The following is an 83,875-nucleotide window of genomic DNA, read 5'->3' as shown; positions in this document are numbered from 1 at the left end:
ACCTGTGGAACGAGGACATCGGTGAGTGACCTGCCCAGCACCCCTCAGACCCCCCCCCCCCCCCCCGCCCCCCCCCCCCCCCCCCCCCCCCCCCCCCCCCCCCCCCCCCCCCCCCCCACCCCCCCCCCCCCCCCCCCCCCCCCCCCCCCCCCGCGCCCCCCCCCCCCCCCCACCAGCCCCACCCAACCCGCACCCACCCTCGAACCCGCACCCCGACCCCCACAGGGGCGCGGGGAACTGCGCGACCAGCCCCACTCGACCCGCACTCGCCACCGATCCCCCGCCCCCGAGCTCTCAGGCGACGTACAACCGAACCCCGCCCCCATCCCCCGCCTCAACCCGAACCTGCCGCAAATCAGCCACGACAACATCCGGCTCATAGAACCGGGCCCGCGGCCCAACCCCCACCACCCGCATCCCCGCGGAGCGCCCCGCCTGGATCCCCGCCCCCGAGTCCTCGAACACCACACAATCCTCCGGCGCGACCCCCAACTCGGCCGCCCCCTTCAGAAACCCCTCCGGATCCGGCTTGCTCGCACCCACCGACTCCGCCGTCACCCGCACATCCGGCAACTCCAGCCCGGCGGCAGCCATCCGCGCCGCGGACAGCGCGACATCCGCCGAGGTCACCAACGCATGCGCCAGCCCCAACCCCCGCAGCGAGGCCAGAAACTCCGGCGCCCCAGGAATCGGCACCACGCCCACCACATCCGCCGTCTCCTCGGCGAGCATGCGGGCGTTGTCCGCGTGGTTCTGCTCCATCGGCCGGTCGGGCAGCAGCAGGGCCATCGAGGCGTACCCCTGCCGCCCGTGGACGACCTTCATCACCTCGTCGGCGTCCAGCCCGTGCCGTTCGGACCAGCGACGCCAGATCCGCTCCACGGCGGCGTCCGAGTTGACGAGGGTGCCGTCCATGTCGAGCAGCAGGGCACGGGCGGTGAGGACGGTGGCCGACATCGGCAGCTCCAGGGCGAGGGGCGCGGGGCACCGGGGTGCAGGGTGGCCCCCGGAGGGACAAGGTGGTCCCGCCCGCCGGTCAGGGAAAACGGGCGGGAGCCACTTTGTTCCCCCACGGTACAAAACCGATCCCAATCGCGCCAGCGCCTCCAGAAACCGTTCACCGACCGTTCAGCTCGCGCCCCGCCCTCACCCCGCCGTCACCCGGCGACCGCCTCCCACAGACTCCACACACCGAGCCCGAGCATCAGCAGCGCCGCCACCTTGGTGATCAGCCGCAACGGCACCCGCCGCATCAGCGCCTTACCGCCGACGATCCCGATCCCCGCCACGGCCCACAGCGCCAGCACCGCACCGACGCCGACCGACAGCGGGTCGTCGTACCGGGCCGCGAGGTTCGCCGTCATGATCTGCGTCAGATCCCCGAACTCGGCGACGAGGATGAGCATGAACCCGGCCCCGGACACCTTCCAGAAGGACTGGTTCTCGGGCTTGCGGATCTCCTCCTCGTCCTCGTCCTTCTTCCTCAGCAGCACCGCGGCGCCCCCCAGGAAGAGCACGCCGGTCACCGCGTGCACGATCTGCTGCGGCAACAGCGTCAGCACACTGCCGGCCGCCACGGCGAGGGCGACGTGCAGCGCGAACGCGGCGGCGACGCCGGCGAAGACGTAGGAGGCGCGATAGCGCGTGCCGAGAACGAGCCCGGCGAGCGCGGTCTTGTCGGGCAGTTCGGCGAGGAAGACGACGCCGAAGACGACGGCCGTGACGGTGAAGCTGATCAAGGTTCCTCAATCGGTCGGGGCTGCCCCACCGAGAGCATGGTCACTGCGCTGCGACACCTCGGCACGGCAGCACACATGGGCACCCGCGCCATCGGGCACGGGCGTGCACTGCTTGCCGAAGGTCTCGCTGGCCGACCTCGTGGACGAGGCCCGCCTCCGGGCGCCGGCTCAGGCGAGCTGAGCAGTATGTCGACGGTCCGGCGAAGAGCTACTCCCCTTCTGCGCTCCCCATGATACGAGATCGTTTCGCCGTAAACCTTGTTATGTCATGTACTCGTCATTAACTTCTTACCCGACGCACACCTCCCGGCAACAGGGCGTCGCGAGCATTCCATCGCTCGCCCGCCAACACCCCCACCTCCCAAGGGAGTTCGCACATGTCGAAGTTCTACGCGCGTCGACGCGTCAGCATACTCGCGGCGCTGACCGGCGTCATAGCCTCCGTCGGACTCTTCAACGGACCGACCGCCTCCGCCGCGCTCCCCACTCCCGTCAGCGCCGCCACCGCCCGCACCTACCTCGCCTCGCTCACCGTGGCCGCCGAGGACCGCACCGGCTACGACCGCGACCTCTTCCCGCACTGGATCACCCAGTCCGGCACCTGCAACACCCGCGAGACGGTCCTCAAGCGCGACGGCTCGGGCGTCGTGACCGACTCCTCCTGCGCCGCCACCAGCGGCAGTTGGTACTCCCCGTACGACGGCGCCACCTGGACCGCCGCCTCCGACCTCGACATCGACCACCTGGTCCCGCTGGCCGAGGCCTGGGACTCCGGCGCCGACAGCTGGACCACCTCCCGGCGCCAGTCGTTCGCCAACGACCTGACCCGCCCGCAGCTGATCGCGGTCACCGACAACGTCAACCAGGCCAAGGGCGACCAGGACCCGGCCACCTGGATGCCGTCGCGCACCGCCTACCGCTGCACGTACGTCCGCGCCTGGGTCCAGGTGAAGTACTACTACGACCTCTCGGTCGACTCGGCGGAGAAGTCCGCCCTCACGAACTACCTCGCGAGCTGCTGAACGAGCACCGACGGCGAGCCGACGGAGTTCGGCAAACCGTGATCTGCGGAACCTCCCCGCTCCCCTCCGTCGTTCCGTACCGTACGGGGCGACGGAGGAGGGCATGACGTGGCCGAACTGCGCCTGGGTCCGCTGCTGAGGTACGTCGACGGCTCGGCCGCGACCGTGTGGGTCGAGGCGAGCCGTCCGTGCGCCGTGCGGGTGCGCGGGGCGGACGGGGCCGGCGGTGAGGCCCGCACCTTCCAGGTCGCCGGCCATCACTACGCCCTCGTGCCGGTCACCGGCCTCACACCGGGGACCACGACGCCGTACGAGGTCCTCCTCGACGGCACGGGCGTGTGGCCGCTTCCCGACTCGCCCTTCCCGCCCTCCGTCATCCGCACCCCGGCCGAGGGCGACACGGTCCGGCTCGCCTTCGGCTCCTGCCGCTGGGCCGCGCCGCCGGCCGACGAGGAGGATCCGGTCGGCCCGGACGCCCTCGACACGCTGGCCGCCCGGATCGCGGCCGACCCGGACGGCGAACGGCCCGACGTACTGGTCCTGCTGGGCGACCAGGTGTACGCCGACGAGACGTCCAAGGCGACCAGGCGCTGGCTGGCCGCCCGGCGCGACCTGCGCGACCCGCCGGGCGCCGAGGTCGCGGACTACGAGGAGTACACCCGCCTCTACTACGAGTCCTGGCTCGACCCGGAGGTGCGCTGGCTGCTGTCCACCGTCCCCAGCTGCATGATCTTCGACGACCACGACGTCGTCGACGACTGGAACACCTCCGCCGCCTGGCTCGCCGACATGCGGGCCACGCCGTGGTGGCGGGAGCGGCTGCTGAGCGGGCTGATGTCGTACTGGGTGCACCAGCACCTGGGCAACCTCCCACCGGCCGAGCTGGCCGCGGACCCGCTCTACGCCGCCGTACGCGAAACCCCCGACGGCACCGACCTGTTGCGCGCCTTCGCCTGCCGGGCGGACGCCGACCCGGCCTCCGTCCGCTGGAGCTACCGGCGTGACTTCGGGCGCGTACGGCTGCTGATGGTGGACACCAGGGCGGCGCGGGTCCTGGACGAGGACGCGCGCTCGATGCTCCACCCGGGCGAGGCCCGCTGGCTGCGCGAGCAGGCCCTGGACGCCCCCGGCTCCTACGACCACCTCCTCATCGGTACGTCCCTCCCCTGGCTGCTGCCGCACCTGGTGCACGACGCCGAGGCGTGGAACGCGGCCCTGTGCCGGGGCGAGCGCGGGGAGCGGTGGGCTCGGTTCGGGGAGAACCTGCGGAGGCGGGCGGACCTGGAGCACTGGGCGGCGTTCCCGTCGTCCTTCGACGCCCTGGCGGCGTTGATCGCCGAGGCCGGTTCGGGCGAGCGGGCCCCGGCGACGGTGTGCGTACTCTCGGGCGACGTCCACCACGCCTACGTGGCCGAACCGACCTGGCCCCACGGCAGCGGCCCCGGCGCCCGTGTCTTCCAACTGACCTGCTCCCCCGTCCACAACGCCATCCCGCCGGCCATCCGGCTCGGCTTCCGCTTCGGCTGGAGCGGGCTCGCCCGGGTGCTGGGACGCCGCTTCGCGGGCCACGGCGGCTGCCCGACCCCGCCGATCGACTGGCGCCGCACGGGCGGGCCCTGGTTCGGCAACCAGCTCATGACCCTGACCCTGCGCGGACGTTCGGCACGGCTGCGGCTGGAGCAGGCACGGGGCGCTGCGCGGCTTCAGACGGTGGCGGAGTCGGTACTCGCGCCGTGACGGTGGGGCCGTTCGCGTAAGAGCCCGGGGCTGTCGGTGCGATGGGCGGCCGCGGGTCGTGGTGGGTTGCTCGCGCAGTTCCCCGCGCCCCTGAAGGTCGGCCTCGCGGCCGCCAACCCAGGGGCGCGGGGAACTGCGCGACCAGCCACACACGACCCGCAGCCGCCGACGAACCCCACTTCCCCCGAACCCACCGCGAAGTCCGTGATGCTTGCGGCGGGGGCGCGGCCGGGTGTGGATTCGGTCACTCTTTCGGACGCCGATGTGGTGGCCAGAGCCGCGCTACGTGCGGTTGTCCCTGGGGCGGATGGGGATGCCGATGCCAAAATGTGGCCAAATGTTGAACTTGCAAGTGTTGATTAGGGCTCCCTAGCGTGGGGCTACCGATCAGTATCCGTCCCCACGCCGTTCCTCAAAGGGACCGGTAAACCTCAGACCGAGGGAGTCCCCCACATGACCGGACGCCTCAACAGCGCCCAGCCGTATGCCATCGGCCTGTTCCGCGTCGTCGTCGGCCTGCTCTTCGCCTGCCACGGCGCCAACTCGCTCTTCGGCACCTTCGGCGGCGAGACCGTCGAGGCCGGCACCTGGCCCGGCTGGTTCGCCGCCGTGATCGAACTCGTCGGCGGCAGCCTGGTGCTGCTCGGCCTGGGCACCCGCGCCGCGGCGTTCATCTCCTCCGGCGCCATGGCGTACGCGTACTTCAAGGTCCACCAGCCGCAGGCCCTGTGGCCCATCGAGAACAGCGGTGAAGGCGCCGCCATGTACTGCTGGGCCATGTTCCTGCTGATCTTCACGGGCTCCGGCGCGTTCGGGCTGGACCGGCTGTTCGCCAAGCGCTCCGAGGCGCAGAGCCGGACGGCGGCCGACAAGACGCCGGTGGCGGCCTGACGCCGGGCGGGTCCTTGCCTGGGCTCCGCCCTTGAACGCCGGCGCCCGTACCTGCGCGACTCACGCGGGTGCGGGCGCCGTTCGGCGTCGCGTGCACGTGGAGCATCCACTCCACGTCTCACCCGGCGGGCAGCCGGGTGAAGATGCTGTGCCGAACACACGAGCCCCCGATGAATCTCCTGTCACACCCCCGGCGTACGCTGTATGGCTGTCATAGGCCGCACCTGCCGCTCCCCCGCGACGAAGCGGCACGGCACGGAATGGCCACGGGGGTAAACGGGGAGTTGCGGTGCTCGAGGGTCTCGAGGACATGGGTTCGCTGACGGCGGCCCCATGGATCTATGTGGTGGTAGCACTGTCGGTCCTGCTGGACGTGTTCGTCCCCGTCCTGCCGAGCGGCGTCCTGGTGATCACGGCCGCGACGGCGGCGGCCGCGGGGACGGGTGCCGCGACCGGTCAGGTCCCCGGCGAGGTCCCCGACATCCTGGCCCTGACCCTCTGCGCCGCCACCGCCTCCGTCCTGGGCGACCTGGTCGCCTACCGCCTCGCCTGGCGCGGCGGCGCCCGCCTGGACCGCGCGATCGCCCGCTCCCGCCGCCTCACCTCGGCGCAGGAACGTCTCGGCACCGCCCTCGCCCGAGGCGGCGGCGCCCTGGTCGTCCTGGCCCGCTTCGCCCCCGCGGGCCGCTCAGTCGTCTCCCTCAGCGCCGGCGCCACCCACCGCAGCCCCCGCGACTTCCTCCCCTGGTCCGCCCTGGCCGGCCTCACCTGGGCCACCTACAGCGTGGCCCTCGGCTACTTCGGCGCCCAGTGGCTGGGCGCCACCTGGCTGGCCACAGCCGTCTCGGTCGCGGCACTGTTCGCGGCGGGGGCGGGGGCCACGTACCTGATGCGCCGGAAACCGGCGTAGGCGCTCCGCTGGGGGCGGGGGGATTCGGCGCGCGTTTCGACGGCTGGGCCGCCTACGTGTGCGGAAGGCGTCGGTGACACGGTGACTGTCGTGCGGGCACCGGCGCCCCGCTGACTGCCGCGTCCGCGCAGCCGAACCGGTGGCTGGCCTGCGGGTACAGCCCAGCTGATGACTGGCCGTACGGGCACGACCGGCCTGGTGACCGGCCGTACCGGCACAACGGGCCTGGTGACTGCCGCGCAGGCACAACGGGCTGGCGACTGCCCGGCACAACGGGTCGGCGACTGGCCGCGACAGCACGCCAACCCGACGACTACCGGACGGGCACAACCGACCGGCGCCTGGCCGCACGTACACACCCGACCGGCAACTGGCCGCACGTACACAGCCGACCGGCAACTGGCCGCACGTACACAGCCGACCGGCAACTGGCCGTGCGCGCCCCACCGCGCGGCCAGGCCCGGCGCAGCCCGGCGCGGCGCCCGCCGACGTACGGCTGATTCCTGCCCCTCCCCGGCCTACCCGGCCTTGCGCGTCACCGCGCCGGTTCCTCGGATCTCCAGGCCGTCGAGGAGTTCGGCCGTGGCGGCCGCGATGGTGTCGACGGCGTGGTCGAAGACCTCGCGGTTGTGGGCGGCCGGGGCGCGGAAGCCGGAGACCTTGCGGACGTACTGGAGGGCGGCGGCTCGGATCTCGTCCTCTGTCGCCTCTTCGGGCAGTACGGGCGGACGGAGTGTCTTGATACTGCGGCACATGTCGAACAGTCTCCCTCGCGGAGGGGCTCGTCTGCCATGATCACGTCGAGGCGGCCACCGCGAACGGGGCCGACCGACGAGAGGAATCGCATGACTGCGCAACGCACGACGGCGCGACAGACCACCTCGAACGACCGGCTCACCGTGGCCGTGCTGGGTCCGGGCGGCATCGGCGGCCTGCTCGCCGCGTTGCTGTCCAGGGCCGGCCACCGTGTCGTCTGCCTGGCCGGTGACGAGACGGCCGAGGCCCTGCGGACGAACGGCATCCAGGTCCGCAGCGCCCTCTTCGGCGACTTCACGGCCCAGGTGGAGGCGGACACCGAGCTCCGTGAGCCGGTCGACGCCTGCCTGATCGCGGTCAAGGCCACCGCCCTGGACGCGGCCCTGACCCGCGTCCCGCCCACCGCACTCGGCGACGACGCCCTGATCGTCCCGTTCCTGAACGGCGTGGAACACCCGGCGATCCTCCGCGACCGCTACCGCCCGGACCGGGTCGCCCCCGCCGTCATCCGCGCCGAGTCGACCCGCGTCACCCCGGGGCAGATCGAACACCCGAGCCCCTTCGCCGAGATCGACCTCACCGGCGACAGCGTCCCCCGCGTCCGCCTCGACACCCTTGCGCAAGCCCTCGACGCGGCCGGCCCCACCACCCGCGTCCTCCCCGACGAGACGGCGGCCCTCTGGGCGAAGATGTCGTTCCTCGCTCCCTTCGCCCTGCTGACCACCCGCCACGCCCTCCCCCTCGGCGACGTACGCACCCACCATCGCGAGCAGTTGACGACCCTGGTCGAGGAGACCGCGGCCGTCAGCCGCGCCTGCGGCGGCCCCGCCGACCCGACCCAGGCCCTCGCCCGCTACGACGCCTTCCCACCGGGCACGAAGTCGTCCATGCAGCGCGACGCCGAGGCAGGCCGCCCCCTCGAACTGGACGCCATCGGCGGCGCGTTGCTGCGCGCGGCGGAGCGCCATGACATTCCTACGCCGGTCACGACCGGCCTGGTGCGCGAGTTGAGGGAGGCGGGGCATTAGCCGACCGGGCTCGGGTGAGCCTCCAGCTCACCCGCCCCCACACTGGCCCACATGCCCGCCCACACACCCGTTCGCATGAACCACCCAAACAAGCTCGCCACCCAAAATCGAACAGGCGTAGCATTGGCTCGTGGCTACGCCCTATGACTTTCCGAGTGACCTGCTCGCCGGTCAGGAGGAGCTGCATCAGGTCCGGGCCGAGCTGTCGGCCCTGCTGAAGCGGCTCCCCTGGTCGGTCGTGCCCGTGGACGCCTTCAGCGACGACAACGGCTGGCGCAAGGTCGAGCGCCCCGCCTCCCCCGGCTGGACGGAGGACGAACAGGCCCAGGTGGAAAAGCTCCGCCGCCGCGAACACGAACTCACGATCTTCATCAGCGGCCACCGCTACTGGTCGGAACTCGCCGGCGGGGAAAAGGTCGACGCCCGCTCCCAGTTGAAGCACGCCCACGAGGCGTCGGCCCCCCAGGAGACCTGAGAGGGACATACCGCACGTCCGGCCACGTCACGGAAACATCACCCGGCCTTCACATCTCTCTCACTTGGCGCATGATGCTTCCGGAAACAACGGAACATCCCTGGGGGGACACCATGCGCACCCGCATCCGCGCCCGCAGCCTCGCGGTCGGCCTCGCCACCGCAGCCCTGCTGACACTCACCGCGTGCGAAGGCACCGACAGCACCGGCTCCGACAAGCCGGACACCACCGCCGAGGAGACCGCCGGCCAGACCAAGAGGGACGCCGAGGCCACCGAGCCCGAGACGGACGCGCCCGCCAGTGAGACCGCCGCGGACGAGGCCGAGGCCGAGTCGGAGACCGCGGCACTGCCCGACCTCGTCGGCAAGGACCTCCAGGCCGCCCAGGACGAGGCACAGGCCGCGGGGTTCTACGTCCTCGACGACCAGGACGCCAGCGGCCAGAACCGCTTGCAGGTCTTCGACCGCAACTGGACCGTATGCCGCCAGGAACCCGAGGCCGGCACCCACCCCACGGACACGCCCGTGACCCTGTACGCGGTCAAGGACGACGAGACCTGCTGAACCGCCCTCGCCCGACCCGGCCTCCCTTCCCGGGGGGCCGGACAGGAGAGGCCCCCCGGGGAATCCCCGGGGGGCCTCTGACCTGTGACTCGGAACGGTGGGCGCGGACGGTTTCGAACCGCCGACATCCTGCTTGTAAGGCAGGCGCTCTACCCCTGAGCTACGCACCCGAGAACGAGTCGACAGCCTACCTTGCCCGGGGCCGTGCATCGCAAACCCGTATCGGGGGTCGTCCTGGGGTTATCCCCACCCCGGATCCGGGAGCGGCCCGGATCCCGGCCGGTCGCCAGGATCCGTACGGTCGAACCACCATCCGCATCCTGGGCCCTGAAGGGCAGGTCTCAGGGAGTCTCAGGGGGAGATCGTCATGGCCCGTACCGTTCCGGTTCCCGTCCGCGCCGTCGCCGCCGCCGGGGTCGTCGTGGCGCTCGTCGGGGGGCTTGCCGCGTGCGGGGTCTCCGCCGGGGACGACAAGGAACCCGAGCACCGGTCCTTCGCGCTGGAGGGGCGGACGCTGACCGTGGACTCCGACGACTCGGCGTTGGAGATCGTCGCCGCCGACGGCAACAAGGCGGGGACGGTCGAGGTGACGCGGTGGTTCCAGGGGACGGTCGCGATCGGCTCGGACCCGAAGGTGACGTGGTCGATGGAGGACGACCGGCTGGTGCTGCGGGAGAAGTGCTCGGGCATGATCGCGAACTGCTCGACGAAGCACCGCATCGAGGTGCCGCGCGGCATCACGGTGAAGCTGAAGGACGGGGACGGGAGTGTGCGGGCGCGGGGGTTCCGGGATCCCTTGAGCGTTCAGACCGGGGACGGGTCCGTGCGGGTCACCGACTCCAGCGGGCCGCTGGACCTGCGCACGGGCGACGGTTCCGTACGGGTCTCCGGCGTGTCCTCGCGCACGGTGAAGGCGCGCAGCGGTGACGGCTCGATCCGGCTCGAACTCGGCACCGTGCCGGATCGGGTGGAGACCCGCAGCGGCGACGGCTCGGTGACGGTCGAGCTGCCCCGGGCGACGTACGACGTGGCGACCGAGACCGGCGACGGGGCGGTCGACGTGTCCGTGCCCCGGGACGACACCAGCCCGCACAAGGTCTCCGCGCGTACCGGCGACGGAAAAGTCACGGTGCGAACCGCGAACTAACCGGCCCGTGTGTTCGTCCTAAACCGGTGGGAGAATGAACCGGGCAGGGTGAATGACAGCACGGGAGAGGGATGTGACGGCGACACCTCCGCAGCCGAACTCGCCGTCAGCGCCGGGCGCGCAGACCGACCGGGAGTGCGCGCCGACCGACCCGGAATGCGTGCGGGCCGACACCCTCGGCCCTGTCCCGCACGGCACCCGCCACACCCGCCGCGCCCTCCATGACACCCTCACCCTCGCCGCCCTCCCCCTCCTCGTCGCCCTCGCCCTGCCGGCCGCGTTCGCCGGCGGCGGCACCCGGCGCTGGTTCGGTGGGCGGGCCGAGAGCCAGCGGGCCGAGGCGCAGGCCGCGAAGGACGCCGCGGCGGCCGCGTTCTACGAGCTGGACACCGCCCAGCGGGACCTGCGGATCTCGATCGAGACGATCTCGGCCGTCGACGCCTCCCCGGCCGCCCGCCGGGCCATCGGCGACTTCGAGGCGCTCGGTCGGCGGATCGACGAGGTCAGCCACCAGTACATCCAGGCCGTCGACGCCCACGACCTCGACCGCGACGACCTGGAGGCCTCGGTCGCAGCCCGGGCCCGTGGCGAGCTGACCAAGGCCAAGGACGACCTGGACAACGTCAAGCGGGAGCTGGATCGGTTCGCGGACGGGCTGGGGCCGCTGCTCGGCAAGGCCGAGACCCAGCTGGCCCGCCTCGCCCCGGCCGTCGAGCGCGCCCGGCAGGGCCTGCTGGCCGCCTCGAACGCGCTGGACGCCGTACGGGCGTCGGGGCTGCGGGCGGACGACCTCGCGGCGCGGCTCGCGGCGCTAGCTCCGGAGCTGACCAAGCTGAACCAGGGTGCCGGGCAGCACGGCGTCCCGCAGACGCTGGAGCGGGCCGAGCGGGTCGCCCGGGAGGCGGAAGCGGTCCGGGCGGAGGCCGGGCGGCTGCCGGAGCGGGCCGCCGAGATCGATCACCGGCTGGTGTCGCTGCGGACGCGCGCGCAGGCGCTGACGACCCGTGCCGGGCAGGTCGAGCCGATGCTGAGCGAGCTGCGGCGGCGGTTCACGGTGGCGTGCTGGCAGGACCTGCAGCATGTGCCGGACGGCGCCGGGGAGAACGTACGGCAGGCCGAGCTGAAGCTGAAGGAGGCGCAGACCGCGCGGGAGGAGCAGCGCTGGCCCGACGCCACCGCGCTGCTGTCGACGGTCCGGGCGCTGCTGAACAGCACCGACGAGTCGGTGTCGGCGGCCGGTGACCGGCTGCGGCGGCTGAACGCCGTGCAGAAGGACCCGCAGCAGGAGATCGACCGGACGCGGTTCGCGATCCGGGACGCCCAGCGGCTGGCCATGTCCGGGCGGAACACCCCGGATCCGCGGCACGCGCGCCCGCTGGACGACTCCGTCGCCCGGCTGGAGCGGGCGATCGGCACCCTGGAGGGGCGCCACCCGGACTACTGGCACTTCCTGACCGAGACGGAGGCGGTACGGCGGACGGTGGCCCGGGTCGTCGCCCAGATCCGCGAGGAGCGCGGGGCCGGGCACTGAGCCGGGCGGCCGTACCGCCCCCCGTCCGGGGCGATCAGGTGCGGTAGGCGTAGTACGCGGCGTTCGGGTCCGACGCGATGATGCTGGCCAGCGAACGCCGGTAGGTGTTCGTGGAGTGGTACGTCAGGTACGGCATGCCCTGCGGGCTGCGGTAGGTGACGATCATCGTGTGGTCCTTGGAGCCGTTCTTGTCGAAGTCCATCTGGAGCACGTCGCCGACGTCCATCTGGTAGACGTTGGCGAGGCTGGTGGTCCGCTTGGAGTTCTGGGCGAACCAGGACCACTCGTTGACGCCGACGAACGAGTGGGACTGGATCTCGGCGTTGCCGAACCACTTCGTGTAGTCGTAGACGTAGCCGGGCACGTGCTTCCAGCCGCCGGCCTTCAGGGACTGGCTGACGAAGTTGGTGCAGTCGCCGCCCGCGCCCTGACCGTTGAAGTCGGGGTAGTCCTTGTTGTAGTTCCGCCAGTACTTCTCCGCGTACGCCGCCATGCCCTTGTAGTCGAGGGCCGTGCCCGTGAGGGCCTTGGGCTTGGCCGGGGCGGGGTAGGTGGTCGCGGCGCGCGGGGCGGACGGCATGGTGTCGTCCACGGCGAGCGCCTTCACGGACGGATTGGCGAGGGTGTTCACCGCGATGCCCTGGTCGGTGTCGCGGATGCCGGTCAGCTGCCAGTCGCCGTGCCGGTCGGCGGTGAAGGTGAGCTCGTGGCGGGCCTGGAAGCCGGTGGTCGTCGGCTCGCCGTCGCGCACCCCGGCGTAGGTCAGGGTGGTGGTCTCGGTGACGGCGGCCTTGGCCGTACGGCCCGTCACGCGCGTGGCGTCCAGGGTGACGGCGGTGTCGGCCTTGCGGTACCGCTCGCCGAGGCGCGCGAGCAGGTCCTTGCGGCTGTCCAGCGCGGCCAGGGCGGTGTCCTCGGCGCGGGCCGTCCGGGAGGACAGGCGGACGTCGCCGGCGAAGCCGTCGGTCAGCGGCCGGCGGGTGCGCTCGCCGTCGACCAGGGCCTGGGTGCGGTCGGTGAAGACCGCGTCCGCCAGCCGCTGGAAGGTGGCCCTGGTCGCGGCGTCCACCGTCGGGTCGTCGGCGACCGCGGCGCCGGCGCTCCAGGTGGGCAGCAGTGCCGCCGAGGCGGCGATCGAGGCGACGGCGGTCGCGACTATGGTGGCGCGGCGGCGCGCACGGATCGGTGTGCTTGCTCTCACGGGGATTCTCCTCGCCCGGGGTGGTCGAACCCGGGTGAGGAATCTTTACACCATCTCCCCAACTCCCCCACAAGCGGGGGTAGTTGAACGCACACCGAGTCCTGGTCCGGCTACTTCACGACCGTCGACCAGTCCGGCGACTGCGCCGGGTCCAGACCGCGCAGCCGCCGCAGCGTCTCCGGCTTCTGTACGTCCATCCAGTCGGCGAGCTCCCTGAAGGACACGCACTTGACGTCCTTCTTGGTGCAGACGTTCTTGATGACCTGGTCGACGGCCTTCATGTAGATGCCGCCGTTCCACTCCTCGAAGTGGTTGCCGACGAACAGCGGCGCCCGGCTGCCGTAGTAGACCCGGTTGAAGCCGGCCATGTACGTGTCCAGCGTCTCCTGCTGCCACTCGGCATGCCGGGCCGGGTCGCCGTCGGTCTCGCCGTCGGACTGGTTGTAGAGGAAGTTGAAGTCCATGGACAGGCCCTGGAAGTCCCCGCCGTCGTACGGGAGCATCTGCAGCGGGAAGTCCCAGATGCCGTTCTTCTTCGTCGGCCATATCTGGAAGTCGCCCGCGGAGCTGGCGTCGTAGCGCCAGCCGTAGTCCTTCATGGCCTCCAACAGGTTCTCCTGACCCTCCAGGCAGGGTGCGCGGCCGCCGGTGACCTCCTTCCTGAAGTCGAACGGCAGCGGGGCGAGGTCGGTGTAGCCGGTGTTGGTCTTCCACTTCTCCACGAACGCGTAGAACTGGTCGATCTCGCTCTTCCACTGCTCGACACTCCAGAAGCCGCCACCGCGCACGCCGCAGAAATGGCCGTTGAAGTGGGTGCCGATCTCGTTCCCGTCCTTCCATGCCCTGCCGAGCTGTTCCAGCGTCGTGCGGATGTGCTCGTCGGTGGGGAAGCTGATCGCGGCCGAGCCCTTGGGGTGCTGGGGCGGGGAGTACAGGTTCTTCTTGTCCTTGGGCAGCAGGTAGATGCCGGTGAGGAAGAAAGTCATGTGGGCGTCGTACTTCTTGGCCAACTCGCGGTAGTGCGAGAAGAGTTCGTCGTCGCCCTGGAGTGCTCCGTCCCAGGAGAAGACCACGAACTGGGGTGGCTTCTGGCCCGGCTTGAGCGGCTCGGGCTTCAACTGGCCTTTCGGTGGCCCGGTGTAGGAGGTGGAGCCGTCACCGAGGACCTTCGTCTTCCCGTCCCACTCGGGCTCCTTGGACGGCCCGGAGGGCGCTCCCCCCGAGGCTGGGTCACCCCCGTCGCCGGCGGACGCAATGGGTGTGGTGCTGTCCGAGCCGGTCAGGTTCTCGTAGGCCACGGGCACCACCAAGGCGAAGAGGAGGGCCGCCATGGCCATGGCTCCCGCACGGACCACATGCTCAGGTGCGCGTGGCAGGCGACGGGGTTCGCGACGGCGACGACGGCCGGACGGTGACATCATGCGCGGCTCATTCTGCGAGGGGGTGGGGGGCGAGGGGGCTGAGGGGAAGGCCGGTCGCGGGGTCAGCCGAGACCCAGGGCGCCGGAGAAGATCTCGTACGGGACGCTGTCGGCTGGGGTGCCGGCGACGCCCTTCAGCGGCAGGGGTTCGAGGCTCTTGGCGAGATCGATGCGGTAGGCCACCACGGCCGTCGACACCGAGGCGGCGGTGCCGACGTACCAGGCCGCGGTGTCGTCCTGGGTGGTGCCGATCTTGCCGGTGACGTGCGGCGCGGAGGCGGCGGTGGCCGGGTGGGCCAGGGCGAAGGCGTCCCGCAGGGCGGACTGGACCTGCTCGGCCACCCTCGCCGGCACCGCGCGCCGGGAGGCGGGCCTGGCCAGCCGCACCTCGGAGCCGTTGCGGGTGATCCGGGCCACCGAGAACGGCTCGACATGCGTGCCGGCGCCGGCGAACGTGGCGTATCCGCTCGCCATCCGGATCGCGCTGGGCGTGGCACTGCCCAGGGACAGCGCGGGCACCTGCGGTCCGAAGCTGGAGCCGAGCAGACCGGCCGCCTCGGCGGTGCGGCGCACCTTGTCCAGGCCGGTGTCCATGCCGAGCTGCATGAACGGTGTGTTCACCGACAGGGCGAGCGCCTTGTGCAGACTGATCCGCCCGTGGTCCTGCCCGCCGTCGTTGCGGGCCTTGACCTGTTTGCCGCCGCGGTCCCAGTAGGGGCCCTCGGGCGTCATGACCGGGATGCCGTCGTCGCCGTCGTACAGCGTCTGCGGTGTCACCTCGGTCGCGGCGCCGTCGCGGGTCTTGCGGACACCGTTGTCGAGGGCCGAGGCGTAGACGAACGGCAGGAAGGCCGAACCGGCGGGCACAGTGGTCGCGTTGGACTCGTTGTAGCCCTGCGTACGGTGGTCCGGGCCGCCGTGGACCGCGAGGATCCGTCCGTCGGCGGCGACGGAGGCGGCGCCGTAGTGCGCGGTCCTCGCCGTCGCCGGGTGGTCCTCGCGCGCCTGCTCGCGAGCCTTGGTCACGGCGTCGGTGAGCGCGGTCTCCCTCTTGCGGTCGAAGGTCGTGTAGATCTGATAGCCGCCGAGGTCGAACTGCTGGTCCGTCAGGCGCGCGGCCTTCTTGGCGTACTGCGCGGCCAGCTCCACCAGGTAGTCGCTCTGCTTACCGGTGTCGTAGCCCTGCGTCTGCCGCAGCGGCTCGGGGAACGTCCGGTACTTCGCCCGCTCGGCCGACGAGAGCCTGCCGATGTCGACCATGCGGTCGAGGATCCAGGACCAGCGCTCCACGGCCCGCGCGTGGTTGGCCCGGCTCAGCGCGGGGTCGTAGAGGGCGGCGCCCTTGAGGAGGGAGGCGAGGAACGCGGCCTCGCTGACGTTCAGCTCGCCGACGTCCTTGCCGTAGTAGGCCTGGGCGGCGCGCTGCATGCCGTAGGTGCCGCGGCCGAACCAGCTGGTGTTGAGGTAGCCCTCCAGGATGTCGTCCTTGCTCATCCGGTTGTCGAGCTTGAGGGCGAGCATGGCCTCGGTGAACTTGCGGCCCACCGAGCGGTCCTGGTTGAGGTAGACGTTCTTGACGTACTGCTGGGTGATCGTGGAGCCGCCCTGGGTGTCGCCCTCGCCGAAGGTGCGCCACACGGCACGGGTGACGCCGCTGAGCGAGATGCCGGGGTCGGAGTAGAAGCTGGCGTTCTCCGCGGCCAGCACCGCCCAGCGGACGTCCTCCGGTATGTCCTCCAACGGCATGTCCTGCCGCCGCACCCAGCCGGTGCGGGCCATGGGCGTCCCGTCGGACCAGAAGTAGACGTTGTCCTGCTGGGTCGCGTACGAGTTGAGGTTCTCCGGGATGTCCGTGGCGGCGTACGCCACCGTCAGGGCGGCGGTGGTCAGGCCGAGGAAGGTCAGCACGGCACCGAGCCACTGCCGCCAGGAGGGCACCCAGCGCCGCCAGCCGGTGCGGCCGGGGCGCGGATACCGGGGCCGCAGGCGGCGCAGGCGCGGGGCCCACGGGGCGGCGGCCGCCCTGAGGCGGAACAGGGCCGACAGGCGCGTGGCCTTCCGGCGGTGCCCCGGAGTGCGGGACTCCCCTGTGTCGCGTTCGCCGGTGCGGGATAACTCCGCATCGGCCGTTCGCAATTGCACGGTCTCGTCCGGCGGGAGCGCGGGGACCTTTAACTGCATGGTCTCGTCCGGCTCCTGCCCAGCCCTGGTCACGGCTGCGCCCCTCCCCGCATTCGGTCGTGCCCGCGAGGAAGGGCATGGCCACCGCGGTCAACGGCAGCGCGCCCCCTGTTCCCCCGGCCTTACGGCTCCTCGCGGCGATCGAAAAATATCAGTGACCTTTTCAAATTCTCCACACCGGTACCGGACAGGGTTGATCGCAAACGGTCGCAGAGAGGGGTGTATCCGGTCAGGCCGATTACTCTTTGGCCATGCCTCGCTATGAGTACCGGTGCCGCAGCTGCGGTGACACGTTTGAACTGAGCCGTCCGATGGCGGAGTCCTCCGCGCCCGCCTCGTGCCCTGCGGGGCACGAGGACACGGTGAAGCTTTTGTCGACGGTGGCTGTGGGTGGGACGGCGTCCGCCCCCGCGGCTGCGCCCAGGGCGAGCGGCGGGGGCGGTGGGTGTTGTGGTGGAGGGTGTTGTGGCTAGGTAGGGCCGGTGCGCTTTCTTCTGCGGGTGCGTGGGGGCTGGTCGCGCCCACGCGGCGGAGCCGCATATCAATACAGCCCCGCGCCCCTCAGAGGGCGCTGCGCGCCCCTCAGGAGGTCTCCGTTCGGCATGCCTTCAAGAACTCCCGCAGGATGCGCTCGCCCGCCAGTGCTCCCCGTTCCGGGAGGGCGGTGATCATGGGGGCCGTCCAGTTGGCGTCCGCCAGTTCGCCGTGTCCTGGGCGCCAGCCGCGGTCGGCGGCCAGGAGGAGGTCGGCGTCCAGCAAGGAGTCGCCGGCCGCCAGGGTGAGGTCCGCGCCCGTGCGGCGTGCGACCTCGTGCATGGCGGCGCTCTTGGTGAGGGGCTTGGGGACGGCGTAGATCTTGCGGCCCTGCAGGGAGACCGTCCAGCCGCGGTTCTCGGCCCATGCCGCCAGCTCCTTCACCCACTCCTCGGGCAGCAGCTCGCGCTCGACGACGAGGTAGGCGAAGAGGTCCTCGGCGATGCGGTGCTTGCGCACCCAGGCCGGGGACGCCGTGGCCATCAGGTGGTCCTGGATCTCCGCGAGGGGCGCGCACTGTTCGGCGAGGCGGCCCTGGACCTGGGCGTGCCAGTCGGGGTCGGTGACGCCGTCCACGAGCAGATGGCCGCCGTTGGCGCAGATCGCGTACTTCGGGGCGGGGCCCGGCAGGTTGATGCGCTGGTACTGCTTACGGGTCCGGGTCGTCGTCGGCACGAAGACCGCCGCGTCACCGAGGTCGGTGAGCAGCTGGGCCGCCGTCTCCGTCATGTACGACAGGGGCCGGGCCTCGTGCACCTCCACGCACAGCAGCCTCGGCGCCCGCGCGTCCGGCATGGTCAGCGCGAGGGCCGCCGCGGAGTAGATGAGCGTACGGTCGAGGTCGCTCGCCACCAGTACCGGCATCAGAGGTTCACCGCCCTGCCGTCGGCACCCGTCGCGCCCCGCGTGTACCTGGGGTGGATCAACCCCACGCAGGTGTACGGCAGTTCCGCCACCTCTTCCACCGGAACCCCTCTCTGTTCGGCCAGCAGTCGGACATGGTCCAGGTCGGCGCCGGCACCGGCCCGCGCCAGGATCTTCCAGGGCACCCGGCGCAGCAGCACCCGCGTGGTCTCGCCGACGCCCGGCTTCACGAGGTTCACGTCGTGGATGCCGTACTCCTCGCTGATCCGCTCGACGGCGGCCCAGCCCTCCCAGGTCGGCGCGCGGTCGGCGGACAGCAGTTCCTTGGCGGTCGCCTCGACGGCGTCCACGACCTCCGGGAAGCGGGCGGAGACGGCGTCGAGGAAGGCCACGGAGACGTCCGCGTCGGCGAGTTCGCGGTAGAACTTCGCGCCGTGGTAGTCGTGCGGGCCGACCAGGTCGGCGCGCAGCACGGTGCGCGAGATCAGACCGGAGACGGTCGAGTTGAGGCACGCGGACGGGATGAGGTAGTCGTCGCGGGTGCCGTACGTCCGGACGCACGAGCCCGGGTCGGCCAGCACGGCGATCTCCGGGTCGAAGCCGGTGATGCCGTCGGAGGCCTCGAACTCCCGTATGGCATCGGCCAGTTCGCGGGTGATGGCGCCCTTGCCGGTCCAGCCGTCGACGAAGACGACGTCACGCGGGTCGTGGTGGGCGGCCAGCCAGCGCAGGGCGTTGGCGTCGATGCCGCGGCCGCGCACGATCGACACGGCGTAGTGGGGCAGTTCGAGGCCGTGCCGGAACTGGGCCCAGCGGCGCATGAGGATGCCGACGGGGGTGCCGGCGCGGGCGAGGGAGACGAGCACCGGGCGCGGTGACCGCTCGGCGAGGACGAGCTCGGTGACGGCACCGGCCGCCTGCGCCAGCCGCGCCGCCGTCTCCTCCAGCGCGGCGTGGAACAGCGCCTGGTACTGCTCGCTCGGCTGGTACTCCACCGGCAGCGACTCGGCGTAGTGCGCGCCGCCGCTCTGGATGGCCTCCTCGCGCTCCTCGGTCGGCGCCTCCAGGGTCACGTCCGAGAGGTCCTGGAGCAGCCAGCCGACCTCTTCGCGGTCGTACGAGGAGAAGGCGGGGCCGCGGAGGGGCTCGGGCAGCATCGGGGGCCTTTCGGGACGGGCAGGGGGCGGTCCGGGGACGTACGACGGTACGACCGCGAGCAGGACGTGCGGGGTGTGCGCGGCGAGCTGCGTCAACAGGCCCTCGGGGGCGTGCAGTTCGGGGGTGTCGGCGGCCGAGTCGACGACGGCCACGACGGCGTCGAAGCCGGCGCCGGCGACGTTGTAGGCGTAGCGCTCGCCGGGGCCGTCGGCCGGGTCGTCGTGGGCCGGGAACGCGAGGCGGGTGCGTATCGCGTACCCCGGGTCGTCGACCGCGAGGACGGGTGAGCGGGTGGTGGTCGAGTAGCGGACCTCCACGTCGGCGCTCCGCTCCAGCTCGCGGGCGAGGCGCAGGGGGGCGTACATCAGCTCCTCGAAGCCGAGGACGAGGACGCGGCGCGCGTCGGCGGGGAGCGCCTCTGCCAGGCGGGCGGCCATGGCGGGGAGGGCGGCTTCGAGCCGGGTGCGGTGGGCGGGCGTGAAGCCGTGCCGGCCGCCGTCGGGGAGGCCGGGGGGCCAGTGCAGGTCTATGCGGGTGGGGTGGGGGTGGGTGCGCTCGTCCGCCGGGTGCGGGCCGGTGGGGGCTGGTCGCGCTGTTCCCCGCGCCCCTGGGGTGGTGGTCCGGCCGTCGCTTTCAAGACGCGCGGCATCCGCGTCGCCCTCAAGGGGCGCGGGGGACTGCGCGACCGGCCCCGACGCACCCGCACCCGACGACGGACCGTCCGCGGCGCTCTCGGTCTCGTACCGCGCCACCAACGCCTGCCCTTTCTCCAACACCCCCTCCGGCAGCCGTACGGTCCCCGAAGCAGCGGCCACCAGATCCACCCGCGCCCCGATCTCCCGCGCGAACTCCTCCAGCCGCCCCGCATCCGCCGCCGACCGCATGTCCACCAGCGCGACGACCACATACCGCCGCCGCGGATACCGCGCATGAAGGTCCCGGACGGTGTTCAGCACCGTGTTCCCCGTGGAGAACTCGTCGTCCACCAGGACCAGCGCCCCGTCGCCGGGCAGCAGGCCGGGATCCTCGGGCAGCAGCAAGTGCGACGTGGCGTGCGAGTGGGACTCCTCGAAGCCCCCCGCAGGGGCGACCCCGGCGACGGGACGCCGCGTCGAGTGCAGATACGGCGCGTCCCCCACCCCGTCGGCCACGGCGTGCCCGAGCCCGGTCGCGGTCTCCGCGTAACCGAGGACGACCGCCTCGCCCGCCCCCTCCGCGCCCAGAAGCTCCCGCACCCGGCGCCCGAGGTCGAACCCGGCGTCGTACACCACGGTCGGCGACTGCGGCACATGCTTGCCGAGCACGTTGGAGACCAGCAGATGCGCCCGCTTGGGGTTGCGGCGCAGGGCGAGCCCCAGCATCCGCGTGAGCCCGTCGTCGCCCTCGAGCCGGACTCCGAGCCGCTCGGCGACCCAGCTCCCGGACCAGACTCCGTCGTTCACTGCGTTGTTCATGCGTCCCTTGGAAATATCGGAAAAAGAGGCCGGCCGGTCAGGCCGGGATCCCGGCGGCGAGCAGCTCCACGAAGCCGACGTCCTCGTTGGCCACACCGAAGACCTCGGCCCGCAGGAGGGTCCGCTCGGCCCAGGCGCGGTGCGGCTTCACCTCGTTCATCTTGTTCGTGTACTGCGACCTCAGTACACCCCCACCGCAGCGCTCCGGCCGCAGGATGTCCTGGGCGTCGCTGAACTCCTCGTGACTGACCACGGACAGTGCGTGCACCGGCAGCACATGGGAGGGGTGGATGCAGGTCTTGCCCAGGAGGCCGTTGGCGTGGTCCATGGTGATCTCGCGCAGCAGTCCGTCCATGGAGTGCTCGATGAGGGCCTCGCGCAGCTGCTCGGCCTGGCCCTCCAGGAACGGGCTGCGGCGCAGCTGGGGCTTGAACATACGTTCCTGCACCCGGAAGTACTCCCACACCGGCCCGGTCACCGTGAACCCGGTGCCGTCGGCTCTGCCCAGCATGTTCACCACGTCGGCGATCACGGAGGCGACGATCTGGACGTCGTACGCCGTCATGTCGGGGGCCCGCCGCAGCCCGTACGACGAGCAGAAGTCGGTGACCCCGAGGCGCAACGCCAGCACCCGCTCGCGGTACTTGTCGACCGCGCGGGAGACGCCCTCCAGGGTCTCCACACGCGACTCCCGGTACATCAGCTCGGGCGATTCCAGCACGGGCATGGCGAACAGCCGCCGCCCGCTCTGCGCCTCGGCGCCCGCGAGGGCCTCCAGGAAGGGCATGCCGCGCTCTTCGGTGAACTTGGGCAGCACGAACCCGGACAGCAGCCGTACGGTGGGGCCGAGCCGTCGGACCAGGTCGGGGATCTGCTCGGGGGTACGGACCCGGACGAAGAGCAGCGGCGGCTCCACCGCGCCCCGGCGTCCCGCGAGGTCGGCGAACTGCCGGACGAGGTTCTCCTCGCCCTCCGCGACGTCCTCGTCACCGATGGAGTCCTCCAGGCACAGCACCATCGAGACCACGCCGCGTCCGGTCTGCTTGACGATGTCGTCGGCGAGCCGCGGCCGGGTGGCCGGACTGTAGAGCGTGGCGCCCAGGGCCGCGGAGAGCAGCCGGGCCGGGGAGTCGGCGGAGAACTCGCACGGCTCCTGGTGGAAGAGGCGCTGCCGCACCTCCGGGGCGATGTGCCCGAAATGACGCATAGAGCTCCCCCGTGGTGACTCAGTGGCCCCTGTGACCGGTTCACAGGTGGCCGGTAATAGTACGTAGATACCCATGTCAGGGGTTCCCGCAGGGCATGAATTTCTGGTAACGCGGACGAACACAGGCGCGCACGGTCCGTCGCACCCCCGCGTTGTCGTGACCAGGACGGAGAGGGCAGGATGACCGTATGACGCACGCGATGTTGAAGGGGTCGAACGTCCCGCTCGAAGCCACGACGGTACGCGCCGTGCTGCGCTGGACGCCCGGGCAGGGGGTCCCGGATGTCGACGCCTCCGCACTTCTCCTCGGCCCCGACGGTCGTGTGCGCTCCGACGAGGACTTCGTCTTCTACAACCAGCCCCGGCACCCCTCCGGGAAGGTCTGGCGACTCGGCAAGAAGCGGGGAACCGAGGGCCTCACCGACACGATCCAGACAGATCTGGCCGGTGTCGAGTCCGGCGTCGGTCAGATTCTGCTGGTCGCTTCGGCGGACGGCATCGCCTTCGACCGCGTACGGGATCTGCGCATCGTGCTGTACGACGCCGCGGCCGCCGACGGCGATCCGCTGGCGTACTTCGACATCAAGCCGGAGACGGGCCAGGAGACGGCCCTCATCTGCGGCGAGCTGTACCGCCGCGGCGAGGGCTGGAAGTTCCGCGCCCTGGGCGAGGGCTACTCGAACGGCCTCAAGGGCCTGGCCACGGACTACGGCATCTCGGTGGACGAGTCCGAGGCCATGGACGAGCCCGGCCCGGCCCCCACGCCGGAGGTCTCCCAGCCCCTCCCCCCGGAGCAGCCCACGACCGTGGTCCCCCCTCAGCCGTCCTACGGCTACCCCCAACAGCCCCCACCGACCCAGCCGGCCTACGGCTACCCCCAGCCCACCTCCCAGTCGGGCTACGGCTACCCGCCCCCGGTGACGGCAGCAGCCCCGGGCCCGGAATTCCGCCTGCCCCCACAGGGCCCGCAGTTCATCGGCCGCTGACGGGGGCGCGGGGAACTGCGCGATCAACCACAACGGGACCCGCACACGCGCCCCAGCGCAGAGGCCCGAGCTGGTAGGCGCCCCCGCCAAGACCCGGCGTCAGCGCTCCGCCTTGGTCTTGTATCCGCGCCCCCACTGCAACCCCCACCCGAACAACCGATCCAGCTCGGCCTGGAACCCGTAGACGAACTTCACCTCACGCCGGACCCAGATCTCGCCCTTCACGTTCTCGATCATCACCACCGCACACGACCGAGCCTGCGGATGCCGCTCGTCGAGGCCTATCTCGATCCGGGGCCCGTTGCTCGGATACAGCGTGACGATCGCGTGCGTACGGTCGAACGCCGGCGTCTGGTCGTAGATGTACACGAAGACCAGCAGCCGCTTGATGTTCTCCTTGTGATCGAGGTTGACGTAGATCGTCTCCCCGGACGCCGACCCGAACCGGTCGTCCCCGCTGAGCTTCACGTACGGCGGCGCGTTCACGTCCCCGAGGAACCCGCCCAGCGGCTGGACGACCCCCTTCGTCCCGTCGGTCAGCTCGTACAGCGCCCCGAGGTCGAGGTCGACGTTGACCATGCTCTGGCTGTGCCCGAGCACCTCCGGCGGCTTGAGCGCCTTGAACGGGTGCCGCAGCAGACTCTCCCGCTGCGACCCCCCGATGTCGGACGTCCGCATCCGCCAGGTCAGGTTGATCCGCAGGTGCCCGGTGGCGGCGCCCTGCTTGGTGAGCGATACCCGGTCGTGCCGTTTCGTCAGCTCTATCGAGTTCGACGACGCGCTGCCCGAGTCGAACTCGGCCGCCCGGCCCCGCCAGAGTCCGTCCAAGAAGCCCATTCCGCCCCCACGTCCCACACGAAAGACCTGCGTTCACTGGAAAAACCGGCGGGGCGGCCGGAGGCCCGGCCGCCCCGCTGAGAGCGTTCCTCAACCGCAGGGGTGTCACACCCCGGACGAGACCTCAGTCTTCTCGTCCGAGGCCGCCGCTTTTCCCTCCGCGGCTGCCAGCGCGCGGTTGCGGCGCACCGAGGACCAGAAGGACCAGCCGATGAGGATCACACCGATCGAGCCGGTGATCAGCTCGTGGATCTCGTACTGGATGGTGACCAGCAGGATCATGGCGAGGGCGCCGATGGCGTAGTGGGCGCCGTGCTCGAGGTAGACGTACTCGTCGAGGGTGCCCTGGCGGACCAGGTACACGGTCAGGGACCGGACGTACATGGCGCCGATGCCGAGGCCCAGGGCCATCAGGACGATGTCGTTGGTGATGGCGAAGGCGCCGATGACGCCGTCGAAGGAGAAGGACGCGTCCAGGACCTCGAGGTAGAGGAACATGAAGAACGCGGCCTTGCCTGCCATCGCGACGGCGCTGCGGGGCTTGCCGGTGCGCTCGGCCTCCTCCTCGGCCTCGTGCTCGCGCTCCTCCTCTTCTTCGAGCTTGTCCTCGAAGTAGCCGGAGAGTCCGCCGACGATCATGTAGGTGATGAGGCCGGCGATGCCGGAGAGCAGGACCGTCTCGGCCTTGTCGACGTGGGCACCGCCGTGCTGGTGTGCGTTGGTCGCGAAGGTCATCGCGCTGATGAGCAGGACGATCAGGGCGATGCAGACGGACAGCATGTCGATCTTGCCGAGCTTGGCGAGCGGGCGCTCCAGCCAGGCCAGCCACTTGATGTCGCGGTCCTCGAAGATGAAGTCGAGGAAGATCATCAGCAGGAACATGCCACCGAAGGCCGCGATGGCCGGGTGGGCGTCGGTGACGAGCTGCTGGTACTGGTCCTTGTCGCTGAGGGCCAGGTCGACGGCCTCGATCGGCCCGAGCTGGGCGCTGATGGCGACGATGACGACCGGGAAGACCAGTCGCATACCGAAGACGGCGATCAGGATGCCGATGGTGAGGAAGATCTTCTGCCAGAAGGCATTCATCTTCTTCAGGATCCCGGCGTTGACCACCGCGTTGTCGAAGGAAAGCGAGATCTCGAGCACGGAGAGGATCGCCACGACGCCCAGGGCGGTCCACCCCCCGAAGAGGAGCGCCGCAACCAGACCGAGCGCGGTGACCGCGAACGACCAACCGAAGGTTTTCAGAACCACTGGCTACCCAATCCTATGTGTACGGGGCTCCCCCGCGCCGCACTCGGCTTTACGAACTTTTGAAGCCGAAGTCTAGTTCGGCACCTCTTCGCACCCCACCCGGGCCCGGCTTTTGCTCATATCGCGTTATGAGACGTTGACCCCGAAGTCGAGCGCGATGCCCCGCAGACCCGAGGCATAACCCTGCCCCACCGCACGGAACTTCCATTCGCCCTGGTAGCGGTAGACCTCACCGAAGATCATGGCGGTCTCGCTGGAGGCGTCCTCGCTCAGGTCGTAGCGGGCGAGTTCCTGGCCGTCGGCCTGGTTGACCACGCGGATGAAGGCGTTGCTCACCTGGCCGAAGGTCTGGCCGCGCTCGTCGGCCATGTGGATCGAGACCGGGAAGACGATCTTGTCGCAGTGGGCCGGCACCTTGGAGAGGTCGATCAGCAGCGACTCGTCGTCGCCGTCGCCCTCGCCGGTGAGGTTGTCCCCGGTGTGCTCCACCGAGCCGTCCGGGCTCTTGAGCTGGTTGTAGAAGACGAACCATTCGTCGCCCAGGACGCGTCCGCCGCTGCACACCAGTGCGCTGGCGTCGAGGTCGAAGGGGGCTCCGGTGGTGGAGCGCGCGTCCCAGCCGAGCCCGATCATCACCTGGGTGAGATTGGGTGCGGCCTTGGACAGGGAGACATTTCCTCCCTTGGCGAGCGTGACGCCCATGTGCTGGTCCTCCCCGCGTTTTGCTTCTTTGGTTGTCCTGCGCATCCGGCGCCGCACCCAAACGATGCGGCGCCGGACTCAGCCGGTGGTGTCCTGGACGGTCACCCCTCGGATCGAACTCAGACGTTCACACCGAAGTCCTGCGCGATGCCGCGCAGACCCGACGCGTAGCCCTGACCGATGGCGCGGAACTTCCACTCCGCGCCGTGCCGGTACAGCTCGCCGAAGACCATCGCGGTCTCGGTGGACGCGTCCTCCGAGAGGTCGTAGCGCGCGATCTCAGCACCGCCGGCCTGGTTGACGACGCGGATGAAGGCGTTGCGCACCTGGCCGAAGGACTGCTGGCGGTTCTCGGCGTCGTAGATCGAGACCGGGAAGACGATCTTCTCCACGTCGGCCGGGACGCCCGCGAGGTTGACCTTGATCTGCTCGTCGTCGCCCTCGCCCTCACCGGTGAGGTTGTCGCCGGTGTGCTCGACGGAGCCGTCGGCGCTCTTGAGGTTGTTGAAGAAGACGAAGTTCGCGTCGCTGCCGACCTTGCCTTCCGGGTTCAGCAGCAGCGCGCTGGCGTCCAGGTCGAAGTCGGTGCCGGTGGTGGTGCGGACGTCCCACCCCAGACCGACGATGACCGCAGTGAGGCCCGGGGCCTCCTTGCTCAGTGATACGTTGCCGCCCTTGCTGAGGCTGACTCCCACGAGTCCTCCATTGGTTTCCAGGGGCGGGGAGCCCCGCCGTGCGTTTGATATCGGATCAACGAGTCGATCCTAGTGACGGGTTCCCGTGGCTCGCATGCCTTGGTACCGAAGAATCAGAGGGTGTCGAGCGCCTTGACGTACTCGCTCAGGTCGCGCGCGTCCGGCAGGGCGTTGACGACCGTCCAGCGCACGACGCCCTCCTTGTCGATGACGAAGGTGCCGCGCACCGCGCAGCCCTTGTCCTCGGCGAAGACGCCGTAGGCACGGCTGACCTCGCCGTGCGGCCAGAAGTCGCTGAGCAGCGGGTACTCCAGGCCCTCCTGCTCGGCGAAGACCCGCAGGGTGTGGATGGAGTCGTTGGAGACGGCGAGCACCTGCGTGTCCCGGTCGGAGAACTGCGGCAGGTTGTCGCGCACCTCGCACAGCTCACCGGTGCACACGCCGGTGAAGGCGAAGGGGTAGAAGAGCAGGACGACGTTCTTGGAACCACGGAAGTCCGAGAGCTTCACACTCGCACCGTGGTTGTCCTTGAGCTCGAAGTCGGGGGCCTTGTCGCCGACCTGGATCGCCATCGTCGTAGATGTCCCTTCGTGGGGCTGTTCGGGTGGAACCCACCCTACGCAGCCGATCAACGGCGCCGTGCAGGAGGCGGGGGCGGGACGCGGATGCCCGGCCGGACGCGGAATGGCGGGTGGTACGCAAATGCCGGGCCGGGCTTCTCAGCCCGGCCCGGCACCATCAGCCCGTCCGGCGATTTGAGGACGAGGCCCGTTCAGGGCCGATGCGGGGGTCTGGGGGCGCGGCCCCCAGGGACGGCCACCCCAGCGGACGGCAGCGTTTCAGCCGACGGCCACTTTCGAACCGCTACTTCTTCGACTTCGCGGCCTTGGGCGTCACCAGCCGGCTGCCGCTCCAGTCCTTGCCGACGCTGACACTCTTGGACGCCGACAGACCCGCAGTGGTCGCGGCTTCAGAGATGTCGCTCGGCTCCACGTAGCCGTCACGGCCGGTCTTCGGCGTCAGCAACAGGATCGCGCCGCCCTCTTCGATGTACGTGGTGGCATCCACCAGCGCATCCGTCAGGTCGCCGTCCTCGTCGCGGAACCACAGCACCGCGGCATCGGCAACGTCGTCGTAGTCCTCGTCCACGAGTTCTGTGCCGGTGACTGACTCAATGGCCTCGCGGAGTTCCTGGTCTACGTCGTCGTCGTAGCCGATCTCCTGGACCACCTGCTCGGGCTGGAACCCCAGCCTCTCGGCAAGGGTCCGCTCCTCCGCGTGGTCCGCGGTCGCGCTCACGGGTTGCCTCCTGATCATGTCTTGGGAAATAACTCAGCCACGCGCGTGCGCGAAGCATTGGCCGTAGTCCACACGGGCGGGGCGGATCGCGCAAGTACCCGGCCGTTCAGACCGCCGAAACGGTGACGATCGTGAACGTGTCACCGCAACTCCAGGCACACCCTCATCGTCTCAGGGTGACGCGCACCACACCAATCTGCCCCCTTTGTACGTTTGGGAACCATACGTTGCGGCTCCGCCGTTGACCAGGAAACGGTTACCTCACAGTAGAGATGACGTTTGGCCCCCCGAGGTACACGATGGGGAGCGGTGCAGACGCCCAGAAACCCCCGAAACACAGCCCTCTGACAGGTAAGGACCAGCGTGGCTTCCGGATCCGATCGCAACCCGATCATCATTGGCGGCCTTCCGAGTCAGGTTCCTGACTTCGACCCCGAGGAAACCCAGGAGTGGCTCGACTCCCTCGACGCCGCCGTGGACGAGCGCGGCCGGGAGCGGGCCCGCTATCTGATGCTGCGCCTGATCGAGCGGGCCCGCGAGAAGCGTGTCGCCGTGCCCGAGATGCGCAGCACGGACTACGTCAACACGATCGCCACCAAGGACGAGCCGTTCTTCCCGGGCAACGAGGAGATCGAGCGCAAGATCCTCAACGCCACCCGGTGGAACGCCGCGGTGATGGTGTCCAGGGCCCAGCGCCCCGGCATCGGCGTCGGCGGCCACATCGCCACCTTCGCGTCCTCGGCCTCGCTCTACGACGTGGGCTTCAACCACTTCTTCCGGGGCAAGGACGAGGGCGACGGCGGCGACCAGGTCTTCTTCCAGGGCCACGCCTCGCCGGGCATCTACGCCCGCGCGTTCCTGCTGGACCGCCTCAGCGAGCAGAACCTGGACGCGTTCCGCCAGGAGAAGTCGAAGGCGCGGTACGGCCTGTCGAGCTACCCGCACCCCCGGTCGATGCCGGACTTCTGGGAGTTCCCGACGGTGTCGATGGGCCTCGGCCCGATCGGCGCGATCTACCAGGCGCGGATGAACCGCTACATGGAGGCGCGCGGTATCGCGGACACCTCCAAGTCGCATGTGTGGGCGTTCCTGGGCGACGGCGAGATGGACGAGCCGGAGTCCCTCGGCCAGCTGTCCATCGCCGCCCGCGAGGGCCTGGACAACCTCACCTTCGTCGTCAACTGCAACCTCCAGCGCCTCGACGGCCCGGTGCGGGGCAACGGCAAGGTCATCCAGGAGCTGGAGTCGATCTTCCGCGGCGCCGGCTGGAACGTGATCAAGCTGATCTGGGACCGCACCTGGGACCCGCTGCTCGCCCAGGACCGCGACGGCCTGTTGGTCAACCGGATGAACACCACGCCGGACGGCCAGTTCCAGACGTACGCCACCGAGACCGGCGGCTATATCCGCGACCACTTCTTCGGCGACGACCAGCGGCTGCGCGCGATGGTCGAGGGCCTGACCGACGACCAGATCCTGCACCTGGGCCGCGGCGGTCACGACCACAAGAAGATCTTCGCGGCGTTCTCGGCGGCCAAGGCGCACAAGGGCCAGCCGACCGTGATCCTCGCCAAGACGATCAAGGGCTGGACGCTCGGTCCCAACTTCGAGGGCCGCAACGCCACGCACCAGATGAAGAAGCTGACGGTCGACGACCTCAAGCGCTTCCGCGACCGGCTGCACCTGCCGATCGCCGACAAGGACCTGGAGAGCGGGGTCCCGCCGTACTACCACCCGGGGCGGGACTCCGAGGAGATCCAGTACATGCACGACCGCCGCAAGGGGCTCGGCGGTTACGTCCCGACGCGTGTCGTGCGCTCGAAGCCGCTGGCGCTGCCGGCGGACAAGACGTACGCGACCGTGAAGAAGGGCTCGGGCCACCAGTCGATCGCGACGACCATGGCCTTCGTCCGGCTCCTCAAGGACCTCATGCGGGACAAGGAGATCGGCAAGCGGTTCGTGCTGATCGCGCCGGACGAGTACCGCACGTTCGGCATGGACTCGTTCTTCCCGAGCGCGAAGATCTACAACCCGCTCGGCCAGCAGTACGAGTCGGTCGACCGTGAGCTGCTGCTGGCGTACAAGGAGTCGCCGCAGGGCCAGATGCTGCACGACGGCATCTCGGAGGCGGGCTGTACGGCCTCGCTGATCGCGGCGGGTTCGGCGTACGCCACGCACGGCGAGCCGCTGATCCCGGTCTACGTCTTCTACTCGATGTTCGGTTTCCAGCGCACCGGCGACCAGTTCTGGCAGATGGCGGACCAGCTGGCACGCGGTTTCGTACTGGGCGCGACCGCCGGCCGTACGACCCTGACCGGTGAGGGCCTCCAGCACGCGGACGGGCACTCGCAGCTGCTCGCCTCGACGAACCCGGGCTGTGTCGCGTACGACCCGGCGTACTCGTACGAGATCGCGCACATCGTGCAGGACGGTCTGCGGCGCATGTACGGGGGTTCCGAGGAGCACCCGCACGGCGAGGACGTCTTCTACTACCTCACCGTCTACAACGAGCCGATCCAGCACCCGGCCGAGCCTACGAGCGTCGACGTCGAGGGCATCCTCAAGGGCGTCCACCGGATCAGCGAGGGCACGACGGGCTCCATCCCCGCGCAGATCATGGCCTCCGGCGTGGCCGTCCCCTGGGCGGTCGAGGCGCAGAAGATCCTCGCCGAGGAGTGGAACGTGAAGGCCGACGTGTGGTCGGCGACCTCGTGGAACGAGCTGCGGCGTGAGGCCGTGGAGTGCGAGGAGCACAACCTGCTGCACCCGGAGGAGGAGCAGCGGGTGCCGTGGGTGACGCGGAAGCTGAGCGGGGCCGAGGGGCCGTTCGTGGCCGTTTCCGACTGGATGCGGTCGGTTCCGGACCAGATCGCGCGGTGGGTGCCCGGGACGTACCAGTCGCTGGGCGCGGACGGCTTCGGCTTCGCCGACACCCGGGGTGCGGCGCGGCGCTTCTTCCACATCGACGCGCAGTCGATCGTGGTGGCGGTGCTGACCGAGCTGGCGAAGGAGGGGAAGGTGGACCGGTCCGTGCTGAAGCAGGCGATCGACCGGTACCAGCTGCTCGACGCGTCGGCCGCGGACCCGGGGGCCGCGGGCGGCGACGCGTAGCGTCCGACGTCTGCCAACCGCTCGATGGGGTGGTGTGCCCGTGGGTGACCTGCGGGCTACACCGCCCCTTCACATTTCCTACGATGCGGCCATGAAGCGAGCGGTGGCACAAGCACGTTGGGAACGGCATACCCAGCGGCCCCTTTTCGGTCTGGCCCTGGCGTTCGCCGTGGCCTACGCGGTGCCGATCGTCCGGCCCGACGCGAGGCGTTCCGTGGTGGACGTGTGCCTCGCGGTGGAGTGGGTGGTGTGGGGCGCGTTCGCGCTGGACTACGCCGTCCGGCTCGTACTCGCGCAGCGGCGCCGGGAGTTCGTGCGGTCGCACTGGCTGGACCTGTGCGCGGTGCTGCTGCCGTTGATGCAGCCGCTGCGGCTGCTACGGCTCGTGTCGACGCTGCTGCTGGTGGGGCAGCGGGCGCGGATGGCCTCGCAGATCCGGCTGACCACGTATGTCGCCGGGGCGGTGGTGGGGCTGCTGATGTTCGGCTCGCTGGCGGTCCTGTCGGTCGAACGGGACTCGCCGAACGGGAACATCAAGACGCTGGGTGACGCGGTGTGGTGGTCGTTCACGACGATGACGACCGTGGGGTACGGGGATCACGCGCCGACCACCGGGGTGGGGCGGATGCTCGCGGTGGGGCTGATGCTGTCCGGGATCGCGCTGCTGGGTGTGGTGACGGCGAACATCGCCGCGTGGTTCATAGCGCGGTTCGAGATGGACGACGTTGAGGAGCGCCGGCAGACGGCCGCGATCGCGGAACTGGCCGAGGAGGTGCGGTTGCTGCGGGCGGAGGTGGCGTCGTTGAAGTCGGGGGCGGGGGTGCCGGAGCGACGCCGCTGAAGGTGGGGTGCGGGGTGCATCGGCGGGTGCGGGTGCGTCGTGGTTGCTCGCGCAGTTCCCCGCGCCCCTGGAGAAGCGGGACTGCGCCCCTGCTTTTCCATGACCCGCAAGGGGCCGTGTCTTTCAGGGGCGCGGGGAACTGCGCGAGAAGCCCCACCGGGCCGCACGCTCAGACGAGACCGGTTCCCGGCCCTGTCGCGCCCGCGAGCCAGATGACGGCCAGGATCGTGTCGATCGCACCCAGAACGACCGCGATGATCGCAGGGACGGGGCGGGCGCTGGACCACGATCGGCCCATGGCCAGCCAGCCGCAGACGATCGCCGCCGGGCCGAGGATGATGCCCAGTACGAAGAATCCGGCGACCGCACAGACGACTCCGATGATCCCCAAGGTCGCGCGATCCGGCCCGGTCCGTGACCACGTCCGGCCACGTGAGCGGGGGTGCCTGCGCGTACCGTGTCCGAAGCCCGCCATCGTCAACTCCTTGATTCGGCGTTCGACTTGGCGAGTACCCACGGTGCGCTTCTCATGCCTGCGCGTCCGGGACCGCGGCGCGCTGACCCCCTCCGGCAGCGCGCCGCAGGCCCTGGCTTGACCCACTGTGACCTGCGGCGCACCCCGGTTGGGAGGGATCTTCGGGGCTGTCACCCTGATAGGGGAACTCCCCTGTCCCCCTCCCCTCGTTCGCGTCAGATGTGCGCCGCCCCCGCGCCCGCCTCCGCGTTCTCCCCCCGCTTGGTGAGGAAGGCCACGAAGACCGCGACGACCGCGACGCCCGCGGCGACCAGGGACGCCAGGCTCATGCCGGAGATGAACGTGTCGCGCGCCACGTCCGTGATCTTCGCGGCGATGGCGTCCGGCGTGCCCGGGGCCAGCGGTGCCACGCCGACCTGGACCGCCTCGGAGGCCTGGGCCTCCTGCGCGGCGGTCAGCGGCGGCAGCCCGGCGGAGGTCCAGTTGCCGGCGAGGTCGCTGTCGACCTTGGAGGCCATGACGGCACCCAGCACGGCCGTACCGAGGCTGCCGCCGATCTGCATCGCGGCCTGCTGGAGACCGCCGGCCACACCGGACAGCTCCATGGGCGCGTTGCCGACGATGACCTCCGTGGCGCCGACCATGACCGGCGCGAGGCCGAGGCCGAGCAGGGCGAACCAGAGCGACATCACGGCGCTGCCGGTGTCCGTGTCCAGCGTGGACATGCCGTACATGGCGATGGCGGTGAGCGCCATGCCGCCCGCCAGCGGGATCCGCGGGCCGAGCTTGGTGATCATCGCGCCCGCGAGCGGGGAGCCGACGATCATCATGCCGGTGAGCGGGAGCAGGTGCAGACCGGCGTCGATGGGGCTCATGTCGTGGACGTTCTGGAGGTAGAACGTCACGAAGAACAGGCCGCCCATGAACGCGATGGCCATCAGGACCATCAGCACGACACCCGCGGAGAGCGGGATCGAGCGGAAGAGGGCGAGCGGGATGAGGGGTTCCTTGACCTTCGTCTCCCAGAGGGCGAAGAGCGCGAAGCCCACCACCGAGCCGGCTATGAACAGCCACGTCTTGCCGTCGCCCCAGCCCCACTCCGGGGCCTTGATGAGCGCCCAGACCAGGCAGAACATGGCGGCCGACAGCAGGACGATGCCCAGGATGTCGAAGGAGCGCGGGGCGTTCTCGGCGCGGTGGTCGAGCAGGATCAGCACGCCGAGGACGACGGCGATGATGCCGACCGGCACGTTGATGAAGAACACCGACTGCCAGTTGACGTGCTCGACGAGGACGCCGCCGAGGATCGGGCCGCCGGCGGTGGAGGCGCCGATGACCATGCCCCAGATGCCGATGGCCATGTTGAGCTTCTCGGCCGGGAAGGTCGCCCGCAGCAGACCGAGCGCGGCCGGCATCAGCAGCGCGCCGAACAGGCCCTGGAAGACACGGAAGACGACGACCGCGCCGATGCTGCTGGACAGGCCGATCGCGCCGGAGGCGGCGGCGAAGCCGACGACGCCGATGAGGAAGGTCTGGCGGTGGCCGAACCGGTCACCGAGCTTGCCCGCGGTGATCAGGGAGACCGCGAGGGCGAGGAAGTAGCCGTTGGTGATCCACTGCACCTCGGCGAAGGACGCGCTCAGGTCCTTCTGGATGGCCGGGTTGGCGATGGCCACGATGGTGCCGTCGAGGGCCACCATCATGACCCCGACCGCGACGGTGATGAGAGTGAACCAGGGGTGGCCGCGCAGCCCCTTGGCCGGCGTCGCGTCCGACGGGGCTTCTGGTGCCCGGTCCCCCGGCCCCGTCGTCTTGATGGTGGTCTGACTAGTCATGCGTTCGAGGCTAATGACAGCCACTGACAATTGACAAACCAATTCACAAGTCGGTAACTGACACCTATGGAAACACTGCGCGAACGCAAGAAGCAGCGCACCCGGGAAGCACTGCTGCGTACCGCGCTGGAGCTCTTCACCACCGAGGGGTACGAGCGCACCACGGTCGACGACATCGCGGCGGCCGTCGATGTGTCGCAGCGCACATTCTTCCGCTACTTCGCCGGCAAGGAAGAGGCGGCCCTCGCTCCCATGGACGTGACGGTGGCGCACTTCCTCCAGTCGGTGCGCGAGCGCCCGCCGCACGAGGCCCCGATGGAGGCGCTGCGGCAGGCGGTGCTGGAGGGCTGGGACACGCTCCACGACGTGATCGAGGCCATCGCGCCGATCGAGCTGTATCTGCGCATGTGCCGGTTGGTCGAGTCGACACCCGCCCTGCTCGCCGCCCATCTGCGCCGCTCGGTCGAGGCCGAGGAGGCGATGGCGGCCATCCTCGCCGAGCGCGAGGGGGTCGACATGGACACCGATCCGCGGCCGCGGCTGGCGGTGGCCGTCTTCGGTGGCGTGATGCGGCTGACGGAGCGTCAGTGGAGTGTCGGGGAGGACTTCAGCCTGGACGCCATGCGGGCACTGACCGTCTCATATCTCGAACAGGTCGGCCCGGCACTCAGCGAGAGCTGGCGAACACACTGAGGTCATCGGCGTGTTGCCACCACCTTGATCGAAACGTGATACCCATCACTTGGTTAACGCGAGACCCTCCCGTTCTCCTAGTGTGTCCTCCCAGTGACTTCCTTCGACACGTCCCCGCAACTGAACGTCTGGCGCGCGCTGCTCGCACTGGCCGTGGTGTTCGTGATGCTGGCGACCACCGGCTGGACCGCCCTGCGCCACCACCGGACCGCCTCTCCCCTCCAGGCCTCGCTCAGCGCCTGGGAGGACGGCAGCGTCGCCGGCCACCGGCTGCCGACCGCGACCTCCTCCCCCACGCGGCTCGCCCGGTTCTTCGCCTCGCTCACCGACACCCAGCGCACGGATCTCGTACGCCGCTATCCGCTCGCGGTCGGCAACATGAACGGCGCTCCGGTCGACCTGCGCTACCGCGCCAACCGGCTCGCCCTCCATGAGGCGCGCGAGGTCGAGCGCAAACGCATGTACGACAAGAAGCTCACGCCCGACGGGCAGCGCGAGGCGGGCCGCCGTATGCACCGCTTCGAGTCGATGATGCGGACGGACCGGAACATCCTCGCCTTCGACCCCGAGGGCTCGGGACGGGCCGCCGAGGTGTTCGGCGACCTGGCACGGGCCGAGCGGATCTCGGTCGTCGTCCCCGGCGTCGACACCGACCTCCTCACCTTCCAGCGCACCAGCCGCAAGTACTCCGCGCCGGTCGGCATGGCCCAGTCCCTGTACGACGCCGAGCGCGCGGCCAGCCCGTCGACGCGTACGGCCGTGATCGCCTGGGCCGACTACACGGCGCCGAGCGGGCTCGGCATCGACTCGGCGACCGCGATGCGGGCCGCGGGCGGAGCCGTACGGCTGGAGGCACTGGTGCGGGCCCTGCCCGGCGTCTCCCCGGTCTCCCTGTTCTGCCACAGCTACGGCTCGGTGCTGTGCGGGATCGCCGCGCCCGCGCTGCCGGAGCGGGTGGCCGACATAGCGGTGGCGGGCAGCCCCGGCATGCGGGTCTCCAAGGCCTCCCATCTGCGTACGACCGCCCATGTGTGGGCGATGCGGGACGCCGACGACTGGGTGCAGGACGTGCCGTACCTCGAGGTCGGCGGGCTGGGACACGGGGAGGACCCGGTGTCGTCGGTGTTCGGGGCGCGGGTGCTGTCCGCGCGGGAGGCCAAGGGCCACGGCGGCTACTTCGAGCCGGGCACGGACAGCGTGGCGAACTTCGCCGAGATCGGGGTTGGCGCGTACCGCTCGGTGCGGTGCGCGGACGATGCCGAGGCCTGTCGGGCGGGTTTGTCCGACACGGCGTCGGCCGGACGCGCGTAGAGGCGCAGGAATCGCGGTGTGCGCGGGGTGGCGACGGAGGAGCACGTGCCGCATACGATGAGCCGCATGGGTGACGTACTGGCCGGATTTCATGCCGCCTGGGAGTTCGAGTCCGACTCCGTGCTCATCCGTTACGAACGAGGCATTCGAACACCCAAGCTGTTCCAGGCGCTGGGGGAACGCCGGATACCTCTCGAGGCCATCGGCGGGGTGACGCTGACGCCGGGCAAGCGCGGGACGGTGGTGCTGCGCCTGGAGCTGCGGCCCGGGGCCGATCCGTTGATGGAGGCGGCGGCGGGGCAGCTCAAGGAGGGCGGCGATCCGTATCGGCTGGTGCTGCCGGCCGAGCGCGAGACGCTGGCCGAGTACTACGCCGACGAACTGCGGGCGGAGCTGAAGGAGTCGGGGCCGGCCGAGGAGTTCCTCGTGGAGGCGCCCGAGGTGCCGTTGCAGTTCAAGGCGTACGACGCGAAGGCGTCCTTCGACGGGCAGACGGTGCGGTTCCGGTGGTTCTGGACCGGGGCGTCCTCGGCGAAGTGGAAGGCCGGGGACCAGAGCTTCTCCGTCGCCGAGTTGAGCGGGGTCGAGTGGCGGTCGCCCGAGGTCTTCGAGGGGCATCTGCGGTTGCTCCGGCGGGACGGGGGTGACGGGCGGCCCGTGCCCGAGCAGGTCGATCACGATCCGGCCGCGGTGGTGTTCGGGCTGGGGTACGGGCCGGTGCACGAGTCGTTGCCGTTCGCCGCGGCGGTGTTGTCGGCGGTTCGCTCCGCGGGGGTGGCCGCGGCTGTCCCGGCGGCGGGGGTGCCGCGCCGGGACCCTGCGGATATCGCTGAGCGGATTCGGCACCTCGGGGAGTTGCATCAGGCGGGGTTGGTGACGGATGAGGAGTTCTCCGTCAAGAAGGCCGAGTTGTTGGCGGAACTTTAGGGCGGAGCGTCTGCCGGGTGCGGTTGTGGGGGTGGGTGCGGGCCGGTCGTGGCTGTTCGCGCAGTTCCCCGCGCCCCTGAAAGCCTCGCCCCTGCGGGCCCGCCGAGAAGACCTGCTCCTCCCGGCCCGCCAGAAAGCCTCGCCCCTCCCGGCCCGCTGAAAAGACCCCCGACCCGCCAGAAAGCCCTCCCCCCACGGCCCGCCGAAAAGACACGCTCCTCCTCGGTGAGAATGCGCGCTGAAGCCCCTACTCCCTGCCCGCCGACGCGAAGCGCATGTCCGCGTACCTGTCGCCTGCCACCTGGGCGGCGATCGGGTTCAGTAGGGTCAGCTGCTCCTCGGTCAGGGAGATTCGGGTGGCGCCGGTGTTCTCCTCGACGCGCGTCGGCTTGCGGGTGCCGGGGATGGGGATGACCGGGAGGCCGTGCAGGGCCGCCTGTTGCTGGACCCAGGCCAGGGCGATCTGGCCCGGGGTGGAGCCGTGGGCCTCGGCCACCTTGCGGATCGGGCTCAGGAGCGCGGCGTTCGTCGTCGCGTTCTCGCCCGTGAAGCGGGGCTGTTGGCGGCGGAAGTCGTCCGTCGTCAGGTCCTCGGCGTTGGTGAAGGAGCCGGTGAGGAAGCCTCGGCCCAGCGGGGAGTAGGGGACGAGGGCGACGCCCAGTTCGCGGGCGGTGGGGACCACGTTCGCCTCGATGTCGCGGCTGAACAGGGACCACTCCGACTGCACGGCGGCGATCGGGTGGACGCTCTGGGCGGCACGCAGTTCCGCACCCGTCACCTCGCTCAGGCCCAGGTGCTTGACCTTGCCCTCGCGGACCAGGTCGGCCATGACGGCGACCGTCTCCTCGATGGGTATGTTCACGTCCCGGCGGTGCATGTAGTAGAGGTCGATCACGTCGACGTCGAGGCGGCGCAGGCTCGCCTCGACGGCCTGGCGGATGTACGGCTCGTCGTTGCGGATGACGCGGCGGGTCGGGTCGTCCGGGGGGATCGCCAGAGCGAACTTCGTGGCGATGACGATCTCGTCCCGGTGCGCCTTGAAGAACGGCGACAGGAACCTCTCGTTCTCGCCCGCCCCGTAGGCGTCCGCCGTGTCGTACAGCGTGACGCCCAGTTCAAGTGCCCGCTCCAGGGTGGCCCTTGACGCGTCCGCGTCCGAGGGGCCGTACCCGAAACTCATGCCCATGCAGCCGAGGCCCTGGACGCCTACCTCGGGGCCCGTCGCGCCGAGTCGTGCCGTCGCGATCCTGCTGTCCGTCATCCGGCCTTCTCCACCTTCTCCGTGCTGTGGTGCTCGTACGTCTTGTCCTGCTCGTACAGACGCCCCGCGTCCGCGTAGAAACTGATCTTCCGGTCCAGTACGGCGAGCGTGTCCTGGAGCTCGGCGATCCGCGCGAGGACGTCGCGGCGGGTCGTCTCCAGCAGTTCGAAGCGCTCACCGAACGTGTGGTCGCCCTCGCGCACCAGCTCGGCGTACCGGACCATGTCGGCGACCGGCATGCCGGTGAGGCGCAGCTTGCCGACGAGGTCGAGCCAGTCCAGGTCGCGGTTGCTGTAGCGGCGCTGGCCGGTGTGCGAGCGGTCGATGTGCGGCATGAGGCCGATCCGCTCGTACCAGCGCAGGGTGTGGGCCGTCAGACCGGTGAAGGCGACGACCTCGCTGATCGTGTAGCTGTCCTGGCCTGCCGGTCGCCGGTGCGGATGCGGCGGGGCGGCACAGCTGTCGGTCCTGGTACTCGTGGTCTCCATCACCGTCATGCGCTCAACGCTATGGCCTTGGAGTGCGCTCCAAGCAAGCGGAAACGGTAAGAAAAGCACGGGACATGGTGTGATCGTCGTGGCTAGCGTGCCGGCATGAGTCTTGTACGTCGCGCCCGGCCGGAGGACGCCGCCGAAGTACTGCGGCTGCGTCAGGTGATGATCGACGCCCTGCCCGGCGGGGACGGCTCCACGGAGTGGCACACGGGCTCGCTGCCGGTGCTGCGGGGGAAGCTGGGCGAGGCGGACGGGGACTTCGCGGCGTTCGTGGTCGACCACCCGGACCGGCCGGGGGCCCTGGCTGCACTGGTCGTCGGGACGATCGACTACCGGATCGGGAAGGCGGGCAATCCGGGCGGGCTGGCCGGGTACGTCTTCAGCGTCGCCACCGATCCGCAGGCCAGACGTCGCGGGTACGCGCGCGCGTGCATGGACGAGCTGCTGCTGTGGTTCCGCGAGCGGGGCGCCGGGCAGGTCATGCTCACCGCGTCCGCGGAGGCCGAGCCGCTCTACGCCTCCCTCGGCTTCGTCCACAAGCCGGACCCCACGATGATCCTGAAGCTCTGAGCGGCTTAGGCTCGGGGCATGTCCTTGCAGAGCCTCGCGCTGATCGAAGACTGGCCGGTTCCCACCGCTGCGGCGGGTGTCGTACGGGCGGACGGGACCGTCCTGGGGACCCATGGGCCCGTCGGACATCGCTTTCCCCTCGCCTCGGTCACCAAGCCGCTGGCCGCCTACGCGGTGCTCGTCGCGTACGAGGAGGGGGCCGTCGAGCTGGACGAGGCGGCGGGACCCGCGGGGGCGACCGTGCGGCATCTGCTGGCGCACACGTCGGGGTTGGCGTTCGACGAGCACCGGGTGACGGCGCCGCCCGGGGAGCGGCGGTTGTACTCCAACGCCGGGTTCGAGCAGCTCGGGGACCATGTGGCGAAGGCGACGGACATTCCGTTCGCGGAGTATCTGCGGCAGGCGGTCCTGGAGCCGCTGGGGATGACGGCCACGTCGCTGGAGGGTTCCCCGGCGAAGGACGGGGTGTCGACCGTCGAGGATCTGCTGCGGTTCGCGGCGGAGGTGCAGGCGCCCCGGCTGCTGGACCCGCGGACGGTCGCCGAGGCGATGACCGTGCAGTACCCGGGGACGAAGGGCGTGCTGCCGGGGTACGGGCATCAGAACCCCAACGACTGGGGGCTCGGCTTCGAGATCCGGGACGGCAAGTCCCCGCACTGGACGGGCGCCGCGTCCTCGCCGCGCACCTTCGGGCACTTCGGTCAGTCGGGGACGTTCCTGTGGATCGACCCGGACGCCGGCGCGGCCTGTGTCGCGCTGACGGACCGGGCGTTCGGGCCGTGGGCGGTCGAGGTGTGGCCGCCGTTCACGGACGCGGTGCTGGCCGGGCTGTAGCCGCGGGTCACCTGTCCCGGGGCGCTCCCGGCTCCGGCAGGGCGCCGAGTTTCTCGCCGGCGCCCTCGGTGTCGATGTGCGGCAGGATCCTGTCCAGCCACCGGGGCGTCCACCAGGCGTGCTCGCCGAGCAGGGTCATCACGGCGGGCACCATCAGCAGCCGGACCACCGTGGCGTCGATGAGCACGCTGACGGCGAGTCCCAGGCCCAGCATCTTGACGACGATGTTGTCGCTGATGATGAAGGCCGCGAACACGCTCACCATGATCAGCGCCGCGCAGGTGATCACCCGCGCGGTGATCTCCAGCGCGTGGGCGACCGAGTCCTTGGCGTCCCCGGTGCGCAGCCACGCCTCGTGCACCCGGGACAGCAGGAAGATCTCGTAGTCCATGCTGAGCCCGAAGATGATGGCGAACATCATCATCGGCACATAGCTCTCGATGGGCACCTTGCCGTGCACCCCCAGCGCGGGCCCGCCCCAGCCCCACTGGAACACCGCGACGACGACACCGTACGAGGCCGCGATCGACAGGACGTTCAGGACGGCCGCCTTCACCGCGACCAGCAGGCCGCGGAAGACCGCGAGGACGATCAGGAAGGCTAGGCCCACCACGACGGCGATGATCAGCGGCAGCCGCTGCGCGACGATGTCGCGGAAGTCGACCTGGGCGGCCGTGGTCCCGGTGACGTAGCCCTTGGCGTCGGTGCCCGCGGCCGCGTCGGGGAGGGTGTGGTCGTAGAGCCGGTTGGTGAGGTCGGTGGTGTCCTTGTTCTGCGGGGACACCGACGAGTAGACCGTGCCGACGAGGACGTCGCCGTCCTGGGTCGGCTGCAGCGGGCTGACGAAGGCGGTCCCGGGCTCGTCGTTCAGGGCCTGCTGGGTCTTCGAGGCCAGGTCGGAGCGTTGCGACTCGGGTACGTTCGTCTGGTCCACGACGATCGTCAGCGGGCCGTTGGAGCCCGCGCCGAAGGCGTCCGTCATCAGGTCGAAGGCCCGCCGGTCGGTGAAGGACGTGGGGTCGGCGCCGTCGCCGATGTGGCCGAGCTGGATCGAGAAGACGGGGATGGCGAGCACCGCGACGGTGACGATGCCTGCGGACAGGTACCGCCACGGATGGTGCTCGACGCGCTTGGCGTACCGGTGCCAGGTGCCCTGGGAGGTGTCGCCCGCCGCCTCGGTCTCGGCGATGGGCCTGCGGACGTGCCAGCGGTCGACGTTGCGGCCGACCAGCCCCAGCAGGGCGGGGACCAGGGTCAGCGCGCCGAGGACCGCCGAGACGACCGTGACGGCCGCGGCGACGCCGAGCAGGCCGATGAAGTCCACGCCGGACACCCACAGGCCCATCAGGGCGACGATCACCGTCGTACCGGAGACCAGGACCGCGCGTCCGCTCGTGGCGGCGGCGTGGCCGGCGGCGCGCACCGGGTCGGCGCCGTCCATGAGGTTCTGCCGGTGCCGGGTGAGCAGGAAGAGGGCGTAGTCGATGCCGACGCCGAGGCCGATCATCGTGGCCAGGGTGGGCGAGACGGTGGCGAAGGTGAACGCGATGGCGAGCAGCCCGAGGCAGGCCAGTCCGCCGACCACCCCGATCAGCGCCGTGACCAGCGGCAACCCGGCCGCGATCACACTGCCGAAGCCGATGAGCAGGACGACGATGGCGACGCCGAACCCGATCGCCTCGCTGATCCGGTCGTTGCCGGCGGGCCGCTCCAGCTCGCCGAGCGATCCGCCGTACTCGACGTCGACGCCGGCCTGTCTGAGCGGCTCCACGGCGCTGTCGACGCCGTTCAGGTAGCTGTCGCCCAGCAGGGAGGGCTGCTCGTTGAAGCGGATGGTGATGTAGCCGGTCTTCCCGTCCGAGGACAGCGGGCCGACCTTCGAGGACTGGGCCTCCAGCGGGTTCTGCACGCTCAGCACGTGCGGCAGCTTCTGGAGGTCGGCGACGGTGGTCGACATCTGCGAGCCGACCGAGGTCAGGGACTTGTCCGCGTCGTGCAGCACGATCTGGCTGCTGTAGCCGCCGGCCTTGGGATCGTGCGCCTTGAGGACGTCCAGGCCCTTCTCGGACTGCACGTCGGACAGGGCGAAGTTGTCCGAGTACTCCCCGCCGTGGATGTGGTTGAGGGCCTGGAGCACACCGAGCGCGACGACCCAGGCGACGATGACGATCACGAAGTGGTGGGCGCACCACTCACCGAGCCGTCGCAGTCCCCCCTTCTGCGGGGCGTCGCCCCGTCCCCCTTCGCTCGTCGTGCGTCGTGCCATGGGCTCGGCTCTTCTCTGCCGGGCGGGTGTGAGACACCTCCATTTGACGCTGCTCAGACCACTTGGGCATCTCGAGCCCCACCCCTACCCGCCTGCTGCTCGCCGCTCCCCGGCCATCTCCCACATCAGCAGCTCGGCCGGGCTCACCCCCACCGCCTCCAGCCCCTCGGCGCCGGTGATGCGCGCCGCGTCCCCGGCACTCAGTTCCTCCTCGCCCAGGCGGATCGCGCCTCGCACGACATGCACGTACAGGTACGCCCCGTCCGGCACGGCCGTCCGCTCGCCCGCGCCCAGCCGCCGTACGTGGAGCATGGCGCCCGCCTCCGGGACGGCGTACGGCGTCGAGTCCGCGATGCCGTGGACGATCTCGTACGCCGGGTCGCCGCCCGGTGTCAGCGGGGCCAGCCAGGTCTGGACGAAGGTCAGGGGCACGTCGGCGTCGTTGCGTTCGACGTGCCGCACGCCTCCTGCGGAGCTGAGCCGCTGTACGTCCCCGGGGGCGACCCGGGTCTCGTGTCCCGTGGAGTCCCGGTGTGTCAGTTCGCCCTCGACGACCCAGGTCACGATCTCGGTGTGGCTGTGCGGGTGCTCGTCGAAGCCGGCGCCGGGTTCGAGGTGTTCCTCGTTGCAGGCGATCATCGCGCCGAAGCGGAGGTTGTCGGGGTCGTAGTGGGGGCCGAAGGAGAAGGCGTGGCGCGAGGAGATCCCCGCTGCCGGGTCCCCTCCGGGGTAGCGCTCCGTGGCGCGCCGTACGTCCATCACGGCCCCACGGTATCCCTGCCGGGCCGGCCACCGGCCCCCGACGCCGACGGCCTCCGACCTTTTCCCTCGCCCCCGCCGCCCCTACCCGTCCCATCCCTTGAAGGGGCTCCGCCCCTTCCACCCCGCCAGGGGGCTCCGCCCCCCGGACCCCCGGTCGGCCCGAAGGGCATCGTCCTCAAACGCCGGACGGGCTGAAAGGGCACTGCCCACCGAGCCACCAACCCCCTCCGACACGCTCCCGCGTCCCGATAAGGCAGTCTTGTCCCCGTGCCCGAACCCGTAGCCCGTAAGTCCGAACCCGCCGCGCACGACGTCCACCCGCACTCCGCGACCTTGAAGCGGCTCGAGAAGTCGTCCGGTTCTCTCGCCGCGCAGGCCATCGCGCGGATGGATGAGACGCTGCCGTGGTACCGGGCCATGCCCCCGGAGAACCGTTCCTGGATCGGTCTGGTCGCGCAGGCCGGTATCGCCGCCTTCACCGAGTGGTTCCGGCATCCCGACGCGCCCCAGGCGATCTCCACCGATGTCTTCGGGACCGCGCCTCGTGAGCTGACCCGTGCCATCACCCTCCGTCAGACCGTGGAGATGGTGCGCACCACCATCGAGGTGATGGAGTCGGCCATCGACGAGGTCGCCGCTCCCGGTGACGAGAGCGTGCTGCGGGAGGCGCTGCTGGTCTACGCCCGGGAGATCGCCTTCGCCACCGCCCAGGTCTATGCCCAGGCCGCCGAGGCACGCGGTGCCTGGGACGCCCGGCTGGAGTCGCTCGTCGTGAACGCCGTGCTGAGCGGGGAGGCGGACGAGGGCGCCGTGAGCAGGGCCGCCGCTCTCGGGTGGAACTCACCGGAGCATGTGTGTGTCGTGCTCGGGACCGCGCCCGACGGGGACAGCGAGCTGACCGTCGAGGCCATCCGGCGGGCGGCCCGGCACGCCAAGCTCCAGGTGCTGACCGGGGTGCTCGGGGACCGGCTCGTCGTCATCGCGGGCGGCAGTGACAATCCCATCGCCGTCGCGAAGTCGCTGATCGGGCCGTATGCCGCCGGGCCGGTCGTGGCGGGGCCCGTCGTACCGGATCTGCTGGCCGCCACCCGGTCCGCGCAGGCCGCCGCCGCGGGGCTGAAGGCGTGTTCGGCCTGGCAGGACGCGCCGCGGCCGGTGCTGGCTGACGATCTCCTGCCGGAGCGCGCCATCGCCGGTGATCCCAGTGCGCGTGAGCAGTTGGTGGAGGAGATCTACAGACCGCTGGAGGAGGCCGGGTCGGCTCTGCTGGAGACGCTCTCGGTCTATCTGGAGCAGGCGAGCAGCCTCGAGGGGGCCGCACGGATGCTCTTCGTTCATCCGAACACCGTGCGCTACCGGCTTCGACGTGTGACTGACGTCACCGGCTGGTCGCCTTCCGATGTACGCTCCGCGTTCACTCTGCGGATCGCGCTGATCCTGGGGCGTCTGGTCGACGGCGATCTTCAGCTCTAGGGTTTTGTCGGGGGCCCACAAAACCCCCTCGTGTTCTTCGTCCTTGTCCCCACGGGCGGCCGTGCCCGTCCCCAAGAGAGAGTGTGAGAGTGCTCGTACTCGTCGCTCCCGGCCAGGGCGCCCAGACGCCCGGCTTCCTGACTCCCTGGCTCGAACTCCCCGGTGCCGCGGACCGCGTCGCCGCGTGGTCCGACGCCATCGGACTGGACCTCGTCCACTACGGCACGCAGGCCGACGCCGACGCCATCCGGGACACCTCCGTGGCGCAGCCGCTGCTGGTCGCGGCCGGCATCCTGTCCGCCGCGGCACTGGGTGACATTGCGCCCGGGGCCGTGGCCGGTCACAGCGTCGGTGAGATCACCGCGGCCGCCTTCGCCGGCGTCCTCGACGACACCGCCGCGCTGACCCTCGTACGCAAGCGGGGTCTGGCCATGGCCGAGGCCGCCGCGATCACCGAGACCGGTATGTCGGCGCTGCTCGGCGGCGACCCGGGCACCTCGGTCGCGCACCTGGAGAAGCTGGGGCTGACCCCGGCGAACATCAACGGCGCCGGTCAGATCGTGGCCGCGGGCACCATGGAGCAGCTCGCCGCGCTGAACGAGGACAAGCCCGAGGGGGTGCGCAAGGTCGTTCCGCTGAAGGTCGCGGGCGCGTTCCACACGCACCACATGGGCCCCGCGGTCGAGAAGCTGGCCGAGGCCGCCAAGGAGCTCGTGCCCGGCGACCCGCGGGTCACCTACGTCTCCAACAAGGACGGCCGGACGGTCGCCGCCGGCGCCGAGGTGCTGGAACGTCTCGTCGGGCAGGTCGCCAACCCGGTCCGCTGGGACCTGTGCATGGAGACCTTCAAGGAGCTCGGCGTCACGGCCCTGATCGAGGTGTGCCCGGGTGGCACGCTGACCGGTCTGGCCAAGCGCGCGCTGCCGGGTGTGACGACCCTGGCGCTGAAGACCCCCGACGACCTGGACGCTGCTCGCGAGCTCATCGCAGAGCACGCCTGACAAGGAGCCCGAGCATGGCGAAGCTGAAGCCCAGCAAGGGCGCCCCGTACGCGCGCATCCTCGGCGTCGGCGGGTACCGTCCGACCCGGGTGGTGCCCAACGAGGTGATCCTGGAGAAGATCGACTCGTCCGACGAGTGGATCCGTTCGCGCTCCGGTATCGAGACGCGGCACTGGGCGAACGACGAGGAGACCGTCGCCGCGATGTCGATCGAGGCGTCCGGCAAGGCGATCGCCGACGCCGGGATCTCCGCCGAGCAGATCGGTGGCGTGATCGTCTCGACCGTCTCGAACTTCCGGCAGACCCCGGCCGTCGCGACCGAGATCGCCGACAAGCTGGGCACGAACAAGGCCGCGGCCTTCGACATCTCGGCCGGCTGCGCGGGCTTCGGTTACGGCCTGACCCTCGCCAAGGGCATGATCGTCGAGGGCAGTGCCGAGTACGTCCTGGTCATCGGCGTGGAGCGGCTGTCCGACCTCACCGACCTGGAGGACCGGGCGACGGCGTTCCTGTTCGGCGACGGCGCCGGCGCGGTCGTGGTCGGCCCCTCCGAGGAACCGCACATCGGTCCGACGGTGTGGGGTTCCGAGGGCGACAAGTCCGAGACGATCAAGCAGACGGTGCCGTGGAACCAGTTCCGGATCGGCGACGTCTCCAAGCTCCCGCTCGACAGCGAGGGAAACGTCAAGTTCCCCGCGATCACGCAGGAGGGCCAGGCGGTGTTCCGCTGGGCCGTGTTCGAGATGGCGAAGGTCGCCCAGCAGGCGCTGGACGCGGCCGGGATCACCCCGGACGACCTGGACGTCTTCATTCCGCACCAGGCCAACGAGCGGATCATCGACTCGATGGTGAAGACACTGAAGCTGCCGGAGCACGTCACGGTCGCCCGCGACGTGCGCACCACCGGCAACACCTCGGCCGCCTCGATCCCGCTCGCGATGGAGCGGCTCCTGGCGACCGGCGAGGCGAAGAGCGGCGACACCGCGCTAGTCATCGGATTCGGGGCGGGTCTCGTATACGCCGCGACGGTCGTTACTCTCCCCTAGGCACTCCGTGCCGGATCTTGTGAGCCGGCACGGGAACCGCACCACCCGTCGCTGCCGCGGCGGGAGCGAAAACTCGCTGAACAACCTGAACAACAACGAAGGAGCGCCAAGATGGCCGCCACTCAGGAAGAGATCGTCGCCGGTCTCGCCGACATCGTGAACGAGATCGCCGGCATCCCGGTTGAGGACGTCCAGCTGGACAAGTCCTTCACCGACGACCTGGACGTCGACTCGCTGTCCATGGTCGAGGTCGTCGTCGCCGCCGAAGAGCGCTTCGACGTGAAGATCCCGGACGAGGACGTCAAGAACCTCAAGACCGTGGGCGACGCGACCGACTACATCCTCAAGCACCAGGGCTGATCCTCCGATCACGCTTCTGGGCTGACTGCCCCGCCACCCGGCGGTGGCGCCGCTGAATCCCCATTCCTTGGAGAAAGAAATTCCCGTGAGCCCGACCAATCGCACCGTGGTCGTCACCGGTATCGGCGCAACCACACCGCTGGGTGGCGACGCAGCCTCTACCTGGGAGGGCCTGATCGCCGGCAAGTCCGGCGTCAAGCCCCTGGAGCAGGAGTGGGCCGCCGACCAGGCGGTCCGTATCGCCGCGCCGGTCGCCGTCGAGCCGACCGAGGTCATCCCGCGGCCGCAGGCCCGCCGACTGGACCGTTCGGCGCAGTTCGCGCTGATCGCCGCGCAGGAGGCGTGGAAGGACGCCGGGTTCGAGGCCAAGGCCGGTGAGGACCCGAACGTCGACCCCGACCGCCTGGGAGCTGTCGTCGCCTCCGGCATCGGCGGTGTGACGACGCTGCTCGACCAGTACGACGTGCTCAAGGAGAAGGGCGTCCGCCGCGTCTCCCCGCACACCGTCCCCATGCTGATGCCGAACGGTCCCTCCGCCAACGTGGGCCTGCTCGTGGGCGCCCGTGCGGGCGTGCACACGCCGGTCTCCGCCTGCGCTTCGGGCGCCGAGGCCATCGGCTACGCCATCGAGATGATCCGCACCGGCCGTGCCGACGTCGTCGTCGCGGGTGGCACGGAGGCGGCGATCCACCCGCTGCCGATCGCCGCGTTCGGCAACATGATGGCGATGTCCAAGAACAACGACGACCCGCAGGGCGCGTCGCGTCCCTACGACGTCGCCCGCGACGGCTTCGTCCTCGGTGAGGGCGCCGGCGTGATCGTCCTGGAGTCCGCCGAGCACGCCGCCAAGCGCGGGGCCCGGGTGTACGCCGAGGCGGTCGGGCAGGGCATCTCCGCCGACGCGCACGACATCGTGCAGCCCGAGCCCGAGGGCCGCGGTATCTCGCAGGCCCTGCGGAACCTGCTGGAGCGCAACGACCTGGACCCGGCGGAGATCGTGCACGTCAACGCGCACGCGACGTCGACGCCTGCCGGTGACATCGCCGAGCTGAAGGCGCTGCGGAAGGTGTTCGGGGACGACGCCGACCACATGGCCGTCTCGGCCACGAAGTCGATGACGGGGCATCTGCTGGGTGGTGCCGGTGGTGTCGAGACCGTGGCGACGGTGCTCGCGCTGTACCACCGGGTGGCTCCGCCGACCATCAATGTCGAGAACCTCGACCCGGAGGCCGAGGCGAATGCCGACGTCGTCCGTGGGGAGGCGCGGAAGTTGCCTGTCGAGGGGCGGATCGCCGCGCTGAACGATTCGTTCGGGTTCGGTGGGCACAATGTCGTGCTGGCGTTCCGGTCTGTTTGAGGTCGGCGTCAGCTGAGAGATGGCCCGGACTCTGGGAAGAGTTCGGGCCATCGCCGTTGGTGGTGACTGTTGTCGGCCGGCTGCGGGGCGGTGGGGGCTTGTCGCGCGGTTCCCCGCGCCCCTGATACCCACAAACCCGGCGCCCTCGCCCTGCCCCTCTAGACGACCTGGTGCAACCAGCGCACCGGCGCTCCCTCGCCCGCGTACCTGAACGGCTCCAACTCGTCGTCCCACGGCTTGCCGAGGAGCTTGGCGATCTCGGCCTCCAGATCGGTCTCGCCGCGCTGGGAACGGGTCAGGGCGGCGCGCAGGCGGTCCTCGGGGATGAGGATGTCGCCGTGGATGCCGGTGACGGCGTGGAAGATGCCCAGGTCGGGGGTGCAGCTGTAGCGCTCGCCCTCGGCGGTGGGGCAGGGCTCCGCGGTGACCTCGAAGCGGAGGAGGTGCCAACCGCGCAGGGCGGAGGCCAGCTTGGAGGCGGTGCCGGCCTCGGCCTGCCAGGAGAACTCCGAGCGCCAGGTGCCGGGCGCGGCGGGCTGCCGGATCCAGTCGAGGTTGACGCGCGTGCCGAGCACCCCGGCGACGGCCCACTCGACATGCGGGCACAACGCGCGCGGCGCGGAGTGCACGTACAGAACTCCACGTGTCGTCACCGGGACCTCCGGGCAGAGCGGACATCTTGCGAACTGGCGGACGATCGTGGCCGGGCGGCCACGTTGATGGCGAGGCTACCGTGCGGCGGCGCAAGGAGTGTGACGTACCGTCGGTCCCGGTGCCGCGAAACGCCCGCCATTCACCCGGCAGGACGCTTGTACGGGTGTGAGCCGTTGCATGAGCCGGATGGGAACCCTCGTGCGTTGTCATGGGTTGGAGACCAATGACGGGGCCGAGCGAGGGGATGGACCACGGATGCCGAAGCGACGGCACCTTTCGCGTGCGGTGTTCGCCGCGGTGACCGCGACCGTGCTGGGCGTCGCCGGCTGTGACGCCGTCGGCGGCAACTCCCCGGCGCCGTCCGGCACCGAGGCGGGGAGCGCGCGCCCCTCGCCGAAGCCGACGCCGGCGTGGGACCGCAGTCCGGCGTCGATCGCGGCTGTCGGTGACTCCATCACGACCGGTTTCGACGCCTGTACGGTCCTGTCGGACTGCCCCGAGGTGTCGTGGGTGACGGGCAGCAGTCCGCGGGTCGACAGTCTCGCCGTACGGCTGCTGGGGAAGGCGGACGCGGCGAAGCGCAGCTGGAACCACGCGGTGACCGGGGCGCGGATGGCGGACGTGCCGGGGCAGATGGCGCGGGCGGTGGCGCACCGGCCGGAGCTGGTGGCGGTGATGGCGGGGGCGAACGACGCCTGCCGGGACACGACGGACGCGATGACGTCGGTGGCCGAGTTCCGCTCGCAGTTCGAGGACGCCATGGGCACGTTGCGGGAGGCGCTGCCGAAGACGCAGGTGTATGTGGCGAGCGTGCCGAACCTGATGCGGCTGTGGGAGCAGGGCCGGACCAGTCCGGTGGGCCGGCAGGTGTGGAAGCTGGGCATCTGTCCGTCGATGCTGGGCGACGCCGAGTCGCTGACCTCGGCGGCCAACCAGCGGCGCGAGACGGTGCAGGGGCGGGTGGAGGCGTACAACAAGGTGCTGGAGGAGGTCTGTGCGAAGGACCGCCACTGCCGGTTCGACGGCGGCGCGGTGTACGACTTCCGGTTCGGTGCCGAGCAGCTGAGCCAGTGGGACTGGTTCCATCCGAGTGTGAACGGTCAGGCACGGCTGGCCGAGATCGCCTACCGGAGGATCACGAACTAGTGTTCCGCTCATGAGCGAACACTTCGGCACACTTTCCGACGGTACGCAGATCCATCGCTGGACGCTGGAGCGCGCGGGCGTCCGGGTCCGGGTGCTGTCGTACGGCGGGATCGTGCAGTCGTTGGAGGTGCCGGACCGGGACGGGCACGCGGCGGACGTGGTGCTGGGCTTCGCCGATCTGGACGGGTACCTCACCCACCCCGGGCCCTATCTCGGTGCTCTCATCGGGCGGTACGCCAACCGGATCGCGGGCGGCCGGTTCCCGCTGGACGGTCTGACGTACGCGCTCGACCCGAACAATCCGCCCAACTCGCTGCACGGCGGCGAGCGCGGCTTCGACAAGCGCGTGTGGGAGGTGACGCCGGTCGAGCACGGTGTGCGGCTCAGCCGGGTCAGTCCGCACGGCGAGGAGGGCTTTCCCGGGCGTCTCGACGTCTCGGCGACCTACACCCTGGACGCGGACGGGGCGCTGCGGATCGCGTACGAGGCGGTGGCGGACGCGCCGACCGTGGTGAACCTGACCAACCACAGCTACTTCAACCTGGCCGGGGCGCGGGCGGGGAGCGCGGGCGGGCATGAGCTGCGGCTGGCCGCCTCCCGGTTCACCCCGGTGGACGCGGACCTCATTCCGACCGGTGCGCCGGACGAGGTGGCGGGCACGCGGTTCGACTTCCGTGCGGCGCGGAAGGTCGGTGAGGGGTACGACCACAACTTCGTGCTCGACAAGGGGGTGACGGAGAGTGCGGAGGAGGTCGCCGAGCTGTACGACCCGTCGACCGGACGGGTGCTGACGGTGGCGACCACGGAGCCGGGGCTGCAGCTGTACACGGCCGACCATCTGACCGAGCCGTTCGCGCCGGGCGACGGCATCGCGCTGGAGACCCAGCACTTCCCGGACTCCCCGAACCGGCCGGACTTCCCGTCCACGGTGCTGCGGCCGGGCGAGGTGTTCCGTTCGGAGACGGTGTACGGCTTCTCGGCCCGCTGAGCCCGCCGGGCGAGGGAGACCAAAGCCCCGGCCCGGGCGTCAGGACCCGGGCCGGGGCTGTTCCTGGGGTACTTCTCCCGGCTCAGACGTTAATCGTCGCCGTCACTCGACGGTCGGCGATCGAGCGACTCACCTGGATCTCGTACGAACCCTTCACAAAGGTCCACGCATTGGTCGTCTCGTCCCACGTCTCGAAAGCGCGGCGCGGCATCTCGATCACCGCTTCGGCGGTCTCCCCCGGCCCCGCCTCCACACCCGCGAACCCGGCCAGCCATCGCGCCGGACGGCCGGCGTCGGGCTCGCCCCCCGGCGCCAGGTACACCTGCACCACCTCGCGTCCCGCACGCTCGCCGGAGTTGCGGACGCGGACCGTGACCGTGGTGCCCTCGACCTTGGCGGACTCGTACGTCCAGTCGGTGTAGCCGAGGCCGTGCCCGAAGGGGTACGACGGGGCGCGGCCCTCCTTCTCCCAGGCGCGGTAGCCGATGAAGACGTCCTCGGTGTACGCCAGTTCACCGGCCTCGGGGACGACCTGGGTGACGGGGGCGTCGGCCAGGGAGCCCCAGGTGGTGGGCAGCCGGCCGCCGGGCTCGTGCGCTCCGGTGAGGACGTCGGCCAGGGCGGCGCCGCCCTCCTGGCCCGGGAACCAGCTGAGCAGCACGGCGGCGACGTCCTCCCGCCAGGGCAGCTCGACCGGGGAGCCGGAGTTGACGATCACCACGGTGTTGGGGTTGGCGGCGGCGACGGCGCGGACCAGGTCGTCCTGGCAGCCGGGCAGCGTGAGGTCCTTGCGGTCGAAGCCCTCGGACTCGACGCGTTCGGTGGTGGCGACCACGACGACGGCCGTGTCTGCGTGCCGGGCGGCCGCGACGGCCTCGGCGATCAGCTCGTCGGCGTCGCGCCGGGGCTCCTGATGGGTGAGGGTGAAAGCGACGGCCTTCAGCGGGACGCCCTCGGGGAACTCGACGACGTGGGTGAGGGAGACCTCGACCGGTTCGCCGGCGGTGAGTTCGGGCTGGGCACGGGAGACGGGGGCGCCGAAGAAGGTGATGAAGGGGTCGTCCCTCTCCGGGGGCTGGAAGTCGTCGTAGTACGTCGTGCCGTCGATGGTGAGCTCGAAGGCGCCGACGCCCTTGATGCCGAAGGTGTGGGGGCCGGTCTCGCGCGGGGTGAAGGTGCCGGTCAGCTCGACGGTGTGCAGGGTGTCGTGGGTGACGCCCTCGGGAAGGTCTGAACCCACCCACTGGATCTGGCCGTTGGGGGCGGAGCCGGTGCCGATGACGTTCCCCTCGGCGTCCCGGCACACGGCGCGCAGCTCGAATCCCTTGTCGGCGACGCCGAGTTCGGTGTTGGGGTCGGCGCCGACGGCGTAGGTGAGGGCGCCCTCGGGGAGGGCGGCGGTGAGGCCGTCGAGCGGGGAGACGATCCGGTCGGGGAAGACGGTGGCGGAGCCGCCGCCGAGCACGCGGGCGTCGCGGGCGGCGGCGCCTATGAGCGCGACCGTGCCGGTCGGCCCGAGCGGCAGGGCACCCTGGTTGCGGACCAGGACGAAGGAGCGGCGGGCGATCTCGCGGGCCAGCGCGATGCCGTCCACGGCCGCGGGGTGCTCCGTGACGACGGGCTCGGCGCCCTCCAGGATGCCGACGCGGGCGGCCAGCCGCAGGACGTTGCGCACGGCGGCGTCGACCTTGGCCTCGTCGACCTTCCCGTCCCGTACGGCCTGGGCGAGGGGCCCGCCGTACACGGTCTTCGGGCCGGGCATGGCGACGTCGAGGCCGCCCTCGATCGCGCCGACGGTCGACCGGGCGGCCAGCCAGTCGGAGACGTTGAAGCCGTCGAAGCCCCATTCGCCGCGCAGGACCTCGTTCACGAGGTGGTGGTGCTCGGACATCGTCGTGCCGTTGACCGTGTTGTAGGCGGTCATGATGCCCCAGGGGTGGGCGTTCTCGACGATGGTCTCGAAGGGCGCCAGGTACAGCTCGCGCAGGGCGCGTGCGCTGACCTTGTTGTTCACGGTGAAGCGCTCGGTCTCGGCGTCGTTGGCGACGAAGTGCTTGACGGTGGTGCCGACGCCGCCGGACTGGACGCCGTTCACACAGCCCGCGCCGATCGTGCCCGTCAGATACGGGTCCTCGCTGTAGGCCTCGAAGTGCCGGCCGCCGAGCGGGGAGCGATGCAGGTTGACGGTGGGCGCGAGGAGTACGTGCACGCCCTTGCGGCAGGCCTCCTGGGCGAGCAGCACCCCGGCCCTGCGGGCGAGTTCCGGGTCCCAGGCGGCGGCGAGGGCGGTGGGCGAGGGCAGGGCGACGGACGGGTCGTCGGCGGTCCAGCGCACGCCCCGGACGCCGATCGGGCCGTCGGACATGACGAGGGATCGCAGGCCGATCTCCGGGAGCGCGGGCAGCGTCCACATGTCCTGACCGGAGAGCAGCCGTGCCTTCGCGTCGAGGTCGAGCCGGGCGAGGGCGGCCTCGACGACCGCCTCGCGCGCTTCGTCGGCCTGGGTGCGGGTTCCCGCCATCGCGGTGCCTCCTCGTTGAGTCCGGGGTGTGTTCGCCGCTCCCCATCCTGCATCGACCGCCTGTAGCCCGGTAGGTTTCGTTATCTTCATGTTACATTTGAGGTACGGCGATGTCGTACGGTGACGCCATGAACGCGAGGGTCAGAAGCGAGGAGCGGCGCGCCGAGATCGTGCGGGCGGCCCTGGAGGTGATCGCCGAGCGCGGTTACCGGGGCGCGAGCCTGGGCGCGGTCGCGGAGCGGGTCGGGCTCACCCAGCAGGGGCTGCTGCACTACTTCCCGACCAAGGACGCGCTGCTCGTCGCCGTGCTCCAGGAGCGGGACCAGTGGGACGCCGTGCCGGGCGCCCGGTGGCGCGTCGACCTGCTGGCCTCGCTCGTCGAGTACAACGCGATGCGGCCCGGCATCATCCAGACCTTCTCGGCGCTGCTCGGCGAGAGCGTGACGGAGGGGCATCCGGCGCGCGCGTACTTCACCGAGCGGTACACCGACGTCCGCGCGAGCATGGCCGAGGTCCTGCGCGCCGAGTACGGCGACCGGCTGCCGAACGGGCTGACCCCGGAGCGTACGGCTCCGCTGCTGGTCGCCGTCATGGACGGCTTGCAGTACCAGTGGCTGCTGGACCCCGAGTCGGTGGACATGCCGGGGGCGTTCCGCGACTTCCTCGGGCTGCTCGGCGAGAGGCCGACCGACGTGGACCCGGGCTGAGGTTCACGGTTCGGTTTCCCCACGCCATGGCGTAGTCCACTTCCGTCACGCGATACTTCCGGCGTCCTGCACGACGCACCGTGACGGAAGGACCGTAACTCCCTTGAATTCCATACGCGTTCGGATCGGCGTCCTCGGGCTGGCCCTGCTCGCCGGTCTCGCCGCCCCCACGTCCGGGTCGGCCGCCGCCGAGGCCGCATCCGCCCCCGCCGCGCCGACCGTCGAAGAGCAGCGCCTCGACAAGGCGGTCCCGCAGGAGATCCTGCGCCGCTCCGGATTCGACGTCCCGGCAACGGAGTTCGCCGACGACCTCGCCGCCGCGCGCTCCTACGCCCAGGCCCTGCGTGTCGTCGTACGCGAGGGGTCGGCGTTGTGGCGGAGGGCCGTGGAGCGGGCGCAGGGGCGGGGGCCGGACGGGGGTGATATGAGCCGGGACGACGATCGGCCGCTGTACTGGGCCCGGTTGTCGATGACCCTGGAGGTGCGGACCTGGGAGCCAGGGTTCGGGCTGAGTGGCGGTCAGCGGGCCGCGTTGCTGGACGCGTTGGAGCGGGGGTCTCGTGGGCAGACCGACATCCGCTATCCGCGGGGCGAGGGCATCCGGCGCGTCCTGGTCACCGGGTTCGACCCGTTCACCCTCGACCGTGACATCCGTATCTCCAATCCGTCCGGGGCGAGCGCGCTCGCGCTCGACGGGACGGTGATCCGGACGGCGCGGGGGCCGGTACGGGTGGAGACCGCCGTGTTCCCGGTGCGCTGGTCGGACTTCGCCGAGGGGACGGTGGAGCGGACGTTGCGGCCGTATCTGAGGCAGGTCGACCTGTTCACGACCGTGAGTCAGGGGCGGGTCGGGCGGTTCGACGTGGAGCGGACCAACGGGGCCTGGCGGGGTGGGTTCGGGGACAACGAGAACGTGGGGCGGACGGAGACGATACCCGTGGCCGATCCGGCCTCGCAGCCGCAGTGGACGACGACGACCCTGCCGTACGAGGAGATCGTCGCCGCCGACACCGGCCGCTTCCCCGTGTACGACAACACGAGCGTGACCGAGATACCGGCGGGCGGCACGCAGGCCGTGGTGCGGCCGGAGGGGCCGACGCCCGGTTCCATCGCGCGGGCCGGGGGCGGCGGGGACTACCTGTCCAACGAGATCGCCTACCGGGCGACGCTGCTGCGGGATCGGCTGGGGCTGCACGACGCCCTGCCGGGTGGGCATGTGCACACGCCGGTGCTTCAGTTCGGGGCGGGGAACTCCGATCCTGCCACGGGGGCGGTGACGGATCCGGAGTTCGTGCGGAATCGGCTGGACATCGTGGCGCAGGTGCGGGCGATCGTGGGGGTGGCGGTGGCCTCGTAGGGGGCCGGGCGGTTTTTCGCCCCCGCCGCCCCTACCCGTCCCATCCCTTGAAGGGGCTCCGCCCCTTCGACCCCGCTGGGGCTGCCGCCCCAGACCCCGCCATCGGCCCTCCGGGCCTCGTCCTCAAACGCCGGACGGGCTGAAGATGCCTGGGCCGGCGTACGCCCCAGCGGGTCCACGAACGCCGCACGGGCTGAAGATGGGTGGGCCGGCGTAGGCCTCTGCGGGTGGGTGGGAGGATCGGGGCGGCGGTGGCTCGTCCTCAAGCGCCGCACGGGCTGAAGATGCCTGCCCCCTGCCGGTGGGCGGGGGATCGGGGCGGCGGGTGGCTCGTCCTCAAGCGCCGGACTGGCTGAAGGGGTCCGGAGCGGCGCTGGGCAGCGGATGGTCGTCCCGCCGCTCCTCGGTCTCCTCCCCCATCAGCTCCCGCGTCATCAGCGTCGCTCCCGCGACGGCGCCCGGCATCAGGAACACCGCGACGAACGGGACCAGGAAGGCGGCGGCGAGGGGTGTGCCGAAGCCCCAGACGAGGGTCTTGCGGGAGCGGAGCATCGTGAGGCGGTCGCGGAGTCCGACGCGGCGGCGTTGGAGGGCGACCGCCGTGAGTTCCTCGGTGAGGAAGAAACCGGTGACGACGACACCGGCCACCGGTACGACCGTCTGGCCGACGACCGGGATGAAGCCGAGGGCGAAGAGCAGTACGCCCCAGACGCCGGCGCGCAGGACGATGCGGAGGCTGTCACGGCCCGAGATCCACAGTTCGCGCCAGAGCGGCAGACCGGACTCGGGGGCCGTGCCATCCGGGGAGACGTCCCGGTCGACCTTCTCGGAGAGGCTCTCGTAGAAGGGCTGGCCGACCAGGAGCGTGACCGCGGTGAAGGTGATGACGGAGAGGAGCAGGCCCAGGGCGAAGAGAACGGCGGTGAGGAAGCCGCGGAAGAGGCCCTGCCAGGGGCTCGACCAGTCGTCGGCGAACGGGGTCGACCAGGAGACGAAGTCCTCGCCCCAGAGCGCGAGGGCGACCAAGGCGGCCGCGTAGAGCACCAGGGTGATCAGGCCCGGGATCAGCCCGAAGCCGTACTGCTTGCCGTGCCGGGCCACCCATCGCTGGCCCTTGAGGAGATACCTGAACCCGGTCCCGAGATCGCGCATGAACCGAACTCTAGTCGGACCGTGTCACACGGCAGTCACGGGCGTTTCGACGCCCGGTCACCGCGGCCCGGGGCAGGGAGATGAGCCATCCGGGGCGTCCGTGACACCAACTCCCTCTTGTTGCGGTTGAGTCGAACAGGTACACCTCGCCGTACCGATCTTTGGAAGTTCCGGAGGAGGTACGCGTGCGCAACACGAGAACCGTTCCTGCGAGACCGTTTCCTGCGAGGCCCGTTCCACTCTTCGCCCTTGCCGTCACCACGGCGGGCTCCCTGCTGCTCGGCCCGAACGCCGGCGCGGCGGAACCCCGGCCCCCGGTCCACCGGGAAGCCGCGCTCGACCAGCAGGTGGCCCGGGCTCCCCTGGGCGCGGCCCAGCGGGCCCTCACCGCCGCCGGGGCCGGGGCGGAGGCTGCCCTCGGGGACGACGGGCGGGGCTATCCTCGGCGCCAGGTCCTCAGCGCCGATCCCGTGAACCCGGGCGACAAGTCCATCAAGCTGGGGCTCACCCCGTACCACGGCCTCGCGCCCAAGCTGAACGCCCTCCAGGCTCTCGGCGACCGGGTGAGCGTCGAGGTCGTGGGGCGGTCGGCGGGTGGGCACCGGCTGTATCTCGTCACCGTCACCGCTCCCGAGACGGCCCGGCAGGCCCGCTCGCAGGCGCGGATGCGTGAGCTCATCGAGAGGACGCCCGCCCTCGCCGCCAAGTCGGCTGAGATCAAGCGGAGTTACAAGGCGCCGGTGTTCGTCAACAACAACATCCACGGCGACGAGTGGGAGGGCACCGACGCCTCCCTCGAGCTCATCCAGCGGCTGGCCACCGCGCAGGACGCCAGGACGCGTGACCTGCTCGCGCACAGCCGGCTGTACTTCAACGTCACCGCCAACCCGGACGGCCGTATCGCCGGAACCCGCGCGAACGCGAACGGGTTCGACATGAACCGGGACTTCGTCACCGCCTCGCAGCCCGAGGTGCGGGCGATGCGGCAGATCATGGTGGGCAAGCAGCCGACCGTCATGCTCGACCTGCACGGCTATGTCAACGGCACCCTCATCGAGCCCACCACTCCCCCGCACGGCGAGAACTACGAGTACGACCTCTTCCTGAAGAACTCCTACGCCAACGCCCTCGGCATGGAGGCCGCCGTCAACGGGCTGGGCTACACGCCGCGGAAGGACGGCGTCGAGCCCGCGCAGATCCCGTTCCGCGACCTGGACGAGGGCTGGGACGACTGGCCGCCGATCTTCACACCGCAGTACGCGGCCTTCCACGGCACGGTCGCCGCGCACACCGTGGAGATCCCGATGGAGGTGAACGGCTCCCTGTACGACACCCTGCCGGTCACCGAGCTGCGCCGCCGCTCCGCCATCAACGTCGACGTCGCCGGGGCCGCCCTGCGCGCCACCCTCGACTTCGTCCGGACGAAGCGCGCCTCGCTGGTCGCCGACCAGATCGAGGTCTTCCGCCGGGGAGCCGCGGGCGCCGCGCAGGTGCCGGTGTCGCCGGCGACCGTCCCGGGCGTCCCCGGCATCGGCCCCGAGGACGTCTACACGACCACCTTCCCCCGCGCGTACGTCATCCCGGCGCCGGGCACGACGGCCGCCGCCCGCCTCGTCGACCACCTCCTCGCCAACGACGTACGCGTCACCCGCGCCGCCCACGCCTTCCGCCTCGGCGGCCGGACGTACGCCAAGGGCTCGTACGTCGTCGACATGCACCAGCCCAAGCGGGGGCTCGCGAACGTGCTCCTCGCGGACGGGCGGGACATCAGCGACAAGGTGTCCGCGATGTACGACATCTCCGGTTGGAGCCTCGGCCGGCTGTGGGGCGCGCCGGTGCGGACCCTGCCGCGGCTGCCGTACGGCGGTGTGCTGCGCCCGGTCCGTGCGGCGTCCCCGGTCGCGTACGTCGCCCCGCGCGGCGACCTGCGGCTGCGGCTCGACGACCCGAACGAGGTCGCCGCGCTCAACTCCCTGCTCCGCGACGGCGTCCGGGCGCGCCGGGCGGCGGACGGCAGCGCGATCGTGCCGGGCTCGGCGCGACGGCAGGCCGGGGAGGCCGCCCGCCGGTACGGCGTCGCCTTCCACGCGACACGGCTCACCGGCACGGCCCCGCTCCACCGCACCCGGGTGGCCGCCGCCGTCACCGCGGGTGAGCTGTTCGCGCTGCGGGAGATGAACTTCGAGGTCACGCCGGTCTCCACGGACGTGCTGAACGCCGGGTTCGACTGGTCGTCGGTGGACGCGCTGTTCGTGTCGGTGGGCTTGGAGTACGGCGACCTGACCGCCCCCGCCCGCACCGCCCTCGACTCCTTCCTCACCGGACACGGTCTCGTCGGCCGGGGCCTCACCGGCGCCGAGCTGGGCACGGCGGCCGGACTGCTGGCGGTGAAGCCGGTCGAGGGCAACGGGGACGCCAACGGGGTGGTTCGGGTGCGGAACTCGGGCAGTCTTCTCATGTCCGGCGCTCCGGACCACGGGTTCGTGTACGCACCCGTGTGGTTCACCGACCTGGGTCCAAAGGTGCGAGTCGAGCAGGCGTACGGCACCGGGAACCCGCTGGTCTCCGGGCACTGGCGGGCGTCGCAGGACGGTTCCGGCGGGCCGGGGGACGCGGCGGGTCGGGCGTCGGTGGTCAGCGGGCCCCGCGCCGTCCTGTTCGGCACCGAGCCGCTCTTCCGGGATCATCCGAAGGGCGAATTCGCCCAGGTCGGACGGGCGTTGTTCAGCATGGCGCAGGCCAGTGGCACCAGATGAGGAGAGCGGATGACGCAAGGGATCCACGGCACCGTGGCGGACGGCTTCGAGGCGGTGCGCGAGGAGTTCGCCACGTTCGTGGCCGGTGAGCGGCCCGACTACGAAGGCCAGTTGTGCGCGTACGTGCACGGCAGGAAGGTCGTCGACCTCTGGGCCGGTGACGGCTGCGAGGCGGACTCGCTGTACGGCGTGTTCTCCTCCACCAAGGGCGCCGCCCATCTCGTGGTCGCGCTCCTGGTCCAGGACGGCACGCTCGAACCGGACCGCAAGGTGACGTACTACTGGCCGGAGTTCGGCGCCGAGGGCAAGGCCGGGGTGACCCTACGGGATCTGATCTCCCACCGGGCCGGGCTGGTCGGCCTGGACGCCGGGTTCACCCGGGACGAGCTGGCCGACGACCGCGCCATCGCCGAACGCCTCGCCGACCAGCGGCCGTTCTGGCGCCCCGGCACGGCCTTCGGCTATCACGCGCTCGTCATCGGCGCGCTGACGGGTGAGGTCGTACGGCGGGCCACCGGCCGGACGCTTCAGGAGGTGTACGAGGAGCGGGTGCGGGCGCCCTACGGCCTGGACTTCCACCTCGGGCTGCCCGAGGAGCTGGAGCCGCGCTTCCGCTCCGTGCAGCCGATGGCCCCGACACCGGAGCAGCAGGCGGTGCTGGACTCGGTGCCGCAGGGGCCGCACACCCTGTCGTCGATCGCGTTCAACACGCATGTGCCGGATCCGGGTGAGCTGGTGGACTACGCCAACTCCCGTGCGGTGCGCGCGAGCGGGCCGGCGTCGGCGGGCGGGGTCGCCTCCGCGCGGGGGCTCGCCGGGATGTACGCGGCGGCGATCAGTGAGCTGGACGAGCGGCCGCCGCTGCTGAAGCCGGACACGGTGGCCGAGGTGGGGCAGATCCATTCGACCGGGTACGACCTGGTGGCGCGGGCGCACAAGTCGTACGGGCTGGGTTTTCAGGCGACGGCGGACACTTGGTATCCGTTCCTGGGGGCGGGGACCTTCGGGCACAGTGGGGCTGGGGGGTCGCAGGCGTTCGCGGATCCCCGAGCTGGGCTGGCTTATGGGTATACCCGGCGGCGGTGTGCGTTTCCTGGTGGGGCTGCGCCGGAGAATGGGCGGTTTGTGCGGGGGGTGCATTCGGCGGCGCTCGCGGTTTGACACCGGCGACCGCGCCTAACAGCTCGGGGGGCTCGGTCGTATCGCGGGTGCGGCTCCGTGGTGGCTGGTCGCGCCCACGCGGCGGAGCCGCACGTCGATACGGCCCCGCGCCCCTAGGGGGGTGCGCCCAGCGCCGACGAGGCCGCACCCCACGTCCAGGGGTGCGGCCTCCCCGTGGCAACGACCGTGTCAGGCGAGCGTCACGGTGATGTTGCCTCGGGTCGCCTTCGAGTACGGGCAGACCTGGTGGGCCTTCTCAATGAGGGCTTTGGCGGTCTCGGTGTCGACGTTCGGGATGTCGGCGGAGATCTCGACGATGATGCCGAAGCCGTCACCGTTCTTGCCGATGCCGACCTTGGCGGTGACGGTCGAGCCGGAGACGTCGGCCTGCTCCTGGCGGGCGACGACGCCGAGGGCGCCCTGGAAGCAGGCGCTGTAGCCGGCCGCGAAGAGCTGCTCCGGGTTGGTGCCGGCGCCGCTGCCGCCCATCTCCTTGGGCGGGTTCACGACGACGTCGAGCTTGCCGTCGTCGGTGGCGACCCGGCCGTCGCGACCGTTGTCGGCGGTGGCGACGGCCGTGTACAGGACGTCGGTCTGCTGGATGGACATGCGGTGTCTTCCCCTTCTCGGTCCGCCGCGACTCGCGCCCACGATCGACGACGGTTTCGGAAAGAAGTTACCGCATGCCGGAAATCAGCAGAAGGCGTCAGAGCTTGACGATCATCTTCCCGGTGTTGTCGCCGCGCAGAACCCCGAGGAACGCCTCCAGGTTGTTCTCGATGCCTTCGACGACCGTCTCGCGGTACTTCAGCTCGCCGGCGGCCACCCAGGGGCCGACCTCGGAGACGAACTGCGACTGGAGGTCGTAGTGGTCGCCGACCAGGACCCCCTCGACGCGGAGCCGGTTCTGGAGGATCTTGACCATGTTGCGCGGGCCGGGGGTCGGCTCGGTCGAGTTGTACTGGGAGATCATGCCGCAGATCACGGCACGGCCGCGGAGGTTGAGCGCGCCGATGGCGGCCTCCAGGTGCTCGCCGCCGACGTTGTCGAAGTAGACGTCGATGCCGTCCGGGGCGGCCTCCTTGAGCTGCTCCCAGACCGGGCCGTTCTTGTAGTTGAAGGCGGCGTCGAAGCCGTACTCCTCGACGAGCAGCTTGACCTTCTCGTCCGAGCCGGCGGAGCCGATGACCCGGGAGGCACCCTTGAGCCTGGCGATCTGGCCGACCTGGCTGCCGACGGCGCCCGCGGCACCGGAGACGAAGACCGCGTCGCCCTCCTTGAAGGCGCCGACCCGCAGCAGGCCCGCGTACGCGGTCAGGCCCGTCATGCCGAGGACGCCGAGGTAGGTGGAGAGCGGCGCGGCGTCCGGGTCGACCTTGACGGCGCTCTTCGCGTCCACGGCGGCGTACTCGCGCCAGCCGAGGAAGTGCAGGACGTGGTCGCCGACGGCGATGCCCTCGGCGTTGGACTCGACGACCTCGCCGACGGCGCCGCCCTGCATGACCTTGCCGAGCTCGAACGGGGCGACGTAGGACTTGGCCGCCGACATGCGGCCGCGCATGTACGGGTCGACGGAGAGGTACTTGTTGCGTACGAGCACCTGACCCTCGGCAGGGCTCGGCAGCTCTGCCTCCACCAGGGCGAAGTCCTCGGCCTTGGGCCAGCCGACGGGGCGGGAGAGGAGGTGCCATTCGCGGTTGATCATGGGGGGTGCCCTTCCGATGTACTGCGGGTGTGCCGCGCTGCAATTACTTCAGCAGATGAAACAACCATGCTCCTGAATATTTCATGATGTCAAGTAACGGGGGTACCCTGAGAGCATGGCCACTACACCCAGGACCCGCCGCCCCGATGAGCTGACCCTCGAAGTCGTCGACCTCATCGGCTCCGTCGTGGCCCGCTACCACGAGGAGTACGAGGAGGCCGCCGCCGAGCACGCGCTCACCGGCGCGCAGGCGCGGCTGCTCAGCCTGCTGTCGCTGGAGCCGCTGCCGATGCGGAAGCTGGCACAGCGGCTGCGCTGCGAGCCGTCGAACGTGACCGGCATCGTGGACCGGCTGGAGACCCGGGGCCTGGTGGAGCGCCGCCCGGACCCGGCGGACCGCCGCGTGAAGCTGGCGGCGGCCACGGAGGAGGGCCGCCAGGTGGCCCGCAGCCTGCGTGACTCCCTCCGGTTCGCCCGGGAACCGCTGGCCGGGCTGTCGGAGGAACAGCGACTGACCCTGCGGGACCTGCTGCGGAGGATGCTGGGCGTGGACGTCTGAGGACGACGGGCCGTGACGCCGGTCCGGGGCGTCGGTCCGGGGCGTCGGTTGCGGGGCGAGGGGCCCGGCGCGAGGATCGGTACGTGGTGTCGTACCGCTCGGGCAGCCATGAGGGGTCTGACGGGCGTGGCGGGCGGGCCGCCCCGGCGGGGGTGACTCCGGACGGTGACCCGGTGCTCGCCGCCCGGCTGGCCGTGCCGACGGTGCCGGGGACGTTCGTCCGCAGGGAGCGGCTCGTCGAGCAGTTGACCGAGGGGGCCGGTCGGCCGCTGACCCTGGTCAACGGGCCCGCGGGGGCGGGCAAGACACTGCTGGTCGCCGACTGGGTCGCGGCCCGCGAGCCGGGTGCCGTCGCCTGGCTGACCGTGGAGCCGCAGGACAGCGCGCCCGGTGTGTTCTGGTCGTACGTCCTGCACGCCCTGCGGCACCACGGGATCGCCCCGCCCGAGGACGTCCGCGGCCCGGCCCGCCCCGGCGAGGTGGACCACTCGCTGCTGGCCCGGCTCGCGGCCTGGCTGAACGGACGGGACAACCGGGTGACCCTCGTCCTGGACGAGTTCGACCGCGTGGCCGGCTCCACCGCGGTCGCCGACGAGCTGCAGTTCGTGCTCCGCCACGCCGGCGCCGGACTGCGCCTGGTGCTCATCAGCCGCACCGAGCCGCTGCTGCCGCTGCACCGCTACCGGGCCGCAGGGGAACTCGTCGACATCCGCGCCGACGACCTGGCGTTTCGCGCCGAGGAGACGGCCGCCCTGGTCGACCGGCACGGGCTGCCGCTGTCGGCCGACGCCGCGCGCACCCTGACCGAACGCACCGAGGGCTGGGCGGCGGGGCTGCGGCTGTGCGCCCTGGCCGCGCAGCGGGCGGACGACCCGGAGAGCTTCCTGAACGACTTCGAGGCCGGGCACAGCACGGTGGCCGACTTCCTGCTGGGCGAGGTGCTGCGCGCCCACCCCGCCGAGACCCAGGACCTGCTGCTGCGCACCAGCATCCTGGAGAAGACCCACCCCGACCTGGCCAACGCCCTCACCGGGCGGGCCGACGCCGAACCGGTCCTGGAGACGCTGCAGCGGACGAACGCGTTCGTCGAGCCCCTCGGGCACTCCTGGTACCGGCTGCACTCGCTGTTCGCCGAGATCCTGCGGGTGCACCTGCGGGTACGGCACCCGGGCCTGGAGCCGGAGCTGCACCGCACGGCCGCCGAGTGGCTGAGCCGGGCGGGCCTGCTCGACGAGGCGCTGCGGCACGCGGCGGAAGCGGGTGACTGGGAGCTGGCCGCCGCCGAGCTCGTCGACCATCTGGCGATCGGCCGGCTGCTGACCGGGCTGGCCGCCGAGCGGCTGGACGATCTGTTCGCCAGGATGGCGCCGGAGGCGTCCGGCCCGGCGCCCGACCTGGTGCGCGCGGCGCGCGAGCTGGCCCACCACGACGTCGACCGGGGTGTCACCTACCTGCGGCGCGCGGAGGAGAACCTGCCGGAGCGCGGCACCGACGACGCGGCGGCCGTCCGGCTGAGCTGTGCGGCGCTGCGGGTGCTGGCCGCCCGGCTGGTGGGCTCGGCCGACCTGGCGGAGACGGCGGCGCGGGACGCCACGGAGGCGGAAGGAGCCCTGCCCGCCGACCGGCTGGAGCGGAGCCCGGAGCTGACGGCCCTGATGCTCACCGACCTCGGTTCGGCCCAGCTGTGGGCGGGCCGGTTCGACGCCGCGCGCGCCACGCTGTCCGCCGCCGTCGACGCCGCCGAGGCGCTGTCGGCGGCGTTCCCCCGGCACGAGGCGCTCGGCCGGCTGGCGCTGATCGACTTCCTGCACGGCCGTCCCGGCCAGGCCGAGGCGCATGCCCGGGACGCCGTCGCCGAGGCGGAGCGTTCGGGGCTGCCGGTGTCGTACCGCACCGGGATGGCCCAGCTCGTGCTGGCCGCGGTCGCCGTCGACCGGGACGACCTGACGACCGCCCAGGGCCATCTCGACCTGGCGGCCGCCGCGTCCGCCGCCGCCCGTGATCCCCTCGTGGCCGTGGAGCTGGCGATCCTGCGCTCCCGGATGCTGGTCGCGAGGGGCGACAGCCGGGCGGCGCTGCTCGCTCTCGACGACATGACGCGCCGGCCCCTGGTCCTGGCCGAGCCCTCCCCGTGGGTGAGCGACCGTATCGCCGTGGCGACGGCGGCGGCGCATCTGGCGGACGGCGATCCGAAGGCGGCGGTGAAGGTCTTCGAGGAACAGCCGCTGCACAGCGCGGAGAGCCGGGCCGCCGAGGCCCGGGCCCGGCTGGCGGCGGGCGACGGCGAACGGGCGCTGCGCATCCTGGACGGCCTACCCGAGTCCCGGGACCAGGGTCCGGCCGTCGATGTGTGGCTGCTGCTGACCCGTGCGCAGGTCGTCGAGGCGACCGGTGACTCCCCAGCCGCGGAGGGCCTGCTGCTGCGGGCACTGGCGGCGGCCCGTCCGCATCAGCTCAGGCGGCCGTTCCTGGAGGCGGAGCCGTGGTTCGGCCGGATGCTGCGGCGCCGGCCCGCGCTCGCCCGGGAGCACACCTGGCTGACCGGCACGCTCGCGCCGCAACGGGCGGAGCCGCCCCTCCCGGAGCCGCTCAGCGCGCGGGAGCAGGACGTCCTCGAACGACTGGCCCAGCTCATGTCCACCGAGGAGATCGCCGCCGACCTGCATCTGTCGGTCAACACGGTGAAGACCCACCTGAAGAGCATCTACCGCAAGCTCGCCGCCGGCCGACGCGGCGAGGCCGTCCGCCGGGCCCGCGAACTGGGCCTGCTCTGAACCGGGCCTGCTCTGAACCGGGCCTGCTCTGACGGACCCTCGGACCCTCGGACCCACGGACCCGGGCCGCTCCGCCGTGTCACCTCGCCCGGGTGATGCCACCTCGCGCCCTGTCGCCGAGCATGAGGTCATGCGCTACGAGATCCGCGTCGACGGGGAGATGTCGGACGAGCTGACCACGGCGTTCCCCGAGTTGAAGACGTCCGTCGTCCCCACCCAGACCGTGCTGTACGGCCCGGTCGACGACGAGGCGCATCTCTACGGCCTGTTGCTCCGCTTCCAGTCACTGGGACTGCGCGTGGCGGAGTTCCGCCGGATCCCGGACTGACTCTCAGCCCGCGAGGACCTTCGCCTTGGCCTGCTCGTACTCGGCGTCGGTGATGTCGCCGTGGTCGTGCAGTCCGGCGAGCCTGGTCAGTTCGTCCACACGGGTCGCCCGGGCCTCACCGGTGGCCGGGGCCCCGGCGGCCGCCTCCTGGACGTAGGAGCGGAACGCCTGCTCCTGCCGCTGCATCTGGCGCACGTCGCGCTCGCCCATGCCGCGGCCGCGGGCGATCAGGTAGACGAAGACGCCGAGGTACGGCAGCACACAGACGAAGACCGTCCAGCCCGCCTTGGCCCCGCCGCCCATGGTGTCGTCCCGGAAGATGTCGCCGATGACCCGGAACAGCAGCACGAACCACATGACCCACAGGAAGAACCAGAGCATGGTCAGGAACGCGTTGAGCAGCGGATAGTCCACGGTTTCCTCCACTTGCCGGCCGCCTTGGGGTCACGGCGGCACTCGAAGCCTGACGCTGTCCACGCTGCGCCTGTCGCCCCGGAACGGCATCACCCGCCGCGGGTGGGTGCCGTCCCGGGCCGGGTGCGGTCGCGCGGGGCGGCGGTCAGGCGAGGATCAGCACGATGAAGACCACGCAGACCACGATGTTGATCAGCCAGCTGTGGGTGTTCATCCAGTCCCGCACATGCGGCATGGCGGCGGTCGCCCTGCGGTGGAAGAGCAGCAGGGCCAGCAGGGGCAGCGCGGCGATCAGCACGGTGGCCCCGATGAACGGCAGCGCCTCGGCGAAGTTCGCGTCCGCCTGGGCGAGGTTGGTGCCCACCGTCAGCATGACGATGATGTCCGACGGCATCAGCAGGATGACGAGCAGTCCGACCTTCAGCGCCCGCTTGGCGTCGGCCGACATCAGTGTGCCCAGCCATTTCGGGGGCTGGATGGTCTCCCGCCGGATCCAGTTCTTGAGGGCGGACGCCACCAGGAGGCCGACCAGCACATACTGGATGATCTTGCCGGCGGAGCCGCCGTCGTCGGGGTCGCCCAGGTCGAACGCGGAGGCGAGGCCCCAGGTGATCGCGGTGCCGACGGTGGCGGCTGTGGCGACGCCGAGGAGGAAGCCGAGCGAGACGCGGACGGGCCGCGGAGTGGTGACGAAGATGATCGCGGACATGATCTGCGGGCCGATCATCATCGTCACGGCCAGTGGCAGCACGTTCAGACCGTCCACGTCCGCCTCCGTGTCGGCTCGCAGGTCGTCGGCTCGCAGGTCGTCAGGTCGTCAGGACCCTGGACTTGGCCCGCTCGTACTCGGCGTCGGTGATGGCACCCCGGTCGTGCAGCGCGGCCAGCCGGCCCAGCTCGTCCGCCTTGGTGCCCGGCGGCCTCGGCTCCGGTGCGGCGGCCTGACGGACGTGCGCGCGAAACGCCCGCTCCCGGTCCTGGGCCCGGGCCAGCTCGCGCTCGCCCATCCCGCGGCCGCGGACGACCAGGTAGCCGAGGATGCCGAGGAACGGCAGCACGCACACCGCCAGCGTCCAGCCGGCCTTGCCCCAGCCGCTGAGCGCGTCGTCCCGGAAGATGTCGGCCACCACGCGGAACAGCAGCATCAGCCACATGATCCACACGAAGAACCAGAGCATGGTCCAGAACACGTCGAGCAGGGGGTAGTCCATGGTGTTCCCCCATCGCTAATCGGACATGGGGTCCTTCCGAACCACGCACAGCGCCCAGATGATGAACGCGTACAGCGCGATCAGCGTGAGCGACCAGACCGGGTAGTACGGGATGGACAGGAAGTTGGCGATCAGCAGCAGGGCCGCGATGCCGACGCCGATGACCCTCGCCCATGTCTTCGCCGTGAACAGGCCGAAGCTCACGATCACGGCCAGCGCCCCGAACAGCAGGTTGATCCAGCCCCAGCTGGTCAGGTCGAACTTGAAGATGTAGTTGGGGGTGGAGACGTAGACGTCGTCCTCGGCGATCCCCATGATTCCCCGGAAGACATCGAGGATCCCGGCGATGAACAGCATCACCGCGGCGAACAGCGTCAGGCCGGTGGCGGCGGTCTGCGCTCCTTCCCGATGCTGGGGGCGACTGGTGGTGGCCATGGGGGCCTCCCTTTCCTCGACGGGCTGCGGCGCGCAGCCGTACACCCCGAGCCTGATCCACGGGACGCCGCCCGTCGTCACCCTCGGCGGGTGAGGGGGTGGCGGCCGAGGTCACGCCGCCGGATCGGTGCGGGCGGTGACGCGGCCGTCGGCGACGGCGTCGGCCAGTTCCCGGTGGTCGCGTTCGTTCTGGTCGGCGTAGGCCTCGGCGAACCGCACCAGCGCCCGGTCGAAGGTGTCGCGGCGGCCGAGGTAGGCGGCGATGGCGATCGGGTCACCGGAGCGGGCGTGCGCCCGGGCCAGTGAGGCGCCGCACAGCCGGGCGAACAGGCCGAGGGTCCCGGGGTCCATGGTCTCGGGCCGGGCGATGCCCTTCCAGTCCCGCAACTGCCGTACGTAGAAGTCGCGTTCGCGGCCGTCGATGCCCGTGACGTGCTCCCAGCCGAGGAAGATGTCGCTGGCGGCCTGCATCAGCCGTTGTCCGGTGACCACCCGCTCGCCCTGGTTCCGGAACGGGCTCGCCCCGCAGTAGGGCGCGAGCACCGACTCGCCGGCCTCCTTGGCCTGCAGCAGGAGCGGGTCGCCGTCGTCGCGGCCGAGCAGCAGGATGATCCAGCACCGGGTGCCGACGCTGCCGACCCCGACGACCTTCCGCGCCATGTCGACCACGTGGTACCGGCTCAGCAGGTGCCGCCGCTCGGAGGACAGGCTGGTCCGGTAGTCGTGGACGAGGGTGCGCAGCATCCGGGCCAGGTCCTCGCCCTCGGCGCCGGGCAGCAGCTCCGCGAGGCGGGTGATCAAGGGGGGATCCGAGACGATCCGGGGGGTGCCGTCCACGACCCGGGTCAGCTTCGCGGCGGCCTGGAGGCTCGTGCGGGTGCGGGCCTTGGCCGCCGCGCGGGTGGCGCGCCGCTCGTCCTGCTTGCCGGGCCGTTCGGGCAGCAGCGCCGCGATCTGGTCGAAGTCGTCGCGCGCGTACCAGACGTCGAGGGTGGGTGTTCCGGCGAACTCCCGCATGCGCTCGCGGTACGCCTCCACCCCGGCGCGCACGACCGTGGCGCACTGCTTCGCCGGGAACCCGTTGGCCCGGCCGGCGATCACCAGGGAGGCGGCGAGCCGCTTGACGTCCCACTCGAACGGGCCCGGCAGGGTCTCGTCGAAGTCGTTGATGTCGAAGACGAGATGGCGTTCGGGCGAGGCGAGGAGCCGGAAGTTCAGCAGATGGGCGTCCCCGCAGAGCTGGGCGTAGAGCCCGGTGTGCGGCCCCGCGCCCAGGTCGGAGGCCATGATCGCGGCGGCTCCCCGGTAGAAGCGGAACGGCGATTCGAGCATCCGGCCGTAGCGGACGGGGACGAGTTCGGGGACGCGGGTGGCGGACTGCCGCTCGATGATGCCGAGGGGGTCGGGTCGTTTCTGGTCGGGTTCGAAGAACGCGTGCGCGGAGCGTGGGACGCGGGCGCGCGCCTCCTTGCCGAGTGCCGCACGCTCGTCCGGGGAGAGCGGGCCGTCGGGCACAGGTGCGAGCGGGCTGTCGTACGTCGTCGCCATGACCGGACCTCCTTGCCCGCATGGTCACAGCGGCGCGCGGCGGCGGGATCACCCGGTGCAGGTGAGGTGGGGCCAGGAGGTGGTGTGGTGGGGCCCGGAGTGGTGTGGTGGGGCCCGGAGTGGTGTGGTGCGGCCCGGAGCAGGTGCCGTGCGGCCCGGAGCAGGTGCGGTGAGGGGCGGCACGCAAAGGCGAATGTCCGCGAAAGGGAAGTGCTCGGGTGTGCCGCCAGGGGTTGTTCAGGTGCACCACCACAGGAACCGGTCGCACTGCGTCTCGGACGGCGTCGGCTCCGGGGTCGGGTCCTGCGTGGTCGGCTGGGCGGTCGGCGCGGGGGCCTCCGGCTCGGAGGTCGCGGCGGGCGCCGAGGTGGAACTGTCGGAGCCGCCGCCCGTGGTCGCCGACTGGGCGTCCTTGTCGGGGGTCTTGTCCCCGTCCTTCTTGTCGTCCTCGTCCTTCGGGGACTTGGAGGCCGAGGGAGACGCCGAGGGGTCCGCCGACGGCGAGTCCCCGCCCGTCCGGGTCGTGCCGTCCGTGGCCTCGGGGGACGCGGTCACCTCTTCCGACGCCGCGCCCTCGGCGGACTCGTCGCCCGCCGCGGCCGGCTTCGGGCTGCTGCCCGGGGCGTCCATGCCGAGCTCGGCGAGGCTCAGACCGCCGGCGGCCAGGACGAACCCGGCGGCGATCAGCAGGGTCCGGCGACGGCGGCGCCGATGCGCGGCGGCCTTGCGGTCGCGACGGCTGGCTCCAGCGGCCCCGGGCTCCTCGTCCAGGTCGCCGTCTTCGTCGCCGTGCTCGTCGTACTCGTCCTCGTGCCCGGCGTACTCCTCGGGCTCGGCGTGACCGCGTCGGCGGCCCCGCCGCTGCGCCGCCCGGCGCGCGGCCCGTCCGCCGACCGGCGCGGTCCCGGCCGCCTCACCGGCATCCGGGCCCGCCTCCGCGGCCTGCGCCAGGTGGCCGCCGTCGCCATGGCGGCCGCCGTACTCGCCGCCGTCGTACTGCCCCGCACCGGTGCCGTCGTGCCCTGCACCGTCGCCGTACCGGCCCTCGCCGCCCCCGTGGCGCTCCGCGTCACTCCCGTAGTGCCCCGCGTAGGCCTCGTACGAGCCCTGGCCGCCCCCAGCACCCGCGGGCACGTACTCGGCCCGCCCGGCCGGCTGTGGGTACGCCTCGTCCGGCGCACCCGCGTGCATGCGCAGCTCTTCGATCGCGGTGCCGCACCCCGGGCAGGCGAGGGCGCCGTTGAGGTGCCTGCGGCACGGGTGGCAGTAGTCCATGACGCGGGAAGACTAAGGAACCGACCCACACCTTTCCTAGCGACTGCTGTGAAGGTTCAGTGCGGAACTGGCGTTTCCGGTTTGGTCGGTGGGGGTCAAGCCCGACTATTCGGCGCGATACTCCGCGCCGGGTCCGTACGGCAACCCAGGTGGCCCGTACGGCAATGCGGGTGGCCCGTCGCACATACGCCGTGCGACGGGCCACATCTGCCCAAGTGCTCAGGTCCCGCCTAGGTTTGCTTGCGCGTCGTCATCGCCCGCTGGATCAGGATGAACGCGCCCAGCAGCACACCCGTGGCGATCTTCGTCCACCACGAGCTGAGCGTGCCCTCGAACTGGATGATGCTCTTGATCAGGCCCAGCACGAGGACACCGAACAGGGTGCCCAGGACGTAACCGGAGCCGCCCGTCAGCAGCGTGCCACCGATGACGACCGCGGCGATCGCGTCGAGTTCCATCCCGACGGCGTGCAGCGGGTCGCCGGACTGGATGTACAGCATGAACAACAGGCCGGCCAGTGCCGAGCAGAAGCCGCTCACCGTGTACACGGCGATCTTCGTGCCGCCCAGCGGAAGCCCCATCAGCAGCGCCGACTGCTCGTTGCCGCCGATCGCGTACACCCGGCGGCCGAAGCGCGTGTAGTGGAGGATGTAGAAGGCGGCGGCGACGACGACCAGGGCGACGAGGGCGCCGATCGACAGCTCCCCCAGTCCGATCGACACCCGGGTCTGGGCCATGCTGCTCACCGTGGAGTCGCTGACGGAGATGGACTCCTTGCTGATGACCAGGCACAGGCCCCGGAAGAGGAAGAGGCCGGCGAGGGTCACGATGAAGGGCTGGATCTCGAAGTTGTGGATCACATAGCCCATGAGGAAGCCGCCGAACGCGCCCACGCCCAGGGCGAGCGGGACGACCAGCAACAGCGGCAGGCCCTGACGCTCCACCAGCCACGCCGTGAACATGGTGGTGAAGCCGATCAGCGAACCGACGGACAGGTCGATGCCGCCGGCCATGATGACAAAGGTGGCGCCGACGGCGGCGACCAGCAGATAGCCGTTGTCGATGAACAGGTTGAGGAAGACCTGCGGTTCACCGAAACCGTAGTTCTGGTAGCGGCTGAGACCGCCGATGTACATCGCGAGGAACAGGCCGACCGTGACCAGGACGGGCAGCCGCCGGTCGCCGAGCAGGCGCGCGGCCGTGGACGCCCGGGCCGGCGTGGACGGCGTACGGCCTTCCGCTGCCGTACGGGTCTTGGTGGTCGCGCTCATCGCGACACCTCCATCTTCGGGGCGGCGTCGGCCGGGGTGGCGGGCTCCGCCGGGGCGGTGGTCCGGGCGCGTGCCTTCGCGCCGAAGACCTTGGCCCGGAACTTCGGGGACTGCAGCAGGCAGACGACGATGACGACGGCGGCCTTGAAGACCAGGTTGGTCTGGGTGGGCACGCCGATGGTGTAGATCGTGGTGGTCAGGGTCTGGATGACGAGGGCGCCGATCACGGTGCCGCCGATGGAGAACCGGCCGCCGAGCAGCGAGGTGCCGCCGATGACGACCGCGAGGATCGCGTCCAGCTCGATCCACAGGCCGGCGTTGTTGCCGTCCGCGGCCGAGGTGTTGGAGCTGATCATCAGGCCGGCGATGCCCGCGCACAGGGCGCAGAACATGTACACCATGATCTTGATGCGCATGGAGCGGATGCCGACCAGGCGGCTGGCCTCGGCGTTGCCGCCGACCGACTCGACGAGCAGGCCGAGCGCCGTACGGCGGGTCAGGGCCATGGTGACGGCCACGACGGCGGCGACAATGAAGATGGAGAAGGGCAGGGTCAGCCAGTAGCCGCCGCCGATGAGCTTGTACGGCTCGCTGTTGATGGTGATGATCTGGCCGTCGGTGATCAGCTGGGCGACGCCGCGTCCGGCGACCATGATGATGAGAGTCGCGATGATGGGCTGGATGCCCATCCGGGCGACCAGGAAGCCGTTCCACAGGCCGCAGACCACGGCCGCCACCAGGCCGATGCCCACGGCGAGGAAGACCCCCGCCAGCGCGCTCTGATCGGCCTGGTCGCTGATGTACGAACAGGTCAGGGCACCGGTTATGGCGACCACGGCGCCGACGGAGAGGTCGATGCCGCCGGTGGCGATGACCAGGGTCATGCCGACCGCCACCAGGATCAGCGGCGAGCCGAACAGCACGATCGAGACGAGGCTGCCGTAGAGGTGGCCGTCGGTCATCCGGATCGCGAAGAAGTCGGGTGTGAAGGGGACGTTGACGAGCAGCAGGGCGATCAGGACCGCGACCGGCCAGAACAGGTGGTGCTGCGTCAGTGCTCGCCAGCGGGAGGGGGTGGTCGCTGATGGGGTACTCACTGGTGCTCTCCGCTCGCGATGGTCTCCAGGATCTTGCTGGTGGTGATCTCCGGCCCGTTGGTCAGCTGTGCCACGAGCTTGCGGTCGCGCAGCACTCCGATGGTGTGGCTGAGCCGGAGCACCTCCTCCAGTTCGGCCGCGATGTACAGCACGGACATGCCGTCCTCGGAGAGGGAGACCACGAGCTTCTGGATCTCGGCCTTGGCGCCGACGTCGATGCCGCGCGTGGGCTCGTCGAGGATCAGCAGCTTCGGCTGGGTGATCAGCCAGCGGGCGAGCAGCACCTTCTGCTGGTTGCCGCCGCTCAGCTGGCCGACGCGGGCCTCGGGGTTGGCGGGGCGGATGTCGAGGGCCTTGATGTACTTGGCGACGAGTTCGTCGCGCTGGGAGGCCGGGATGGGCCGGGTCCAGCCGCGGGAGGCCTGGAGGGCGAGGATGATGTTCTCGCGCACCGTGAGATCGAGGACGAGGCCCTCGGACTTGCGGTTCTCCGAGCAGAACGCGACACCGGCGCCGATGGCGTCGTTGGGGGCGCTCATCGAGACCTGCTTGCCGCCGACGGTCACCTTGCCGCTGTCGGGCTGGTCGGCGCCGAACAGCAGCCGGGCCAGTTCGGTACGGCCCGAGCCGAGCAGTCCGGCGAGGCCGAGCACCTCGCCCTTCTTGATCTCCAGGTCGAAGGGGGCGATACCGCCGGTGCGGCCGAGGCCCTCGGCCTTGAGAAGCGTCTCGCCGACGTCGGAGCGCAGCTGGTGCTCGTGCAGCCCCTCCAGCTGGTCAAGGGCCTTGCCGATCATCAGCTCGATCAGCCCGACCTGGTCGAGGTCGGCCACCATGTGCTCGCCGACCAGGGTGCCGTTGCGCAGCACGGTCATGCGGTCGCAGATCTCGTAGATCTGGTCGAGGAAGTGCGACACGAAGAGGATCGCGACGCCCTCCTCCCGCAGCTGCCGCATCAGGCGGAACAGTTCGAGGACCTCGTCGCGGTCGAGGCTGGAGGTGGGCTCGTCCAGGACGAGCACCTTGGTGCCGGAGCCCTCGCCGTCGCTGTCGCCGTGGCCCACCGACCGTACGATCGCGATCAGTTGCTGCACGGCCAGCGGGTACGCGGACACCGGTGCCGTCACGTCGATGTCGAGGCCGAGTCGGTCGACCATCTCCGCGGCCTGCTTGCGGACCTGCTTCCACTGGATGCGGCCCGCGCGGGTGGGTTCACGGCCGATGAAGATGTTCTCCGCCACCGAGAGGTTGGGGCAGAGGTTGACCTCCTGGTAGACCGTGCTGACGCCGGCGTGCTGGGCCTCCAGCGGGCTGCCGATCCGCACGGCCTTGCCGTCGAGGGTGATGGTGCCGCCGTCCAGGGGGTGCACCCCGGTCAGCACCTTGATGAGGGTGGACTTCCCGGCTCCGTTCTCGCCCATGAGGGCGTGGATCTCGCCGGGGAAGAGCCGGAAGTCGACGCCCGACAGAGCCCGTACCCCCGGAAATTCTTTGACAATGCCCGTCATCTCCAGGACGGGCCGCGGCTCTGCCATGGCAGCGCTCCTCTTGAAATGGGTTCAGGCCCGCAGGGAGCCTTCCGGGCCGGATGGTCGCCGGTCGGCCGGAGGCTCCCTGCCGGTGGGTGCGGTCGGTCAGTACTTGCGGTTGGGGAGCTCGGCCTTGGCCTGGTCCTGCATGAAGTCGCTCTCCTTGGTCTTGACCCAGCGCTCGACCTTCTCGCCGTTCTTGACCTTCTTCACGACCTCCATCAGCTGGGGGCCGAGCAGCGGGTTGCACTCGATGATCGCGTTGATCTTGCCCTCGGCCATGGCGGCGAAGCCGTCCTTCACACCGTCGACCGTGACGATGAGGATGTCCTTGCCGGGCTTCTTGCCGGCCGCCTCGATGGCCTGGATAGCGCCGAGACCCATGTCGTCGTTGTGCGCGTAGAGGACGTTGATGTCCGGGTTGGACTGCAGGAAGGCCTGCATGACCTGCTTGCCGCCGGCGCGGGTGAAGTCACCGCTCTGGCTGGCGACGATCTCCCAGTCGTCCTTGTGCTCCGCGTCCATGACCTCCTTGAAGCCCTTGGCTCGCTCGATCGCGGGGGCGGCACCGGTGGTGCCCTCCAGCTGAGCGATCTTCACCTTGCCCTTGTGGCCGGCCTTCTCCAGAACCTTCTCCAGGATCTTGGCGGCGCGGCGACCCTCGTCGGTGAAGTCGGAGCCCACCAGGGTCACGTAGAGGGAGTCGTCGGAGGTCTCGATGGAGCGGTCGGTGAGGATCACCGGGATCTTCTTGGCCTTGGCCTCCTTCAGCACCGCGTCCCAGCCCTTGACGACCAACGGTGAGAAGGCTATGACGTCGACACCCTGGGCGATGTAGCTGCGGATCGCGGAGATCTGGTTCTCCGGCTTCCCCTGGGCGTCGGAGAACTTGAGGTTGATACCGGCCTCCGGCGCGGCCGCCTTCACCGAGTCGGTGTTGGCGGTGCGCCAGCCGCTCTCGGAGCCGGTCTGGGCGAAGCCGAGGGTGATCGCCTTGCTGTCGCCGCCGGAGGAGCCGCCGGAGGAGCCGTCCTCCTTGGCGCAGGCCGCCAGACCGGCCGTGGCCGCCACGCCGACCGCCGCAGTGAGGAAGTTCCTTCTGTTGAGCATGTTCTTCTCCTTTGAAGAGCCGGCCCGGAGATGGACCGCTGGTACTCGGTGGGTACGTGTGGACCGGCTGCACGGCGTCCAGCCTGTCGATCATTGTTCGAAATATCGGTCACGCTCTCCGGAGAGCGGGAGGGCGACCGGGTGGTGCGATGTCAGCCGGGAGCGGCTCCGGGCTGCGGAAGGTACGGGAACGTGCTCGCGCGGACGACGAGTTGGGGCTCGATCGAGACCTGGGACGCCCCGGAGGGGGTACGACCCTCGATCAGGCCCAGCAGCAGGGCGATGCTCCGCTGGCCCACCGTCGCGAAGTCCTGCCGGACGGTGGTGAGCGGCGGGGCGAAGAACTCCGACTCCGGGATGTCGTCGAAGCCGGCCACCGCGACGTCCTGGGGCGTACGCACGCCCGCCTCACGCAGCGCCCGCAACACCCCCAGTGCCATCTGGTCGTTGGCCACGAAGACGGCGGTCAAGCCGCGTCCCACCCAGCCCGCCAGTTCCTGGCCGGCCCGGTAGCCCGACAGCGGGCTCCAGTCCCCCCGCAGCAGCATCGGTGGTTCCACGTCCGCCTCTTCGAGGGTCGCCCGCCAGCCGTCGACCCGGTCCGCCGCCTCCTGCCAGTCCTCGGGGCCGGCGAGATGCCAGACCCGACGGTGACCCGCGGCGAGCAGATGGCCGGTGGCCAGCCGTGCGCCCAGCTTCTGGTCCACGTTGACGCTGGGGACCTCGGCGCCCGAGCCGGTGCCCACGGCCACCACCGGGAACGGATGGCGCAGTTCGGCGAGGGCCTCGACCGCCGACCGCTGCGGGGCGATGGCGATGACCCCCTCCACCCCGCCCTCGCTGAGGCGGTCCAGCGCCTCGGACAGCGTCTCGACGGTCAGCCTGCGCAGACTGACCGTCGAGACCAGATAGCCCTCGGCACGCGCCGCCTCCTCCAGCGCGAACAACGTACTGGCCGGACCGTAGAGCGTGGTGTTGGAGGCGACCACACCCAGGGTCCGGGTGCGCCGGGTCGCCAGGGCCCGCGCGGAGAAGTTGCGGCGGTAGCCCATCTCCTCGATGGCGCGCAGCACCCTGGCCCGCGTCTCGTCCCGCACGTTGGGGTGGTCCCCCAGCACACGGGACACGGTCTGGTGGGACACGCCGGCCTGGCGTGCCACATCGGCCATGGTGGGCGGCCGAAGCTGCGAGTGAGGCACAGCCACACCTCCTTGGCCGTCGTCTGCCGGTAAGACCCGCACCGAGGGCCGGTGGTCCGGCACCGGCCTCGTCATGCCGGTGCTCCGGAAGGGTCAACGGCACGGGGCGGGAAGGCGAGTTGAAGCACTGCTGACACGACGCTCATACCTCCTTGCATGCCGTCGGGGCCGACTGGTGAATGCGGACGTATTGTGAGCGCTAACAATTCATGCCGGTCAAGAGGGCTGCGTCAGAGAAGTCGTCACGGTTCCATAACGCGACAGGCGGCGGAGACTTCGGGGCCGAGGACGTTCTGCCTGGTCAGGAGCTATCCGGGTACCCGCCGGGAGAGGCATGCACGCACCCTTGGAGAGCCCGGCGCCCCTCGTGGCACACCCCGCCGCATTCGCCTCGCCGGCCGTCTCCGCCGTCGCATCGAAACCGTTGTTTGTAGACCCATTGACACTCGCACGTGGTCGTCCCTACTGTCGCGACCAGCATTTCGAACGAGTGCCGAAATTTCGAACAGACCGAAGAGGACAGGGAGTACCGTGCGCATCACGGGAATCAGCACACACGTGGTCGGAACGCCGTGGCGGAACCTGACCTACGTCCAGGTGCACACCGACGAGGGGCTCACCGGAGTCGGCGAGACCCGCATGCTGGGCCACACCGACGCGCTGCTCGGGTATCTGCACGAGGCGAAGACCAACCACATTCTCGGCTCCGACCCGTTCGCTGTCGAGGATCTCGTCAAGCGGATGAAGTACGGCGACTACGGCCGGGCCGGCGAGATCGTGATGTCCGGTATCGCCGTGATCGAGATGGCCTGCTGGGACATCAAGGGCAAGGCGCTGGGCGTGCCCGTCTGGCAGCTGCTCGGCGGCAAGGTCACCGACAAGGTCAAGGCGTACGCCAACGGCTGGTACACGACCGAGCGGACGCCCGAGGCGTACCACAAGGCGGCCCAGGGGGTCATGGAGCGCGGCTACCGGGCGCTCAAGATCGACCCGTTCGGGACCGGCCACTTCGAGCTCGACAACGAGCAGAGCCTCTACGCGGTGTCGCTGATCGAGGCCGTGCGCGACGCCATCGGTCCGGACGCCGAGCTGATGCTGGAGATGCACGGCCGGTTCTCCCCCGCCACCGCCGTCCGCCTGGCCAAGGAGCTGGCGCCCTTCAAGCCCGCGTGGCTGGAGGAGCCGGTGCCGCCGGAGAACCTGAAGGCGCTGGAGAAGGTCGCCGCCAAGGTCGACATGCCGGTCGCCACGGGTGAGCGCATCCACGATCGCATCGAGTTCCGGGAGCTCTTCGAGAGCCAGGCCGTGGACATCATCCAGCCGGACGTCGGCCACATCGGCGGCATCTGGGAGACCCGTAAGCTGGCCGCCACCGCCGAGACGCATTACATGCTGGTCGCCCCCCACAACGTGGGCGGGCCCGTGCTGACCGCCGCCTCCCTCCAGGTCGGCTTCACCGCCCCCAACTTCAAGATCCTTGAGCACTTCAACGACTTCGCGGACGCGGAGATCAAGAAGGTCATCAAGGGCGCCCCCCAGGTGAACCCGGAGGACGGCTGCTTCCACCTCTCCCACGAGCCCGGTCTGGGTGTGGAGCTGGATGTCGACGCCGCCGCGGAGTTCCCGCAGCAGCAGGCCCGGTTCGACCTGTGGGCCGACGGCTGGGAGCAGCGCAGGCCCAAGGGCACCGTGTGAGCGCCCACACTCGCAGGCCCGGCATCGGGAGGCCCCAGTGAGCACCGCCGTCGTGATCGAGGCTCCGGGCGAGCACCGGCTCGTCCCGCACGAGCCCCGGCAGCCGGAAGCGGGCGAGGCCCTGGTCCGGGTGCACGCCTCGGGGATCTGCGGCAGTGACCGCGAGGTCTTCCAGGGCAACCGGCCGGAGGGGTACGTCCGCTATCCGCTCACCCCGGGCCACGAGTGGTCCGGGACGGTGGCGGCGGTCGGTGACGGCGTCCCTTCGGGCCTGGTGGGCCGCAAGGTCGTGGGCGAAGGCTTCCGCAACTGCCAGGTGTGCGACCGCTGCCACGCGGGCGAGACCACCCTGTGCACGGCGGGCTACGAGGAGACCGGCTTCACCCAGCCGGGCGCCATGGCCACCACGCTCACGCTTCCGGCCCGGCTGCTGCACGTCCTCCCGGACGACGCGGATCTGACGGCGGCGGCCCTGCTGGAGCCCGCCGCGTGCATCGCGGCCGCCGCGCTCAAGGCGAAGGCGGTGCCGGGCGAGCGGGTGGCCGTGGTGGGCACGGGGACGCTCGGGATGTTCGCCGTTCAGTTCCTGAAGGCGGGTTCGCCGGCCGAGCTGCTCGTCGTGGGGACGCGTCCGGACCGGGCCGAGCTGTCGAAGCGGTTCGGCGCCACGGACTTCCGCACCAAGGACGAGGAACTGCCCGACGACTTCGACGTCGTCATCGAGACCGCCGGGTCCGCGGACGCGGCGCGCACCGCCGCCGCCCTGCTGCGCCGCGGTGGACGGCTGGTCCTGACGGGCATCCCGGCGCCGGGCGCGGACGGGCTCGACCCGACCGATCTCGTCGTACGGCAGCTGGAGGTGCAGACCGTGTTCGGCGCGGCGCCGGATGCCTGGGCCCACACCGTGCGGGTCTTCGGGGCGGGGCTCCTCGACCCGCTGCCGCTGGTCACGCACGAGCTGCCGCTGGAGAAGTTCGCGCAGGCCATCGAGTTGGTCGGGTCCGGCGACCCGAAGGTCGGAAAGGTCTTGCTGCGGCCATGACACACCCCTGAGCCGTACGCCGGTACGGGGTACCTGACGACTTCGTACCGGCGTACACCCAACGCCCCGCACGCCCAGAGCCGCGACCATCGTCCGAAATATCGAACATAAGGACAGCTTGTGACCGACACCAACGCCCCGACGCCGCGCCGCCCCGGCGAGCAGGCGCTCGCCGCACTCGGCCTGGAGGTGCCCGCACTCGACCCCTCCGACGCCTCTCCGCACACCTTCCCCGGCGGTGGCCGCTGGCGCACCGAGGTTCCCTCCGTGGAGGGTCCCGAGGCGCTCGCCGTGGTCCTCAAGGAGTCCTCGCGGCTCGATGTGCCGGTCCACCGGATCAGCCAGGGCAGCGGCATCTGGATGCTCACCGACGCCGAGATCACCGAGATGGTGGAGGCGACCGCCGAGCGGGACATCGAGCTCTGCCTGTTCACCGGCCCGCGCGGCACCTGGGACATCGGCGGCTCCACCCGTACCGACTCCAAGGGCGGCGGACTGCGCGCCCGGGGCCACGACGCGGTCGCCGGGTGCGTCGAGGACGCCGTACGCGCGACCGAACTGGGCGTGAAGTGCCTCCTCGTCGCCGACGAGGGTGTGCTGTGGACGCTGCACCGGGCGCGGGTCGCGGGGGTCCTGCCGGCCGACACGACGCTCAAGGTGTCGGCGCTGATCGGTCCGGTCAACCCGACGGCGTACGCGGTGTACGAGAACCTCGGCGGCGACTCGATCAACGTGCCGAGCGACCTGACGCTCGATCACCTCACCGAGATACGGCGGGTCTCCGCCGCCCCCATGGACATGTACATCGAGGCGCCGGACGATCTCGGCGGCTACATCCGGATGTACGAGGTCGCCGAGCTGATCCGGCGCGGCGCACCGCTCTACCTGAAGTTCGGGCTCTCCAAGGCCCCGGGGATCTATCCCTACGGGCACCACATGAGGGACCTGACGCTGGCCACCGCCAAGGAGCGCGTCCGGCGCGGACGCCTGGCGTTGGACCTGCTCGCACGGCACGGAGCTGACGGCGACATGGCGCCTCTCGGTTCACGGCTGCCCGGGACGCTGAAGAGATTCGAAACTCCCGCATAACGTTCCGGACAAACCCCCTTCACAGAAGACGACGCAGTCGAACACAATCCCACACACCCGGGGTCTGCACCGTTCAACCCTCGAAGCGTCTTCGCCACCGCCCCACCGAGCCCTGCTCACACACATCAAGGATGATGACCATGCGCACTCGCAGAGCCGCACTCGCCGCCATAGCCGGAGCCGCCTCGCTCGCCCTCACCCTGTCCGCCTGCGGCCAGAGCGGCGAGGGCGGCAGCAAGGACGACGGCGGGGACGCCAAGGGCGGAACCATCGGCATCGCGATGCCGACCAAGTCCTCCGAGCGCTGGATCGCCGACGGCAAGAACGTCGTCGCGGACCTGGAGTCCAAGGGCTACAAGACCACCCTGGTCTACGGCGAGGACGACCCGGACCAGCAGGTCTCGCAGATCGAGAACCTGATCACGCAGGGCGTCAAGGCGCTGATCGTCGCGGCCATCGACAACAAGTCGATGAACAACGTGCTCCAGCAGGCCGCCGACGCCAACATCCCGGTCATCTCCTACGACCGCCTGATCCTCGGTACCAAGAACGTCGACTACTACGCGTCGTTCGACAACGAGAAGGTCGGCGAGCTCCAGGGCAACTACATCGTCGAGAAGCTCGGCCTGAAGGACGGCTCCAAGAAGGGCCCGTTCAACATCGAGCTGTTCGCCGGCTCCAACGACGACAACAACACGCGCTACTTCTTCGGCGGCGCGATGAAGGTCCTCCAGCCCTACATCGACAAGAAGCAGCTCGTCGTCAAGTCGGGCCAGACCCAGCTGACCCAGGTCACCACCCTGCGCTGGGACGGCGGCACCGCCCAGAAGCGCATGGACGACATCCTGACGTCGAAGTACCGCTCGGGCCGGGTCGACGCGGTCCTCTCGCCGTACGACGGCATCTCCATCGGCATCCTCTCCGCGCTGAAGTCGGACGACTACGGCTCCAAGGACAAGCCGCTGCCGATCGTCACCGGCCAGGACGCCGAGGTCGCCTCGGTGAAGTCGATCATCGCCGACGAGCAGTCGATGACCGTCTACAAGGACACCCGCGAGCTCGCCAAGGTCGCCTCGAGCATGGTCGACGCGGCGCTCAACGGCAAGAAGCCCGAGGTCAACGACACCAAGACCTACGACAACGGTGCCAAGGTCGTCCCCGCCTACCTCCTCACGCCGGTGAGTGTCGACAAGACCAACTACAAGAAGGAGGTCGTCGACACCGGCTACATCAAGGAAAGCGACCTCAACTAACCACCCGCCCACTCTGATTGGAAGGCACGACCATGGCGGGACCCGTCCTGGAAATGCGCTCGATCGTCAAGACCTTTCCCGGCGTCAAGGCGCTGTCGGACGTCACGCTGACCGTCCAGCAGGGCGAGGTCCACGCCATCTGCGGGGAGAACGGCGCCGGTAAGTCGACCCTGATGAAGGTCCTCTCCGGCGTCCACCCGCACGGCACCTACGAAGGGGACATCCTCTTCGAGGGCGAAGTCTGCGAGTTCAAGGACATCCGGGCGAGCGAGCAGCGCGGCATCGTCATCATCCACCAGGAGCTGGCGCTGTCGCCGTTCCTCTCCCTCGCGGAGAACATCTTCCTCGGCAACGAGCACGCCAAGGGCGGGTTCATCGACTGGCGGGAGACCCTGCGGCACGCCACCGAGCTGCTGCGCCGGGTCGGTCTCTCCGACCACCCCGACACCCGCGTCGCCGACATCGGCGTGGGCAAGCAGCAGCTCGTGGAGATCGCCAAGGCGCTGTCGAAGAAGGTGAAGCTGCTCATCCTGGATGAGCCGACCGCGGCCCTGAACGACGAGGACAGCGACAAACTCCTGGATCTGATCCTGGAGTTGAAGAAGCAGGGCATCACCTCGATCATCATCTCCCACAAGCTCAACGAGATCCGCAAGGTCGCCGACTCGGTGACGATCATCCGCGACGGCCAGACCATCGAGACCCTCGATGTGAAGGCCGCGGAGACCACCGAGGACCGGATCATCAGCGGGATGGTCGGCCGCGACCTGGAGAACCGTTTCCCGGACCGCACCCCGCACGAGCCGGAGAAGGGTTCCGCCCCCGCGCTGGAGATCCGCAACTGGACCGTGCACCACCCGATCGACCAGCAGCGCAAGGTCGTCGACGACGTGTCGATCCAGGTCCGGCGCGGCGAGATCGTGGGCATCGCGGGCCTGATGGGCGCCGGCCGCACCGAGCTCGCGATGAGCGTCTTCGGGCGGACGTACGGCCGTTACCACGGCGGCACGGTCCTCAAGGACGGCAAGGAGATCCGTACGAAGTCCGTCCCCGAGGCGGTCAGGCACGGCATCGCGTACGTCACCGAGGACCGCAAGCACTATGGCCTCAACCTCATCGACACCATCAACCGCAACATCTCGCTCAGCGCGCTGGGCAAGGTCGCCAAGCGGGGCGTGGTCGACGAGCACGAGGAGCGGCAGGTCGCCGAGGGCTTCCGCAAGTCCATGAACATCAAGGCGCCGACGGTCTTCGAGCCGGTGGGCAAGCTGTCCGGCGGCAACCAGCAGAAGGTCGTCCTCAGCAAGTGGATCTTCGCCGGCCCCGAAGTGCTGATCCTGGACGAGCCGACGCGTGGCATCGACGTCGGTGCCAAGTACGAGATCTACACGGTCATCGACCAGCTGGCCGCCCAGGGCAAGGCGGTCGTCTTCATCTCCTCCGAGCTGCCGGAACTGCTCGGCATGTGTGACCGCATCTACACGATGGCCGCGGGGCGGCTGACCGGCGAGTTCTCGCGGGCCGAGGCCTCGCAGGAATCGCTGATGCGTCAGATGACAAAGGACAAAGAGGTATCCCGATGAGCACGGATGTGACCGCCAAGACCCCGGCCCCCGCGCCGTCGGGCAAGAGCTCAGGGGCCGCGGGCGACGGCCTGCTCCAGCTGGTGCTGGACGGCATGCGCCGCAACA

General features: G+C 70.6%; 75 protein-coding genes and 1 tRNA gene (1 of these 76 running past the window's edge). 38 read left to right on the top strand and 38 right to left on the bottom strand.

Translation table 11 applies throughout. The features are described from left to right. Window positions 1-294 precede the first annotated feature (294 nt). Both ACFZBP_RS36430 and ACFZBP_RS36425 read right to left on the bottom strand, forming a co-directional pair. Window positions 295-957, bottom strand: a complete 663-nt coding sequence (locus ACFZBP_RS36430) for an HAD-IA family hydrolase (RefSeq protein ID WP_391419762.1) — start codon at window positions 955-957, stop codon at window positions 295-297. Between the two features lie 200 nt (window positions 958-1,157). After that, window positions 1,158-1,739 (bottom strand): TMEM165/GDT1 family protein, encoded by a 582-nt coding sequence (locus ACFZBP_RS36425; protein ID WP_391419760.1) that lies wholly within the window; start codon window positions 1,737-1,739, stop codon window positions 1,158-1,160. 377 nt (window positions 1,740-2,116) lie between these two features. On the opposite strand from ACFZBP_RS36425, the gene ACFZBP_RS36420 reads away from it, so the two are divergent. From ACFZBP_RS36420 to ACFZBP_RS36405, 4 genes are all read left to right on the top strand, one after another. After that, window positions 2,117-2,761 (top strand): DUF1524 domain-containing protein, encoded by a 645-nt coding sequence (locus tag ACFZBP_RS36420; RefSeq protein WP_391419758.1) that lies wholly within the window; start codon window positions 2,117-2,119, stop codon window positions 2,759-2,761. Window positions 2,762-2,869: 108 nt separating this feature from the next. Next, on the top strand, window positions 2,870-4,498 hold the full coding sequence (locus tag ACFZBP_RS36415; RefSeq protein WP_391419756.1) for an alkaline phosphatase D family protein: 1,629 nt from the start codon (window positions 2,870-2,872) through the stop codon (window positions 4,496-4,498). A gap of 453 nt (window positions 4,499-4,951) precedes the next feature. Then, a complete protein-coding gene (locus ACFZBP_RS36410) occupies window positions 4,952-5,389 on the top strand; it encodes a DoxX family protein (protein WP_383450492.1) in 438 nt (145 codons plus the stop codon). A 310-nt stretch (window positions 5,390-5,699) separates the two neighbouring features. Next, a complete protein-coding gene (locus ACFZBP_RS36405; RefSeq protein WP_383450863.1) occupies window positions 5,700-6,299 on the top strand; it encodes a DedA family protein in 600 nt (199 codons plus the stop codon). Between the two features lie 518 nt (window positions 6,300-6,817). Here ACFZBP_RS36405 and ACFZBP_RS36400 read toward each other — a convergent pair. Further along, window positions 6,818-7,054 (bottom strand): DUF2277 domain-containing protein, encoded by a 237-nt coding sequence (locus ACFZBP_RS36400; protein WP_383450490.1) that lies wholly within the window; start codon window positions 7,052-7,054, stop codon window positions 6,818-6,820. Between the two features lie 90 nt (window positions 7,055-7,144). Here ACFZBP_RS36400 and ACFZBP_RS36395 point away from each other — a divergent pair, with 90 nt between their 5' ends. From ACFZBP_RS36395 to ACFZBP_RS36385, 3 genes are all read left to right on the top strand, one after another. Next, a complete protein-coding gene (locus ACFZBP_RS36395; RefSeq protein WP_391419753.1) occupies window positions 7,145-8,083 on the top strand; it encodes a 2-dehydropantoate 2-reductase in 939 nt (312 codons plus the stop codon). A gap of 130 nt (window positions 8,084-8,213) precedes the next feature. Continuing rightward, window positions 8,214-8,558, top strand: coding sequence for a hypothetical protein (locus ACFZBP_RS36390; RefSeq protein ID WP_383450484.1), 345 nt, complete (start codon window positions 8,214-8,216; stop codon window positions 8,556-8,558). Between the two features lie 113 nt (window positions 8,559-8,671). Beyond that, window positions 8,672-9,121: a PASTA domain-containing protein gene (locus ACFZBP_RS36385; RefSeq protein ID WP_383450480.1), complete on the top strand. Its 450-nt coding sequence runs from the start codon at window positions 8,672-8,674 to the stop codon at window positions 9,119-9,121. Window positions 9,122-9,219: 98 nt separating this feature from the next. Here the strand turns inward: ACFZBP_RS36385 and ACFZBP_RS36380 are convergent. Then, window positions 9,220-9,291 (bottom strand) — tRNA-Val (locus ACFZBP_RS36380). A 197-nt stretch (window positions 9,292-9,488) separates the two neighbouring features. On the opposite strand from ACFZBP_RS36380, the gene ACFZBP_RS36375 reads away from it, so the two are divergent. Together ACFZBP_RS36375 and ACFZBP_RS36370 are read left to right on the top strand one after the other, a co-directional pair. Beyond that, a complete protein-coding gene (locus ACFZBP_RS36375) occupies window positions 9,489-10,268 on the top strand; it encodes a DUF4097 family beta strand repeat-containing protein (protein WP_391419750.1) in 780 nt (259 codons plus the stop codon). 73 nt (window positions 10,269-10,341) lie between these two features. Further along, on the top strand, window positions 10,342-11,799 hold the full coding sequence (locus ACFZBP_RS36370; protein ID WP_391419748.1) for a hypothetical protein: 1,458 nt from the start codon (window positions 10,342-10,344) through the stop codon (window positions 11,797-11,799). Between the two features lie 34 nt (window positions 11,800-11,833). Here ACFZBP_RS36370 and ACFZBP_RS36365 read toward each other — a convergent pair whose 3' ends face one another. The 3 genes from ACFZBP_RS36365 to ACFZBP_RS36355 form a co-directional block, all read right to left on the bottom strand. Continuing rightward, window positions 11,834-13,000: an amidase domain-containing protein gene (locus tag ACFZBP_RS36365; protein ID WP_391419746.1), complete on the bottom strand. Its 1,167-nt coding sequence runs from the start codon at window positions 12,998-13,000 to the stop codon at window positions 11,834-11,836. A 110-nt stretch (window positions 13,001-13,110) separates the two neighbouring features. Next, window positions 13,111-14,421, bottom strand: coding sequence for a hypothetical protein (locus tag ACFZBP_RS36360; protein WP_391419744.1), 1,311 nt, complete (start codon window positions 14,419-14,421; stop codon window positions 13,111-13,113). A 62-nt stretch (window positions 14,422-14,483) separates the two neighbouring features. Next, window positions 14,484-16,601 (bottom strand): transglycosylase domain-containing protein, encoded by a 2,118-nt coding sequence (locus ACFZBP_RS36355; RefSeq protein ID WP_391419742.1) that lies wholly within the window; start codon window positions 16,599-16,601, stop codon window positions 14,484-14,486. A gap of 251 nt (window positions 16,602-16,852) precedes the next feature. Here ACFZBP_RS36355 and ACFZBP_RS36350 point away from each other — a divergent pair, with 251 nt between their 5' ends. After that, window positions 16,853-17,074, top strand: coding sequence for a zinc ribbon domain-containing protein (locus ACFZBP_RS36350; protein ID WP_383450464.1), 222 nt, complete (start codon window positions 16,853-16,855; stop codon window positions 17,072-17,074). Between the two features lie 109 nt (window positions 17,075-17,183). On the opposite strand, the gene ACFZBP_RS36345 is transcribed toward ACFZBP_RS36350, so the two are convergent. Genes ACFZBP_RS36345 through ACFZBP_RS36335 form a run of 3 tightly spaced genes read right to left on the bottom strand, consistent with a single transcriptional unit; the run spans window position 17,184 to window position 21,818 of the window. Further along, entirely contained in the window at window positions 17,184-17,999 is an 816-nt protein-coding gene (locus ACFZBP_RS36345) for an HAD family hydrolase (RefSeq protein WP_391419739.1), read from the bottom strand. Beyond that, complete coding sequence (locus tag ACFZBP_RS36340) at window positions 17,999-20,611, bottom strand: phosphoribosyltransferase domain-containing protein (protein WP_391419737.1); 2,613 nt, start codon at window positions 20,609-20,611, stop codon at window positions 17,999-18,001. The genes ACFZBP_RS36345 and ACFZBP_RS36340 overlap by 1 nt, the downstream gene beginning before the upstream one ends. Window positions 20,612-20,648: 37 nt before the next feature. Then, a complete protein-coding gene (locus tag ACFZBP_RS36335; protein WP_383450457.1) occupies window positions 20,649-21,818 on the bottom strand; it encodes an HpcH/HpaI aldolase/citrate lyase family protein in 1,170 nt (389 codons plus the stop codon). 188 nt (window positions 21,819-22,006) lie between these two features. Here ACFZBP_RS36335 and ACFZBP_RS36330 point away from each other — a divergent pair, with 188 nt between their 5' ends. After that, window positions 22,007-22,804: a TerD family protein gene (locus ACFZBP_RS36330; protein WP_391419735.1), complete on the top strand. Its 798-nt coding sequence runs from the start codon at window positions 22,007-22,009 to the stop codon at window positions 22,802-22,804. 99 nt (window positions 22,805-22,903) lie between these two features. On the opposite strand, the gene ACFZBP_RS36325 is transcribed toward ACFZBP_RS36330, so the two are convergent. The 6 genes from ACFZBP_RS36325 to ACFZBP_RS36300 all read right to left on the bottom strand — a co-directional run bounded on the left by ACFZBP_RS36325 (window position 22,904) and on the right by ACFZBP_RS36300 (window position 27,591). Next, window positions 22,904-23,641: a Tellurium resistance gene (locus tag ACFZBP_RS36325; protein WP_234768506.1), complete on the bottom strand. Its 738-nt coding sequence runs from the start codon at window positions 23,639-23,641 to the stop codon at window positions 22,904-22,906. 105 nt (window positions 23,642-23,746) lie between these two features. After that, on the bottom strand, window positions 23,747-24,895 hold the full coding sequence (locus tag ACFZBP_RS36320) for a DUF475 domain-containing protein (RefSeq protein ID WP_383450451.1): 1,149 nt from the start codon (window positions 24,893-24,895) through the stop codon (window positions 23,747-23,749). A gap of 126 nt (window positions 24,896-25,021) precedes the next feature. Next, window positions 25,022-25,597, bottom strand: coding sequence for a TerD family protein (locus tag ACFZBP_RS36315; RefSeq protein ID WP_062724312.1), 576 nt, complete (start codon window positions 25,595-25,597; stop codon window positions 25,022-25,024). A 119-nt stretch (window positions 25,598-25,716) separates the two neighbouring features. Continuing rightward, window positions 25,717-26,292 (bottom strand): TerD family protein, encoded by a 576-nt coding sequence (locus ACFZBP_RS36310; protein ID WP_031476289.1) that lies wholly within the window; start codon window positions 26,290-26,292, stop codon window positions 25,717-25,719. A 113-nt stretch (window positions 26,293-26,405) separates the two neighbouring features. After that, window positions 26,406-26,864, bottom strand: a complete 459-nt coding sequence (locus ACFZBP_RS36305) for a peroxiredoxin (protein ID WP_383450445.1) — start codon at window positions 26,862-26,864, stop codon at window positions 26,406-26,408. 292 nt (window positions 26,865-27,156) lie between these two features. Beyond that, window positions 27,157-27,591 (bottom strand): DUF3052 domain-containing protein, encoded by a 435-nt coding sequence (locus ACFZBP_RS36300; protein WP_190068584.1) that lies wholly within the window; start codon window positions 27,589-27,591, stop codon window positions 27,157-27,159. 363 nt (window positions 27,592-27,954) lie between these two features. On the opposite strand from ACFZBP_RS36300, the gene aceE reads away from it, so the two are divergent. Together aceE and ACFZBP_RS36290 are read left to right on the top strand one after the other, a co-directional pair. Beyond that, window positions 27,955-30,702, top strand: coding sequence for a pyruvate dehydrogenase (acetyl-transferring), homodimeric type (gene aceE, locus ACFZBP_RS36295; RefSeq protein ID WP_391419729.1), 2,748 nt, complete (start codon window positions 27,955-27,957; stop codon window positions 30,700-30,702). Between the two features lie 91 nt (window positions 30,703-30,793). Next, window positions 30,794-31,543 (top strand): potassium channel family protein, encoded by a 750-nt coding sequence (locus ACFZBP_RS36290; RefSeq protein WP_383450439.1) that lies wholly within the window; start codon window positions 30,794-30,796, stop codon window positions 31,541-31,543. A gap of 169 nt (window positions 31,544-31,712) precedes the next feature. Here ACFZBP_RS36290 and ACFZBP_RS36285 read toward each other — a convergent pair whose 3' ends face one another. Both ACFZBP_RS36285 and ACFZBP_RS36280 read right to left on the bottom strand, forming a co-directional pair. Further along, on the bottom strand, window positions 31,713-32,018 hold the full coding sequence (locus ACFZBP_RS36285) for a small hydrophobic protein (protein WP_391419790.1): 306 nt from the start codon (window positions 32,016-32,018) through the stop codon (window positions 31,713-31,715). Window positions 32,019-32,233: 215 nt separating this feature from the next. Next, the gene (locus ACFZBP_RS36280; protein WP_391419726.1) at window positions 32,234-33,853 is read right to left on the bottom strand and encodes a DHA2 family efflux MFS transporter permease subunit; all 1,620 of its coding nucleotides are present in this window, start codon (window positions 33,851-33,853) and stop codon (window positions 32,234-32,236) included. A gap of 66 nt (window positions 33,854-33,919) precedes the next feature. On the opposite strand from ACFZBP_RS36280, the gene ACFZBP_RS36275 reads away from it, so the two are divergent. The 3 genes from ACFZBP_RS36275 (at window position 33,920) to ACFZBP_RS36265 (ending at window position 36,784) form a co-directional block, all read left to right on the top strand. Beyond that, window positions 33,920-34,546 (top strand): TetR family transcriptional regulator, encoded by a 627-nt coding sequence (locus ACFZBP_RS36275; protein WP_391419723.1) that lies wholly within the window; start codon window positions 33,920-33,922, stop codon window positions 34,544-34,546. Window positions 34,547-34,639: 93 nt separating this feature from the next. After that, a complete protein-coding gene (locus tag ACFZBP_RS36270) occupies window positions 34,640-35,857 on the top strand; it encodes an alpha/beta hydrolase (RefSeq protein WP_383450430.1) in 1,218 nt (405 codons plus the stop codon). Between the two features lie 57 nt (window positions 35,858-35,914). Further along, window positions 35,915-36,784 (top strand): DUF4429 domain-containing protein, encoded by an 870-nt coding sequence (locus ACFZBP_RS36265; RefSeq protein ID WP_391419788.1) that lies wholly within the window; start codon window positions 35,915-35,917, stop codon window positions 36,782-36,784. Window positions 36,785-37,031: 247 nt separating this feature from the next. Here the strand turns inward: ACFZBP_RS36265 and ACFZBP_RS36260 are convergent, their stop codons facing one another. Together ACFZBP_RS36260 and ACFZBP_RS36255 are read right to left on the bottom strand one after the other, a co-directional pair. Continuing rightward, window positions 37,032-38,045 carry an aldo/keto reductase gene (locus tag ACFZBP_RS36260; protein WP_391419720.1) on the bottom strand — a complete coding sequence of 338 codons (1,014 nt, stop codon included), beginning with the start codon at window positions 38,043-38,045 and terminating at the stop codon, window positions 37,032-37,034. Next, window positions 38,042-38,542, bottom strand: coding sequence for a MerR family transcriptional regulator (locus ACFZBP_RS36255; RefSeq protein WP_391419717.1), 501 nt, complete (start codon window positions 38,540-38,542; stop codon window positions 38,042-38,044). The genes ACFZBP_RS36260 and ACFZBP_RS36255 overlap by 4 nt, the downstream gene beginning before the upstream one ends. A gap of 96 nt (window positions 38,543-38,638) precedes the next feature. Here ACFZBP_RS36255 and ACFZBP_RS36250 point away from each other — a divergent pair, with 96 nt between their 5' ends. Both ACFZBP_RS36250 and ACFZBP_RS36245 read left to right on the top strand, forming a co-directional pair. Beyond that, entirely contained in the window at window positions 38,639-39,109 is a 471-nt protein-coding gene (locus ACFZBP_RS36250; protein WP_383450424.1) for a GNAT family N-acetyltransferase, read from the top strand. 18 nt (window positions 39,110-39,127) lie between these two features. Then, complete coding sequence (locus tag ACFZBP_RS36245; RefSeq protein ID WP_391419713.1) at window positions 39,128-39,943, top strand: serine hydrolase; 816 nt, start codon at window positions 39,128-39,130, stop codon at window positions 39,941-39,943. A 7-nt stretch (window positions 39,944-39,950) separates the two neighbouring features. Here the strand turns inward: ACFZBP_RS36245 and ACFZBP_RS36240 are convergent, their stop codons facing one another. Next, window positions 39,951-42,209 carry an MMPL family transporter gene (locus ACFZBP_RS36240; RefSeq protein ID WP_391419711.1) on the bottom strand — a complete coding sequence of 753 codons (2,259 nt, stop codon included), beginning with the start codon at window positions 42,207-42,209 and terminating at the stop codon, window positions 39,951-39,953. Window positions 42,210-42,293: 84 nt separating this feature from the next. Next, entirely contained in the window at window positions 42,294-42,968 is a 675-nt protein-coding gene (locus tag ACFZBP_RS36235) for a pirin family protein (protein WP_391419786.1), read from the bottom strand. Between the two features lie 270 nt (window positions 42,969-43,238). Here ACFZBP_RS36235 and fasR point away from each other — a divergent pair, with 270 nt between their 5' ends. From fasR to fabF, 5 genes are all read left to right on the top strand, one after another. Further along, entirely contained in the window at window positions 43,239-44,444 is a 1,206-nt protein-coding gene (gene fasR, locus ACFZBP_RS36230) for a fatty acid biosynthesis transcriptional regulator FasR (RefSeq protein WP_383450412.1), read from the top strand. A gap of 89 nt (window positions 44,445-44,533) precedes the next feature. Then, window positions 44,534-45,445 carry an acyltransferase domain-containing protein gene (locus tag ACFZBP_RS36225; protein WP_391419708.1) on the top strand — a complete coding sequence of 304 codons (912 nt, stop codon included), beginning with the start codon at window positions 44,534-44,536 and terminating at the stop codon, window positions 45,443-45,445. A 14-nt stretch (window positions 45,446-45,459) separates the two neighbouring features. Further along, window positions 45,460-46,491 carry a beta-ketoacyl-ACP synthase 3 gene (locus ACFZBP_RS36220; protein ID WP_391419706.1) on the top strand — a complete coding sequence of 344 codons (1,032 nt, stop codon included), beginning with the start codon at window positions 45,460-45,462 and terminating at the stop codon, window positions 46,489-46,491. Between the two features lie 111 nt (window positions 46,492-46,602). Next, window positions 46,603-46,851, top strand: a complete 249-nt coding sequence (locus ACFZBP_RS36215) for an acyl carrier protein (RefSeq protein ID WP_004001566.1) — start codon at window positions 46,603-46,605, stop codon at window positions 46,849-46,851. 85 nt (window positions 46,852-46,936) lie between these two features. Then, window positions 46,937-48,208: a beta-ketoacyl-ACP synthase II gene (gene fabF / locus ACFZBP_RS36210; protein WP_391419704.1), complete on the top strand. Its 1,272-nt coding sequence runs from the start codon at window positions 46,937-46,939 to the stop codon at window positions 48,206-48,208. Window positions 48,209-48,366: 158 nt separating this feature from the next. Here fabF and ACFZBP_RS36205 read toward each other — a convergent pair whose 3' ends face one another. Then, the gene (locus ACFZBP_RS36205) at window positions 48,367-48,861 is read right to left on the bottom strand and encodes a DUF3145 domain-containing protein (RefSeq protein ID WP_100826020.1); all 495 of its coding nucleotides are present in this window, start codon (window positions 48,859-48,861) and stop codon (window positions 48,367-48,369) included. A gap of 256 nt (window positions 48,862-49,117) precedes the next feature. Between ACFZBP_RS36205 and ACFZBP_RS36200 the strand changes: the two genes are divergently transcribed. After that, window positions 49,118-50,008, top strand: a complete 891-nt coding sequence (locus ACFZBP_RS36200; RefSeq protein ID WP_391419701.1) for an SGNH/GDSL hydrolase family protein — start codon at window positions 49,118-49,120, stop codon at window positions 50,006-50,008. 10 nt (window positions 50,009-50,018) lie between these two features. Then, window positions 50,019-50,996 carry a galactose-1-epimerase gene (locus ACFZBP_RS36195; RefSeq protein ID WP_391419698.1) on the top strand — a complete coding sequence of 326 codons (978 nt, stop codon included), beginning with the start codon at window positions 50,019-50,021 and terminating at the stop codon, window positions 50,994-50,996. A gap of 82 nt (window positions 50,997-51,078) precedes the next feature. Here ACFZBP_RS36195 and ACFZBP_RS36190 read toward each other — a convergent pair whose 3' ends face one another. Beyond that, window positions 51,079-53,517 carry a glycoside hydrolase family 3 C-terminal domain-containing protein gene (locus tag ACFZBP_RS36190; RefSeq protein WP_391419696.1) on the bottom strand — a complete coding sequence of 813 codons (2,439 nt, stop codon included), beginning with the start codon at window positions 53,515-53,517 and terminating at the stop codon, window positions 51,079-51,081. A gap of 110 nt (window positions 53,518-53,627) precedes the next feature. Here ACFZBP_RS36190 and ACFZBP_RS36185 point away from each other — a divergent pair, with 110 nt between their 5' ends. Both ACFZBP_RS36185 and ACFZBP_RS36180 read left to right on the top strand, forming a co-directional pair. Further along, complete coding sequence (locus ACFZBP_RS36185) at window positions 53,628-54,224, top strand: TetR family transcriptional regulator (RefSeq protein WP_391419694.1); 597 nt, start codon at window positions 53,628-53,630, stop codon at window positions 54,222-54,224. Window positions 54,225-54,327: 103 nt separating this feature from the next. Beyond that, window positions 54,328-55,581, top strand: a complete 1,254-nt coding sequence (locus tag ACFZBP_RS36180; protein WP_391419692.1) for a pyroglutamyl peptidase — start codon at window positions 54,328-54,330, stop codon at window positions 55,579-55,581. A gap of 336 nt (window positions 55,582-55,917) precedes the next feature. Here the strand turns inward: ACFZBP_RS36180 and ACFZBP_RS36175 are convergent, their stop codons facing one another. Further along, window positions 55,918-56,733 carry an EI24 domain-containing protein gene (locus ACFZBP_RS36175; RefSeq protein ID WP_391419690.1) on the bottom strand — a complete coding sequence of 272 codons (816 nt, stop codon included), beginning with the start codon at window positions 56,731-56,733 and terminating at the stop codon, window positions 55,918-55,920. 185 nt (window positions 56,734-56,918) lie between these two features. Between ACFZBP_RS36175 and ACFZBP_RS36170 the strand changes: the two genes are divergently transcribed. Together ACFZBP_RS36170 and ACFZBP_RS36165 are read left to right on the top strand one after the other, a co-directional pair. Next, window positions 56,919-59,489 (top strand): M14 family zinc carboxypeptidase, encoded by a 2,571-nt coding sequence (locus tag ACFZBP_RS36170; protein WP_391419688.1) that lies wholly within the window; start codon window positions 56,919-56,921, stop codon window positions 59,487-59,489. Between the two features lie 9 nt (window positions 59,490-59,498). Next, the gene (locus tag ACFZBP_RS36165) at window positions 59,499-60,650 is read left to right on the top strand and encodes a serine hydrolase (RefSeq protein ID WP_391419685.1); all 1,152 of its coding nucleotides are present in this window, start codon (window positions 59,499-59,501) and stop codon (window positions 60,648-60,650) included. Window positions 60,651-60,839: 189 nt separating this feature from the next. Here ACFZBP_RS36165 and ACFZBP_RS36160 read toward each other — a convergent pair whose 3' ends face one another. Both ACFZBP_RS36160 and ACFZBP_RS36155 read right to left on the bottom strand, forming a co-directional pair. Then, window positions 60,840-61,259, bottom strand: a complete 420-nt coding sequence (locus ACFZBP_RS36160) for an Ohr family peroxiredoxin (protein WP_391419683.1) — start codon at window positions 61,257-61,259, stop codon at window positions 60,840-60,842. Between the two features lie 97 nt (window positions 61,260-61,356). Then, window positions 61,357-62,355, bottom strand: a complete 999-nt coding sequence (locus ACFZBP_RS36155) for a zinc-binding dehydrogenase (RefSeq protein ID WP_391419680.1) — start codon at window positions 62,353-62,355, stop codon at window positions 61,357-61,359. A 115-nt stretch (window positions 62,356-62,470) separates the two neighbouring features. Here ACFZBP_RS36155 and ACFZBP_RS36150 point away from each other — a divergent pair, with 115 nt between their 5' ends. From ACFZBP_RS36150 to ACFZBP_RS36140, 3 genes are all read left to right on the top strand, one after another. Beyond that, window positions 62,471-62,914: a MarR family winged helix-turn-helix transcriptional regulator gene (locus ACFZBP_RS36150; RefSeq protein ID WP_383450375.1), complete on the top strand. Its 444-nt coding sequence runs from the start codon at window positions 62,471-62,473 to the stop codon at window positions 62,912-62,914. Window positions 62,915-62,997: 83 nt separating this feature from the next. After that, on the top strand, window positions 62,998-65,688 hold the full coding sequence (locus tag ACFZBP_RS36145; RefSeq protein ID WP_391419678.1) for a LuxR C-terminal-related transcriptional regulator: 2,691 nt from the start codon (window positions 62,998-63,000) through the stop codon (window positions 65,686-65,688). Between the two features lie 130 nt (window positions 65,689-65,818). Further along, on the top strand, window positions 65,819-66,016 hold the full coding sequence (locus ACFZBP_RS36140) for a hypothetical protein (protein ID WP_383450370.1): 198 nt from the start codon (window positions 65,819-65,821) through the stop codon (window positions 66,014-66,016). Window positions 66,017-66,019: 3 nt separating this feature from the next. Here the strand turns inward: ACFZBP_RS36140 and ACFZBP_RS36135 are convergent, their stop codons facing one another. The 11 genes from ACFZBP_RS36135 to ACFZBP_RS36085 all read right to left on the bottom strand — a co-directional run bounded on the left by ACFZBP_RS36135 (window position 66,020) and on the right by ACFZBP_RS36085 (window position 77,075). Further along, entirely contained in the window at window positions 66,020-66,397 is a 378-nt protein-coding gene (locus ACFZBP_RS36135) for an SHOCT domain-containing protein (protein WP_383450852.1), read from the bottom strand. A 178-nt stretch (window positions 66,398-66,575) separates the two neighbouring features. Continuing rightward, entirely contained in the window at window positions 66,576-67,196 is a 621-nt protein-coding gene (locus ACFZBP_RS36130) for a GAP family protein (protein WP_391419675.1), read from the bottom strand. Window positions 67,197-67,239: 43 nt separating this feature from the next. Further along, entirely contained in the window at window positions 67,240-67,641 is a 402-nt protein-coding gene (locus ACFZBP_RS36125; RefSeq protein ID WP_391419673.1) for an SHOCT domain-containing protein, read from the bottom strand. A 15-nt stretch (window positions 67,642-67,656) separates the two neighbouring features. Next, window positions 67,657-68,076 carry a hypothetical protein gene (locus ACFZBP_RS36120; RefSeq protein ID WP_383450363.1) on the bottom strand — a complete coding sequence of 140 codons (420 nt, stop codon included), beginning with the start codon at window positions 68,074-68,076 and terminating at the stop codon, window positions 67,657-67,659. Between the two features lie 111 nt (window positions 68,077-68,187). Next, window positions 68,188-69,624 carry a DUF2252 family protein gene (locus ACFZBP_RS36115; RefSeq protein ID WP_391419670.1) on the bottom strand — a complete coding sequence of 479 codons (1,437 nt, stop codon included), beginning with the start codon at window positions 69,622-69,624 and terminating at the stop codon, window positions 68,188-68,190. 237 nt (window positions 69,625-69,861) lie between these two features. Next, complete coding sequence (locus tag ACFZBP_RS36110) at window positions 69,862-70,899, bottom strand: hypothetical protein (RefSeq protein ID WP_391419668.1); 1,038 nt, start codon at window positions 70,897-70,899, stop codon at window positions 69,862-69,864. A 230-nt stretch (window positions 70,900-71,129) separates the two neighbouring features. Next, the gene (gene yjfF, locus ACFZBP_RS36105; protein ID WP_391419666.1) at window positions 71,130-72,170 is read right to left on the bottom strand and encodes a galactofuranose ABC transporter, permease protein YjfF; all 1,041 of its coding nucleotides are present in this window, start codon (window positions 72,168-72,170) and stop codon (window positions 71,130-71,132) included. After that, window positions 72,167-73,267, bottom strand: coding sequence for an ABC transporter permease (locus tag ACFZBP_RS36100; protein WP_391419664.1), 1,101 nt, complete (start codon window positions 73,265-73,267; stop codon window positions 72,167-72,169). Before ACFZBP_RS36100 ends, yjfF begins: the two co-directional genes overlap by 4 nt. Beyond that, window positions 73,264-74,802, bottom strand: coding sequence for an ATP-binding cassette domain-containing protein (locus ACFZBP_RS36095; protein ID WP_391419662.1), 1,539 nt, complete (start codon window positions 74,800-74,802; stop codon window positions 73,264-73,266). Before ACFZBP_RS36095 ends, ACFZBP_RS36100 begins: the two co-directional genes overlap by 4 nt. A gap of 99 nt (window positions 74,803-74,901) precedes the next feature. Further along, the gene (locus ACFZBP_RS36090) at window positions 74,902-75,906 is read right to left on the bottom strand and encodes a substrate-binding domain-containing protein (protein ID WP_391419659.1); all 1,005 of its coding nucleotides are present in this window, start codon (window positions 75,904-75,906) and stop codon (window positions 74,902-74,904) included. A gap of 152 nt (window positions 75,907-76,058) precedes the next feature. Beyond that, complete coding sequence (locus tag ACFZBP_RS36085; RefSeq protein WP_391419783.1) at window positions 76,059-77,075, bottom strand: substrate-binding domain-containing protein; 1,017 nt, start codon at window positions 77,073-77,075, stop codon at window positions 76,059-76,061. A gap of 561 nt (window positions 77,076-77,636) precedes the next feature. Here ACFZBP_RS36085 and ACFZBP_RS36080 point away from each other — a divergent pair. From ACFZBP_RS36080 to mmsB, 6 genes are all read left to right on the top strand, one after another. Further along, entirely contained in the window at window positions 77,637-78,800 is a 1,164-nt protein-coding gene (locus tag ACFZBP_RS36080) for an enolase C-terminal domain-like protein (RefSeq protein ID WP_391419657.1), read from the top strand. A gap of 37 nt (window positions 78,801-78,837) precedes the next feature. Beyond that, window positions 78,838-79,842 carry an alcohol dehydrogenase catalytic domain-containing protein gene (locus ACFZBP_RS36075; protein WP_391419655.1) on the top strand — a complete coding sequence of 335 codons (1,005 nt, stop codon included), beginning with the start codon at window positions 78,838-78,840 and terminating at the stop codon, window positions 79,840-79,842. A gap of 120 nt (window positions 79,843-79,962) precedes the next feature. Beyond that, window positions 79,963-80,931 carry a hypothetical protein gene (locus ACFZBP_RS36070; protein ID WP_383450340.1) on the top strand — a complete coding sequence of 323 codons (969 nt, stop codon included), beginning with the start codon at window positions 79,963-79,965 and terminating at the stop codon, window positions 80,929-80,931. A gap of 134 nt (window positions 80,932-81,065) precedes the next feature. Continuing rightward, on the top strand, window positions 81,066-82,184 hold the full coding sequence (gene chvE, locus ACFZBP_RS36065; protein ID WP_383450847.1) for a multiple monosaccharide ABC transporter substrate-binding protein: 1,119 nt from the start codon (window positions 81,066-81,068) through the stop codon (window positions 82,182-82,184). Window positions 82,185-82,216: 32 nt separating this feature from the next. Continuing rightward, complete coding sequence (gene mmsA, locus ACFZBP_RS36060; protein WP_383450335.1) at window positions 82,217-83,767, top strand: multiple monosaccharide ABC transporter ATP-binding protein; 1,551 nt, start codon at window positions 82,217-82,219, stop codon at window positions 83,765-83,767. Beyond that, window positions 83,764-83,875, top strand: the start of a protein-coding gene (gene mmsB, locus ACFZBP_RS36055; RefSeq protein ID WP_383450331.1) for a multiple monosaccharide ABC transporter permease. 1,133 nt of this gene lie beyond the right edge of the window; only the first 112 of its 1,245 coding nucleotides appear in the window; the start codon lies at window positions 83,764-83,766; its stop codon lies off the right edge, out of view. The genes mmsA and mmsB overlap by 4 nt, the downstream gene beginning before the upstream one ends.

This window comes from Streptomyces sp. NPDC008086, from assembly GCF_042957325.1.
Classification (GTDB): domain Bacteria; phylum Actinomycetota; class Actinomycetes; order Streptomycetales; family Streptomycetaceae; genus Streptomyces.
Note: the sequence above shows the minus strand (reverse complement) of the source record. Positions and strands in the feature narration are given on the sequence as shown.

Coding starts and splice junctions, on each gene's coding strand:
- ACFZBP_RS36430 (WP_391419762.1), bottom strand. CDS start 957: ATGTCGGCCACCGTCCTCACCGCCCGTGCCCTGCTGCTCGACATGGAC.
- ACFZBP_RS36420 (WP_391419758.1), top strand. CDS start 2,117: ATGTCGAAGTTCTACGCGCGTCGACGCGTCAGCATACTCGCGGCGCTG.
- ACFZBP_RS36410 (WP_383450492.1), top strand. CDS start 4,952: ATGACCGGACGCCTCAACAGCGCCCAGCCGTATGCCATCGGCCTGTTC.
- ACFZBP_RS36405 (WP_383450863.1), top strand. CDS start 5,700: ATGGGTTCGCTGACGGCGGCCCCATGGATCTATGTGGTGGTAGCACTG.
- ACFZBP_RS36400 (WP_383450490.1), bottom strand. CDS start 7,054: ATGTGCCGCAGTATCAAGACACTCCGTCCGCCCGTACTGCCCGAAGAG.
- ACFZBP_RS36395 (WP_391419753.1), top strand. CDS start 7,145: ATGACTGCGCAACGCACGACGGCGCGACAGACCACCTCGAACGACCGG.
- ACFZBP_RS36385 (WP_383450480.1), top strand. CDS start 8,672: ATGCGCACCCGCATCCGCGCCCGCAGCCTCGCGGTCGGCCTCGCCACC.
- ACFZBP_RS36375 (WP_391419750.1), top strand. CDS start 9,489: ATGGCCCGTACCGTTCCGGTTCCCGTCCGCGCCGTCGCCGCCGCCGGG.
- ACFZBP_RS36360 (WP_391419744.1), bottom strand. CDS start 14,421: ATGATGTCACCGTCCGGCCGTCGTCGCCGTCGCGAACCCCGTCGCCTG.
- ACFZBP_RS36355 (WP_391419742.1), bottom strand. CDS start 16,601: ATGCAGTTAAAGGTCCCCGCGCTCCCGCCGGACGAGACCGTGCAATTG.
- ACFZBP_RS36350 (WP_383450464.1), top strand. CDS start 16,853: ATGCCTCGCTATGAGTACCGGTGCCGCAGCTGCGGTGACACGTTTGAA.
- ACFZBP_RS36345 (WP_391419739.1), bottom strand. CDS start 17,999: ATGCCGGTACTGGTGGCGAGCGACCTCGACCGTACGCTCATCTACTCC.
- ACFZBP_RS36340 (WP_391419737.1), bottom strand. CDS start 20,611: ATGAACAACGCAGTGAACGACGGAGTCTGGTCCGGGAGCTGGGTCGCC.
- ACFZBP_RS36335 (WP_383450457.1), bottom strand. CDS start 21,818: ATGCGTCATTTCGGGCACATCGCCCCGGAGGTGCGGCAGCGCCTCTTC.
- ACFZBP_RS36330 (WP_391419735.1), top strand. CDS start 22,007: ATGACGCACGCGATGTTGAAGGGGTCGAACGTCCCGCTCGAAGCCACG.
- ACFZBP_RS36325 (WP_234768506.1), bottom strand. CDS start 23,641: ATGGGCTTCTTGGACGGACTCTGGCGGGGCCGGGCGGCCGAGTTCGAC.
- ACFZBP_RS36315 (WP_062724312.1), bottom strand. CDS start 25,597: ATGGGCGTCACGCTCGCCAAGGGAGGAAATGTCTCCCTGTCCAAGGCC.
- ACFZBP_RS36305 (WP_383450445.1), bottom strand. CDS start 26,864: ATGGCGATCCAGGTCGGCGACAAGGCCCCCGACTTCGAGCTCAAGGAC.
- ACFZBP_RS36290 (WP_383450439.1), top strand. CDS start 30,794: ATGAAGCGAGCGGTGGCACAAGCACGTTGGGAACGGCATACCCAGCGG.
- ACFZBP_RS36285 (WP_391419790.1), bottom strand. CDS start 32,018: ATGGCGGGCTTCGGACACGGTACGCGCAGGCACCCCCGCTCACGTGGC.
- ACFZBP_RS36280 (WP_391419726.1), bottom strand. CDS start 33,853: ATGACTAGTCAGACCACCATCAAGACGACGGGGCCGGGGGACCGGGCA.
- ACFZBP_RS36275 (WP_391419723.1), top strand. CDS start 33,920: ATGGAAACACTGCGCGAACGCAAGAAGCAGCGCACCCGGGAAGCACTG.
- ACFZBP_RS36265 (WP_391419788.1), top strand. CDS start 35,915: ATGAGCCGCATGGGTGACGTACTGGCCGGATTTCATGCCGCCTGGGAG.
- ACFZBP_RS36260 (WP_391419720.1), bottom strand. CDS start 38,045: ATGACGGACAGCAGGATCGCGACGGCACGACTCGGCGCGACGGGCCCC.
- ACFZBP_RS36255 (WP_391419717.1), bottom strand. CDS start 38,542: ATGACGGTGATGGAGACCACGAGTACCAGGACCGACAGCTGTGCCGCC.
- ACFZBP_RS36250 (WP_383450424.1), top strand. CDS start 38,639: ATGAGTCTTGTACGTCGCGCCCGGCCGGAGGACGCCGCCGAAGTACTG.
- ACFZBP_RS36245 (WP_391419713.1), top strand. CDS start 39,128: ATGTCCTTGCAGAGCCTCGCGCTGATCGAAGACTGGCCGGTTCCCACC.
- ACFZBP_RS36240 (WP_391419711.1), bottom strand. CDS start 42,209: ATGGCACGACGCACGACGAGCGAAGGGGGACGGGGCGACGCCCCGCAG.
- ACFZBP_RS36235 (WP_391419786.1), bottom strand. CDS start 42,968: ATGGACGTACGGCGCGCCACGGAGCGCTACCCCGGAGGGGACCCGGCA.
- ACFZBP_RS36220 (WP_391419706.1), top strand. CDS start 45,460: ATGGCGAAGCTGAAGCCCAGCAAGGGCGCCCCGTACGCGCGCATCCTC.
- ACFZBP_RS36215 (WP_004001566.1), top strand. CDS start 46,603: ATGGCCGCCACTCAGGAAGAGATCGTCGCCGGTCTCGCCGACATCGTG.
- ACFZBP_RS36200 (WP_391419701.1), top strand. CDS start 49,118: ATGCCGAAGCGACGGCACCTTTCGCGTGCGGTGTTCGCCGCGGTGACC.
- ACFZBP_RS36195 (WP_391419698.1), top strand. CDS start 50,019: ATGAGCGAACACTTCGGCACACTTTCCGACGGTACGCAGATCCATCGC.
- ACFZBP_RS36190 (WP_391419696.1), bottom strand. CDS start 53,517: ATGGCGGGAACCCGCACCCAGGCCGACGAAGCGCGCGAGGCGGTCGTC.
- ACFZBP_RS36185 (WP_391419694.1), top strand. CDS start 53,628: ATGTCGTACGGTGACGCCATGAACGCGAGGGTCAGAAGCGAGGAGCGG.
- ACFZBP_RS36175 (WP_391419690.1), bottom strand. CDS start 56,733: ATGCGCGATCTCGGGACCGGGTTCAGGTATCTCCTCAAGGGCCAGCGA.
- ACFZBP_RS36165 (WP_391419685.1), top strand. CDS start 59,499: ATGACGCAAGGGATCCACGGCACCGTGGCGGACGGCTTCGAGGCGGTG.
- ACFZBP_RS36160 (WP_391419683.1), bottom strand. CDS start 61,259: ATGTCCATCCAGCAGACCGACGTCCTGTACACGGCCGTCGCCACCGCC.
- ACFZBP_RS36155 (WP_391419680.1), bottom strand. CDS start 62,355: ATGATCAACCGCGAATGGCACCTCCTCTCCCGCCCCGTCGGCTGGCCC.
- ACFZBP_RS36150 (WP_383450375.1), top strand. CDS start 62,471: ATGGCCACTACACCCAGGACCCGCCGCCCCGATGAGCTGACCCTCGAA.
- ACFZBP_RS36140 (WP_383450370.1), top strand. CDS start 65,819: ATGCGCTACGAGATCCGCGTCGACGGGGAGATGTCGGACGAGCTGACC.
- ACFZBP_RS36135 (WP_383450852.1), bottom strand. CDS start 66,397: ATGCTCTGGTTCTTCCTGTGGGTCATGTGGTTCGTGCTGCTGTTCCGG.
- ACFZBP_RS36125 (WP_391419673.1), bottom strand. CDS start 67,641: ATGGACTACCCCCTGCTCGACGTGTTCTGGACCATGCTCTGGTTCTTC.
- ACFZBP_RS36120 (WP_383450363.1), bottom strand. CDS start 68,076: ATGGCCACCACCAGTCGCCCCCAGCATCGGGAAGGAGCGCAGACCGCC.
- ACFZBP_RS36115 (WP_391419670.1), bottom strand. CDS start 69,624: ATGGCGACGACGTACGACAGCCCGCTCGCACCTGTGCCCGACGGCCCG.
- ACFZBP_RS36110 (WP_391419668.1), bottom strand. CDS start 70,899: ATGGACTACTGCCACCCGTGCCGCAGGCACCTCAACGGCGCCCTCGCC.
- yjfF (WP_391419666.1), bottom strand. CDS start 72,170: ATGAGCGCGACCACCAAGACCCGTACGGCAGCGGAAGGCCGTACGCCG.
- ACFZBP_RS36095 (WP_391419662.1), bottom strand. CDS start 74,802: ATGGCAGAGCCGCGGCCCGTCCTGGAGATGACGGGCATTGTCAAAGAA.
- ACFZBP_RS36090 (WP_391419659.1), bottom strand. CDS start 75,906: ATGCTCAACAGAAGGAACTTCCTCACTGCGGCGGTCGGCGTGGCGGCC.
- ACFZBP_RS36085 (WP_391419783.1), bottom strand. CDS start 77,075: ATGGCCGATGTGGCACGCCAGGCCGGCGTGTCCCACCAGACCGTGTCC.
- chvE (WP_383450847.1), top strand. CDS start 81,066: ATGACCATGCGCACTCGCAGAGCCGCACTCGCCGCCATAGCCGGAGCC.
- mmsA (WP_383450335.1), top strand. CDS start 82,217: ATGGCGGGACCCGTCCTGGAAATGCGCTCGATCGTCAAGACCTTTCCC.